This is a genomic window from Pseudomonas sp. C9D1, from assembly GCF_056491235.1.
The window spans coordinates 2,476,807-2,592,149 of sequence record NZ_JBSZIE010000002.1 but is presented as its reverse complement, the minus strand read 5'-3'; the positions used below and the strand labels follow the sequence as shown (position 1 = coordinate 2,592,149).

The 115,343-nt window shown below is 65.6% G+C and carries 89 protein-coding genes and 2 tRNA genes (1 of these 91 running past the window's edge); 54 read left to right on the top strand and 37 right to left on the bottom strand.

What is annotated here, in order from left to right:
• Positions 1-61: 61 nt before the first annotated feature.
• The 5 genes from ACXI0U_RS20170 to ACXI0U_RS20150 all read right to left on the bottom strand — a co-directional run bounded on the left by ACXI0U_RS20170 (position 62) and on the right by ACXI0U_RS20150 (position 22,102).
• Positions 62-1,732 (bottom strand): ShlB/FhaC/HecB family hemolysin secretion/activation protein, encoded by a 1,671-nt coding sequence (locus ACXI0U_RS20170; protein ID WP_431482748.1) that lies wholly within the window; start codon positions 1,730-1,732, stop codon positions 62-64.
• Complete coding sequence (locus ACXI0U_RS20165; protein ID WP_479550747.1) at positions 1,719-15,803, bottom strand: leukotoxin LktA family filamentous adhesin; 14,085 nt, start codon at positions 15,801-15,803, stop codon at positions 1,719-1,721. The genes ACXI0U_RS20170 and ACXI0U_RS20165 overlap by 14 nt, the downstream gene beginning before the upstream one ends.
• Positions 15,804-16,222: 419 nt before the next feature.
• Complete coding sequence (locus tag ACXI0U_RS20160; protein WP_479550746.1) at positions 16,223-19,033, bottom strand: FAD-binding and (Fe-S)-binding domain-containing protein; 2,811 nt, start codon at positions 19,031-19,033, stop codon at positions 16,223-16,225.
• A gap of 74 nt (positions 19,034-19,107) precedes the next feature.
• Complete coding sequence (gene lldD / locus ACXI0U_RS20155; protein ID WP_479550745.1) at positions 19,108-20,253, bottom strand: FMN-dependent L-lactate dehydrogenase LldD; 1,146 nt, start codon at positions 20,251-20,253, stop codon at positions 19,108-19,110.
• Between the two features lie 163 nt (positions 20,254-20,416).
• A complete protein-coding gene (locus tag ACXI0U_RS20150; protein ID WP_479550744.1) occupies positions 20,417-22,102 on the bottom strand; it encodes a lactate permease LctP family transporter in 1,686 nt (561 codons plus the stop codon).
• A gap of 316 nt (positions 22,103-22,418) precedes the next feature.
• Between ACXI0U_RS20150 and ACXI0U_RS20145 the strand changes: the two genes are divergently transcribed.
• On the top strand, positions 22,419-23,186 hold the full coding sequence (locus ACXI0U_RS20145; protein WP_263401494.1) for an FCD domain-containing protein: 768 nt from the start codon (positions 22,419-22,421) through the stop codon (positions 23,184-23,186).
• A gap of 45 nt (positions 23,187-23,231) precedes the next feature.
• Here the strand turns inward: ACXI0U_RS20145 and smpB are convergent, their stop codons facing one another.
• Positions 23,232-23,714 (bottom strand): SsrA-binding protein SmpB, encoded by a 483-nt coding sequence (smpB, locus tag ACXI0U_RS20140; protein WP_316924533.1) that lies wholly within the window; start codon positions 23,712-23,714, stop codon positions 23,232-23,234.
• Between the two features lie 151 nt (positions 23,715-23,865).
• Here smpB and ACXI0U_RS20135 point away from each other — a divergent pair, with 151 nt between their 5' ends.
• Together ACXI0U_RS20135 and ACXI0U_RS20130 are read left to right on the top strand one after the other, a co-directional pair.
• Positions 23,866-24,300 carry a type II toxin-antitoxin system RatA family toxin gene (locus tag ACXI0U_RS20135; protein WP_263401493.1) on the top strand — a complete coding sequence of 145 codons (435 nt, stop codon included), beginning with the start codon at positions 23,866-23,868 and terminating at the stop codon, positions 24,298-24,300.
• A complete protein-coding gene (locus ACXI0U_RS20130; RefSeq protein ID WP_479550743.1) occupies positions 24,293-24,604 on the top strand; it encodes an RnfH family protein in 312 nt (103 codons plus the stop codon). The genes ACXI0U_RS20135 and ACXI0U_RS20130 overlap by 8 nt, the downstream gene beginning before the upstream one ends.
• A 70-nt stretch (positions 24,605-24,674) precedes the next feature.
• On the opposite strand, the gene ACXI0U_RS20125 is transcribed toward ACXI0U_RS20130, so the two are convergent.
• Positions 24,675-25,196 carry an outer membrane protein assembly factor BamE gene (locus ACXI0U_RS20125; RefSeq protein ID WP_043245389.1) on the bottom strand — a complete coding sequence of 174 codons (522 nt, stop codon included), beginning with the start codon at positions 25,194-25,196 and terminating at the stop codon, positions 24,675-24,677.
• Positions 25,197-25,292: 96 nt separating this feature from the next.
• Here ACXI0U_RS20125 and fur point away from each other — a divergent pair, with 96 nt between their 5' ends.
• Positions 25,293-25,697: a ferric iron uptake transcriptional regulator gene (gene fur / locus ACXI0U_RS20120; RefSeq protein WP_021222333.1), complete on the top strand. Its 405-nt coding sequence runs from the start codon at positions 25,293-25,295 to the stop codon at positions 25,695-25,697.
• Positions 25,698-25,767: 70 nt separating this feature from the next.
• Here fur and recN read toward each other — a convergent pair whose 3' ends face one another.
• Positions 25,768-27,441 (bottom strand): DNA repair protein RecN, encoded by a 1,674-nt coding sequence (gene recN / locus ACXI0U_RS20115; RefSeq protein WP_479550742.1) that lies wholly within the window; start codon positions 27,439-27,441, stop codon positions 25,768-25,770.
• A gap of 152 nt (positions 27,442-27,593) precedes the next feature.
• Between recN and grpE the strand changes: the two genes are divergently transcribed.
• From grpE to ACXI0U_RS20075, 8 genes are all read left to right on the top strand, one after another.
• Complete coding sequence (gene grpE, locus ACXI0U_RS20110; protein WP_021222331.1) at positions 27,594-28,163, top strand: nucleotide exchange factor GrpE; 570 nt, start codon at positions 27,594-27,596, stop codon at positions 28,161-28,163.
• Between the two features lie 100 nt (positions 28,164-28,263).
• On the top strand, positions 28,264-30,174 hold the full coding sequence (dnaK, locus tag ACXI0U_RS20105) for a molecular chaperone DnaK (RefSeq protein ID WP_021222330.1): 1,911 nt from the start codon (positions 28,264-28,266) through the stop codon (positions 30,172-30,174).
• Between the two features lie 122 nt (positions 30,175-30,296).
• Positions 30,297-31,424, top strand: a complete 1,128-nt coding sequence (gene dnaJ, locus ACXI0U_RS20100) for a molecular chaperone DnaJ (RefSeq protein ID WP_021222329.1) — start codon at positions 30,297-30,299, stop codon at positions 31,422-31,424.
• Positions 31,425-31,501: 77 nt separating this feature from the next.
• Positions 31,502-32,308, top strand: coding sequence for a 4-hydroxy-tetrahydrodipicolinate reductase (dapB, locus tag ACXI0U_RS20095; protein ID WP_271659083.1), 807 nt, complete (start codon positions 31,502-31,504; stop codon positions 32,306-32,308).
• Positions 32,309-32,492: 184 nt separating this feature from the next.
• Complete coding sequence (gene carA, locus ACXI0U_RS20090; protein ID WP_021222327.1) at positions 32,493-33,629, top strand: glutamine-hydrolyzing carbamoyl-phosphate synthase small subunit; 1,137 nt, start codon at positions 32,493-32,495, stop codon at positions 33,627-33,629.
• A gap of 36 nt (positions 33,630-33,665) precedes the next feature.
• Positions 33,666-36,887, top strand: a complete 3,222-nt coding sequence (carB, locus tag ACXI0U_RS20085; protein ID WP_184491066.1) for a carbamoyl-phosphate synthase large subunit — start codon at positions 33,666-33,668, stop codon at positions 36,885-36,887.
• Positions 36,884-37,360, top strand: a complete 477-nt coding sequence (greA, locus tag ACXI0U_RS20080) for a transcription elongation factor GreA (RefSeq protein ID WP_031288836.1) — start codon at positions 36,884-36,886, stop codon at positions 37,358-37,360. Before carB ends, greA begins: the two co-directional genes overlap by 4 nt.
• Positions 37,353-37,778, top strand: a complete 426-nt coding sequence (locus ACXI0U_RS20075; protein WP_043245232.1) for a hypothetical protein — start codon at positions 37,353-37,355, stop codon at positions 37,776-37,778. Before greA ends, ACXI0U_RS20075 begins: the two co-directional genes overlap by 8 nt.
• A 27-nt stretch (positions 37,779-37,805) precedes the next feature.
• On the opposite strand, the gene ACXI0U_RS20070 is transcribed toward ACXI0U_RS20075, so the two are convergent.
• Complete coding sequence (locus ACXI0U_RS20070) at positions 37,806-38,120, bottom strand: YhbY family RNA-binding protein (RefSeq protein WP_021222233.1); 315 nt, start codon at positions 38,118-38,120, stop codon at positions 37,806-37,808.
• Positions 38,121-38,700: 580 nt separating this feature from the next.
• Between ACXI0U_RS20070 and ftsH the strand changes: the two genes are divergently transcribed.
• The 17 genes from ftsH to ACXI0U_RS19985 all read left to right on the top strand — a co-directional run bounded on the left by ftsH (position 38,701) and on the right by ACXI0U_RS19985 (position 55,366).
• Entirely contained in the window at positions 38,701-40,617 is a 1,917-nt protein-coding gene (gene ftsH / locus ACXI0U_RS20065) for an ATP-dependent zinc metalloprotease FtsH (protein WP_021222234.1), read from the top strand.
• Positions 40,618-40,626: 9 nt separating this feature from the next.
• Complete coding sequence (gene folP / locus ACXI0U_RS20060; protein WP_479550741.1) at positions 40,627-41,478, top strand: dihydropteroate synthase; 852 nt, start codon at positions 40,627-40,629, stop codon at positions 41,476-41,478.
• Positions 41,479-41,494: 16 nt separating this feature from the next.
• A complete protein-coding gene (gene glmM, locus ACXI0U_RS20055; protein WP_265169782.1) occupies positions 41,495-42,838 on the top strand; it encodes a phosphoglucosamine mutase in 1,344 nt (447 codons plus the stop codon).
• A 65-nt stretch (positions 42,839-42,903) separates the two neighbouring features.
• Positions 42,904-43,659, top strand: coding sequence for a triose-phosphate isomerase (gene tpiA, locus ACXI0U_RS20050; protein WP_479550740.1), 756 nt, complete (start codon positions 42,904-42,906; stop codon positions 43,657-43,659).
• A 4-nt stretch (positions 43,660-43,663) separates the two neighbouring features.
• Entirely contained in the window at positions 43,664-44,047 is a 384-nt protein-coding gene (secG, locus tag ACXI0U_RS20045) for a preprotein translocase subunit SecG (protein ID WP_021222238.1), read from the top strand.
• Between the two features lie 13 nt (positions 44,048-44,060).
• Positions 44,061-44,146: transfer RNA gene (locus tag ACXI0U_RS20040), tRNA-Leu, on the top strand.
• A gap of 100 nt (positions 44,147-44,246) precedes the next feature.
• Positions 44,247-44,323 (top strand) — tRNA-Met (locus ACXI0U_RS20035).
• A gap of 129 nt (positions 44,324-44,452) precedes the next feature.
• Positions 44,453-44,911 (top strand): ribosome maturation factor RimP, encoded by a 459-nt coding sequence (gene rimP, locus ACXI0U_RS20030; protein WP_021217901.1) that lies wholly within the window; start codon positions 44,453-44,455, stop codon positions 44,909-44,911.
• Between the two features lie 47 nt (positions 44,912-44,958).
• On the top strand, positions 44,959-46,440 hold the full coding sequence (gene nusA / locus ACXI0U_RS20025; RefSeq protein ID WP_021217900.1) for a transcription termination factor NusA: 1,482 nt from the start codon (positions 44,959-44,961) through the stop codon (positions 46,438-46,440).
• A gap of 27 nt (positions 46,441-46,467) precedes the next feature.
• Positions 46,468-48,993: a translation initiation factor IF-2 gene (gene infB, locus ACXI0U_RS20020; protein ID WP_479550739.1), complete on the top strand. Its 2,526-nt coding sequence runs from the start codon at positions 46,468-46,470 to the stop codon at positions 48,991-48,993.
• Between the two features lie 108 nt (positions 48,994-49,101).
• The gene (gene rbfA / locus ACXI0U_RS20015; RefSeq protein ID WP_031287192.1) at positions 49,102-49,491 is read left to right on the top strand and encodes a 30S ribosome-binding factor RbfA; all 390 of its coding nucleotides are present in this window, start codon (positions 49,102-49,104) and stop codon (positions 49,489-49,491) included.
• Positions 49,492-49,493: 2 nt separating this feature from the next.
• Entirely contained in the window at positions 49,494-50,411 is a 918-nt protein-coding gene (truB, locus tag ACXI0U_RS20010) for a tRNA pseudouridine(55) synthase TruB (protein ID WP_021217897.1), read from the top strand.
• A gap of 92 nt (positions 50,412-50,503) precedes the next feature.
• Positions 50,504-50,773 (top strand): 30S ribosomal protein S15, encoded by a 270-nt coding sequence (gene rpsO / locus ACXI0U_RS20005; RefSeq protein ID WP_021217896.1) that lies wholly within the window; start codon positions 50,504-50,506, stop codon positions 50,771-50,773.
• A 163-nt stretch (positions 50,774-50,936) separates the two neighbouring features.
• On the top strand, positions 50,937-53,045 hold the full coding sequence (gene pnp / locus ACXI0U_RS20000; RefSeq protein ID WP_021217895.1) for a polyribonucleotide nucleotidyltransferase: 2,109 nt from the start codon (positions 50,937-50,939) through the stop codon (positions 53,043-53,045).
• A gap of 97 nt (positions 53,046-53,142) precedes the next feature.
• Entirely contained in the window at positions 53,143-54,555 is a 1,413-nt protein-coding gene (locus ACXI0U_RS19995) for a hypothetical protein (RefSeq protein WP_374978979.1), read from the top strand.
• Between the two features lie 201 nt (positions 54,556-54,756).
• Positions 54,757-55,110, top strand: coding sequence for a BON domain-containing protein (locus tag ACXI0U_RS19990; protein WP_021217893.1), 354 nt, complete (start codon positions 54,757-54,759; stop codon positions 55,108-55,110).
• A gap of 58 nt (positions 55,111-55,168) precedes the next feature.
• Positions 55,169-55,366 carry a CsbD family protein gene (locus tag ACXI0U_RS19985; RefSeq protein WP_021217892.1) on the top strand — a complete coding sequence of 66 codons (198 nt, stop codon included), beginning with the start codon at positions 55,169-55,171 and terminating at the stop codon, positions 55,364-55,366.
• 105 nt (positions 55,367-55,471) lie between these two features.
• On the opposite strand, the gene ACXI0U_RS19980 is transcribed toward ACXI0U_RS19985, so the two are convergent.
• The 9 genes from ACXI0U_RS19980 to ACXI0U_RS19940 form a co-directional block, all read right to left on the bottom strand.
• Positions 55,472-56,926, bottom strand: a complete 1,455-nt coding sequence (locus ACXI0U_RS19980) for a rhomboid family intramembrane serine protease (protein WP_479550738.1) — start codon at positions 56,924-56,926, stop codon at positions 55,472-55,474.
• Between the two features lie 37 nt (positions 56,927-56,963).
• A complete protein-coding gene (locus ACXI0U_RS19975) occupies positions 56,964-57,260 on the bottom strand; it encodes a DUF2845 domain-containing protein (RefSeq protein ID WP_043245243.1) in 297 nt (98 codons plus the stop codon).
• Between the two features lie 61 nt (positions 57,261-57,321).
• The gene (locus tag ACXI0U_RS19970) at positions 57,322-57,645 is read right to left on the bottom strand and encodes a DUF2845 domain-containing protein (protein ID WP_031287191.1); all 324 of its coding nucleotides are present in this window, start codon (positions 57,643-57,645) and stop codon (positions 57,322-57,324) included.
• A 127-nt stretch (positions 57,646-57,772) separates the two neighbouring features.
• Positions 57,773-60,724 (bottom strand): DUF748 domain-containing protein, encoded by a 2,952-nt coding sequence (locus tag ACXI0U_RS19965; protein WP_479550737.1) that lies wholly within the window; start codon positions 60,722-60,724, stop codon positions 57,773-57,775.
• A 100-nt stretch (positions 60,725-60,824) separates the two neighbouring features.
• The gene (locus ACXI0U_RS19960) at positions 60,825-61,844 is read right to left on the bottom strand and encodes a class I SAM-dependent rRNA methyltransferase (protein ID WP_479550736.1); all 1,020 of its coding nucleotides are present in this window, start codon (positions 61,842-61,844) and stop codon (positions 60,825-60,827) included.
• A gap of 115 nt (positions 61,845-61,959) precedes the next feature.
• A complete protein-coding gene (locus ACXI0U_RS19955) occupies positions 61,960-63,138 on the bottom strand; it encodes an acetyl-CoA C-acetyltransferase (RefSeq protein ID WP_479550735.1) in 1,179 nt (392 codons plus the stop codon).
• Positions 63,139-63,226: 88 nt separating this feature from the next.
• The gene (locus ACXI0U_RS19950) at positions 63,227-64,102 is read right to left on the bottom strand and encodes an oxygenase MpaB family protein (RefSeq protein WP_479550734.1); all 876 of its coding nucleotides are present in this window, start codon (positions 64,100-64,102) and stop codon (positions 63,227-63,229) included.
• 77 nt (positions 64,103-64,179) lie between these two features.
• Complete coding sequence (acs, locus tag ACXI0U_RS19945) at positions 64,180-66,117, bottom strand: acetate--CoA ligase (protein ID WP_271659071.1); 1,938 nt, start codon at positions 66,115-66,117, stop codon at positions 64,180-64,182.
• A gap of 111 nt (positions 66,118-66,228) precedes the next feature.
• Entirely contained in the window at positions 66,229-67,314 is a 1,086-nt protein-coding gene (locus ACXI0U_RS19940; RefSeq protein WP_479550733.1) for a DJ-1/PfpI family protein, read from the bottom strand.
• 112 nt (positions 67,315-67,426) lie between these two features.
• On the opposite strand from ACXI0U_RS19940, the gene ACXI0U_RS19935 reads away from it, so the two are divergent.
• Positions 67,427-68,416 carry a GlxA family transcriptional regulator gene (locus ACXI0U_RS19935; RefSeq protein ID WP_479550732.1) on the top strand — a complete coding sequence of 330 codons (990 nt, stop codon included), beginning with the start codon at positions 67,427-67,429 and terminating at the stop codon, positions 68,414-68,416.
• 56 nt (positions 68,417-68,472) lie between these two features.
• On the opposite strand, the gene pgi is transcribed toward ACXI0U_RS19935, so the two are convergent.
• The 11 genes from pgi to dksA form a co-directional block, all read right to left on the bottom strand.
• Positions 68,473-70,137: a glucose-6-phosphate isomerase gene (pgi, locus tag ACXI0U_RS19930; protein ID WP_184491017.1), complete on the bottom strand. Its 1,665-nt coding sequence runs from the start codon at positions 70,135-70,137 to the stop codon at positions 68,473-68,475.
• An 82-nt stretch (positions 70,138-70,219) separates the two neighbouring features.
• Positions 70,220-70,600 (bottom strand): aspartate 1-decarboxylase, encoded by a 381-nt coding sequence (panD, locus tag ACXI0U_RS19925; protein ID WP_021219325.1) that lies wholly within the window; start codon positions 70,598-70,600, stop codon positions 70,220-70,222.
• A gap of 82 nt (positions 70,601-70,682) precedes the next feature.
• On the bottom strand, positions 70,683-71,543 hold the full coding sequence (panC, locus tag ACXI0U_RS19920; RefSeq protein ID WP_184491014.1) for a pantoate--beta-alanine ligase: 861 nt from the start codon (positions 71,541-71,543) through the stop codon (positions 70,683-70,685).
• On the bottom strand, positions 71,540-72,340 hold the full coding sequence (gene panB / locus ACXI0U_RS19915) for a 3-methyl-2-oxobutanoate hydroxymethyltransferase (RefSeq protein ID WP_263404323.1): 801 nt from the start codon (positions 72,338-72,340) through the stop codon (positions 71,540-71,542). The genes panC and panB overlap by 4 nt, the downstream gene beginning before the upstream one ends.
• 103 nt (positions 72,341-72,443) lie before the next feature.
• The gene (gene folK, locus ACXI0U_RS19910) at positions 72,444-72,956 is read right to left on the bottom strand and encodes a 2-amino-4-hydroxy-6-hydroxymethyldihydropteridine diphosphokinase (protein ID WP_479550731.1); all 513 of its coding nucleotides are present in this window, start codon (positions 72,954-72,956) and stop codon (positions 72,444-72,446) included.
• Between the two features lie 2 nt (positions 72,957-72,958).
• Positions 72,959-74,359 carry a polynucleotide adenylyltransferase PcnB gene (locus tag ACXI0U_RS19905; protein ID WP_479550730.1) on the bottom strand — a complete coding sequence of 467 codons (1,401 nt, stop codon included), beginning with the start codon at positions 74,357-74,359 and terminating at the stop codon, positions 72,959-72,961.
• 684 nt (positions 74,360-75,043) lie between these two features.
• Entirely contained in the window at positions 75,044-76,468 is a 1,425-nt protein-coding gene (locus ACXI0U_RS19900) for a sigma-54-dependent transcriptional regulator (protein ID WP_021219320.1), read from the bottom strand.
• Between the two features lie 23 nt (positions 76,469-76,491).
• The gene (locus ACXI0U_RS19895) at positions 76,492-79,446 is read right to left on the bottom strand and encodes a sensor histidine kinase (RefSeq protein ID WP_031287630.1); all 2,955 of its coding nucleotides are present in this window, start codon (positions 79,444-79,446) and stop codon (positions 76,492-76,494) included.
• Positions 79,430-79,606, bottom strand: coding sequence for a hypothetical protein (locus ACXI0U_RS19890; RefSeq protein ID WP_003095129.1), 177 nt, complete (start codon positions 79,604-79,606; stop codon positions 79,430-79,432). Before ACXI0U_RS19890 ends, ACXI0U_RS19895 begins: the two co-directional genes overlap by 17 nt.
• 69 nt (positions 79,607-79,675) lie before the next feature.
• Positions 79,676-80,563, bottom strand: coding sequence for a tRNA glutamyl-Q(34) synthetase GluQRS (gluQRS, locus tag ACXI0U_RS19885; RefSeq protein ID WP_374978969.1), 888 nt, complete (start codon positions 80,561-80,563; stop codon positions 79,676-79,678).
• Positions 80,564-80,617: 54 nt separating this feature from the next.
• Entirely contained in the window at positions 80,618-81,061 is a 444-nt protein-coding gene (gene dksA, locus ACXI0U_RS19880; protein ID WP_015478905.1) for an RNA polymerase-binding protein DksA, read from the bottom strand.
• A gap of 192 nt (positions 81,062-81,253) precedes the next feature.
• Here dksA and ACXI0U_RS19875 point away from each other — a divergent pair, with 192 nt between their 5' ends.
• Positions 81,254-82,435: a pyridoxal phosphate-dependent aminotransferase gene (locus ACXI0U_RS19875; RefSeq protein WP_043244465.1), complete on the top strand. Its 1,182-nt coding sequence runs from the start codon at positions 81,254-81,256 to the stop codon at positions 82,433-82,435.
• Positions 82,432-83,139 carry a DNA/RNA nuclease SfsA gene (gene sfsA, locus ACXI0U_RS19870; protein WP_316924511.1) on the top strand — a complete coding sequence of 236 codons (708 nt, stop codon included), beginning with the start codon at positions 82,432-82,434 and terminating at the stop codon, positions 83,137-83,139. Before ACXI0U_RS19875 ends, sfsA begins: the two co-directional genes overlap by 4 nt.
• Before the next feature lie 136 nt (positions 83,140-83,275).
• Here the strand turns inward: sfsA and ACXI0U_RS19865 are convergent, their stop codons facing one another.
• A complete protein-coding gene (locus ACXI0U_RS19865; RefSeq protein ID WP_265169762.1) occupies positions 83,276-83,593 on the bottom strand; it encodes a Rieske (2Fe-2S) protein in 318 nt (105 codons plus the stop codon).
• A gap of 80 nt (positions 83,594-83,673) precedes the next feature.
• Positions 83,674-85,866, bottom strand: coding sequence for a TonB-dependent hemoglobin/transferrin/lactoferrin family receptor (locus ACXI0U_RS19860; protein ID WP_479550729.1), 2,193 nt, complete (start codon positions 85,864-85,866; stop codon positions 83,674-83,676).
• A 351-nt stretch (positions 85,867-86,217) separates the two neighbouring features.
• Here ACXI0U_RS19860 and ACXI0U_RS19855 point away from each other — a divergent pair, with 351 nt between their 5' ends.
• From ACXI0U_RS19855 to ACXI0U_RS19830, 6 genes are all read left to right on the top strand, one after another.
• Entirely contained in the window at positions 86,218-86,826 is a 609-nt protein-coding gene (locus tag ACXI0U_RS19855; protein WP_479550728.1) for an energy transducer TonB, read from the top strand.
• Between the two features lie 18 nt (positions 86,827-86,844).
• Positions 86,845-87,909, top strand: coding sequence for a hemin-degrading factor (locus tag ACXI0U_RS19850; RefSeq protein WP_374978965.1), 1,065 nt, complete (start codon positions 86,845-86,847; stop codon positions 87,907-87,909).
• 85 nt (positions 87,910-87,994) lie between these two features.
• Positions 87,995-88,894 carry a heme/hemin ABC transporter substrate-binding protein gene (locus ACXI0U_RS19845; protein ID WP_479550727.1) on the top strand — a complete coding sequence of 300 codons (900 nt, stop codon included), beginning with the start codon at positions 87,995-87,997 and terminating at the stop codon, positions 88,892-88,894.
• Positions 88,891-89,928, top strand: coding sequence for a FecCD family ABC transporter permease (locus tag ACXI0U_RS19840; RefSeq protein WP_479550726.1), 1,038 nt, complete (start codon positions 88,891-88,893; stop codon positions 89,926-89,928). Before ACXI0U_RS19845 ends, ACXI0U_RS19840 begins: the two co-directional genes overlap by 4 nt.
• Positions 89,928-90,695 (top strand): heme ABC transporter ATP-binding protein, encoded by a 768-nt coding sequence (locus tag ACXI0U_RS19835; protein WP_479550725.1) that lies wholly within the window; start codon positions 89,928-89,930, stop codon positions 90,693-90,695. The genes ACXI0U_RS19840 and ACXI0U_RS19835 overlap by 1 nt, the downstream gene beginning before the upstream one ends.
• Positions 90,696-90,716: 21 nt before the next feature.
• Complete coding sequence (locus ACXI0U_RS19830; protein WP_479550724.1) at positions 90,717-91,613, top strand: ChaN family lipoprotein; 897 nt, start codon at positions 90,717-90,719, stop codon at positions 91,611-91,613.
• Here the strand turns inward: ACXI0U_RS19830 and aphA are convergent.
• The gene (gene aphA, locus ACXI0U_RS19825; RefSeq protein WP_479550723.1) at positions 91,607-92,254 is read right to left on the bottom strand and encodes an acid phosphatase AphA; all 648 of its coding nucleotides are present in this window, start codon (positions 92,252-92,254) and stop codon (positions 91,607-91,609) included. The two genes, ACXI0U_RS19830 and aphA, sit on opposite strands and share 7 nt — an antisense overlap.
• A 444-nt stretch (positions 92,255-92,698) precedes the next feature.
• On the opposite strand from aphA, the gene ACXI0U_RS19820 reads away from it, so the two are divergent.
• The 12 genes from ACXI0U_RS19820 to ACXI0U_RS19765 all read left to right on the top strand — a co-directional run bounded on the left by ACXI0U_RS19820 (position 92,699) and on the right by ACXI0U_RS19765 (position 105,639).
• Positions 92,699-93,106, top strand: a complete 408-nt coding sequence (locus ACXI0U_RS19820) for an ExbD/TolR family protein (RefSeq protein ID WP_021219306.1) — start codon at positions 92,699-92,701, stop codon at positions 93,104-93,106.
• A gap of 4 nt (positions 93,107-93,110) precedes the next feature.
• Positions 93,111-93,875: an energy transducer TonB family protein gene (locus tag ACXI0U_RS19815; RefSeq protein ID WP_043244448.1), complete on the top strand. Its 765-nt coding sequence runs from the start codon at positions 93,111-93,113 to the stop codon at positions 93,873-93,875.
• A gap of 61 nt (positions 93,876-93,936) precedes the next feature.
• Entirely contained in the window at positions 93,937-96,285 is a 2,349-nt protein-coding gene (locus tag ACXI0U_RS19810; RefSeq protein WP_374978959.1) for a TonB-dependent receptor family protein, read from the top strand.
• 65 nt (positions 96,286-96,350) lie between these two features.
• A complete protein-coding gene (locus ACXI0U_RS19805; protein WP_431482731.1) occupies positions 96,351-96,989 on the top strand; it encodes a MotA/TolQ/ExbB proton channel family protein in 639 nt (212 codons plus the stop codon).
• A 20-nt stretch (positions 96,990-97,009) separates the two neighbouring features.
• Positions 97,010-98,722, top strand: coding sequence for a bifunctional metallophosphatase/5'-nucleotidase (locus ACXI0U_RS19800; RefSeq protein WP_431482730.1), 1,713 nt, complete (start codon positions 97,010-97,012; stop codon positions 98,720-98,722).
• Between the two features lie 80 nt (positions 98,723-98,802).
• Entirely contained in the window at positions 98,803-99,216 is a 414-nt protein-coding gene (gene cdd, locus ACXI0U_RS19795) for a cytidine deaminase (protein ID WP_031287624.1), read from the top strand.
• Positions 99,217-99,264: 48 nt separating this feature from the next.
• The gene (locus tag ACXI0U_RS19790) at positions 99,265-100,527 is read left to right on the top strand and encodes a NupC/NupG family nucleoside CNT transporter (protein ID WP_021219300.1); all 1,263 of its coding nucleotides are present in this window, start codon (positions 99,265-99,267) and stop codon (positions 100,525-100,527) included.
• Positions 100,528-100,578: 51 nt separating this feature from the next.
• Entirely contained in the window at positions 100,579-101,355 is a 777-nt protein-coding gene (deoC, locus tag ACXI0U_RS19785; protein WP_374978956.1) for a deoxyribose-phosphate aldolase, read from the top strand.
• A 1-nt stretch (position 101,356) separates the two neighbouring features.
• Positions 101,357-102,664, top strand: a complete 1,308-nt coding sequence (gene deoA, locus ACXI0U_RS19780; protein WP_184490953.1) for a thymidine phosphorylase — start codon at positions 101,357-101,359, stop codon at positions 102,662-102,664.
• Positions 102,665-102,673: 9 nt separating this feature from the next.
• Complete coding sequence (locus tag ACXI0U_RS19775) at positions 102,674-103,912, top strand: phosphopentomutase (RefSeq protein WP_374978955.1); 1,239 nt, start codon at positions 102,674-102,676, stop codon at positions 103,910-103,912.
• Positions 103,913-104,626: a purine-nucleoside phosphorylase gene (gene deoD, locus ACXI0U_RS19770; protein WP_374978954.1), complete on the top strand. Its 714-nt coding sequence runs from the start codon at positions 103,913-103,915 to the stop codon at positions 104,624-104,626.
• Between the two features lie 80 nt (positions 104,627-104,706).
• The gene (locus tag ACXI0U_RS19765) at positions 104,707-105,639 is read left to right on the top strand and encodes a S1/P1 nuclease (RefSeq protein WP_374978953.1); all 933 of its coding nucleotides are present in this window, start codon (positions 104,707-104,709) and stop codon (positions 105,637-105,639) included.
• 289 nt (positions 105,640-105,928) lie between these two features.
• Here ACXI0U_RS19765 and ACXI0U_RS19760 read toward each other — a convergent pair whose 3' ends face one another.
• From ACXI0U_RS19760 to ACXI0U_RS19745, 4 genes are all read right to left on the bottom strand, one after another.
• A complete protein-coding gene (locus tag ACXI0U_RS19760; RefSeq protein WP_043244433.1) occupies positions 105,929-106,729 on the bottom strand; it encodes a cyclic nucleotide-binding domain-containing protein in 801 nt (266 codons plus the stop codon).
• A gap of 105 nt (positions 106,730-106,834) precedes the next feature.
• Positions 106,835-107,107 carry a TfoX/Sxy family protein gene (locus tag ACXI0U_RS19755; RefSeq protein WP_021219293.1) on the bottom strand — a complete coding sequence of 91 codons (273 nt, stop codon included), beginning with the start codon at positions 107,105-107,107 and terminating at the stop codon, positions 106,835-106,837.
• Positions 107,108-107,331: 224 nt separating this feature from the next.
• The gene (locus tag ACXI0U_RS19750) at positions 107,332-107,679 is read right to left on the bottom strand and encodes a pentapeptide repeat-containing protein (RefSeq protein WP_021219292.1); all 348 of its coding nucleotides are present in this window, start codon (positions 107,677-107,679) and stop codon (positions 107,332-107,334) included.
• A gap of 83 nt (positions 107,680-107,762) precedes the next feature.
• Positions 107,763-109,322 (bottom strand): bifunctional aminoglycoside phosphotransferase/ATP-binding protein, encoded by a 1,560-nt coding sequence (locus tag ACXI0U_RS19745; RefSeq protein WP_374978952.1) that lies wholly within the window; start codon positions 109,320-109,322, stop codon positions 107,763-107,765.
• 116 nt (positions 109,323-109,438) lie between these two features.
• On the opposite strand from ACXI0U_RS19745, the gene mrcB reads away from it, so the two are divergent.
• Genes mrcB through ACXI0U_RS19730 form a run of 3 tightly spaced genes read left to right on the top strand, consistent with a single transcriptional unit; the run spans position 109,439 to position 112,820 of the window.
• The gene (gene mrcB / locus ACXI0U_RS19740) at positions 109,439-111,757 is read left to right on the top strand and encodes a penicillin-binding protein 1B (protein WP_043244430.1); all 2,319 of its coding nucleotides are present in this window, start codon (positions 109,439-109,441) and stop codon (positions 111,755-111,757) included.
• A gap of 17 nt (positions 111,758-111,774) precedes the next feature.
• On the top strand, positions 111,775-112,500 hold the full coding sequence (locus ACXI0U_RS19735) for a tetratricopeptide repeat protein (protein WP_265169746.1): 726 nt from the start codon (positions 111,775-111,777) through the stop codon (positions 112,498-112,500).
• On the top strand, positions 112,500-112,820 hold the full coding sequence (locus ACXI0U_RS19730; RefSeq protein WP_021219288.1) for a YqcC family protein: 321 nt from the start codon (positions 112,500-112,502) through the stop codon (positions 112,818-112,820). Before ACXI0U_RS19735 ends, ACXI0U_RS19730 begins: the two co-directional genes overlap by 1 nt.
• A 40-nt stretch (positions 112,821-112,860) precedes the next feature.
• Here the strand turns inward: ACXI0U_RS19730 and ACXI0U_RS19725 are convergent, their stop codons facing one another.
• Entirely contained in the window at positions 112,861-113,352 is a 492-nt protein-coding gene (locus tag ACXI0U_RS19725) for a DUF4124 domain-containing protein (RefSeq protein ID WP_184490939.1), read from the bottom strand.
• Between the two features lie 410 nt (positions 113,353-113,762).
• On the opposite strand from ACXI0U_RS19725, the gene ACXI0U_RS19720 reads away from it, so the two are divergent.
• A protein-coding gene (locus tag ACXI0U_RS19720; protein WP_043244472.1) for an acetolactate synthase 3 large subunit crosses the window boundary here: on the top strand, positions 113,763-115,343 show its 5' portion. 144 nt of this gene lie beyond the right edge of the window; only the first 1,581 of its 1,725 coding nucleotides appear in the window; it begins with the start codon at positions 113,763-113,765; its stop codon lies off the right edge, out of view.

Here is a 115,343-nt window from a genome sequence, read left to right as displayed (position 1 = left end):
CCCACGAGATGGGGTCACATGGGCCGGGCTTCAGCACGGGAGCGGATTCGGGGCGTGGCGCTTAGAGGACCTTGAACACCACTTGCAGGTTGACGTAGGCGTTGTCCTGGTCGGAGCGCACCTTGGTCAGGGGCACGCCAAGGGTCACTTCGCCGCTGAGGCGCGAGGTGGCCTGCCAGTTGAAGCCGCCGCCCACGCTGTCGAGTTTCTCCGGCTGGCGGAACGAGGAGTCGATGCGCCCGTAGTCGTAGAAGCCGAAGCCGGTGAGGGCCTGGGTGACTCGGTAGTTGGCCTGCAGGTTGGAGTACATGCCGCCGTCGCCGGCCAGCTCGCCCTGGCGGTAGCCACGCACGGTGGAGGCGCCGCCGATCTGGAACAGTTGGCTGGAGGGCACGCCCTCGCGGTTGGCGTACTGCCAGGCCCCGCTGGCGTTCAGGTACCAGTCCGCGCTGAGGGCCTGGTAGAACTGCCAGTAGCCGACCCAGAGGCCGTAGTTCTCGCGGATGGCGGTGCCTTCCAGCTCGCTGCGGGCATCCTGGTAACCCAGGCCCACGCGCAGGGAGCGGCCCGGCGCCAGGTACAGCGCGGTGAGGTCGGCCTGGGTGGTGCGCACGCGGTTCTCGTTGAGGAAGACGTCGGCGATGTAGTTCTTGGTGCGCTGCTCGCCGTAGGTCAGCTGGCCGGTGAGCAGCCAGTCCTGGTTGCTCCACAGCGGGTGGCTGATGAACAGCGAGCCGTTCTTCGAGTCGCTCTCCGAATCCAGGCTGCGGAAGGGCCCGTAGATGACCTTCGCCTTGCTCTTGCCGAGACGCCCGCCGATGCGCCCGCCCAGGGTGTTGAAGGGCGCGTCGTAGGACAGCATGCCCACGCCCGAACCCCGAGAGCCGGAGAGGAAGGCGGAGAACACGTCGTCACGGCCGAGGGCGCCGTAGTGGCGGTACATCAAGCCGCCGGTTTCTTCACCGGTGGATTCGTAGCCGTGGTTGTTGGCGAACAGGTCGAGGCTGTTCTGCGGCGGCTCGTTGACGTTCACGTAGACGTCGGTGAGGCCGTAGCCCTTGCCCGGTTGCAGCGAGGCGGAGAGGGTGCCGTTGCTCACGCGGTTGAAGCGCGACAGCTCGGCCTCCAGGCGCTTGGGGTCCACCAGCTCGCCGTTGCCGATGTCCAGGCGCTCGCGGATGAAGTCCTCGTTCATGTAGCTGTTGCCTTCCAGCACCAGCTCGCCGACGCGGCCTTCCACCAGCTGGATGCGCACGCGGCCCTGCTCGATGCGCTGGGGCGGCAGGATGGCGCGGGCGGTGACGTAGCCCTTCTCGTCATACAGGCGGTTCACCGCCGAGATCAGTTGCTGCAGGTCGGCGAAGCCCACCTTGCGGCCGAGGTAGGGCTTGGCCATCGCCTCCAGCTGCTGGGCGTCGAGGATGGCGGTTTCGCTGAACACCACGGCGTCCAGCTGGAAGGCGACGTTGGGGTTGTCGGGCAGCTTCTGGTCGCCCACCACCGGCACGTCGAGCGCCGGGGTGTCGTCCTGCGGGCGGGCTTCCGGGCGCTCCTGGGCGCGCTGGGGCTGGCGCAGCAGCTCCGAGCTGATGGCGCCGGGCAGCGCGCCGGAGGGCAGGGCCTCGGCGCTGGCGACGGCGGCGAACAGCAGCCCGGCCGCACCGAGCAGGAAGGGCGCGCGGCTGGCGACGGCCCGCAGGCCGCCGTTGGTGAGGGTCTTAGATGGAGTCATCGTCACTGCTCTGGGTACCGAGGTTGACCGCCAGCGGGGCGGCGGAGATTGCATTGGCACGTTGCAGCGCCGGGCGCACGGGGTAGGCCGCGGAGTAGGCGGGCATCGCCTCCCCGCCGGTCTGGCGCAGGTCGGTGCTGAAGTGCGGGCGGGCCAGGTCGAAGGTGGCGTGGCCGCTGGTGACCATGTTGCGGGTGAATACGCCACGGGCCGAGTTGAACCACATGGGCGCGCGGGAGCCGGTGGCGCCGCGGGTCTCCAGGTCCAGCGAGAAGCCCTTCCAGGGGATGTAGTACTGGAAGTCGCTGGCGTAGCGCAGCGCCGGGGTGGTGTTGTCCATCAGCGCGCTGACGTAGCCGGTGGTGAGCTTCATCTCTTCGCCGATGTGGCCGTTGACGATGTTGAAGCGCACGGCGTTGGAGCGGATGTCGGCGACACGGGCGGCCAGCTGCTCGTTGAGCACGTAGGGCGCGCCGGTGATGCCCAGGTCGATGCGGTCGGCCACGCCGCCCTGCAGGTGGGTGGCCCACAGGCGCAGCGGGGTGGCCTGCACGGTCTGGGTGACCTGGCCGCGGATGCTTTCGGCGCGCAGTTCCAGGTCACGGGCGACGCGCACGTCGGCCAGATCCAGGTCGGTGGTGCCGAGCACGCCGTCGCCATCGCCCACCAGGTGGGCGGAGCCGGTGAGGGCGTGCACGCGCTCGGCACGGGCCTCGCGTTGCAGGTGCAGGTTGACGTCGCCCACCGGGGTCTCGGCGTTGAAGTGGCCGGTGTGCAGGCGGATGGCAGCGCCGTTCTCGCCAATGCCGGTGGCGGCCACCAGGTCGACCTGGCCGGTGCCTTCGTCGGTGGTGCGGATCACCGAATCCTCGTCGTCCATGAGGATCGAGCCGAGGCTGGAGGTGAGGGACACCAGGCCGTCCAGCACGCTGTTGGACATCACCAGGTCGTTCTGCGTGGCGACCACATTGGCACCGAGGCCGAACAGGCCCAGGGCGCCCTGCTTCTGCACGACGTTGAACGGGTTCAGCGCGGTGCCGATGTAGCCGGAGGTCAGGCCGTTGCCGTCCACGGCACGCAGGTTGACCAGGCCGCCGTCGAAGGTGGCGTGGTCGCCCAGGGAGTAGAAGTTGCCGTTGTTGGCCACCAGGTTGGTTTCGCCCTTCACGTCGATCTTGCCGACCACCACGTTGCCGTTGAGCACCACCACGTTGGCGGTGCCCGGCGCCACCAGGCGGTACACGGTGACCGGGTCGTTGCCGTTGTTGGTGACCTGGATGGGGTTGTCCGGCGAGCCGATGTTGCGCCCGGCGTCGATGTACAGGCCGCCGGTGACGGCGCCGGCGACGCCGGTGGCGGTCTGGTTGATCACGTCACGGCCGGCGTAGACGTAGAGGGTGCCGCCCACGGTGATGTCCTTGAGGATCACGTCCTGGGAGGTGCCCACGTGGTAGTCGCCCTTGGCGTCGATCACCACCGGGTCCTTGGCTTCGACCGCCAGGTCGTAGCGCGGGCGCAGGGTGATGCGCACGGTGTCGCCGTCCACCTGCTCGGACTGCAGCGTGCCCGGCTTGGCCTCGGCGAGGAAGGCCATCAGCTGGCTGGAGCTGTAGCTGTTGCCTTCCGAGGAGGAGAGCTGGGTGACGATGGGCAGGTAGCCGTCGGTGCGCTTGAGGGTGAAGACCAGGGTCTCCGACTCGGGCAGGGCCTGGGTCGGGTCGTTGTTCAGGCGGATCGAGCCCTGGGTGGCGGAGACGTTTGGCAGCGCGCCGGTGGAGGGGCGATCGCCCGCCACCGCGCCGGCGTTGATCACCGTGCCCAGCATGCTCTTGTCCCAGACCGCGCCGTGGGTCATCTGCGCGTACAGCTCGGAGCCGGTGTCCAGGCTGTACTGGAAGTTGGCCGAACGGGTCTGCAGCAGGCCCTGGTCGACGCCCGGCGCGCTGGCCAGGAAGCTCTTCGCCTCCAGGTAGCGGGCCTTCATGGCGCTATTGATCTCGGCGTCGCTGGCGCTGTGGCCGAGGTTGGCGCTGACCTGTTCGCGGTAGAGGTTCAGGCCCGCGCTGGTCAGGCTGAAGCTGCCGTCCGGGTTGCTGGCGCGCTCGCGGATGGTCCAGTAGTCGCTGTAGTAGCGCTCCACCAGGTTCTCGTAGCCGTTGATGGTGCTCTGGGCGTGGTTGGCGTCGGTGAGGCCCATGGCCTCCCACTCGGCGATCTTCTCCTGCAGCTTGGCGTCCTGGTCCTCGCCCTTGGGTGCGGCACCGAGGATCTGGCCGCTCGGGGTGTTGAGCTCGACGTTGCCGAACAGCGACTCGATGTAGCCGACGTTCATGTTGCCGCTGCCCTGGGTGAGGGTGACGCTGCCCGGGGCGGAGGCGTTGATCTCGTTGCTCTGGGTAACCAGCGGGCTGTTGACCCCGCCGATGGAGCTGCCCGAGCCCGAGTGCAGGTTGAGCACGTCGCCACCGATGGACACGCCCACGGCGTCGGCGTGCTGGTAGATGCCGCCGACGGCGTTGACGGTGACGTCGCCCGTGGTCTGGATCGATTTGGCGTAGAAGTCACCGCTGCTGGCCAGGAAGATGTCGCCCTGGCTGCTGGCGCTGACCGAGGCGCCGGCGACGCGGGAGTCGATCAGCTTCAGCGCGTCGCTGGCGCTGCCGATGCCGGCGCTGGCGTTGAGTACCAGGTCCTTGCCCTGCAGCGAACCGCCGGCCTGCAGCAGCGAGCCGGTGACGTCGAAGGTGCTGGTGCCGACGTCGTTGCGGATGGTGCCGCCGATCAGCACGTTGGAGCCGGAATCCACCTGCAGGCGCGACTCGCTGTTGCCGACGAAGCGGATCGGGATGGCGTGGTCGGCCTTCACGCTGTTGGTGACGGTCATCTGGATGTCGGTGGCCAGGTCGAAGGTGGCACCGGCGTGGTAGCCGCCCCATTCGTCGCCGCCGGAGGTGGTGCGCACGGTGGTGTAGCCGATGTTGGCGTCGGCCCACTGCATGAAGGCCTTGTCGTCACCGGTGACGGCACGGACCACCACGTCGCCGGCGCTGGTCAGGTAGGCCTTGCCGTCGGCGGTGGCGATCTCGCTCACCCAGCGGCCCAGGTTGCCGGGGATCTCGTCGCTCTTGCCCGAGATGCCGGTGGGGCCGGTGTAGGTGCGGGTGATGTGGTAGTCCTGGGTCCACTCGTAGCGGGCGCCGGCCTGCGGGTTGTAGGTGAAGTCGCGGCCGATCACGCTCGCCAGGCTGGCGCCGGTGAGGGCGGTGGCGCCGTTGGCGTTGTTGTAGACCGAGACGCTGTCCTGGCCGGCCTGGTTGACGTACCACCAGGTCTGCGCGCGGCCGTCGCCCCAGTGCTTGAGGGTGTCGGTGATGCGCACCACGCTCTGGCCACCGTTGCCCAGGTCGATGTCGGTGAGCATCAGGTCGCGGCCGGTGGTGTTGTTGATCTCGACATCGCCATAGCCGGAGTTGACGACGATGTTGCCCACCGTGTTGGTGTTGATGATGTTGCCGGTCAGCGACACCGAGCCGCCGCCGGCGGCATTGATGCGCTGCACCTGGATACGCTGCTTGTCCGAATCCCAGTACACCACCGGCACCTCGTCGGCACCGTTGCCGTCGGCGATGCCGCTGACGTTGTTCAGGCGCACCAGGCCGTTGCCGTTGGCGATGCTGGCGATCTCGGCGGCCGCGGCGGCGCCCAGGTTCAGCGACCAGTCGGTGCGCGCGCCCACTTCGATGCCGGCGTTGATGTTGATGTTCTTGGCGTTGATCGCCAGGGCGCCGCCCACGCGCAGGGCGCTGGCGGTGGAGCCGCTGGTGTCGGACTGGCCCAGGGCCGCACTGTTCTGCGTCTTGTAGGCCTTGATCATGGTGTAGCGCCAATCCCACACACCGGTGTTGCCGGTCCAGAAGTCGTGATCGCTGGCGGACATGTTGCCGCTGTATTCGTAGGTGGTGTCCTTGAACCAGACGCGGTTGGCGGTGTTGTCGTCGTCAGTTTCCCAGTAACCGCGGACCATGCCGTCGAGGATGATCTGCTGGTCGGTGCCGTTGCCGCTGCCGTAGTTGCGGATCAGGTAGTCGGTGAAGGCTTCCTTGCTGGTGAAGGCGTAGGAGCCGTTGTAGACCACGTTGGCGGCGAACTCGGCGATGGAGTCGGGCACGTTGCGGCCGCTGAGGCTGCTCGGGTTCAGGCCGTTGATGACGTTGGCCCACTCCGACTGCACCGAAGCCAGGTTCCAGCTGCGGCCCGGCAGGCTGACGAACAGGTCGCCGTTGGGCACGTTCATGCTCAGCTGGTAGCTCTCGATGGTGGCGAACTGCGAGACGTTGCCCGAGGTGTTGCTCAGCGAGGTGTTGCCCTTGAGGTTCTCGATGTCGCCGAGCACCAGGATGCCCGGGGCCGGGCTGGTGTTGCCCGCCAGGTTGGTGTCGTAGGTGTTCTCGATGACGATCGAGGGCACGCTCGGGCGCTGGGTGGCGTCGTAGTAGTCGGACTGCGAGCGCTTCACCTCGGTCAGGGTGGCGCCGCTGTTGGCCAGCTTGGCCGCGCCGGTGGAGGTGATGCTGCCGGTGCCCGCGGCGGAAACCAGGATGCCGTTGGTCACCAGGTAGTCGTCGGAGCTGTTGTGGATGATCACCGTCGGCGCGCCGTAGGCGGTCAGGTTGGCACCGGACTGCTGGATGCGGTCGGCACCGACGCGGATGTCACCGGCGCCGGCGATGATGTCGCCGATCACCAGGGTGTCTACGGTGGTGTTGCCGTTGGCGCCGGCGCCCAGGGACTGCGCGGTGCTGGCGCGCATCTGGGTGTAGAGGGCGATCTGGTCGCTCAGGCTGGTGTACGCGGCCGAGCCCGGGGTGAGGCCGGCGAGCTGCTGGTTGAGGCTGGCCAGGGTGGCGTCGATCTCGGCCAGCGGGCGGAACGCGTTGGCGCTGCCGGCGGCCTTGTATTGCACGGTCAGGTCGTTCAGCGAGGACACGGTGCGCAGCTGGTTGCCGTCCCAGTAGACCTCCTGGCGGTTGCCCGCGCCCGCCACCACACGGCTGTTGGCGAGGTTCAGGCTGGCCAGTTGGTTGACCCGGTCGGAGCGGGTGGTCTGCTCGCTGGAGAACAGTGCCAGGTAGGGGTTCTTGCCCACGCCGCCGCCGCTGGCGCTGACCGCGCCGTTGGTGGCGATCAGGTCGACGTTGCGCACCGAGCGCAGCAGGGCGCCGGTGCCGAACACCAGGTCGTTGGTGGTGGTCGCAGTGGCATCGGCATCGAGAACTGCAGTCACCGGGATCAGGGTGTTGTTGACCACCACCGTGCTGGCGCTGGCGCGGATGTCGTTGGCCAGGTTGCCATCGGCGCTCTGGCCGGCACGCAGGCCGAGGTTGCCGTAGCCGAGCAGGTCGGCGTTGGCGCCGAAGCGGATCAGCTGGGCAGCGGTCAGGTCGATCTTGGTATCGCCGCCGCCGGCGCCCACCAGGCCGTAGACGTCCACGCGGGCATTGGTGCTGGCGCGGGTGTCGCTGTACGCGCCGACCTGCAACAGGCCGCTGCTCTTCATGCTCAGGTTGTCGCCGAAGGTCACCTGGTTGGCGACGTCCACGTCCATCTCGGTGCCGGCGTAGGGCGCGGCGATGGCGCCACCGGCGGAGAGCTTGCCGGTGTCGGCGGCGCGCATGGTGTTGTGGGCGCTCAGGCGCAGGTGGCCCTTGTCGATGTCCAGCGGGCTGCCCACGGTGGCCAGGCCGACGTTGTTGCCGACCTGGATGCGGGTGGTGTCGCGGATGCTGTTGTCGATCAGCACGGCGCTGCCGCTGATCACGCCGCCCGAGCCGGAGAAGGCCTCGGCGCCACCTTGGGTGATGGTGTGGGCTTCGATGTCGAGGCCGTCGAGCGCGGCCACGCGGGCGCCGTCGCGCACCAGCACCTGGGTGGTGGCACCCAGGTCGAGGTCGATGAAGGTGCCCGAGGCACCGACCATGGCGGCCTGGATCGAGTCGCTGTCGGCGGCGTAGTCGAGGCGGTGCTCGGCCAGTACGTCGGTGCGGCCGGTGAGGATGTTGGTGCTGCCCAGCACGTCCACGGTGGTGGCGCTGGTGGCGTCGAGGTTGAGGGTGGAGGCGCTGCCGGCGACCACGCCGCCGCTGCCGGCCACCGCATCACCGCTGATGCCGTTGCTGCCGGTGGCGGAGAGGGCCAGGGTGCCGCCCACCAGGCCGGTGGCGCCGAAGCGCACGCGCTGGGTGGCGTCGATGTCGGCCAGGCCGACGTTGGCGCCCACGGCCAGCAGGCCGCCGACGGCGATGCCGGTGGCGTCGGTCTTGACCCGGGTGGCGTCGCTGGCCTTCACCGCGGCGTTGCCGGTGATGGCGAGCTGGGTGCCCTGGCCGATATCGGCGAGCACATTGGTGTCCAGGTTGGCGCTGGCGACGGTGGCGTTGAGGCCCATCAGGGCACCCCCGCTGGCGCCTACGGCCTGGGCTTCGGCGCTCTGGCTGCGGGTGCGCTGGGCGGCGGCGTCCACGTCCAGCGAGCCGCCGGTGAGGTTCACCGCGCCGGTGCCGGCCTGCACGCTGTTGTCCACCGAGGCGGTGGCGACGCTGGCACCGATGGCGCCGGCGCCCACGGAGGCGCCGATGGCGAAGGCGCGGGTCATCGGGTCGGTGCTGGCGCGGATGCCGATGGCGCCCTGGGTGGTGACGCGGCTGCCCTCGTCGACCCAGGCGCGGGCGCTGGTGTGGTCGCTGGCGGTGGCGACCACCGCGTTACCGGCGACGATGCCGCCGCTGACGCCGACGGCGTCGACGTTGTTGCTGGAGCGCGCGCTGGCATCGACGGCGAGGCTGCCGGCGCTGACCTGCACGTTCTTGCCCACCAGTGCCTGGGCCTGGCCGGTGCTGCTGGAGGTGGCGATGCTGGCGCCCACGGCCACGCCGCCGGCACTGATGCCGACGGTCTGCGCCTTGAGCGCGTGGTCGAGGTCGGCGTCGACGCTGAGGGCGCCGCCAGCGGTGATGTTGGCGCCGTCGAGGATGCGCGCAGTGGTCTGGCTGGATTTCTCGCTCACCGCCACGGCGGCGCCGAGGCCCACCAGACCGCCACCGCCCGCCTGGGCGAGGGCCTGGGTGGTGCCGTCCTGGCCGTCTTCGGCGCTGATGCGCACGTTGCCGCCGGCACGCAGGGTGCCGCCCAGTTCGGCGAGGCTGCGGTCACCGACGTTGATCACCGAGACGCCGGCACCGGCGCCCACCAGGCCGCCAGCCACACCGGCTGCCTCGCTGAGGGCATCGGTGCTGTTGTGGGCGCTGACGGTGACGTTGCGGCCGGCGTCCAGGGTGGCGTTGCCCACCCGTGCAGCGGCGGAGTAGGCGGTGCCGTCCGGGGTGCTGAGGAAGGTGTCGTTGGGGCTGATGGATTGCTGGTTGGCGTTGATGTCGGCCTGCAGCTGGCTGGAGCCGGCGAAGCCATTGCCCATCTGGCCGTTGAGGCCGGAGTTGCGAGCGACGCCCTGGGCGTTGCGGATGCTGTTGTCGAGGCTGCCGGTGGCCTGGGAGGAGGCGCCGGACGCGACGCTGACCACCGAGACGCCGGCGCCCGCGCCGACGTAGCCACCGCCGGCGGCGGCGATGGAGACGGAGTCGATGTCGCGGCTGTTCTCGGCTTCTACGGTGATGTCGCGGCCGGCCTTGACCGTGGCGCCGTCGCCGACGCTGGCGATGGCGCCGCTGCGCACCACCTGCACGTCGGCACCGGCACCGACGCCGGCCACGCCGCCGACACCGGCAGTGCCGAGCACGTCGGTGGTTTCGAGGCTGTCCTGGGCGTGCACGCGCACGTCCTGCTGGACGCCGTCCAACTGGGTGTTGATCTGGCTGCCCGCGCCGACACCGGCTAGGGTCTGACCCTTGGCGACCAGCACGTTGACGGTGCCGGCCACGCCGGCGGTACCGCCACCGGCGCCGGTGAAGCCGACGATGGTCACGTCCTGGGCGGCGCTGGCGTCGATGGCGGTGAGGCCGCTGGCGTCCAGGCGGGTGGCGCCGGAGGTGGAGGCTTCGGTGCGCTGGTTGAGGTCGGTGACGATGATGGTGGCACCGACGCCGGCCACACCGCCGCCCGCTACGCCACCGGCGACGATGTCGAGGTCGTTGTCGGCGTCGGCGGCGATCTCGATGCCCCCGGCGTCGCTGCGCAGGTTGGAGCCCTGCACGTTGCTGCGCACGGTGCCGGCCAGGGTGGTGACGGCCACCGAGCCGTTGACCCCGGCGGTGCCGCCGATGGCGGCGCCGACGACCACGGCGTTGAGGTCGTGGGTGGCGCGGGCGTTGACGCCGATGCCGGCGTCGCTGCCGAGGGTGGCGTTGGCGACCAGGGCCTGGGTGTCGTGGTCGAGGATGTTGGTGGTGGTGGATACGCCGACCCCGGCGGTGCCACCGCCCGCGCCGGCACCGTTGCCGGTGGTGACGCGGGTGTGGTGGTAGGCGCCGACCTGGGTGGCGGCGTTGCTGTCGAGGGTGGCGCCGCTGACCTGGGCCAGGGTGGAGCCGCCGACCCTATTGACGGTGACCGCGCCGGCCACGCCGACGCTGGAACCGCCGCCGACGCTGACGGAAACGGTGTCGATCTCGTCGGTGCTGCTGGCGACGACGCCGATGCCCTTGATGCTGTCCTGCAGGGTGCGATCGCGCAGGTCGCTGCCCATGTTGCCGTTGAGCTGGCCGTTGTCGATGGCGCGGGCGGCACCCTGGCCGTCGGCGCTCAGGTGGGTGGACGCACCGGTGACCCGGGCGGTGGTGGTGCCTTCGAGCTGGTTGACCGCCACCGCGCCGGACAGGCCGACGCCGGACAGGCCCACGCCCAGGGCGCCGGCCACGGTTTCGATGTCGCTGTCGGAGCGTGCGGTCAGCAGCAGGCTGCCGTCGCTGTGGGCCTGGGCGCCGTCACCGATCTCGGCGAGGGTGGAGCCGCCGACCATGTTGACGGCCACCGAGCCGGCGACGCCGACGTTGTTGCCCACTGCGGCGCCTGCGGCCAGGGATTGCAGCTGCTGGTTGCGCAGGGCACTGACGCGCAGCAGGTCGCCGGCCTGGAGGTTGCCGCCGTTGATGCCGGCATAGACCGCGCCGGAGATCTGGTTGTAGGAACCGGCGATGCCGATGCCCGCACCCTGGCCACCGTAGGCCAGGGCACCGGTGAGGCTGCGGATGCGCGAGGCGTCCTGGGCGTTCACCAGCAGCGAGCCGTGGCTGGTCAGGCTGGAGTCATCGGTACGGGCGCTGGTGCGGTTGTCGATGGTGTTGATGGCGATGGAGCCGGCCACGGCGGAGGAGCGTGCGGCCACGGCGCCACCGGCGACCAGGGCGTTGATGTCGCTCTGCTGGTTCGCCTGCACGGCGATGCTGGCGGCTTCGGCGTCGCTGTCGAGGATCTCGGCGCTGACGCGGTCGCTGATGGTGTTGTAGCCGAAGCTGGCACCCACGGCGCCGTCGTTGCCGATGGCGGCCGAACCGGAGGCGGTCCAGATGCTGCTGGTGTTGCCGGCGTTCACCGCCAGGGCGCCACCGAGGTTGAGGTCGTGGCTGCCGCGCAGGGCGGCGAGGGTGTCGTGGTCCAGCTGGTTGATGGCCACGGCGCCGTCGAAGGCGTACTGGTTGGAGTAGCCCATGGCGGCGGCCACCGAGACCAGGTCGGCGTCGCTGCTGGCATCGAGGCTGAGGCCGGCGGCGCTGTCGAGGCGGCGCAGGCCGTCGGCCACGGCTTCGGTGGCGCCGTCGATGCTGTTGATCGACAGGCCCGCACCGACGCCGGCCTTGCCACCGAAGCTGGCGGCACCGGCCACGGCGTGGATGCTGGAGTCGTCGCGGGCGCTGACGGTGATGCCGTCGATGGCATCGATGGCGCCGTCGGCGAGGCGCGCGCGGGTGGTGCTGTCGATCGAGTTGACGCTCACCGAGCCGGCCACCTGGTAGCTGCTGGCCGAGGCGCTGGCAGAGACGCCGGCGGAGATCGACAGGGCGCTGGCTTCGTTGTCGGCGGCGATGTCGAGGCGGCGCGCGGTGACGTCGCCGGTGGCGGCCAGCTCGGCCTCCACCAGGGAGTCCACGGTGTTCTGGGTGTAGGCACCGGCCAGGCCGACGCCGTTGCCGGTGTTGCTGGAGACGGCGGCGCCGCCAGCGATGGCGTGCAGCGCGGTGTCGTCGCTGGCCTGCACGTTGACCGCGCCGGCGTTGATGTCGAGGTTGTCGGTGATGCGCGCGCGGACCAGGTTGTCCAGGGTGTTCACCGCCGCCGAACCGGAGACGTTGATGCCGAAGGAACCGGTGCCCTCGCGGGACTGCGCGGCGGGCTGGGTGCTGGGTGCCGGCGGTGCGGTCAGGGCTACGGACAGGGCGTAGTTGCCGATGCGGCCATCGGCGCTGGCACCGACCTTGAGGCCACCGGACGCGGCCACGGAGCCGGCGGCGAGCTGGGTGTCGCGGCTGCCCAGCCAGGCTTCGGTGGTGCGGTCGAAGTCGTGCACGCCGACGGCGACGCCGGCGGCCTTGCTGGTGGATTTCACCACGCCGCCGGTGATGGTCAGGCTGTCGGTCTCATCGCTGGCGCCGATGTTGATGTCGCCGCTGCCGCCGTTCTCGTCGCTCACCACCAGGTGGGCGCCGTCGTCGATGCCGGCGCGGGTGAGGTTGTCCAGCACGGAGACGGAGATCGAGCCGCTGAGGGCGTTGGTGCCGCCCTTGGAGCCGGCCACCGCGTAGTTGAGGATGTCGACGTCGGTGACGGCGTTGACGTTGAGCTCGCTGGCGTAGAGGTTCACCGCGCCGACGGTGGCCTGGGCGCTGTTGCTGTAGATGCCGGCGATGAGGCCGGCACCGAAGCCGTTCTTGCCGCCTTCGTTGTTGAACAGGCCCGGGTCGGCCGCGACGTTGACCATCTGCGATTCGGTGCGCGCTTCGATGTCGACGGTCTGTTCCTGGCCGCGGTAGGCCAGGTCCTGGTTGATGTTGACGCCATCGGCGACATCCACCTTGGCGTTGAGGCCGACGTGGTTGATGTCGACCATGCCGCTGAGGGTGGTGCCGCTGTCCTGGGCGCCTTCGCCGGAGACGGCGGTGGCGGCGTTGACCCAGGTGCTGAACATCTGGCCTTCGTTGATGGTCTGCAGGAAGTCGCTGAGGTTGTCGGCGCTGAAGGCCTTGATCAGGTTCGACAGGCGGCTCTGGTCCAGCCACGGCAGGCTGGTCTTGGCGTTGAGGCTGAGGGCCTGCATGGCGTCCAGCTCGGCACCCGGGCGCACGGTCAGCACCGCGTCGTTGTCCTGGTTGCTGATGAGGATGGCGACGCCCACGCCGTTCTTCTTGCCGGTGCTTTCGGTGCTGAAGTCGAACGGCTTGTCGGCGTTCTTCTTCTCGGAGATCACCGAGGACACGGTGGAATCCAGCAGGTCGGTGACCTCGGCGTTGAGGCTGGCATCCTGGCCGGCCTTGACCTTGGCCTGGCCGCCCAGGTTCAGCAGCGCCTGGTTGTCGTGGTTGATGTAGGCCAGGGCACCGGCGGCGCCCAGTTCATCGAGGAAGCCCTTGCTCTGCTCGCTGCCGCCTTTCTCGCCTTCTTCTTCCTCACCCTTCTCGACGAGCTTCTTCAGCAGCTCCTTGATGCCGTCCTTGGTCTTGGCCTGGAGCAGCTCGGTGGGGTCTTCGCCGGCTTCGCCGATCTTCTCTTCCAGGGTGGCGACGATCTTGTTCTCGTCGCCGAGCATCACCGAGGCTTCGTGGCTGTTGGACTGGGTGTCCACCTTGGCTTCCAGGGTGGCGTTGCCGCCGGCCTCCAGGGTGCCGTTGAAATCGTTGCGGGCTTGCAGGTCGGAGAGGGCGACCAGCACCGAGACGCCGATGGCGCCCTCGGCGTCGCCGGCCTGGGCGCTGACGTCGAACACCTTGACCTGCTCGGCGCTGACGCTGGCGTCGAAGGCGGCCTTGATCAGGCTGCCGCTGCCGACGGTGGTAGTGGCGCGGCCCTTGGCCGAGGTGACGTTGGCAGTGAGGGTGATCGGCAGGCCTTCGAGGGCGCCGGCTTCCACCGCGGTTTCCACGGTGGTGTCGGACTGGCTCTTGAGGTTGACGTTGCCGCCCAGGGATTCGATGCGGACGTTCTGGCCGACGTTGAGCTGGGCGTCGGTGTTGGTCACCGAGACCACGGCGCCCACCGGCAGGTCGGCGACCTCGGCCTGGGCGTTGGTGCTGGCGTGGGACGAGATGTTCACGTCGTTGCTGCCGATGATGCTCACGCCGTTGCCGATGTTGACCTTGGACTGGGCGTCGAGCACCTGCACCGAAGCCAGCAGGCCGCTGCTGGCGAGGGTGTCGAGCAGGCCGCCGAAGAAGTCGCTGCCGCCGTCGTCATCGGTCTGCACGCCGGCGTCGGCCAGGGCCTGGCGCTGTTCTTCCAGCTCGTCGTCGTCGAGGACCTGGGCGATGGGGTGGCCGTTGGCGTCGACACCGTTGTACAGGCCGTCGCTGGACAGGCTGTCGGTCAGCGCGGTGGAGGATTCGGCGCTGATGGTGACCTGGCCGCCACGGATCTCGGTGCCGGCGCCCAGGGTGATTTCGGTCTTGTTGCTGCCCACGCCGACGAGGATGCCGGGGGTGAGCAGGGCGCCCTCGGCGGCGATGGCCTTGAGGGTGACGTCGCCGGCCTCGAAGGCAGCGTTGTTGGTGTGGGCGTAGAGCTTGGCGTTCTGGCCGAGGACGATGGTCGGCGCTTCCAGGGTGATGTCGCCGGAGTTGCCGACGGAGACCGCGTCGCGGTGCTCCTGCTGGCTGGCGGTCTGGTAGTTGGCGATGTTGCGGGTGGAGATCATCACGCCGTCGGCGACGTTGATCTTCTCCGAGGCCTGCAGGCTGTAGTTGGTGCCGCCCAGGCGCTGGTCCTGGGTGAGATTGATTTCGCGCGGGTCGATCAGCACGTGGCCGACGGCGCCGCCCTGGCCGGCCTTGGCCTCCAGGGTGCCGGCCCAGGTCACGCTTTCGTCGGCGGAGAGCTCGACCTGGCCGCCGTTGCCGCTGGTGCCGGCGTTGGCCGCCACGGTGCCGCCCTTGGCCAGGGTGCTCTGCTGCTTGGCCTTGATCACGACCTTGCCGCCGTCGGAGTGGGCGCCCTGGCCCGAGGCGGAGACCTTGCCGCCGTCGGCGATGGTGATGTCGTGGCCGGCGCGGATCTCGATCTCGCCGGCAGACTTGCCGGCGACACCGTCGGTGTTCACCTGGCCGGCGATCAGCACGTCGTTCTCGGCGATGATGCGGATCTCGCCGTTGACCTCGGTGATGGCGGCGGCGCTGTCGAGGCCGTCGATGTTCACCAGTTGCTCGATGCGCGGCATGGCCTGCTGGCCGGCGGTGACGCGACCGCTGGCGCCGATGCCGACGTCGCGGGCGCTGAGGGTGACGGCGCCCTTGGCGTTGACCTGGCCACGGATGGACACCAGGCCGGATTCGGAAAGGGGCAGGTTGCCGGACTTCAGCTGGGCCACGGCGAGGTCGTCGATCTTGCCGTCGGCGCCGATCAGGCGCTCAAGGGAGGCGCTGTCGGGGGTGGTGACGGTGAGGGAGCCGACGTTGATCACGCCGGACTCGCCCACGACCATGCCGTGGGGGTTGGCGAAATAGATGTCGCCGCCGATCTGGCCGTTCTTGTAGCCGTTGAGGATGCCGTTGATCTCGCTGCGCTGGTCGCGAACGATGTTGATCAGGGCGTTGGCCGAATCCGGTACATAGAGGTTGGCGGTTTCGCCGCTGCCCACGTTGAACTGCGAGAAGGAGTTGAAGCCGTTGCCGTTGCGGATGGTCTCGGTGCGAATGTCGGTGACCGCGCCGTTCTGCACCACGCTGGTGGCCGTGCGCCCGTCCGTGACGATGCCCTGGGCATAGAGGCCGGGGCTCAGCAGGGCACCGATGGCCAGCAGGCCGGCGCCGCTGGCGGCCTTGCTCGATTTGGTCTTGCCCTGCCGCTTGGTGTTCTCCCCAACGACTTGCCAGACACCTTTGGCGTGGTTCCAGATGGTGCGATAGACGTGGTTCATGGCGCGATCCTTGATGAGGGCCACCAGGGCCTGCCCCGTGGTCGTCGGGCAGTGCCTGCGTAGTGCGGGCCAGGGAAAGGGTTTGGGCGCGAGTATATGAGCGGGTCCCTGGGCCGAAACTGAGCAATGCTGACAATTGGCCATCATTTTTCGAAGTCATGATGGCCAGGCTGGAGGCGCCGTGCTAGATGGGCTGCGCGGTGTTTTCAGGGGTTTTCGCGTGCCGGGTTTCGCGGGCTTCAGGGCTGACATTTCGTCGGGAAGGGGAGGCGGGATGAAACCCATTGCGGATTGCGCCCGGGGTGCCGTTTCGCTTGCCGTTGCGCTTGGCCGGGAGTCGGGTAGAGGCGTTTTTGCCGGGCAAAAAAAGCCCCGCACTGGGCGGGGCGCAATCCGTGCGATGCACGGCAGCTTGAGGTTCAGATGGCCCGTGGGCGGGTGACGCGGTCCACCAGGTAGACCAGGCCGTGGTAGTCGATGCCGCCGTGCTGGGTGAGGCCGATTTCGCAGGTGCGGCTGGTGGAGATGCCTTCTTCGCAGATCTGCACGGCGTCCTTCAGGCTGCGCAGGGCGTGGCCGTTGAGTTCCGGGGTGGTGAAGCCCTTGTCGCCGGCGAAGCCGCAACAGTGGATGCCTTCGGGCACCACCACTTCGCGGGTGCAGCGACGCACCAGGTCGATCAGGCCCTGGGCTTCGCCCAGGTGCTGGGTGCTGCAGGTGACGTGCACGGCGATGGGCTTGTCCTGGGGGGTGAACTCCAGGCGGTCGAGCAGGTGGGTGCGGATGAAGCGCACCGGGTCGAACAGGTCCAGGCGCGAATCGAGGCCGTCCTGCACCAGGCGCAGGGTGCAGGGGCTGGTGTCGCAGTAGATGGGGTCGAGGCCGCCGCGACTGGCTTCCAGCAGGGCGTCGATCATCTCGCGGCGTTTGCTTTCGGCCTGCTCGGCGTAGCCCTTGGAGGCGAAGGGCTGGCCGCAGCAGAGGCTTTCCAGCTGGCTGGGGAAGACCACCTGGTAGCCGGCCTTTTCCAGCAGCATGCGGGTCTTGTCCACCAGCGGCACCTGTTCGCCATCGCTGGCGGCGGGGCCCATGGCGCGGGATACGCAGGCGGCCAGGTAGACCACGCGGGGGCGGGCGTCGTTGGCCGGCGGGGTGAACTGGATGGGCTTGGCGGCCTGGGGCAGGGCGGGCGTCCATTGCGGCAGGCGCCCGGCAGAGAGGCGGCGCAGGGTGCCGGAGGTTTTTTCCAGCAGCGGCGCGCCGAGCAGGCGGCGGGCGCCGTCGGCTAGGCGCAGGGTGAGGCGTGCGCCCTTGAGTGCGGTGGCGAAGTGGCCGGCGAGCCAGTCGGCACTGCCGGCGTGGTGGGCCGCGTTGCCACGCAGCTTGCGCACCAAGTCGCCGGTGTTGATGCCGACGGGGCAGCGCTGGGCGCAGAGGCCGGTGGCGGCGCAGGTGTCGACGCCCTGGTAGGCAAAGGCCTCTTCCAGCTCGCGGGTGTCGATGCCGGCGCGCTTGCGTGCCTGGATGTCGCGCCAGATGACGATGCGCTGGCGCGGGCTGAGGGTCAGGCCCTTGGAGGGGCAGACCGGTTCGCAGAAGCCGCATTCGATGCACTTGTCGACGATCTCGTCGGCGGCGGGCAGCGGCTTGAGGTTCTTCAGGTGCAGTTCGCGGTCCTCGCTGAGCACCACGTCGGGGTTGAGGATGCCGCGCGGGTCGAGCAGGCGCTTGAGCTGCCACATCAGCTGGTAGGCGTCGTGGCCCCATTCCAGTTCGACGAAGGGCGCCATGTTGCGGCCGGTGCCGTGCTCGGCCTTGAGCGCGCCACCGAATTCCACCGCCACCAGTTGGGCGACGTCCTGCATGAAGGCGTCGTAGCGGGCGACCTGTTCGGGGCTGTCGAAGCCCTGGGTGAAGACGAAGTGCAGGTTTCCTTCCAGGGCGTGGCCGAAGAGGATCGCCTCGTCGTAGCGGTGCTTGTCGAACAGCTCGATCAGGCGGTTGACCCCGGCGGCCAGCTGTTCGACGGGGAAGGTGACGTCTTCGATGATCACCGTGGTGCCGGTCTGGCGCACGGCGCCGACGGCGGGGAAGGTGTCCTTGCGGATCTTCCACAGCTGGTTGTAGACGACCGGGTCTTCGCTGAAGTCGACCTTCTGCTCCACCGGGAAGTCGGCGATGGAGGTGGTGATCCGGGCGAGCTGTTCGTGCAGCAGGCTGGCGCTGGCGGCGCGGGATTCGATGAGCAGGGCGCAGGCGCTGGCGGAGAGGCCCTTGACCCAGGTGGGCATGCCGGGCTTCTCCTGCACCGAGCGCAGGCTGCGGCGGTCGAGCAGTTCGACGGCAGAGACCGGTTGCTGCTTGAGCACGGGCACGGCGCGGCAGCAGGTTTCCACGTCGGGGAAGACGATGAGCGCGGAGGCCTTGTGCGGGTGCTCGGGCACGGTGTCGTAGGTCACCGCGCTGATGAAGCCGAGGGTGCCTTCGGAGCCCACCAGCAGGTGGGTGAGGATGTCCAGCGGCTGGTCGTAGTCCACCAGGGCGTTGAGGGACAGGCCGGTGGTGTTCTTGAGGCGGTACTTGTGGCGGATCTTCGCGGCCAGTTCGGTGTTGGCGCGGGTCTGCCGGCCCAGTTCGCCGAGCTGTTCCAGCAACTCGCCGTGGGTGGCATGGAAGGCGGCGACGCTGACCGGGTCCTCGCTGTCGAGCAGGGTGCCGTCGGCCAGCACCAGGCGCAGGCCGGCGAGGGTGTGGTAGCTGTTCTGCGCGGTGCCGCAGCACATGCCGCTGGCGTTGTTGGCGACGATGCCGCCGATCTTGCAGGCGTTGATGGAGGCCGGGTCGGGGCCGATCTTGCGGCCGTAGGGGGCGAGCCAGGCGTTGGCCTGGGCGCCGATGACACCGGGCTGCAGGCGGATCTGCGCGCCGCCCTGGCGGATGTCGCGGCCGTTCCAGTTGTCACCGAGGACGATGAGCACCGAGTCGCTGATGGCCTGGCCGGAGAGGCTGGTGCCGGCGGCGCGGAAGGTGACGGGGACCTGGTCGGCGTAGGCGGCCTTGAGCAGGGTGATGACTTCGGCCTCGCTCTCGACCCGCACGATCAGCTTGGGGATCAGCCGGTAGAAGCTGGCGTCGGTGCCGAAGGCCAGGGTGGAGAGCGGGTCGTCGAAGCGCCGCTCGCGGGGGATCAGGCGCTCGGCGGTCTGGAGGAAGGCGGCGGGCAGGCTCATCGGTCGGGTCCTGTCATCAACGGTTGGCGCGGGCCGCCCGGGCGGCCTCGTCGGTTCGTTATGGGTGGGGCGGATCAGCGGCCGAGTTCGCGTACCAGCGAGTCGGCGCTGATTTCGCTGATGCTCTTGGCGCCGGTGAGCACCATGGCCACGCGCATTTCCTTGTCGATCAATTCCAGCAGATTGCTCACACCCGCGCCGCCGGCCGCAGCCAGGGCGTAGACGAAGGCACGGCCGAGCATCACGGTGTCGGCGCCGAGGGCGAGCATGCGCACCACGTCGAGGCCGGTGCGGATGCCGGAGTCGGCGAGGATCTTCAGCTCGCCCTTCACCGCGTCGGCGATGGCCGGCAGGGCGCGGGCGCTGGAGAGTACGCCGTCGAGCTGGCGGCCGCCGTGGTTGGAAACGACTATGCCGTCGGCGCCGAAGGTGACCGCGTCACGGGCGTCCTCGGGGTCGAGAATGCCCTTGATGACCATGGGGCCGTCCCAGAATTCGCGGATCCACTCCAGGTCTTTCCAGGAGATCGACGGGTCGAAGTTGGCGCCGAGCCAGCCGATGTAGTCGGCCAGGCCCGTGGGGTTGCCCCGGTAGGTGGAGATGTTGCCGAGGTCATGGGGCTTGCCCAGCAGGCCGACGTCCCAGGCCCAGGCTGGGTGGGTCATGGCTTGCAGCACGCGGCGCATGGCGGCGTTGGGGCCGCTCATGCCGGAGTGGGCGTCGCGGTAGCGGGCGCCGGGCACGGGCATGTCGACGGTGAACACCAGGGTGGTGACGCCGGCGGCCTTGGCGCGCTCCAGGGCGTTCCTCATGAAGCCGCGGTCCTTCAGCACGTAGAGCTGGAACCACATGGGGCGCTGGATGGCCGGGGCCACTTCCTCGATGGGGCACACCGAGACGGTGGAGAGGGTGAAGGGGATGCCCTTGTCCGCTGCCGCCTTGGCCGCCTGCACTTCGCCGCGACGGGCGTACATGCCGGTGAGGCCCACCGGGGCCAGGGCCACCGGCATGGTGAGGGTCTCGCCGAACAGCTGGGTCTCGAGGCTCAGCTCGGACATGTTCTTCAGCACGCGCTGGCGCAGGGCGATGCCGGAGAGGTCCTCGACGTTGCGCCGCATCGTGTATTCGGCGTAGGCGCCGCCATCGATGTAGTGGAACAGGAAGGGCGGCAGCTTGCGCTGGGCGGCGGCGCGGTAGTCGGTGGAGGCGGAGATGATCATGGGGTCCCTACCGTTGAATGAAAGAAGCGTGGCACGTTGCGAGGGTCGAGCGAGCTAGAGCGAGACAAGGCGGAAATGGCCGAGGGAGCGGAGCCTACGACTGTAGGTGAGCATCTCCGAGGCCATTTCCAACGCCGTATCGCCGACGCGCAGCCGATCCGGCTTAGTGGACCAGCATGCCGGTGAAGACATAGGCCTGGGCCAGGGTGATCAGGCCGACGAAGGCGGCGAAGATCAGGCTGTGCTTCAGGGTGAAGCGGAACAGGTCCGATTCCTTGCCGACCATCCCGGTGGCGGCGCAGGCCACGGCGATGGACTGCGGCGAGATCATCTTGCCGGTCACGCCGCCGCTGGTGTTGGCGGCCACCAGCAGGGTGTCGTTGACGCCGATCTGGTGCGCAGTGGTGGATTGCAGGGAGCTGAACAGGGCGTTGGACGAGGTGTCCGAGCCGGTCAGGAAGACCCCCAGCCAGCCAAGGAAGGGCGAGAAGAACGGGAAGGCCGCACCGGTGCCGGCGAGGACCAGCGCCAGGGTGGTGGACATGCCCGAGTAGTTGGTGACGAAGGCGAAGGCCAGCACCATGCCGATGGAGAGGATCGGCCACTTCAGCTCGACCAGGGTTTCGCCAAAAGTGGTCAGACCATTTTTAACATTGACCTTGAGTACCAGCATCGACAGCAGCGCGGAGAAGAAGATCGCGGTGCCGGTGGCGGAGATCGGGTCCAGCTTGAACACCGCCGGCATGGCCGTGGTGGCGGCGACGATGGGCGCGCCCTTGAGGACCAGCTGGTCCAGGTGCGGGATGGCGAACATGAAGACGAACTGCTCCATGGCGCCGCCCGGGGCGAACATCGCCTTGAAGGGCTTGAGGGTCCAGATGGTCACCAGCACGGTGAGGATCAGGAAGGGCGACCAGGCCTTGAGGATCTCGCCGAAGCTGTAGGGCGAAGGCTCGGTGCTGCGCGGGCCGCCGAAGCCGCCGAGAACCGCTGCGCCGCCGGATACGCCGGCCACTTCGGTGTTCCGCGCGCTGGCGGGCTGCCAGACCTTGAGGAACAGGGTCAGGGATACCAGGCTGACCAGGGCGGAGGTGATGTCCGGCAGTTCCGGGCCGATGAAGTTGGAAGTGAAGTACTGGGTGATGGCAAAGCTGCCGCCGGCCACCAGGGCGGCGGGCCAGGTTTCCTTCACGCCGCGCCAGCCGTCCATCATCGCCACCAGCCAGAAGGGCACGAGGATCGACAGGAAGGGCAGTTGGCGGCCGGTCATGGCGCCGATCTTGAACGCGTCGATGCCGGTGACCTGGCCCGCGACGATGATCGGGATGCCCAGAGCGCCGAAGGCCACCGGTGCGGTGTTGGCGATCAGGCACAGGCCGGCGGCGTAGAGCGGGTTGAAGCCCAGGCCCACCAGCAGCGCGGCGGTGATGGCCACGGGGGCGCCGAAGCCGGCCGCACCTTCGAGGAAGGCGCCGAAGGAGAAGCCGATCAGCAGCACCTGCAGGCGTTGGTCACCGGTGATCGACAGCACCGAGCTGCGGATCACTTCGAACTGGCCGCTCTTGACCGTGAGTTTGTAGAGGAACACCGCCGCGACGATGATCCAGGCGATCGGCCAGAGGCCGTAGGCGAAACCGTAGCCGGCCGCGGCGAAGGCCATGTCGGCGGGCATGTTGAAGGCGAAGATGGCAACGGCGATCGCCAGGGCAAGGGTGATGGTGCCGGCGATATGGCCCTTGAGGCGGAATACTGCGAGGGCGAGGAAGAAGAACACGATCGGGATCACGGCGACGGCAGCGGACAGGCCGAGGCTGCCGAGAGGGGTGTAGATCTGTTGCCATGCTTGCATGGTGGTTGGCTCCGTAATTGTTTTTGGAGTGCCTGTGGGCCGTCCGGGTGGGCGCGATGCTTTTGGCGTCGCAGCAGGCATTGGCCGGATCTGGCGTACTTCGTCGAAATTGGTAATACCAATTTACAAAATCGACGGCTCAGGGTAAAAGTCTTACCGTGCGCATGTCAATTTCCTGTCCTACAACTTTGGTCGAGAGGGCGGCGGTCGAGCTTTTCTTGTGCGCCGAGCGGGGGCTGGTTAGGCTGCCGCCGGATATGCGCGGGCTACCGCGCCAGACTGCCCGGATGGGCTGTGGAAAAGAGGCGGGAGGGGTATGGGATTTGGTCAGGTGCGTCAGCGCCGTCTGTCGGATGACATCGTCAGTCACCTGGAGTCGATGATCCTCGAAGGCACCCTGAAGGCCGGTGAGCGGCTGCCGGCGGAACGCCTGCTGGCGGAGCAGTTCGGGGTGTCCCGGCCGTCGCTGCGCGAGGCGATCCAGAAGCTGGTGGCCAAGGGGTTGCTGATCAGCCGCCAGGGCGGGGGCAACTATGTGTCCGCCGAGCTGGGCTCCACCTTCAGCGACCCGTTGCTGTCGCTGCTGGAAGGCAACCCGGATGCCCAGCGCGACCTGCTGGAGTTCCGCCACACGCTGGAGGGTTCATGCGCCTTCTATGCGGCGCAGCGCGCGACCTCGGTCGATCACGAGCGCCTGCGCGAGGCTTTCGAGGCGCTGCAGGCCTGCTACATGCCCGGCAGCAAGGCGACCCGGGAAGAAGAGGGCGCCGCCGATGCGCGCTTCCACCTGGCGATCGCCGAGGCCAGCCACAACGCCGTGCTGCTGCACACCATCCGCGGCTTGTTCGAACTGCTCAAGCACAACGTGGTCACCAATATTGGAGGCATGTACCTGCAGCGCGGCGAGACCCGCGACATGCTGATGAGGCAGCACCGGGCCTTGTTTGAGGCGATCGTCGAGCGACGTGCCGAGGAGGCGCGGGAAATCTCGCACCAGCACATCGATTACGTGCAGGAGGTCTTGGCGGAAGGGCAGCTGGAAGCGCTACGGATGGAACGCGCGCAACGCAGGCAGGGAATCTGAAGCATCAGCCTTGCGGCTGGAGCAGCGACCGGCGTGGGTCGGCGCTCAGTCTTCCTTGCCTTTGGTGCGCATGACGCGTGCGATCTCGCGATCGGAGTCGCGTTCCTTCTCGGTGGCGCGCTTGTCGAATTCCTTCTTGCCCTTGACCAGCGCGATCTCGCACTTGACCAGGTGGGCCTTCCAGTAGAGCGACAGTGCCACGCAGGCATAACCCTTCTGCTGGACCGCACCGATCAGCTTGCCCAGCTCACGCTTGTGCAGCAGCAGCTTGCGGGTGCGGACCGGGTCGGCGATCACGTGGGTGCTGGCGGTTTTCAGGGGCGTGAAGTGGCTGCCGAGCAACCAGGCTTCGCCGTCCTTGAGCAACACGTAGCTGTCCACCAGTTGGGCTTTGCCGGCGCGCAGACTCTTGACCTCCCAGCCTGCGAGCGCCATGCCGGCCTCGAAGCGCTGTTCGACGAAGTAGTCATGCAGAGCCTTCTTGTTCTGCGCGATGGTGCCTTGGGGATGTTTCTTTTGCTTAGCCATAGGCGCGGCATTATAGGGAGTCCCAGGCGAGGCCGCTACGGCGGCGTAGGCTTGAGCGCGAGGGGTGAATCCCTGACAATGCGCGCTCTTTTTTTGACCAGCCGTGTTGCTCGCTCCGGCGCAGCCGACTGACCGACGTTCAGAGGCCCAGATGACCACCCATATCCAGCGCTCCGCTCTGCTGCCGTACCCTGCGCAGGCGCTCTACGATCTGGTCAACGACGTGGCGAGATACCCCGAGTTCCTGCCCTGGTGCTCCTCCAGCGAAGTGCTGGAAGCGAGCGAAACCGAGATGGTGGCCAGCCTCGGCGTGGCCAAGGGCGGGCTCAGTCAGCGCTTCGTCACCCGCAACCGGCTGGTGCCGGGACAGGTGATCGAAATGAACCTGGAAGAAGGCCCATTCAGCGAGCTGCATGGCGTGTGGAACTTCAAGGCGTTGGGCGAGAAGGCCTGCAAGATCAGCCTGGATCTGTCGTTCGATTACGCGGGGCCCATCGTCAAGGCGACCCTCGGGCCGCTGTTCAATCAGGCCGCGAATACCCTGGTCGATGCTTTCTGTCAGCGGGCCAAGCAGCTTCATGGCTGAGTCGATCGGTATCGAAGTCGTCTGCGCGCTGGCCGATCGTCAGCGCTTGCTGAGCCTGGATGTGGCCGTGGGCGCTACGGCGCGTGCGGCAGTGATGGCGTCAGGGCTGGCGGCGGAGTTTCCCGAGCTGGATCTGGCCATCTGCCCGCTGGGCATCTTTGGCAAGGCGTTGGCCAATCCCGAGGCGCGGGTGCTGGAGGAGGGGGATCGCATCGAGATCTACCGCCCGCTGCTCGCCGACCCGAAGGAAGTGCGCAAGCTTCGCGCGGCCCGTGCCGCCCAGGCGCGGTCGGTAGAGGAATAACGCGGCGGGTTGCATAACAGGCGCCCATGAAAAAGCCCGGAACCAGTCCGGGCTTTTTTCTGCGCAGTGATTACTGCGGCGAGGTTTCCAGCGGCTCGGGCGTGGGCACCGGTACGGTTTCCACCTGGTCCACTTCCTTCTGGATCTGCTCGAGCAGCGAGCCGGGCTTCGGCTTCTCTTCCTGCTGTTGCTGGGCAGGCTTCTCGCTCTTCACTTCGGTGCTGCCGTCGCTGCCGAGAATGGCTTCGTCGCGGCTCACGCCAGGCATGAAGTCACCGGCCAGGCCAACCAGTTGGTCGCTGCCGTCGAACACCAGGCTGACGCGCTCCTGCTGGCGCTCACCGCCGCCGGGCTGGATGCTGTAGAGGTAATCCCAACGGTTGGCGTGGAAGGTGTCGGTGATCAGCGGGTTGCCCATGATAAACCTCACTTGTCGCCGGGTCATTCCGGGCTTCAACTGGTCTATCATGTCCTGCGTCACGACATTGCCCTGCTGGATGTCGATTTTGTAAACCCCGGGGAATGAACAGCCGGCGAGTGCGACCAGACCTGCGAAGGTGAGGCTGGTCAGCAAGAGCTTGGTGTTTTGCATCGGTGGGTGACTTCCACTATCTTGGCTGGGCAACGAAAATCCGATCATACCCGCATTAAGGGAAGCTGCGAAGCAGCGTCCACGAGAAAGCTGACCATGGTTGAAAATAACGAACTTCGCAAAGCCGGCCTCAAGGTGACCCTGCCTCGAGTCAAGATCCTGCAGATGCTTGACTCCACCGAGCAGCGCCACATGAGTGCCGAAGATGTCTACAAGGCACTGATGGAGGCGGGTGAGGACGTGGGGTTGGCGACTGTCTACCGCGTGCTGACCCAATTCGAGGCTGCCGGTCTCGTGGTGCGCCACAACTTCGATGGCGGCCACGCCGTCTTCGAACTGGCCGACGGCGGCCACCACGACCATATGGTCTGTGTCGATAGCGGTGAGGTGATCGAGTTCTTCGATACCGAGATCGAGAAACGCCAGAAAGAGATCGTCAAGGAGCATGGCTTCGAGCTGGTCGATCACAATCTGGTGCTGTACGTGCGCAAGAAGAAGTAAGCGCACTGCCAGTTGGTAAAAGAAGAAGGCGACCCTCGGGTCGCCTTCTCCGTTTTCGCGCATTGGGAAGTCAGCCCTGGGCGCTGGTGACCATTTTCCTGGCGTGGGCGATGGATTCGTCGGTGAGGTCGAGTCCGCCAAGCATGCGCGCGATCTCCTCGATACGCGCGGCTTCGGTGAGGTTGGAGACGGCGGTGCGGGTTTCCTTGCTGCCGCGCAGCTTGTGCACGAACAGGTGGTTGTGACCCTGTGCTGCTACCTGCGGCAAGTGGGTGACGGTGAGCACCTGGCCGCGCTCGCCGAGGCGGCGCAGCAGTTGCCCGACCACTTCGGCGGTGGGACCGCCGATGCCCACGTCCACTTCGTCGAAGACCAGGGTCGGTACCCGTGAGGTCTGGGCGGTGATCACCTGGATGGCCAGGCTGATGCGTGAGAGTTCGCCACCCGAGGCGACCTTCGCCAGTGCCTTGAGGGGTTGGCCGGGGTTGGCGCTGACCAGGAACTCGACCTGCTCCATGCCGTTAGCCTGCGGATCCTGTGCCTGCAGCGGGTGCAGTTCGATGGTGAAGCGCCCGCCGGGCATGCCCAGGCGTTGCATCTCGACTTCCACCGCCTTGGCCAGCTTGCCGGCGGATTTGCCGCGCAGCTTGCTCAGCTCCGCCGCCTTGGTCTGGTAGTGGCGGGTGTAGGACTCGAGCTCCTCGGTCAGGCGCTCGACGGCTTCGTCATCGGCATTCAGCGCCTCGATCTCTTCCAGCAGGGATTGCTGCAGGTTGGCCAGTTCGCCCGGGTGTACGCGGTGCTTGCGCGCCAGCGTATAGATGGTGTCCAGGCGCTCTTCCAGCTGCTGCTGGCGCTGTGGGTCGGCGTCGAAGTGGTCGATGAAGCGGTTGATCTCGCCAACCGCTTCCTCCACCTGGATCTGGGCGCTGGCCAGCAGGTTGACCGCTTCGGCGATGGCGCCCTGCTGGGTGTTGAAGGCGGTGAGGCGGTTGAGGCTGGAGGTGAGCGCGCTGAGTACGTTTCCCGCATCGCTTTCGCTGCACATGTCCAGCACCTGGCGGCAGCCGGCGAGCAGGCTCTCGGCGTTGGAGAGGTTCTTGTGCTCCTGCTCCAGCTGGTCGAGTTCGGATTCGCCGAGGGCGAGGTTTTCCAGTTCCTCCAGCTGGTAGCTGAGCAACTGGTGGCGGGCGCGCTGTTCTTCGCCGCTGCGCGACAGACGCTCCAGCTCCTGGCGGGTCTGTTTCCAGCGCTGCGCGGCGAGCTGGACCTGGCGGGCCAGCTCGCTGGCACTGGCGAACTCGTCGAGCAGACGGCGGTGGGTGTCGAGCTTGAGCAGCGACTGGTGCTCGTGCTGGCTGTGGATGTCGATCAGCAGCTCGCCCAGGGTCTTGAGGTCGCCCTGGGGGCAGGGGGTGCCATTTATATAGGCGCGCGAACGGCCTTCGGCGGTGATGACCCGGCGCAGGATGCAGGGGCCGTCGTTGTCCAGGTCGCGCTCGGCGAGCCAGGTGCGGGCCTCGGGGATGTCGTGGAGGTCGAAGCTGGCGAGGATGTCGGCCTTGTCCGCGCCGGGGCGCACCACGCCGCTGTCGGCGCGGTCGCCCAGGGTCAGGCCGAGTGCGTCGAGCATGATCGACTTGCCTGCACCGGTCTCGCCGGTGATCACCGACATGCCGCCGGCGAGTTCGAGATCGAGGTGTTCGACGATGGCGTAGTTGTGAACGGAAAGGTGGACCAGCATGGCGGCACTCCCAGGGCGATGGCTGGGTATTTATACAGTGTTTGTTTTCCGCCTGACAATCACCCCTCCCCCTTGAACCGACAAATTGCGACCCCATATAGGCGGACAGATCGCCGGGTTATGCCCCGGCCCGTTTTTGAAAGGAGGAACGCATGGCTGACGAACAGACCCTGGATAATCAGAACCCTGAAGCGAACGCTGCTGCCGAAGGCGCCGCTGGCGACGATCTGGCGGTTCGTGTGCAGACGCTGGAAGAGCAACTGGCTGCCGCCCAGGATCAGTCCCTGCGCGTTGCCGCCGAATTGCAGAACATCCGCCGCCGTGCCGAGCAGGATGTGGAAAAGGCGCACAAGTTCGCGCTGGAAAAATTCGCCAATGACCTGCTGCCGGTGGTGGACAGCCTCGAGCGTGGTCTGGAGCTGACCGCGGCCGATGACGAGTCGATCAAGCCGGTGCGTGAGGGCATGGAACTGACGCTCAAGCTGTTCCACGACACCCTCAAGCGCTACCAGCTGGAAGCGGTCGACCCGCACGGTGCGCCGTTCAACCCGGAGCACCACCAGGCCATGGCAATGCAGGAAAGCACCCACGTGGAGCCCGGTAGCGTGCTGAAGGTGTTCCAGAAGGGCTACCTGCTGAACGGTCGCCTGCTGCGCCCCGCCATGGTGGTGGTCAGCAAGGCTCCGAGTGAAGCGCCGCCGTCCATCGACGAGCAGGCTTGAAATCCGGCCTCCGGCCCCCATTTGTTAGTTCAAGCGTTTTTATGCTGCCGCGGCCAGTGAAACGGGGTCTCGGCAAATCCAAAGTTTCGGGAGAGAGAATATGGGCAAAATCATCGGTATCGACCTGGGGACCACCAACTCCTGCGTGGCTATCCTGGAGAACGGTAACGTCAAGGTGATCGAGAACGCCGAAGGCACTCGTACCACTCCGTCGATCATCGCTTACACCAACGATGGCGAGATCCTTGTCGGCCAGTCCGCCAAGCGCCAGGCGGTAACCAACCCGCACAACACCCTGTACGCCGTGAAGCGCCTGATCGGTCGTCGCTTCGAAGAAGACGTCGTGCAGAAAGACATCAAGATGGTTCCCTACAAGATCGCCAAGGCCGACAACGGTGACGCCTGGGTCGAAGTGAAGGGCCAGAAGATGGCGCCGCCGCAAATTTCCGCGGAAGTGCTGAAGAAGATGAAGAAGACCGCCGAAGACTACCTCGGCGAGACCGTGACCGAAGCGGTGATCACCGTTCCGGCCTACTTCAACGACAGCCAGCGCCAGGCTACCAAGGACGCCGGTCGTATCGCCGGTCTGGACGTCAAACGCATCATCAACGAACCGACTGCGGCTGCGCTGGCCTATGGCATGGACAAGGCCAAGGGCGACCACACCGTGATCGTCTATGACCTGGGCGGCGGTACCTTCGACGTGTCGGTGATCGAGATCGCCGAAGTCGACGGCGAGCACCAGTTCGAGGTTCTGGCCACCAACGGCGACACCTTCCTGGGTGGTGAGGACTTCGACATCCGCCTGATCGACTACCTCGTCGACGAGTTCAAGAAAGAGTCCGGTATGGACCTGAAGGGCGATCCCCTGGCCATGCAGCGCCTGAAAGAGGCTGCCGAGAAGGCCAAGATCGAGCTGTCCTCCAGCCAGCAGACCGACGTCAACCTGCCGTACATCACTGCAGACCAGACCGGTCCGAAGCACCTGAACGTGAAAATTTCCCGCGCCAAGCTGGAAGCCCTGGTCGAAGACCTGGTCGCTCGTACCATCGAGCCGTGCCGTATCGCGCTGAAGGATGCTGGCCTGGATGTGGGTGATATCCACGAAGTGATCCTGGTCGGCGGCCAGACCCGCATGCCGCTGGTGCAGAAGCAGGTTGCCGACTTCTTCGGCAAGGAAGCACGCAAGGACGTCAACCCGGACGAAGCCGTGGCCATCGGTGCCGCCATCCAGGGCGCCGTACTGTCCGGTGACGTGAAGGACGTGCTGCTGCTCGACGTTTCCCCGCTGACCCTGGGTATCGAAACCCTGGGTGGCGTGATGACCGCGCTGATCGAGAAGAACACCACCATCCCGACCAAGAAGTCGCAGGTGTTCTCGACCGCCGACGACAACCAGTCCGCCGTGACCATTCACGTGCTGCAGGGCGAGCGCAAGCAGGCCGCGCAGAACAAGTCCCTGGGCAAGTTCGACCTGGCCGAGATTCCGCCGGCTCCCCGTGGTGTGCCGCAGGTCGAGGTGACCTTCGACATCGACGCCAACGGCATCCTGCACGTGTCCGCCAAGGACAAGGCCACCGGCAAGCAGCAGTCCATCGTGATCAAGGCCAACTCCGGCCTGTCCGAGGACGAAATCCAGCAGATGGTGCGTGACGCCGAGGCCAATGCCGAGGAGGATCGCAAGTTCGAGGAGCTGGCCGCCGCCCGTAACCAGGGTGATGCGTTGGTCCATGCGACCCGCAAGATGGTCACCGAGGCTGGCGACAAGGCCACTGCCGACGAGAAGGCTGCCATCGAGAAGGCGCTGGGTGAGCTGGAAGTTGCCGTCAAGGGCGACGACAAGGCCGAGATCGAAGCCAAGATGAATGCCCTGTCCCAGGCTTCCACTCCGCTGGCGCAGAAGATGTACGCCGAACAGCCCCAGGCTGGCGAAGGTGCTCCGGCCGGCGACGACAAGGCATCCGACGATGCCGTCGACGCCGAGTTCGAAGAGGTCAAGGACAACAAGTAAGCATCAGGCTTGCTTGCTCTCCTGCCTGCGGGGCCTGACCCCGCAGGTTGATGCGCCGCGCGGGAGCTTGCTCCCGCGTCGGCGTGTCTGGAGGGCGCAAAATTTGAAGAGTGTGAGAACCAATGGCTAAACGTGACTTTTACGAAATCCTCGGTGTCGAGCGGGGCGCCAGCGAGGCTGAGCTGAAGAAGGCTTATCGTCGTCTGGCCATGAAATACCACCCGGACCGCAATCCGGACGACAAGGCGGCTGAAGAGAAATTCAAGGAGGCCAACGAGGCCTACGAAGTGCTCTCCGACGCCAGCAAGCGTGCCGCGTACGACCAGTACGGCCACGCCGGCGTCGATCCGCAGATGGGGGCAGGTGGTGGCGCAGGCTTCGGCGGCGCCAGCTTCTCCGACATCTTTGGCGATGTGTTCAGCGACTTCTTCGGCGGCCAGCGCGGTGGTCAGCGTGGCGGTGCCCAGCGTGGCAGCGACTTGCGCTACACCCTGGAGCTGGACCTGGAAGAAGCGGTTCGCGGTACCACCGTCACCATTCGCGTGCCGACCCTGGTCAATTGCAAGACCTGTGAAGGGTCCGGCGCCAAGAAGGGCACCAGCCCGGTGACCTGCACCACCTGTGGCGGCATCGGCCAGGTGCGGATGCAGCAGGGCTTCTTCTCGGTGCAGCAGACCTGCCCGCGTTGCCATGGCACCGGCAAGATGATTTCCGACCCCTGTGGCAGCTGCCACGGCCAGGGGCGTGTGGAAGAGCACAAGACCCTGTCGGTGAAAGTGCCGGCTGGTGTCGATACTGGCGATCGCATCCGTCTTTCGGGCGAAGGCGAAGCGGGCGCAATGGGCGGCCCGGCTGGTGATCTCTATGTCGTGGTCAATGTGCGCGAGCACCCGATCTTCCAGCGCGACGGCAAGCACCTCTATTGCGAAGTGCCGATCAGCTTCGCCGACGCCGCCCTGGGGGGTGAGCTGGAAGTGCCGACCCTCGACGGTCGTGTGAAGCTGAAGATCCCCGAGGCGACCCAGACCGGTAAGCTGTTCCGCCTGCGCGGTAAGGGCGTGGCCCCGGTGCGCGGTGGTGGTGCGGGCGACCTGATGTGCCGCGTGGTGGTCGAAACGCCGGTGAACCTCGATAAGCGCCAGCGCGAGCTCCTCGAAGAGTTCCGCAAGAGCCTGCAGAACGACGGCTCCCACTCGCCCAAGGCCAGTAGCTGGTTCGAAGGCATGAAGCGCTTCTTCGGCGATCTTTGATACCCCGGCCCCAACTGCAGGCGCAGGCTCCAGGAGCAGCGCCTGCGGCTCGGGGCTTGCAGCTTGGAGCTTTGGTTATGCGACGTATTGCAGTGATGGGCGCCGCCGGGCGCATGGGCAAGATCCTGATCGAGGCGGTGCAGCAGACCGGCGGTAGCGCTGGCCTGACCGCGGCGATCGATCGCCCGGACAGCACCCTGGTGGGCGCCGATGCCGGCGAGCTGGCCGGCCTGGGCCGTATCGGTGTGCCGCTGTCGGGCGACCTGGCCAAGGTGATCGACGAGTTCGACGTGCTGATCGACTTCACCCACCCGACCGTGACCCTGAAGAACCTGGAAGTCTGCCGCAAGGCGGGCAAGGCCATGGTCATCGGCACCACCGGTTTCAGTGCTCAGGAAAAGGAGCTGCTGAGTGTCGCGGCGAAGGAGATCCCCATCGTCTTCGCCGCCAACTACAGCGTGGGCGTGAACCTCTGTCTGAAGCTGCTCGATACGGCTGCCCGGGTTCTGGGTGACGATATGGATATCGAGATCATCGAAGCCCACCACCGCCACAAGGTGGATGCGCCGTCCGGCACCGCGCTGCGCATGGGTGAGGTCGTCGCCAGTGCATTGGGGCGTGATCTGGAAAAAGTGGCCGTTTACGGTCGCGAAGGCCAGACCGGTGCCCGCCCGCGCGAAACCATCGGTTTCGCCACCGTGCGCGCCGGCGATGTGGTCGGTGATCACACCGTGCTGTTCGCCGCCGATGGCGAGCGCGTGGAGATCACCCACAAGGCCTCGAGCCGCATGACCTTCGCCCGTGGCGCGGTTCGTGCGGCCGCTTGGCTGGAAGGGCGGGAAGCGGGCCTCTACGATATGCAGGATGTGCTCGGCCTGCGCTGAGACTGCCGAAAGGTCCTACTCCACGGTGGACCGTAAAAGGCCTTTCCTGTAAGCTGCAGCTTTAGTGTGTCCACTAAAAGTTACGCAGAATGGCTCAGATAAAAAAGCGGGGTGACGGTTCAAAACGTCATCCCGCTTTTTTACAACCTGCGTTTGCTTCAGCCTTGATCTACGGGAGGTCTTCTTGACTAAGCCAGCCATACTCGCGCTTGCCGACGGCAGCATTTTCCTCGGTGAATCCATCGGGGCCGACGGCCAGACCATCGGAGAGGTGGTGTTCAACACCGCCATGACCGGCTACCAGGAAATCCTCACCGATCCTTCCTATGCCCAGCAAATCGTTACCCTGACCTATCCCCATATCGGCAACACCGGCACCACGCCGGAAGATGCCGAGTCCGATCGCGTCTGGGCTGCCGGCCTGATCATCCGTGATCTGCCGCTGCTGGCCAGCAACTGGCGTAACAAGCAATCGCTGCCCGACTATCTGGAAGCCAATGGCACCGTCGCCATCGCCGGTATCGATACCCGCCGCCTGACCCGCATCCTGCGCGAGAAAGGTTCGCAGAACGGCTGCATCCTCACCGGTGAAGGCGCCACTGCGGAGAAGGCGCTGGAGCTTGCGCGCAGCTTCCCTGGCCTGAAGGGCATGGACCTGGCCAAGGTGGTCAGCTGCACCGAACGCTATGAGTGGCGCTCCGGCATCTGGGACCTGAAAACCGACAGCCACCCGGAAATCCCCGCCAGCGAACTGCCCTACCACGTGGTGGCGTTCGACTACGGCGTGAAGCTGAACATCCTGCGCATGCTGGTCGACCGTGGCTGCCGCCTGACCGTGGTCCCCGCGCAGACCCCGGCCAGCGAAGTGCTGGCACTGAATCCCGATGGCGTGTTCCTGTCCAACGGCCCTGGTGACCCCGAGCCCTGCGACTACGCCATTGCGGCGATCAAGGAAATCCTCGAGACCGAGATTCCGGTCTTCGGCATCTGCCTCGGCCACCAGTTGCTGGCCCTGGCGTCCGGCGCCAAGACCCTGAAGATGGGCCACGGCCACCATGGTGCCAACCACCCCGTCCAGGACCTGGACAGTGGCGTGGTCATGATCACCAGCCAGAACCACGGTTTCGCCGTGGACGAGACCAGCCTGCCGGCCAATGTCCGCCCCATCCACAAGTCGCTGTTCGACGGCACCCTGCAGGGCATCGAGCGTACCGACAAGGAAGCCTTCAGCTTCCAGGGACATCCGGAGGCGAGCCCCGGCCCCCACGATGTGGCCCCGCTGTTCGACCGCTTCATCGAAGCCATGGCCAAGCGCCGCTAAGCCTGCCGACTGACCCAAGGATTCGAGTGAGTAAAAATGCCTAAACGTACAGATATCAAAAGCATCCTGATCCTCGGCGCCGGCCCGATCGTCATCGGCCAGGCCTGCGAGTTCGACTACTCCGGCGCTCAGGCCTGCAAGGCCCTGAAGGAAGAGGGTTACCGCGTCATCCTGGTGAACTCCAACCCGGCCACCATCATGACCGACCCGGCCATGGCCGACGCCACCTACATCGAGCCGATCAAGTGGGCCACCGTGGCCAAGATCATCGAGAAGGAGCGCCCCGACGCACTGCTGCCGACCATGGGCGGCCAGACCGCGCTGAACTGCGCGCTGGACCTGGAAAAGCACGGCGTGCTGGAGAAGTTCGGCGTCGAGATGATCGGTGCCAACGCCGACACCATCGACAAGGCCGAAGACCGCTCGCGCTTCGACAAGGCGATGAAGGACATCGGCCTGGCCTGTCCGGTTTCCGGCATTGCCCACAACATGGAAGAAGCCTACGGCGTGCTGGAGAAGGTGGGCTTCCCCTGCATCATCCGTCCGTCCTTCACCATGGGCGGCACCGGCGGCGGCATCGCCTACAACCGTGAAGAATTCGAGGAAATCTGCGCCCGCGGCCTGGATCTGTCGCCGACCAGCGAATTGCTGATCGACGAATCGCTGATCGGCTGGAAGGAGTACGAGATGGAGGTGGTCCGCGACAAGAAGGACAACTGCATCATCGTTTGCTCCATCGAGAACTTCGACCCGATGGGCGTGCACACCGGTGACTCCATCACCGTGGCCCCGGCCCAGACCCTGACCGACAAGGAATACCAGATCCTGCGCAACGCCTCCCTGGCCGTACTGCGCGAGATCGGCGTCGAGACCGGCGGTTCCAACGTCCAGTTCGGCATCTGCCCGAACACCGGCCGCATGGTCGTGATCGAGATGAACCCGCGCGTATCGCGTTCGTCGGCACTGGCCTCCAAGGCCACCGGCTTCCCGATCGCCAAGATCGCCGCCAAGCTGGCCGTCGGCTACACCCTGGACGAACTGTCCAACGACATCACCGGCGGCCGTACCCCGGCGTCCTTCGAGCCGGCCATCGACTACGTGGTCACCAAGGTGCCGCGCTTCGCCTTCGAGAAATTCCCCAAGGCCGACGCCCGCCTGACCACCCAGATGAAGTCCGTCGGTGAAGTCATGGCCATCGGCCGTACCTTCCAGGAGTCCATGCAGAAAGCCCTGCGCGGCCTGGAAGTCGGCGTTGCCGGTTTCGATCCGAAGCTGGACCTGAACGACCCGGAAGCCGAAAGCACCCTGCGTCGCGAACTGACCGTGCCCAGCGCTGACCGTATCTGGTACGTGGCCGACGCCTTCCGCGCTGGCAAGACCATCGCCGAAGTGTTCGAGCTGACCCGTATCGACGAGTGGTTCCTGGTGCAGATCGAGGACCTGATCAAGGATGAGGCGACTGTACAGACCCTCGGCCTGTCCGCCATCGACCGCGACCTGATGTTCAAGCTCAAGCGCAAGGGCTTCTCCGATGCGCGCCTGGCCAAGCTGCTCGGTGTTTCCGAGAAGAGCCTGCGTGCCCATCGCCACAAGCTCAAGGTGCTGCCGGTGTACAAGCGCGTGGACACCTGCGCCGCCGAGTTCGCCACCGATACCGCCTACATGTACTCGACCTACGAGGAAGAGTGCGAAGCCAACCCGTCGAGCCGCGAGAAGATCATGATCCTCGGCGGTGGCCCCAACCGTATCGGCCAGGGCATCGAGTTCGACTACTGCTGCGTACACGCGGCACTGGCCATGCGTGAAGACGGTTACGAGACCATCATGGTCAACTGCAACCCGGAAACCGTCTCCACCGACTACGACACCTCCGACCGCCTGTACTTCGAGCCGGTCACCTTGGAAGACGTGCTGGAAATCGTCCGTGTCGAGCAGCCGAAGGGCGTGATCGTCCAGTACGGCGGCCAGACTCCGCTGAAGATCTGCCGCGCCCTGGAAGAGGCCGGCGTGCCGATCATCGGTACCAGCCCCGAGGCCATCGACCGTGCCGAGGACCGCGAGCGCTTCCAGCAGATGGTTCAGCGTCTCGGTCTGCGCCAGCCGGCCAACGCCACTGCCCGCAGCGAAGACGAGGCCCTGGCTCTGTCGAAGAACATCGGTTATCCGATGGTGGTGCGCCCGTCCTACGTACTGGGCGGCCGGGCGATGGAAATCGTCTACCAGGAAGAAGAGCTCAAGCGCTACATGCGTGAAGCGGTGAAGGTCTCCAACGACAGCCCGGTGCTGCTGGATCGCTTCCTCAACTGCGCCATCGAAGTGGACGTGGATGCGGTGAGCGACGGCGAGAGCGTCGTGATCGGCGCGATCATGCAGCACATCGAACAGGCTGGCGTGCACTCCGGTGACTCCGCCTGCTCGCTGCCGCCGTACTCGCTGCCCAAGCACATCCAGGACGAGATCCGTGACCAGGTCAAGAAAATGGCCTTGGAGCTCGGTGTCGTCGGCCTGATGAACGTGCAGATGGCCGTGCAGGGCGAAGACATCTTCGTGATCGAAGTGAACCCGCGTGCTTCCCGTACCGTGCCGTTCGTCTCCAAGTGCGTGGGCGAGTCCCTGGCCAAGGTGGCGGCACGCGTCATGGCGGGCAAGAGCCTGGCCGAGGCCGGCTACCAAGAAGAAATCATTCCGCCGTTCTTCAGCGTCAAGGAAGCAGTCTTCCCGTTCGCCAAGTTCCCGGGCGTCGACCCGATCCTCGGCCCGGAAATGAAGTCCACCGGTGAAGTGATGGGCGTAGGCGACAGCTTCGGCGAAGCCTTCGCCAAGGCGCAGCTGGGTGCCAGCGAGATTCTGCCGAACTCCGGTTGCGCGTTCATCAGCGTCCGCGAAGACGACAAGCCGGAAGCCGTTCAGGTGGCACGTGACCTGGTCGCGCTGGGCTTCGAAGTGGTCGCTACCGCCGGTACCGCCAAGGTGATCGAGGCTGCCGGCCTGCCGGTGCGCCGCGTCAACAAGGTGACCGAGGGTCGTCCCCATGTCGTTGACATGATCAAGAACGATGAGGTTACCCTGATCATCAACACCACCGAGGGGCGCCAGTCGATTGCTGACTCCTACTCGATTCGTCGTAACGCCCTGCAGCACAAGATCTACTGCACCACCACCATCGCGGCGGGGCAGGCGGTCTGTGAAGCGCTCAAGTTCGGTCCCGAGAAGACCGTTCGCCGGCTGCAGGATCTGCATGCAGGGATCAAGGCATGAATAAGTACCCCATGACTGTCCAGGGCGCTCGCGCCCTGGAAGAGGAACTGGCGCATCTGACCAAGGTCATGCGCCCGCAACTGAGCCAGGCCATCGGTGAGGCGCGCGAGCTGGGCGACCTCAAGGAGAACGCCGAGTACCACGCCGCGCGCGAGCAGCAAGGCATGGTCGAGGCGCGTATCCGTGACATCGAGGGGCGCCTGCAGAACTCGGTGATCATCGACGTCACCACCATCGCCCACACCGGCAAGGTGATCTTCGGCACCACGGTGGATATCGCCAACGTGGAAACCGACGAGACCGTGACCTACCAGATCGTTGGTGAAGATGAGGCCGACATCAAGCAAGGCAAGCTGTCGGTGGGCTCGCCCATCGCCCGTGCGCTGGTAGGTAAGGAAGAGGGCGACATCGTCGTGGTGAAAACCCCGAGCGGCCTGATCGAGTACGAGATCGTCGAGGTCCGTCATATCTGATCGTCGGCGGTTTCGCGCGGCTTCAGCCAGTTGGCAGCTGGCCCAGACGTTCTGGGTCGGTGGCCTCTGGCTTTTGCACTTCGTCGTGATACCCACCCTGGAGCGCGTTGGTCTTGCGCCACTGCTGGTGGAGGAGGTCTCGCGCAGCCTCACGCCATTGCTGGTGGCCTTCACCGCTTTCTGCGTGCTGGTTCAGGGTGTGGTTCTGGTCCAGATCGAAGGTGTGCGCAGTCTGCAGCGTGACTCCCGTGGGCAGCTGCTGATAGCCGTTCTGGCGATGTCGGTGGTGTTCATGCTGGTGAACCAAGTGCAGCCCGGCGCCATGCGCTGGTTGGCGTTCAACTACCTGGTGCTGGCATTTTGCGGCGCCTTGCTGGTCATCCAGCCGGTGCCGGGTGATAAAGCTCGGGCGCGCTGAGCGCGCCACGGGCGTCGGCCTGGGCTATCAGAGCCCGCTGTAGCGGCTGATATTGGAGAGGTTGCGGTTCGGCTTGGGGTTGCGGCGATAGACCAGCGCCATCTTGCCGATGATCTGGACCAGTTCGCATTTCCCAGTGCTGCAGAGTTCTTCGATCAGCGCGCGGCGATCGTCACGCTCGGTGATGCGGAACTGCACCTTGATCAGCTCGTGATCGTTGAGTGCGCGATCCAGCTCGGCGAGCACGCCTTCGGTCAAACCATTTTCAGCCACGATCAATACCGGTTTCAGGTGGTGGCCGATAGATTTGTATTGCTTCTTGTGCTCCTGAGAGAGCGCCATAATCAGACCCCTGCGAAAAAAGGCTGCCAGTTTACCCGAGTGACTTCGGGGCGCACAGCCGAATGCAAGTCTCCTGTGGCCCGCTCCAAGACTAGTCAGCGTTGGCTGAAAGAGTATGTTGCTGGTTTGGGGCATTTCCACTGAAGGTGTGGCTTTCCCGGAAGCCCCGGGTTGGTGGGAAAGTCTCCGGCGGGCCTTGTGATTTTCGTTATGGCCCCAATATCGGGTGCAGGGTCGTGGCGCTGCGCTTGAGGTGCATCTGTCTCGACGTCTGCCTATGGGGGTTGAGGTGTTTGGCAGTGAGTGGTCGCGTTGGCAGCTTTTGCCGCGCCGGTGCCCCAGTGAGCAATAGGTGCTCGCGCGCGGCTTTTGCGGGGAATAGACTGCAACGGTCGGCCTGTTTTTCGGTCTTAATGCACGGGCTCGGGTGTGTGACGAGCGCCATGGCTTCATAAAGGGTTACAGACGGCGCCTGCCAGGGGTGGGGGTTGTATAGTAAGTTAGGCCGGTTGATAACCAGCCGTCATGCGGGGCGCGTCCCAGGACGGGATCTGCTCCAGAGGGTAGCTAATTGAACGATATGGCAAAGAATCTCATCCTGTGGCTGATCATCGCCGCCGTGCTGGTCACGGTGATGAACAACTTCTCCAGCCCGAGCGAACCGCAGACGCTGAACTATTCCGACTTCATCGGTCAGGTGAAGGAAGGCAAGGTCGAGCGTGTCACGGTCGACGGCTTCGTCATTACCGGTAAGCGGAATGACGGCGACTCCTTCAAGACCATTCGTCCGGCTATCCAGGATGGCGGGCTGATCGGTGACTTGATCGACAACAACGTGATCATCGAAGGCAAGCAGCCCGAGCAGCAGAGCATCTGGACCCAGTTGCTCGTTGCCAGCTTCCCGATCCTGGTGATCATTGCGGTATTCATGTTCTTCATGCGGCAGATGCAGGGCGGCTCAGGCGGCCGCGGCGGCCCCATGAGCTTCGGCAAGAGCAAGGCGCGCCTGCTCTCGGAAGACCAGGTGAAAACCACCCTGGCCGACGTCGCAGGCTGCGACGAAGCCAAGGAAGAAGTGGGCGAGCTGGTCGAGTTCCTGCGTGACCCGGGCAAGTTCCAGCGCCTGGGTGGCCGTATCCCCCGCGGCGTGCTGATGGTCGGCCCGCCCGGTACCGGTAAGACCCTGCTGGCCAAGGCCATTGCGGGTGAAGCCAAGGTGCCGTTCTTCACCATCTCCGGTTCCGACTTCGTCGAGATGTTCGTCGGCGTGGGTGCATCCCGTGTCCGCGACATGTTCGATCAGGCCAAGAAGCATGCTCCCTGCATCATCTTCATCGACGAGATCGACGCAGTCGGTCGTCATCGTGGTGCTGGCCTGGGTGGCGGTCATGACGAACGCGAGCAGACCCTCAACCAGTTGCTGGTAGAGATGGACGGCTTTGAGATGAACGACGGCATCATCGTGATCGCCGCGACCAACCGCCCGGACGTACTGGACCCGGCGCTGCTGCGCCCGGGCCGTTTCGACCGTCAGGTGGTGGTCGGCTTGCCGGACATCCGTGGCCGCGAGCAGATTCTCAAAGTGCACATGCGCAAGGTGCCGATGGGCGATGACGTCGACGCTGGTGTAATCGCTCGTGGTACTCCCGGTTTCTCCGGCGCTGACCTGGCCAACCTGGTCAACGAGGCCTCGCTTTTCGCTGCGCGCGTCAACAAGCGCATCGTTGAGATGAAGGAATTCGAGCTGGCCAAGGACAAGATCATGATGGGCGCCGAGCGCAAATCCATGGTCATGTCCGAGAAAGAGAAACTCAACACTGCTTACCACGAGGCTGGCCATGCCATCGTCGGGCGTGTGGTTCCCGAGCATGACCCGGTTTACAAGGTTTCCATCATCCCGCGCGGTCGTGCCCTGGGTGTGACCATGTTCCTCCCGGAGGAGGATCGCTACAGCCTCTCCAAGCGTGCGCTGATCAGCCAGGTCTGCTCGCTGTTCGGTGGTCGTATCGCCGAGGAGATGACTCTGGGCTTCGATGGTGTGACCACTGGGGCCTCCAACGACATCATGCGCGCCACCCAGATCGCCAAGAACATGGTGACCAAGTGGGGCCTGTCCGAGAAACTCGGCCCGCTGATGTATGCGGAAGAAGAGGGTGAAGTCTTCCTCGGCCGTAGCGCGGGTGGCCAGCACTCCAGTGTGTCGGCGCAGACCGCGCAACTGATCGACCAGGAAGTGCGCAGCATCATCGACCACTGCTACGCCACGGCGAAGCAGATTCTCGTGGAGAACCGCGACAAGCTGGACATGATGGCCGAGGCGTTGATGAAGTTCGAAACCATCGATGCCGAGCAGATCGACGACATCATGGCAGGTCGTCCTGCTCGCGAGCCCAAGGATTGGGAGGGTGGCCCGGGTGCCTCCTCCGGCAAGCCTGCTCCCCGTGAGGAAGCGCCGCGTCCGGAGAACCCGATCGGCGGCCCTGCTGGCGAACACTAAGGTTCCTAGATGAGCTCCACGCAGTACCTGACCCGGTTGCCTTGCGGCAACCGGGTTCTTGATTTGAGCCGCCCGCACGTGATGGGCATTCTCAATGTCACCCCTGATTCCTTCTCCGACGGCGGGCGCTTCAGCCAGCGCGATGCGGCGCTGCGCCACGCTGCCGAGATGGTGGCGGCCGGTGCTACGCTCATCGATGTGGGTGGCGAGTCGACTCGGCCGGGCGCGCGGGCGGTATCACCGTCCGAGGAGCTGGAGCGTGTCGCCCCCGTGGTGGAGGCGATATCCCGCGAGTTGGATGTGGTGGTTTCCCTGGATACCTCCACGCCGGCAGTCATGCGCGAGGGCGCGCGGCTTGGCGCTGGCCTGATCAATGATGTGCGTTCGCTGCAGCGTGACGGAGCGCTGGATGCGGCGGCCGATACCGGCCTGCCGGTCTGCCTCATGCACATGTTGGGCGAGCCGGGCACCATGCAGCAGAACCCTCAGTATCGTGACGTGACCGGCGAGGTTGGTGAGTTCCTTGCTGCGCGCATGGCGGCCTGTGCGGCGGTGGGCATCCCTGCTGAGCGCATCGTGCTGGACCCGGGTTTCGGCTTCGCCAAAACCTTTGAACACAACCTGAGCCTGTTCAAACACCTCGAAGAGTTGCTGGGGCTTGGGCGCCCCCTGCTCGTCGGCGTTTCGCGCAAGAGCATGGTTGGGCAGGCGCTGGGTCGAGATGTCGACCAGCGGCTTTACGGCAGTCTGGCCCTGGCCGCCCTGGCGGTGGCCAGGGGTGCATGCATCCTGCGGGTGCATGATGTGGCCGAGACTGTCGATGTCGTACGTATGATCGCCGCGGTAAATTCGGCGGAATAAGAAACACGGAGCATTCATGAGCAGAAAGTATTTCGGCACCGATGGTATTCGTGGCCACGTTGGTCAGTTCCCCATCACCCCTGATTTCATGCTCAAGCTTGGCTGGGCGGCGGGCATGGCGTTCCGCAAGCAAGGTAAGTGCCGCATCCTGGTGGGCAAGGACACCCGTATTTCCGGGTACATGTTCGAATCGGCCCTGGAGGCCGGTCTTTCCGCTGCCGGTGCGGACGTCATGCTGCTGGGGCCGATGCCGACTCCGGCTATCGCCTACCTGACCCGTACCTTCCTGGCCGAGGCGGGGATCGTTATCAGCGCCTCGCACAACCCGCATAACGACAACGGCATCAAGTTCTTCTCCGGGCAGGGTGTGAAGCTCTCTGACGAAGTTGAGCTGATGATCGAAGAGCTGCTTGACCAGCCCATGGTGGTGGTCGAGTCGGCCAATCTCGGCAAGGTTTCGCGTATCAACGATGCTGCCGGCCGCTACATCGAGTTCTGCAAGAGTACGGTGCCCATGAGCACCGACCTGGCCGGCCTCAAGATCGTTGTGGACTGCGCGCATGGCGCTACCTACAAGGTTGCTCCCAGCGTCTTCCGCGAGCTCGGCGGCAACGTCTCGGTACTGGCTGCCCAGCCGAACGGTCTGAATATCAACGATAAATGTGGCTCGACGCACATGGAGTCGCTGCAGGCCGAAGTGGTGGCCCAGCATGCCGATATCGGCATTGCCTTCGATGGCGACGGCGACCGCGTGTTGATGGTCGACCATACCGGTGCCGTTGTGGATGGCGACGAACTGTTGTTCATCATCGCTCGTGACCTGCATGAGCGAGGCAAGCTCCAGGGTGGCGGTGTGGTTGGAACCCTGATGAGCAACCTCGGGCTCGAGCTGGCCCTGGGTGAGCTGGGTGTGCCCTTCACGCGGGCCAAGGTCGGCGATCGCTATGTCATCGCGGACATGCAGGAGCGCGGCTGGAGTCTGGGCGGCGAGAATTCGGGGCATATCCTCTGCAGTCATTTCACCACGACAGGGGACGCCCTGATTGCCGCGCTTCAGGTGCTGCTGGCGCTTCAGCGTCGTGGTCAGTCGCTGGCGGAGGCTCGTCAGGGGATGCGCAAATGCCCGCAGGTGCTGCTGAACGTGCGCTTCGCTGGTGGTGATATCGATCCGGTCGAGCACCCGGCGGTGAAAGATGCCTGCGCTCGTGTCACCGAGAAGATGGCGGGGCGTGGGCGTGTGCTGCTGCGCAAGTCCGGTACCGAGCCGCTGGTCCGCGTGATGGTCGAGGGTGATGATGAAAACCAGGTCCGTGGCTACGCGGAAGAGCTGGTTAAAGTCGTAACCGAGGTATGTGCTTGATTTCTCTTGCTACTTCAAAAAACCTTGGGTAACATCTGCGCCCACTTTGATCGACGAGGTAAAGCATGCGTCGCCCCCTGGTAGCTGGTAACTGGAAAATGCACGGTACCCGCGCCAGCGTCGCAGAGCTGATCAAAGGGCTTCGTCAGTTGGCATTGAATGCTGGCGTCGAAGTCGCGGTATTCCCGCCCTGTCTGTACATCAATCAGGTGATGCAAGGCCTGGATGGCAAGTCGATTGCCGTCGGTGCGCAGAACTGTGCAGTCGAACCCGTTCAGGGTGCGCTCACGGGTGAGGTTGCTGCGAGTCAGCTGGCTGATGCCGGTTGCACCCTGGTTCTCGTTGGTCATTCCGAGCGCCGCCTTATTCTTGGTGAGTGTGACGAAGTGGTTAGTCGCAAGTTCGCTGCGGCTCAGTCTTGCGGTCTTGTTCCGGTGCTCTGCGTCGGTGAGACCCAGGAGCAGCGTGAAGCGGGCAAGACTCTTGAGGTTGTCGGGCGTCAGCTCGGTAGCGTGATCGAAGAGCTCGGCGTGGGAGCATTCGCGAAAGCGGTGATCGCATACGAGCCGGTCTGGGCTATCGGTACAGGGCTCACGGCAACTCCGCAGCAAGCGCAAGAAGTGCATGCTGCAATACGGGCGCAACTGGCGGCGGAAAATGCCGAGGTGGCGCGCGGTGTAAGGATTCTTTATGGCGGCAGCGTCAAGGCCGCCAGTGCGGCCGAGTTGTTCGGCATGCCGGATATCGACGGGGGGCTTGTTGGTGGCGCCTCCCTGAATGCGGATGAGTTCGGTGCGATCTGTCGCGCCGCAGGAAGCTGACGAGATGCTGGAAACTGTCGTTATCGTGGTTCACCTGCTCGGCGCCCTTGGTGTCGTTGCTCTGGTGCTGCTGCAGCAAGGTAAGGGTGCGGATGCTGGCGCCTCGTTCGGTGCTGGGGCTTCGGGTACCGTTTTCGGTAGTCAAGGTTCTGCTACCTTTCTGAGTCGAGTTACTGGTATACTCGCCGCGGTTTTTTTCATAACCAGCCTGGGCTTAGCGTTCTTCGCTAAAGAAAAGGCTGAAGCTCTGAGTCACGTAGGTCTGCCGGATCCGGCCGTTCTCGAGGTTCAGCAGCAAAAGCCGGCAGCTGACGATGTGCCGGTGCTCGAAGAGCAAAAGCCTGCTGAAAGCGCAGGTGATGTACCTCAGGCTCCAGAGCAGAAGTAAAAAGGCAAGTTTTGCCGAGGTGGTGGAATTGGTAGACACGCTACCTTGAGGTGGTAGTGGCCATAGGCTGTAGGGGTTCGAGTCCCCTCCTCGGTACCATACAATGCAAGAAAGCCCGCTGCATGCGGGCTTTTTTGCTGGCGGAGTGTTCGGTTGACCGTTAAGGCGCGTAGGCCGTATACTTCCGCCCCAGCTTTGACGCGGGGTGGAGCAGCTTGGTAGCTCGTCGGGCTCATAACCCGAAGGTCGTTGGTTCAAATCCAACCCCCGCAACCAGTAGTAGCGGAGCCCCTTTTTAGGGGCTTTTTGCTAGCTGGACAGTTAACCAACGGCTTTTGGCCGACTGGTTCGAATGGATGGGCGTTTCGCCCATTTTTTATTTGCACAGCATGCGAGGGCAATCAGGTGTCGAGCAAGCTAGAACAGTTGCAGGCCTTGCTGGCCCCGGTAGTCGAGGCCCTTGGCTATCAATGCTGGGGTGTCGAGTTCCTGTCCCAAGGGCGGCATTCGCTGCTGCGGGTATACATCGATCATGAGAACGGCATCCAGGTCGACGACTGCGAGAAAGTCAGTCGTCAGGTCAGTGGTGTTCTCGACGTGGAAGATCCCATCGCCAGTGAGTACACCCTCGAGGTGTCTTCGCCCGGCATGGATCGACCGCTGTTCACTCTTGAGCAGTTCGCGGCGCACGCTGGCGAATTGGTGAAGATCAAGTTGCGCTCTCCCTACGATGGGCGACGCAATTTCCAGGGGCTCCTCCGCGGGGTGGAGGAACAGGATGTGGTGGTTCTTGTTGAGGATCACGAGTACCTGCTGCCGATCGATCTGATCGACAAGGCCAACATCATTCCCCGTTTTGACTGAGACGCGGATCCCGCGGATCCAATGGATTGCGAAAGGCGAGGCGTACGATGAGCAAAGAAGTACTGCTGGTTGTTGAGTCGGTATCCAACGAAAAAGGCGTACCGGCTGGCGTGATCTTCGAAGCACTGGAGCTGGCACTGGCCACTGCTACCAAGAAACGCTTCGAAGAAGAAGTCGAGCTGCGTGTGGAGATCAATCGCCACACCGGTAGCTATGACACCTACCGTCGCTGGGCGGTCGTCGAAGAAGACGATCAGGTAAACCCAGCGGCCGAACTGACCGTTGAAGAAGCCCAGGAAAAACAACCGGGTGCCAAGGTCGGTGATTTCGTCGAAGAAAAGATCGAATCCATCGAGTTCGGCCGTATCGCTGCACAGACCGCCAAGCAGGTGATCGTGCAGAAGGTTCGCGAAGCCGAGCGTGCCCAAGTGGTCGAAGCCTATCGCGAGAAGCTGGGCGACATCATTTCCGGCACCGTGAAGAAGGTCACCCGCGACAACGTGATCGTCGACCTGGGTAACAACGCCGAGGCGTTGCTGGCCCGTGAAGACATCATCTCCCGTGAGACCTTCCGCGTAGGCGCTCGTGTTCGCGCGCTGCTGAAAGAGATCCGCACCGAGAACCGTGGCCCTCAGCTGATCCTGTCGCGCACTGCGCCGCAGATGCTGATCGAGCTGTTCCGCATCGAAGTGCCGGAAATCGCCGAAGAGCTGATCGAAGTGATGGCCGCCTCCCGTGACCCAGGTTCCCGCGCCAAGATCGCCGTTCGCTCCAAGGACAAACGTATCGACCCGCAAGGCGCCTGCATCGGCATGCGCGGTTCGCGCGTCCAGGCCGTCTCCGGCGAGCTGGGTGGCGAGCGTGTCGACATCGTCCTGTGGGATGACAACCCCGCTCAGTTCGTAATCAACGCCATGGCTCCGGCCGAAGTGGCCGCGATCATCGTCGACGAAGATGCCCATGCCATGGACATCGCCGTAGGCGAAGACAACCTTGCCCAGGCCATCGGCCGTGGCGGTCAGAACGTGCGCCTGGCGAGCCAGCTGACCGGCTGGACCCTGAACGTGATGACCGAGGCCGACATCCAGGCCAAGCAGCAGGCTGAGACCGGCGACATCATGCAGGCCTTCGTCGACGAGCTGGAAGTCGATGAAGAGCTGGCCCAGGTACTGGTCGAGGAAGGCTTCACCAGCCTCGAAGAGATCGCCTACGTACCGATGGAAGAGATGCTGAGCATCGACGGCTTCGACGAAGACATCGTCAACGAGCTGCGTGCCCGCGCCAAGGATCGCCTGTTGACCAAGGCTATCGCCACTGAAGAAAAACTGGCTGACGCTCAGCCGGCGGACGACCTGCTTGCTCTCGAAGGCATGGACAAAGAGCTGGCTGTTGAGCTGGCAGTACGTGGCGTAGTCAACCGCGAAGACCTGGCCGAGCAGTCTATCGACGACCTGCTCGACATCGACGGCATGGACGAAGAGCGTGCCGGCAAGCTGATCATGGCCGCCCGAGCCCATTGGTTCGAGTAAGCAGTCGCGGCCTGAGGAGAGAAGTGCATGACGCAAGTCACGGTGAAAGAACTGGCCCAAGTGGTCGACACACCGGTGGAACGCCTGCTGTTGCAGATGCGTGAGGCAGGGTTGCCGCACACCAGCGCCGAACAAGTTGTGACTGACAATGAGAAACAAGCGCTGCTGGCGCATCTCAAGGGCAGTCACGGCGAGCGGCTGGAAGAGCCCCGCAAGATCACCTTGCAGCGCAAGACCACCACTACGCTGAGAGTTGCCGGTAGCAAGACCATCAGTGTTGAAGTACGTAAGAAGAAGACTTACGTGAAGCGCAGCCCCGACGAGATCGAGGCCGAGAAGAAGCGCGAGCTCGAAGAGCAGCGCGCTGCCGAAGAAGCTGCACGCCTGAAGACCGAGGAAGAGGCCAAGCGCCGCTCCGAGGAAGAGGCCCGTCGCCAAGCCGACGCCCGTGCTCTCGAAGCCGCTCGCGGTGGTGAAACCGGTGCGCCTGTTGCCGCTGCTGTCGGCGAAGCTGCCGCACCGGCTGCCGCTGCGAACGCCGCCGCCGCTCCTGCTGGCGCCGACGATCGCAAGAAGGAAGAGCCGCGTCGCCCTGAAAAGGCCCGCGACGAAGACGAGCGCCGCGATCGCAAGCACACGCAGCACCGTCCTTCGGTCAAAGAGAAGGAAAAGGTTCCCGCCCCGCGCGTGGCACCTCGCAGCACCGACGAGGAAAGCGATGGCTACCGTCGTGGTGGTCGTGGCAAATCCAAGCTCAAGAAGCGCAACCAGCACGGGTTCCAGAGCCCGACAGGACCGATTGTGCGTGATGTGAATATCGGCGAGACCATCACCGTGGCCGAACTGGCTGCTCAGATGGCCGTCAAGGGCGCAGAGATCGTCAAGTTCATGTTCAAGATGGGCACCCCGGTGACCATCAACCAGGTACTGGACCAGGAAACTGGCCAGCTGATCGCGGAAGAGTTCGGCCACAAGGTCAAGCTCGTCAGCGAGAACGCGCTGGAAGAACAACTGGCCGAATCCCTGAAGTTCGAAGGTGAAGCCATTCACCGCGCGCCGGTCGTGACCGTCATGGGCCACGTCGACCACGGTAAAACCTCGCTGCTCGACTACATCCGTCGTGCCAAGGTGGCTGCTGGCGAAGCCGGCGGCATCACCCAGCACATCGGCGCCTACCACGTCGAAACCGACCGCGGCATGGTCACCTTCCTCGACACCCCCGGCCACGCTGCGTTCACCGCAATGCGTGCCCGTGGTGCCAAGGCGACCGACATCGTCATCCTCGTGGTGGCAGCGGACGACGGCGTGATGCCGCAGACCGAAGAAGCCGTACAGCACGCGAAAGCGGCTGGCGTGCCAATCGTGGTCGCGGTGAACAAGATCGACAAGCCCGAAGCTGACCTCGACCGCATCAAGAACGACCTCGCCGGTCGCGACGTGATCCCGGAAGAGTGGGGCGGCGACACCCAGTTCGTACCCGTCTCGGCGAAAGTCGGTACCGGTGTCGACGAACTGCTGGAAGCCGTACTGCTGCAGGCTGAAGTCCTGGAACTCAAAGCCACTCCGTCGGCCCCTGGCCGTGGTGTCGTGGTCGAGTCCCGCCTGGACAAGGGCCGTGGCCCGGTGGCTACCGTTCTGGTTCAGGACGGTACCCTGCGCCAGGGCGACATGGTTCTCTGCGGCGTCAACTTCGGTCGCGTCCGTGCCATGCTCGACGAGAACGGCAAGCCCATCAAGGAAGCCGGCCCCTCGATCCCGGTCGAGATCCTCGGCCTGGACGGCACCCCGGATGCGGGTGACGAGCTGACCGTGATCGGCGACGAGAAGAAGGCCCGTGAAGTGGCCCTGTTCCGTCAAGGCAAGTTCCGCGAGGTCAAGCTGGCCCGCGCGCATGCCGGCAAGCTGGAAAACATCTTCGAGAACATGGGCCAGGACGAGAAGAAGACGCTCAACATCGTCCTCAAGTCCGACGTTCGTGGTTCGCTGGAGGCCCTGCAGGGCGCGCTGGCGGATCTTGGCAACGACGAAGTCCAGGTGCGTGTGGTCGGTGGCGGCGTCGGTGGTATCACCGAGAGCGACGCCAACCTGGCGCTGGCCTCCAACGCCGTACTGTTCGGCTTCAACGTGCGTGCCGATGCGGGCGCCCGGAAGATCGTCGAGCAGGAAGGTCTGGACCTGCGCTACTACAACATCATCTACGACATCATCGAAGACGTTAAGAAAGCACTGTCCGGCATGCTCGGCAGCGACGTCCGGGAGAACATCCTGGGTATCGCCGAAGTGCGCGACGTGTTCCGCTCGCCGAAGTTCGGCGCGGTCGCAGGCTGCATGGTTACCGAGGGCATGGTCCACCGTAACCGTCCGATCCGCGTACTGCGTGACGACGTGGTGATCTTCGAAGGCGAACTGGAATCCCTGCGCCGCTTCAAGGACGACGTGTCCGAGGTGCGTGCCGGCATGGAGTGCGGTATCGGCGTGAAGAGCTACAACGACGTCAAGGTCGGCGACAAGATCGAAGTGTTCGAGAAGGTCCAAGTGGCTCGCAGCCTCTAAGCGCGAGCTGCAATACGCAACGCCCGGTCCAGCTTCCGCTCGGCCGGGCGTTTGCCGCTTTTGAACCCTGTGGTTTCTGGCCCCGGGGGAGAGTGCAGGTAGCAGGAAATGGCAAAAGAATACAGCCGTACCCAACGTATCGGGGATCAGATGCAGCGTGAGCTGGCCTCGCTGATCCAACGTGAAATCAAAGACCCGCGTCTTGGCCTGGTCACCATCACCGGCTGCGACGTGGCCCGTGACCTGTCCCACGCCAAGGTGTTCATCACCGTGATGGGTCAGGACGACAACCCCGAAGTCATCAAGCAGAACACCGCCATCCTCAACGATGCCGCCGGGTTCCTGCGCATGCAGCTGGGCCGCGCGATGAAGCTGCGCACCGTGCCGCAGTTGCACTTCAACTACGACGCCAGCATCCGTCGTGGTGTCGAGCTGTCGGCGCTGATCGAGCGCGCCGTGGCCGAGGATCGCAAGCACCAGGACGACGGCGAGGAATAACCGTGGCCCAGGTGAAACGCATCCGCCGCAACGTCAGCGGCATTCTGATCCTCGACAAGCCTCGCGGCATGAGCTCCAACCAGGCCCTGCAGAAGGTGCGCTGGTTGCTCAACGCCGAGAAGGCCGGCCACACCGGCAGCCTCGATCCCCTGGCCACCGGCGTGCTGCCGCTGTGCTTCGGCGAGGCGACCAAGTTCTCCCAGTACCTGCTGGATGCCGACAAGGGCTATGAGACCCTGGCGCAGCTGGGCGTCACCACCACCACGGGCGATGCGGAGGGCGAGATTCTCGAGCGCCGTGAAGTGACCGTCGGTCGTGCCGATATCGAAGCGCGTCTCGACGACTTCCGTGGCGAAATCAAGCAGATACCGCCCATGTACTCGGCCCTGAAGAAAGACGGGCAGCCGCTGTACAAGCTGGCGCGTGCGGGCGAGGTAGTGGAGCGCGAAGCGCGTTCTGTTACTATTGCGCGCCTGGAATTGCTGGCCTTCGAGTCCGCCCAGGCGAGGCTCGCCGTGGCCTGCAGCAAAGGCACCTACATTCGCACGCTGGTCGAAGACCTCGGGCAGGTGCTGGGTTGCGGGGCTCACGTGGCGGAACTGCGCCGCACTCAGGCAGGCCCCTTCGTCCTGGCCCAGGCGATCACCCTGGAAGCGCTGGAAAAGGCCCATGCCGAAGGTGGCAACGAGGCGCTGGACCAGTTTCTGTTGCCGGAAGACAGCGGCCTGGAACATTGGCCCCTGATCCAGTTGAGCGAACACAGTGCCTACTACTGGTTGCATGGCCAACCGGTAAGGGCTCCCGAAGCGCCGAAGTTCGGCATGCTGCGGGTGCAGGATCACAACGGTCGCTTCATCGGTATCGGTGAAGTGAGCGATGACGGGCGCGTAGCGCCGCGTCGACTGATTCGGTCGGAATGACCGATTCGAGGGTGGCTGTTAATAGGCACGGTCACTCCTCCTTTTAAAACACGGGACAGGTTCCCGGCCTATTACCTCAGAGGAAGCCCATCATGGCACTGAGCGTTACTGAGAAAGCCCAGATCGTTAACGAGTACAAGCAAGCTGAAGGCGACACCGGTTCTCCGGAAGTGCAAGTTGCACTGCTGACCGCCAACATCAACAAGCTGCAGGATCACTTCAAGGCCAACGGCAAAGACCACCACTCCCGTCGTGGTCTGATCCGCATGGTCAACCAGCGCCGCAAGCTGCTGGACTACCTGAAGGGTAAGGACACCACTCGTTACAGCACCCTGATCGGTCGTCTGGGTCTGCGTCGCTAAGACGCACTCAAGCTGGAAGCTGGAAGTCGGGGGTTGGCAGCAAGGCATCGTTCTTGCTCCAGCCTCGGGCTTCCAGCTTCAGGCTTTTTGAGGAAGACGACGGGCCGATTCCCGTGCCTTCCGCAGATTTCCCCCAAAGGCAACTACAGAAGGTAAAGACACCGTGAACCCGGTAATCAAGAAATTCCAGTTCGGTCAGTCGACCGTAACCCTCGAGACTGGCCGTATCGCCCGTCAAGCTTCCGGTGCCGTTCTGGTCACCATGGACCAAGACGTCACCGTACTGGTGACCGTGGTCGGCGCCAAGCAAGCCGACCCGGGCAAGGGCTTCTTCCCGCTGTCCGTCCACTACCAGGAAAAAACCTACGCAGCCGGCCGCATCCCCGGTGGTTTCTTCAAGCGTGAAGGCCGTCCTTCCGAGAAAGAGACCCTGACCTCGCGCCTGATCGACCGTCCGATCCGCCCGCTGTTCCCGGAAGGTTTCCTCAACGAAGTGCAGGTCATCTGCACCGTGGTCTCCACCAACAAGAAGACCGATCCGGACGTCGCCGCGATGATCGGTACTTCCGCTGCCCTGGCCATCTCCGGCATTCCCTTCGCCGGCCCGATCGGTGCCGCTCGCGTGGCCTACCACGAGAGCACCGGCTACCTGCTGAACCCGAACTACGAGCAGCTCAAGGCTTCCAGCCTGGACATGGTCGTTGCCGGTACCCAGGACGCCGTGCTGATGGTTGAGTCCGAAGCCCAGGAACTGACCGAAGACCAGATGCTCGGTGGCGTGCTGTTCGCCCACCAGGAATTCCAGGCCGTGATCAACGCCGTCAAGGAATTCGCTGCCGAAGCCGGCAAGCCGACCTGGAACTGGACCGCTCCGGTCGAGAACACCGCTCTGCTCGGCGCGATCAAGGCCGAGTTCGGCGAGGCCATCTCCCAGGCCTACACCATCACCATCAAGCAAGACCGCTACAACCGCCTCGGCGAGCTGCGTGACCAGGTCGTCGCCCGCTTCGCTGGCGAAGAAGCCGGTCAATTCCCGGCCGGTGAAGTCAAGGACGCCTTCGGCCTCCTGGAATACCGCACCGTGCGCGAGAACATCGTCAACGGCAAACCGCGTATCGACGGCCGCGACACCCGCACCGTACGTCCGCTGAAGATCGAAGTCGGCGTGCTCGACAAGACCCACGGTTCCGCCCTGTTCACCCGTGGCGAAACCCAGGCTCTGGTCGTTGCCACCCTCGGTACCGCCCGTGATGCCCAGCTGCTGGACACCCTGGAAGGCGAGCGCAAAGACGGCTTCATGCTGCACTACAACTTCCCGCCCTTCTCGGTGGGCGAGTGCGGCCGTATGGGCAGCGCCGGCCGTCGCGAGATCGGTCACGGTCGCCTGGCCCGTCGTGGCGTTTCCGCCATGCTGCCGAAGAGCGATGAGTTCCCCTACACCATCCGTGTAGTCTCGGAAATCACCGAGTCCAACGGCTCCAGCTCCATGGCTTCCGTCTGCGGCGCCTCCCTGGCCCTGATGGACGCTGGCGTGCCGATGAAGGCACCGGTCGCTGGTATCGCCATGGGCCTGGTCAAGGAAGGTGACAAGTTCGCCGTTCTGACCGACATCCTCGGTGACGAAGACCACCTGGGCGACATGGACTTCAAGGTAGCCGGTACCGCCAAAGGCGTAACCGCGCTGCAGATGGACATCAAGATCAACGGCATCACCGAAGAGATCATGGAGATCGCCCTGGAGCAGGCACTTGAAGCACGCCTGAACATCCTCGGTCAGATGAACCAGATCATCGGTCAGTCCCGTACCGAGCTGTCGGCCAACGCTCCGACCATGATCGCGATGAAGATCGACACCGACAAGATCCGTGACGTCATCGGCAAGGGCGGCGCCACCATCCGCTCCATCTGCGAAGAGACCAAGGCTTCCATCGACATCGAAGACGATGGCAGCGTGAAGATCTTCGGCGAAACCAAGGAAGCTGCCGAGGCTGCGCGTCAGCGCGTACTGGGTATCACCGCGGAAGCCGAAATCGGCAAGGTCTACGTTGGCAAGGTCGAGCGCATCGTCGACTTCGGCGCCTTCGTCAACATCCTCCCGGGCAAAGACGGCCTGGTGCACATCTCGCAGATCAGCGACAAGCGCATCGACAAGGTCACCGACGTCCTGCAGGAAGGCCAGGAAGTGAAGGTACTGGTGCTGGACGTGGACAACCGCGGCCGCATCAAGCTGTCCATGAAAGACGTGGACGCAGCTGAGGCTTCGGGCGTTTGATCCCCGGCTAAGGCAAATGAGAGAGGGCCCCTTGCGGGCCCTCTTTTTTTTCCCGGAAAATGGCGCGCCGCCAGAATCAGCCCAAGGAAACCGGGTCATGGACAAGACCTACTGCAAGTACCACCAGAGCCAACCCGCCACCTGGCATTGCCCGCCTTGCGAGCGCCATTTCGGCGACTGCTGCATTCCGCTCAACGCCGACGAGCCCAACGAGTCGCCCACCTGCCCGTTGTGCCGGGCGCCGCTGCACTTTCTCGGCGCGGCCAATACGGCGCAGCCCTTCTGGGAGCGCATCCCCCAGTTCTTCCTCTTTGGCCTGCAGACCGGCCCCCTGGCCTTCGCCGGGCTCTTGGCCCTGGCCAGCCTGTTCATGCCGCGTTCGCTGATCCTCTGGATCGTCCTGTTCAGCGTCGCCACCAAGTACTTCCACAGCGTCATCGAGGCGGCCAGCGAAGGCGGGCGCGAGGCTCCCGGCCTGGCCACGGCCTTCGTTGGCGAGGGCTTCTCGCTGTTCATCAAGCAACTGGTGGTGTTCCTCGTCGCCTTCGGCGTGCTCTGGCTCGTCGCCGACTTCCAAAGCGAGGCACTGTTCTGGGCGGTGAACATCGGCCTGATGCTGCTGATGCCGGCGAGCATCATCCGCCTGGCCCTGAACAAGGAGCTGGGGGCGGCGCTGAGCCCCGAGCAACTGGGGGAGGTGATCAAGGCCATGGGCTGGCGCTACCTCATCCTCTGCATCTTCCTTTTCGCCCTCTGGCAGTCGCCGGACTACGTCACCTACCTGCTCTCCCACGGCCTGCCGCGCGTGGTGCTGCTGCCCATCGCCGCCTTCCTGTTCGGTTATTTCGGCGTGGTGATGTGCGCCATGATGGGCTACGCCGTCTTCCAGTATCAGGGTGCCCTGGGCTTCGCCATCGCCGAGGAGGGCGCCCAGGAAGGCCTTCCCGCTGCCGAGTGGCGCCGTCGTCGTGCCCTGGCCGAGGCCGAGGTGCGTATCAAGGAAGGCCAGAGCGGCACGGCCCTGGAAACCCTGACCCAGGCCCTGCAGCGCGACCCTGATGACCTCAAGCTCAATGAGCGTTTCCACCAGTTGCTGTTCGGCCTCAATGAGCGCTCGCGCTGCCTGCGCCATCTCGAACACTACCTGCCCCTGGCCGCGCGCCTGAATGCGCCGCTGGGGGCCACGGCGCTGCTCAACGCCCGGCAGTTGCAGGCGGACTACCTGCCGAGCGATGCCCAGGTCTGCGAACGCATCGCGGCCGCGCTGATCGACCGGCACAAGGTGCGCGAGGGCCTCAGCCTGCTACGCAACCTGCACCAGCGCTTCCCCGACTATCCCTTCATCCCGCGCGCCTACCTGCTGGCCGCGCGCGGCTTCGCCGAGGGCCTGGGGCAGGTCGAGCCTGCGCGCAAGTTGCTGGGCTATATCCGCGCGCGCTACCCGGCTTCCCCCCTGCTCGAGGATGTGAGGGCTTTGGAAGCGACCCTCGAACGGCTGGCGACGCCCTGACGGCCTCAATCGTGCAAAGTGCACGTGCCGCTTGGCTGGAAATTGCAATCTGCAAGCAGGCAAGCGGTACGATTTAATTGTAAGTAACTGATTTTATTGAGTTTAATTTTCCTTCAAAGCTTGGCACAGGCCTTGCGATATCTACAGTGACTGCAGATAGGACAACGCTGCAGATTATCTAAGAGCACAGGAGAACAACTCATGAAACAGTCTTTCAACAAGTGGACCCTTGCCGCTGTAGCTGCCACCGCCCTGAGCCTGCCCCTGGCCGGCACCGCCTTCGCGGCGCAACCGACCATGCTGGCTGCCAGCGAAACCGTGAACAAGGCTGAAGAGGCCGTTTCCGATACCTGGATCACCAGCAAAGTGAAATCCAGCTTCCTGGCCGACAAGAATCTCAGCGCCCTGGACATCAAGGTCGAAACCAACAAGGGCGTCGTCTCGCTCTCCGGTGTCGTCGCCAGTGATGCCGAGCGTGACCTGGCAGTGACCACCGCCAAATCCATCAAGGGTGTTACCGCGGTATCGGCCGACGGCCTGAAATCCGCCGAGTAACCCTCGCAGCCGGCCGCCCGTACCCGGGCGGCCCGGCGTACCACCTAAGGAGAACGCCATGAATTCCGACATCATCAAAGGCAAATGGAAACAGCTCAGCGGCCGACTCAAGGAGCGCTGGGGCAATCTGACCGACGACGATATCGACGTGGCCGAGGGTCACAGCGAATACCTGGTCGGCAAGTTGCAGGAGCGCTATGGCTGGACCAAGGAAAAGGCCCAGGACGAGCTGCGCGATTTCAGCAGCAAGCTCTGATCCACAGGATTCACGAAAAACCCCGGGCCGCCACCCGGGGTTTTTCGTTGTGGGTGTTCTGCAGGGGCGCTGCCGTACAGGTTCACCGGCAGAAACCCGGGCGGATCAGCGCGCCAGGTGCTGCTGGTACAGCCCCAACTGGTGGGTTTGCTCGGCGTCGGGAAACGCCTTGCGCAGGTAGGCGCCCAGTTCGGCGACACCGCGCAGGTCCTGACGTTGGCCCAGTTGCTTGGCGAGCATCAGGGTGAGGCCGGGCAACTGAGCCGGCGGCGTGGCCGCACGGCCGAGCACGCGCCATGGTGCCAGAGCCCTCGGGCCTTCGCCGATCTTCAGCAGGCCCTGCAGCAGGTGCAGTTGGATGGCCGGGTGCTGCAGGAGGCGGTACTGGGCATCGCCGGCGTCATCGGCCAGGCGGCACAGCAGGGTGCGGGCGAGCTTTGGGTCGGGCAGGGCGAAAAGCTGCTTGAGCACCGCGCTCATCAGCGGCGCGTCGTTGCGGGTCCTGGCAACCGGGTACAGGCGTTCGAGCAGTTCCAGCCGCCCCGGGTAGCGGGTGAGCAGGTCCTGCCCACGGGCAGGGACCTGGTCCAGGGCGAAGCGGCCGATGAGCTGGTCCAGTGCTGCCAGTTCGCGCTTGAAGGGCGCGTCCGGGTCTTCCTTGGCCAGGTATTGCTCATCCACCTTCAACCCGCCCAGACGACGAGGCAGCCAGGTGCCGATGAAGCCGAAGCCCAGGCCGCCGAGGTGCGCGTAGTAGTTGACGTGGTCATTGGCCAGAAACAGGCCGTAGAGCTCCTTGCCCATCCAGATCGGCAGGATCCACAGCGCCGGCGCCTTGAAGTAGCCGATCAGCGGGCCGAGCCAGTAGAAGAAGTTGATCCGCCGCAGCCCGTAGACGCCGATGTACATGCCCATCAGGCCCGCCACTGCGCCCGATGCGCCGATGCCGGGTACCCAGCCCGGGTCCAGCGCCCACCAGAGCAGGTGGGAGGCCAGGCCGCTGGCGATGTACAGCGCCAGGTAGGCGCCGCGCCCGAGCGCGCGCTCCAGGGCGAAGCCGCAGATGAACAGGAAGATCATGTTGCCTAGCAGGTGATCGAAGCTGCCGTGGAGGAACATCGCCCCGAACAGGCCTTCGACGGTAAAGCGCTTGGGCACGAAGCCGAAGCGGTAGCTGCTGATCTGGTCGCGGGCCGCCTCGGCCGGGGCGCGCGCCTTTTGCCAATCGGGGTCGGCCTGATAGGCAGGGGAGCGGTGCAGCTGGTCTTCGAATTCGAGGTCACGCAGCACGTAGCCAGCCAGGTCCTGGCGGCGCGCGGCGTCGATGCCGCGGCGCTCGTCGGCGTCCAGTTCGTGGCGCTGGGCCAGGCTGTCGATGAACAGCGCCCGCTCACGATTGAGCAGGCCGCCATCGAGGTAGAGATGCACGGCGGCGTCCGTGCGCGCTTCGTCACCGCCCTGGTAGGCGAGGTAGATCAGCGTGTTGAGGATCACCAGCAACAGGGTGACGACGGGCGGACGTTTCCAGTCCAGCGGGTGTTCGGCGGGGAGGATGATCAAGCGGGACGTCCTTGTCGCGGATCGGATTCAGGGTGGGTCAGTTGCGTTTGCTTTCAACCGACGTCAGGCGGCCACCGGTGAAGTCCAAGTAGTAGTACATGCCGTTGACCGGCCCGTAGACCCATTCCTCCACCTGCATCTCCTGGCGGCCACTGCGGGTTTCGGAGTAGCCGATTAGGTTGCGGCTGACCGGGTCGCCGCATTTGCGCTGCACTTCGACGGCGCGGTCGCCCTCGCTGACCAGCGCACTGCCGCAGCGGAAGGTGGCAGCGGAGGCTTCATGGGCCAGCAGCAGGGCCGGCAGCGCGAGCAGGGAAAGCAGCAGTCTTTTCATGGGTGGGCGTCCTGTCCGGGAAAAATGGGTGGCAGAGCCTAGCACTGCCGATTAATGGCTGTCAGTCGCCACGCTTGCTCTCGATCTTGATCAGCTTGTTCCCTTCGAAGCGCAGGTACTGGTACATGCCGTTGCGCGGCCCGTAGACCCACTCTTCCACCAGCACTTCGCTGGTGTTGCCGTAGCGATCGACCTTCTCGCGGTAGCCCAGGCTGGCACGGCTGGCGGGCTCACCGCACTTGCGCTGTACCTGTGAGGTGCTGTCGTCCTGGCTGATCAGGCCACCGCCTTCGCAGCGCAGCGTGGAGGAGGCCTGGGCAGATGCGGCGGCCAGGAACAGGGGCAGGGCGAGCAGGGGGAGGATCTTCACGAATGCTTCCGTCATTCAGTTTGGGATTTCAGCCTACGCCGCTGAGGCGCGGCTGTCAGCAGGGCCGGGTGCCGCACGAAAACTCGTGCAACACAGCCGTTTGGACAGGTGGAAAGAGGGGGAATTCCAGGGGACTGGGCAGCTATTCGCTGCCCAGTTGCAGGGGCGTGTCGACCTTGCCGTCCGCGTCCGCTTCGCCAAGGCTGACATCGAGCATGTAGACGCGCTCGTCCTGCAGGCCGCCGCGGTCCACCAGGTAATCCTTGATGTTGGCGGCGCGCGCCTGGGCCAGCTGGCGCAACAGCAGCTCGCTCTGCGCCCAGGAGCCGATCACCGCGTCGCGCATCTTCGCCGTGCGTTCCTCGTCGCTGAGGTCCTTCCATTCGGCAGGCGGCTGCTGCTTGAGGCGGGTGCGGTAGATGCCTTCGAGCATCGGCGGCTTCTCGTCGTCCGGCACTTCTAGTTGGGCCGGCTCGGCGGGGACCTTGTCGCCGCGGCGCTGGGCGATCTTGTAGTAGGTGCTCTGGTACTCGCGCTCCAGGCGCTGGGCAGCCAGCAGCGGGCCGTCGCTGGACTTGGCGCTCATGCCTTCCACTTCCAGGCGCAGTGTCGGGCGCTCCTTGAGCGCGGCCGAGAGAGTATCCAAGGCGCGTTGCGCATCGGCGGACAGCTCGCTGCTGCCGGCGGCGAAGGGCACGTTGCTGAGGTCCTGGTCGCCACCGCCGGACACCAGCCCGGCGACGAACTTGAAGGGCGCCTGGGCCGCACGCAGCACCAGGTTGCGCAGGGTCTGCCAGACGATGGGGGCGACACTGAACTGCGGGTCCTTGAGGTTGCCGGCCACCGGCAGCTCGATGTCGATCTTGCCTTCGGTGTCCTTGAGCAGTGCGACCGCCAGCTTGATGGGCAGGTCCACTGCATCGGGGCTCTCGACCTGCTCGCCCAGTTGCAGCTGCTCCAGCACCAGGCGGTTCTGAGCCTTCAACTGGCCCTTCTCGATCTGGTAGTGAAGGTCGAGGTTGAGGCGACCCTTGCGGATGCGGTAACCGGCGAACTTGCCGGAGTAGGGCGTGAGGGTGGTCAGCTCGACGCGCTTGAAGCTGGTGGCGATGTCCAGGGACTCCAGCGGGTCGAAGGGGGTCAGGCTGCCCTTGATGGTGACCGGTGCGTAGCGGTCGACCTTGCCGTTGATATTGACCGTGGCCGGTGTGCGGGTGCGCGTGTCGAGGGTGCCGATCTCGCCATTGAGCTGCTGGATGGCGGTGGCGAAGTTGGGGGTGAGGCTGAAGTCGGCGAAGTTGGCCGAGCCGTTGCTGATGCTTACCGCGCCGACATGGATGTCCAGCGGCTTGCCGGCGGGCTCGGGCTTGGCGTTCGGATCGACGGGCTGCTTGATCACCAGGTCGCTGGCGTTGGTGGTCAGGTCTTCGTTGATGATGAAGCGCGCATAGGGCTGGGTGATGCCGACCTTGTCGATGGACAGGCTATCGCCGTGGCGGTAGGCCAGGCCTTCCACCAGCAACTGCTGCCATTTGACGAAGTCGCGCTCCTTGAGCGTATCCAGGGTGTGCAACTGGTTGACCAGGGCACTGCCGGTGATGGTCAGGGCCAGCGGTTCGGTGCCGGTGAGGGTGACGTCGAGGTTGCTGTCGAGCATGCCGCTGCGCAGCTCCAGGCGCACGAAGGGCTCCATGTAGGCCTGGGCCACGCGCAGGTCGATGTCGCGGGTTTCCACCTGCAGCTTGGCGGTGGTCGGCTTCAGCTGCACCTGGCCTTCGGCCTTGAGCTTGCCCTGCTTGCCGAGACCGGTGTCGACGGCGAGCTGGAAGGGCGATTCGCCGAGGCTGTCGAAGTCCTTGAGGTCGAGGTTGAGCGGGCCGACGTCGATCTGCGCGGGGCTCTTCGGCACGCGATCGGCCAGGTGCACCTTGTAGCCGCGCAGCTGGGTATCGCGCAGCAGCACCTGCCAGGGTTTGCCGGGTTCGTCCTGCTTCGCCTTGGCGTCTGCCTGTTGGACCGCCGAGGCCTGTTCGGGAGCTTTCGCTTCTTGCTTCGCCGGCTCGGCCTTGGCGTCCTTGGCCGGGGCCTTGGCTTCGCTGGCGAACAGCTTCTGCCAGTCCAGCTGGCCATCGGCTTCGCGGGCTGCCCAGGTTTCCAGGTTCTGGCTGCGGATCTTGCCGACCACCACCTGCTGCTTGGCCAGGTCCAGCGAGCTTTCGCTGACCTCCAGGTTCTCCAGGTTGACCAGCGGGCGCCCGTCCGGGGCCTTGATGGCGAAGGGCGCTACCTTGATCGAGGTCTGTTCCAGTTTCAGTTCGGTGCCTTTGGCCAGGCTCAGGTGGTACTGGGTGGCGAGGCTGATGGTGCCTTTCTCCAATACCAGGGGCACGGCGTCACGCACATAGGGCCAGAAGGCCTTCATGTTGCCTTCGGTGACCTTGAGCTCGCCCTTGGAGACGAAGGGCACCAGGCTCAGGCTGCCCTGCCAGTCGATGCGGCCGCCGTGGGGGCCGGTGGCGACCAGCACCATGTCGGTGTTGTCGTCGCGGATGGTGCTGAGGTTCTTCAGTTCGAGGTTCAACGAGTCGTAGACGAACTCGATGGCATCGCTCGGACGCAGGTCCTGGAAGTGCAGGCCGCCTTCCACCAGGCGGACGCTATCGATGCGCACGGGGAAGGGATCGCCGGCCGGTTCTTCGGCCTTGGGTTCGCTGGGCGGCAGCTGGAACAGCTGGGCCAGGTTGAGCGTGCCGTCCTTGGCGAACAGCACCTCGGTGGTGGACTTCTCCAGCTCCACCTCGGCCAGGTGCAGGGCGCCGGTCCACAGGCTGTCCAGCTGCAGGTTGGCGTGCAGGCGCTGGAAGCCGATCTGTTCCTTGTCCGCCTCGCCGATGTGCAGGCCCCAGAGGGTCAGTTCGAGACTGAAGGGGTTGAGCTGGATGCGCTCGAGCCGGGCGGGAACCTTCGCATACTGGGCCAGTTGCTGGTTGACCACGCGCAGGGCGACCCCGGGGATGATCAGGAAGCCGAGCAGGCTGTACAGAGCGATGACGATCAGCAAGGCGCTGACGGCGCGTTTCAATCCTTTGTGCATGGTGAGGCGTCGACTATCCCGGCGGAGGTGGCTTGGAGTATGGCACGGCCACAAGGTTCCGACAGACGGTTGCTGATGGTTTCGTAGGGCGGTTCTCGCTTCAGAAATGCAGCGCCAGGGTCTTCAGCGGCGGGCGCCCGTCGAGGGAGGGGAAGTCGCTTGCCGGCAGCAGCTGCTCCCATTCCCGCACCGGACGGCCGAGCTTGCTGGCGCAGCGCAGCACCTGTTCGCGCCAGTCCTCGATAGCCACCTTCGCCAGGTTGTTGCAGCAGATCAGCGTGCCGTTCTCGGCGGTGGCCTGGATCGCCGGCTTGAGCAGGCTCTGGTAGTCACGCAGCAGGTCGACGGTGCCGAAGGCGCTCTTGGCCCAGGCGGGCGGGTCGAGGAATACCAGGTCGAACGGGCGCTGTTCCAGGCGTGGGTAGCTGGGCAGTTTCTGCCCGTGGCGCCGGGCGATGGTCTGGCCGGCCAACTGGCGGATGGCTGGGAAATAGTCCGACTGCACGAAGCGCATGGGCGCAAGCCCGGGGTTGAGCACGGCGTTTTCGCGGCCGACGGCCAGGTTGCCCTCGGCGAAATCCAGGTTCCACACCTCGCTGGCTCCTCCCGCTGCGGCAGCCAGGCCGACGCCACAGGTGTAGGCGAAGAGGTTGAGTACCGACTTGCCGGCAGCGTGGCGCTTGACCCAGCCGCGGGCGTTGCGCAGGTCGAGGAACAGCAGCGGGTCCTGGCCGGGATGACGGCCGCGTACCCGGTAGTTCAGGCCCCATTCCTGGCCGACGAGGTCGACCAGTGCGTCTGGCTCGGCCTGGTACACAGGGTCGCTGCGATCGATGCGCGAATTGCCCTGGGAGCGGTCGTTGTAGACCAGCAGCAGTGGCTCGCCGAGGCGTTCCTGCACCTGGGCGGTGGCCTGCAGCAGCTCGTCGCGCTGCAGCGTCTGGTGGAAGCTCTGCACCAGCAGTTGCGGGCCGTAGCGGTCGATGGTCAGGCCGGAGGCGCCTTCCTGGCTGCCATGGAACAGGCGGTAGCAGTCGGTGCCTTGCGCATGCAGGTCGGCGAGCAGGGGCTGGCGGGCGTCGAGTGCGGCGCGCAGCGCCTGGGGGAGATCGGAAGGCATGCGCGGCGTCTCGGAGGAAAGGGCGCGCAGTTTAACAAAGCGGGAACGGCTTGGCGCCGAGTGCGGCGAGGCCGGTGTGGGCCTCGCGCAGGGGCTCGATGGCGTCGCGGGCAGCTTAACGCTCGATGGCCAGGGCCACGCCCTGCCCGCCGCCGATGCACAGGGCCGCCAGGCCCTTCTTCGCATCGCGCTTGATCATTTCGTGCAGCAGGGTCACCAGTACGCGGCAACCGGAGGCACCGATGGGGTGGCCGATGGCGATGGCACCGCCGTTGACGTTGACCTTCTCGGCGTCCCAACCCAGCTCCTTGCCCACCGACAGGGCCTGGGCGGCGAAGGCTTCGTTGGCTTCGATCAGGTCCAGTTCGCCGAGGTTCCAGCCGGCCTTCTCCAGGCAGCGCTTGGTGGCGGAAACCGGGCCGATGCCCATGATCGCCGGGTCGACGCCGGCATTGGCGTAGGCGGCGATGCGCGCCAGCACCGGCAGGCCCAGGGCTTTTGCCTTCTCGGCGCTCATCAGCAGCACGGCGGCGGCGCCGTCGTTGAGGCTGGAGGCGTTGCCGGCGGTGACGCTGCCGTCCTTCTTGAAGGCTGGTTTGAGCTTGGCCAGGGATTCGGCGGTGGTGCCGGCGCGGGGCTGCTCGTCGGTGGCAAAGGCGATGGGGTCGCCCTTCTTCTGCGGAATCAGGATCGGGGTGATCTCATCCACGAAGCGGCCGGCTTCGATGGCGGCGGAAGCCTTCTGCTGGGAAGCGGCGGCGAAGGCGTCCTGGGCTTCACGGCTGATGCCGTACTTCTCCACCAGGTTCTCGGCGGTGATGCCCATGTGGTAGTCCTTGAAGGCGTCCCACAGGCCATCCTGGATCATGGTGTCGATGAGCTTGGCGTGGCCCATGCGCAGGCCGGTGCGGGCGCCGGGCATGACGTAGGGGGCGAGGCTCATGTTTTCCTGGCCGCCGGCGATGATCACCTCGGCGTCGCCGCAGCGGATGGCCTGGGCGGCCAGGTGCAGGGCCTTGAGGCCGGAGCCGCAGACCTTGTTCAGGGTCATGGCCGGCACGGCGTTGGGCAGGCCGGCGAGGATGGCGGCCTGGCGCGCAGGGTTCTGGCCGGAGCCGGCGGTGAGCACCTGGCCGAGGATGACTTCATCCACCTGGGCGCCATCGAGGCCGGTCTGGGCCAGCAGCTGGCGGATCACCGCAGCGCCCAGCTCGGGGGCGGGGATGTGGGCCAGCGAGCCCTGGAAGCTGCCGACGGCGGTGCGGGTAGCGGCGACTATGACGACGTCTTGCATGGTTTCTGTCCTCGAAGCGGGTAATCGGTTCAGGCTGTGACCGGAAAGTGGCCGATGGTCGCACAGGCCCGTGTGACCGGCCAGCCACTCAGCGGGTGGGCAGGCCCATGCGCCGGCGGGCGCGGACGGAGGCGCCGTTGCGCAGGGCCCAGCGCAGCATCGGTGCGGTGCGCTGCACGCCGGCGCGGATCAACGGGCGCTGCCAGTCAGGCAGGCGCAGGCCGAGCATGGCCAGGGCCCAGGTGGGCAGCAACTCGATGCCGGCCTGCATCATCAGGTTGCCGAAGGGCTTCGCCAGGGCGCTGGGCGCGGGGGCATCGCGCAGCAGGCGCACCACTTCGAGGGTGCGCTCGTCGCACAGCATCTGCGGGCGCATCGCTTCCAGATAGTCGGCGACGGCCCGGCGCGATTTGGGCACGTTGCGGGCGCCAAGGCGTTCGGCCACCAGGGCGATTTCCGCGTAGTAGCGGTCCTGGTCGGTGCCGGGCATCTGCGGGTCGAGGTGGCGCAGGTAGGCGCCGAGGAAGCTGCTGACCTCGGCGACATGCACCCAGGTGAGCAGGTCCGGGTCACTGGCCGCATAGGGGCGCCCATCCGGCGCGTTGCCGACCACTTGCAGGTGAATGGTGCGTACCTTGTCGATCAGCCATTCCGCGTCGTGGCGGTTGCCATAGGTGGTGCCGGAAATGAACAGGCTGGTGCGGCGCAGGCGGCCGAGCATGTCCTGGCGGAAATTGGAGTGGTCCCACACGCCAGCGAGGGCGAGGGGGTGCAGCATCTGCAACAGCAGGGCGCTGATGCCGCCGATCATCATCGAGGTGAAGTCGCCGTGGACCTTCCAGGGCATGGAGTCCGGGCCGAACAGCCCAGGGTCGCCCTTGGGGCTGTCCAGGTCGATCTGCCCGAGGGAGACTCCGGTGAGGCTGAGGATCTGGCTTTCGATGCGGTTGCGGATAAGGTTCATCGTCAGGCGTTCGAGGCAGGCCGGGAGCTGGCGCCCGGTGATTCTTCCGGCTTCCAGCTCCCAGCTTCAAGCTTTATCTACTGGTTCAAGCGCTTGTCGATAAGGCTCTCGACCACCGAGGGGTCGGCCAGGGTGGAGGTGTCGCCCAGGCTGTCCAGCTCGTTGCAGGCGATCTTGCGCAGGATGCGCCGCATGATCTTGCCTGAGCGGGTCTTCGGCAGGCCGGGTGCCCACTGCATCAGCTCGGGCTTGGCGAAGCTGCCGATTTCCTTGCCGACCAGGGCCAGCAGTTCCTTCTTCAGCTCGTCGCTGGGTTCCACGCCCTTCATGGTGGTGACGAAGGCATAGATGCCCTGGCCCTTTACATCGTGGGGGTAGCCGACCACCGCAGCCTCGGCCACGTCGTCGTGCAGCACCAGGGCGCTTTCCACCTCGGCGGTGCCGATACGGTGCCCGGAGACGTTGATCACGTCGTCCACGCGGCCGGTGATCCAGTAGTAGCCGTCCTCGTCGCGGCGCGCGCCGTCGCCGGTGAAGTAGTAGCCGGGGTACGCGGAGAAGTAGGTCTCGATCATCCGCTTGTGGTCGCCGTAGACGCTGCGGATCTGGCTCGGCCAGCTCGATTTGATGGCGAGCACGCCGGAGCCGGCGCCTTCGATCTCCTTGCCCTGTTCGTCCAGCAGCACCGGTTGCACGCCGAAGAAGGGGCGGGTGGCCGAGCCGGGCTTCAGCGCCGTGGCGCCGGGCAGCGGGGTGATGAGGATGCTGCCGGTCTCGGTCTGCCACCAGGTGTCGACGATGGGGCAGCGCTTTTCGCCGACGACGTTGAAGTACCACTCCCAGGCTTCCGGGTTGATCGGCTCGCCGACGCTGCCGAGCAGGCGCAGGCTGGCGCGCGAGGTGCTGTGCACGGCGGCTTCGCCTTCACGCATCAGCGCGCGCAGGGCGGTGGGCGCGGTGTAGAAGATGTTGACCTGGTGCTTGTCGATCACCTGCCAGAAACGCGAGGCATCGGGGTAGCTCGGCACACCCTCGAACATCAGGGTGGTGGCGGCGTTGGCCAGCGGGCCGTAGACGATGTAGCTGTGGCCGGTGACCCAGCCCACATCGGCGGTGCACCAGTAGATATCGCCCTCGTGGTAGTCGAAGACGTACTTGTGGGTCATCGCCGCGCCCAGCAGGTAGCCGCCGGTGGTGTGCAGCACGCCCTTGGGTTTGCCGGTGGAGCCGGAGGTGTAGAGGATGAACAGCGGGTCCTCGGCGTCCATCCACTCCGGTACGCATTCCTCCGAGGCGCCGCGCAGGGCCTCGTGGTACCAGATGTCACGGCCTTCGACCCAGGCGACTTCGCCCTGGGTGCGCTCGACCACGACGACGGTGGAGACATCGGGGCAATCCTTCAGCGCCTTGTCGACGTTCTGCTTGAGGGGCACGTACTTGCCGCCGCGCACGCCTTCGTCGGCGGTGATCACGGCGCGGCAGTCGGCGTCGAGGATGCGGTCACGCAGGGCGTCGGGGGAGAAGCCGCCAAATACCACCGAGTGCACGGCACCGATGCGCGAACAGGCGAGCATGGCGTAGGCCGCCTCGGGGATCATCGGCATGTAGATGCACACCCGGTCGCCCTTCTTTACGCCGCGATCCTTGAGCACGTTGGCCAGACGGCAGACGTGCTGGTGCAGCTTGCGGTAGGTGATCTGCGCGGATTCGGCCGGGTTGTCGCCTTCCCAGATGATGGCGACCTGCTCGGCGCGCTTTTCCAGGTGACGGTCGATGCAGTTGTAGCTGACGTTGAGCTTGCCGCCCTTGAACCATTCGGCCTGGCCCTGGCGCAGGTCGCTGCTGTGCAGCCGGTCCCAGGGCTGGAACCAGTCGAGGAAGGTGGTGGCCTGCTCGCTCCAGAACTCTTCGGGGTTATCCACCGACTGCTGGTACAGGCGCAGGTAGGCATCGTTATCCAGGAAGGCGCGCTTGCGCACGTCCTCGGGCACGGCGTGAAGGCTGATTTCGTACATGAGGCGGGTCCTTGTTTTTGTGTTGCCGCAATGCCGGCTAGGGTGCACCCAAGCAGTTGCTCGGTTCAAGTGCCCGCCGGCTTCGCACAGGCGTTTGAGCCCGCCCCAAGGTTATTCGTTCAGCGCAGGGGCGTACTCGAGCTGGGCTGCTACCAGTGCGGCGGTGGCTTGGTCGTAACGCTCGGCGATGGCGCCCAGGGTCTGGTCGAAGAGGCGGGCCAGCGGTGCGTCGGTGGGCTGCAGGTGCGTGATACCCGGGTGCGCGGCCATGGGCTCCGGCAGCAGGACCAGGCCGCTGGCCGTACGGATGGGCGATGCATCCGCCGCCAGTGCCAGGACCTCGGAGCGGAAGGTGCGCGACCAGGCGTCTGCACGCAGGGCCAGGGCCAGTTCGTCTTCGCCTTGTCGCACCTCCAGCCCCAGCGCCTCGTGACGCCAGAACGACAGCAGATTGCCGGCGGCGGCCAGGTAGCCGCCGGCGCCGAGGGCGAAGGCATCGCCGTCGTGGCGGGGCGACCAGTCCGCCAGGCCGATGCCCGTGGCCAGCGCCTGTGCTCGGTCGGTGCCGGCGATGGCTTCCACCAGGGCAATGGAGACGGGCATCGCGGCGCTGACGCCGGCCGTGGTGATCACCTTGCCGTCGGCCAGGTAGCGGCGATCGCTCACCCAGCGGGTGCCGGGAAAGTCGTCCTCCCGCTGGCCCCGGGAGTACCAGTGGCCGGTGGCGCGACGCCCCTCCAGAAGGCCGGCTTCGCCGAGCACCAGGGCGCCGTCGCAGATACCGACGACGGTCGCGCCCTTGGCGGCCTGCTGGCGGACCCAGCGCAGCAGCTGCGGGTCGTCGCTGTGGTGGACGGCAGGCACGACGATGTAATCGGCGCCTTCGGGGTGACGGTGGTCGAAGCCGTCGATATCGGCCTCGGCCAGCAGGCGCAGCGCCGGCATCATCTGCATCGGCCCTGGCCGGGTGGAAAGCGCGACGACCTCGGCGACGCCCGAGCGCTTCAACAGCCCATAGGGGAGAACGTAATCGACCAGTTCCGTCATGCGGTTTTCTCCGATCACCGCCACCAGCGGCCGTTCGCGCTCGAAGCGCTTTTGGTAGGTGGGCAGGCGCTCGGGCGCTTCGTCGGCCCTCAGGGGCAGGGGATGGCAGAAAAACAGGCAGGCGAGCAGCAGGGTGGCTAGGCGGGACATGGAGCACTCCTTGGCGGGCGGGTTTCTTGGAGTGTTAATCGGGCCAGCCTGGCGCGAATGACAGTGATGGATGAAACTCCGCCAATCCTCGTCAGTGCCTGCCAGGTGGCCCATGTCCGTAGCCCCCGAATCGCCGCCCCATCTCGTCGTCTTGCTGGTCTTCACCGATTTCCAGCTGCTCGACGCCAGTGGCCCGGCGGATGTGTTCGCTGCCGTCGGCGAGCACCTGCCGGGTGGCCGTGCGGCGCCTTATCGCTTGCGCACGGTGGCGCCTGAGGCGGGGCTGGTGGCGTCGTCCACCGGGTTGCAGTTGCAGGCCGAGGCGCTGCCGCCACCCTCCGAGCTCGTGGGCTGCACCTTGCTGGTGGCCGGCGGCCATGGCGTGCAGCGGGCCATGGGGGCGGAGGGGCTGGTGCGCTGGCTGGCCGAGGTGGCGCAGGTTGCGCGGCGTTGCTGTTCGGTCTGCACCGGCGCCTTTCTGCTGGCGCGCGCGGGGCTGCTGGATGGGCGCCAGGTGGTGACCCACTGGCGCTACGCGGCGCTTTTGCAACGGCTGTTTCCGACGGTGCGGGTGCTGGAGGACGCGCTCTTCGTGCGTGACGGGGCCTTCTACAGCTCCGCGGGTGTTACCGCGGGCATCGACCTGTGCCTGAGCTTGGTGGAGGAGGACCTGGGGCGTGGTGTTTCGCTGCAGGTGGCCAAGGGGCTGGTGATGTACCTGCGGCGCCCTGGCGGGCAGCGCCAGTTCAGCGCCGAGCTGCTGGCCCAGCAGGCGCCGGTGGGCGGGCTGGTGGAGCAACCATCGGCCTGGCTGCGGGAGCACCTGCAGGAGGACCTGGACATCGAGGCGATGGCGGCGGCGCTGGCAGTGTCGCCCCGCACCCTGCATCGACGCTGCAAGGAGGAGCTGGACATGGGGCCTGCGCGGCTGCTGTTCCAGATGCGCCTGGAAGCGGCCTGTCGGTTGCTGGAGGCGGGGGCGGCCTCGCTCAAGCGCACGGCACAACGCACCGGCTTTATCAGCGAGTACAACCTGAGAAGGGCGTTCGTGCTGGAGTTGGGGGTGACGCCGAGCGAGTACCGCCAGCGTTTCTGCCGCTAGCAGCGGCGGGTACCTGGCGGGGGAGTGCCGCACCCGGGGCGGGTGCGGCAGCTGCATCAGCCGCGATGACGGCCGCGGAAGAAGTCGATCAGGCCCTGGGTGGAGCCGTCCTCGGCGGGGGTTTCCTCGCTGCCGACGATGCGCGAGTAGACGCCCTTGCCCAGCTCCTTGCCCAGTTCGACGCCCCACTGATCGAAGGCGTTGATGCCCCAGAGCACGCTCTGCACATAGACCTTGTGCTCGTACATGGCGATCAGCGCGCCCAGGCGGCGAGGGCTGATGCGCTCCATCACCAAGGTGTTGCTGGGGCGGTTGCCGGGGATCGCCTTGTGCGGTGCCAGGCGCTGCACCTCGGCCTCGGGCAGGCCCTTGGCGCGCAGCTCGCTCTCGGCTTCCTCGCGGGATTTACCGAGCATCATCGCCTGGCTCTGGGACAGGCAGTTGGCGAACAGCCACTGGTGGTGGTCGGCCACCGGGTTGTAGCTGGACACCGGGACGATGAAGTCGGCCGGAATCAGGTGGGTGCCCTGGTGCAGCAACTGGTGGTAGGCGTGCTGGCCGTTGCAGCCGACGCCGCCCCAGATCACCGGGCCGGTGCCGGCGGTGACCGGGCTGCCGTCCTGGCGCACGCTCTTGCCGTTGGATTCCATGTCCAGCTGCTGCAGGTGGTCGGTGAAGTTACGCAGGTAGTAGTCGTAGGGCAGGATCGCGTGGCTGCGGGCGCCCCAGAAGTCGCTGTACCAGACGCCCAGCAGGCCGAGGATCACAGGGATGTTGCGCTCGAAGGGGGCGGTCTGGAAGTGCTGGTCCATGCTGTAGGCGCCGGACAGCAGCTCCTTGAAGTTGGAGATGCCGATGGACATGGCGATGGGCAGGCCGATAGCCGACCACAGCGAGTAGCGGCCGCCCACCCAGTCCCACATGGGGAAGATGTTCTCTTCACGGATGCCGAAGGCCATGGCCGCTTCCTTGTTGCTGGAAACGGCGATGAAGTGGCGGTAGAGCTCTTCCTCGCTGCCGCCCTGGGCCAGGTACCAGGCGCGGGCGGCCTGGGCGTTCTTCAGGGTTTCCAGGGTGCCGAAGGACTTGCTGGAGACGATGAACAGGGTGGTTTCGGCGTTGAGCTTGCAGGCCAGCTCGCGGAACTCGCTGCCGTCGATGTTGGCCAGGTAGTGGCAGCGCACGCCTTTCTGGGCGAAGGGCAGCAGGGCTTCGGAAACCAGTTGCGGGCCGAGGAAGGAGCCGCCGATGCCGATGTTCACCACGTCGGTGATGGGCTTCTCGGTGTAACCGCGCCACAGGCCGTTGTGCACGTAGCCCACCAGCTCGGTCATCTGGTGCAGCACACGGTGCACCTCGGGCATCACGTCGGTGCCGTCCACCCGCACCTTGTCACCGATGGGGCGGCGCAGTGCGGTGTGCAGCACCGGGCGCTGTTCGGAGGCATTGATCACCTCGCCCCGGAACATCGCCTTGATCGCTTCGCTGAGCTGCGCCTCTTCCGCCAGCTTCACCAGCAGGGCCAGGGTGTCGTCGCGGATCAGGTTCTTGGAGAAGTCCAGCAGCAGCCCGCAAGCGCTGAGGGTGAAGCGCTTGAAGCGCTCGGCGTCATCCTGGAAGGCCTGGCGCATCTTGAAACCGGCCAGCTCCTCACGGTGCGCGGAGAGCGCGCCCCAGCTGGGCAGTTGGGTTACGTCGAGCGGAGTCAGGTGGTGGTTCATGGCGTGCCTTCAAGCAATCAACTTGGTTATGAACATGAAAAAGCCCGGAGTGTTCCGGGCTTCCAGTCTAGCGGGTCAGGGCTTAGGCGACCTGTACCGGAATGGCGTTACTGGTGTGGCTCAGCTCGTTGCCCGGCGCCATGTAAAGCATGCGCGGCTTGAAGCTGGCCAGTTCGGCTTCGCTGTAGTGGGCGTAGGCGCAGATGATGACCCGGTCGCCTACTTTGGCCTTGTGCGCGGCAGCGCCGTTGACCGAGATCATGCGCGAGCCGTTTTCACCGCGGATGGCGTAGGTGGTGAAGCGCTCGCCGTTGTCGACGTTGTAGATCTGGATCTGCTCGTATTCGTGGATGCCGGCGAGGTCCAGCCACTCACCATCGATGGCGCAGGAGCCTTCGTAGTCGAGTACGGCGTGGGTGACTTCGGCGCGGTGCAGCTTGGCCTTGAGCATGATGGCGTGCATGGCGTTTTCCTTGTCTGGACGCTGGCGGCGGCAGAGTTTGCCCGAACCACGAGGGGCGGGCAAGCCGTGCCGGGCGCGGGTTTCAGGCCTGCTTTTCGAGGCTGAAGGCGAGGTTGTCGATCAGGCGTGTGGTGCCCATGTAGGCGGCGGCCAGTATCACCAGGTCGCGCTCGCCGGGCTGCGCCGGACGCAGGCTGGAGGCCTCGCGGACTTCCAGGTAATCGGGGCGGAAACCGGCCTCGCTCAGCGCGTCGCGGCCCTGGGCTTCCAGTGCGGCGAAGTCGCTGTTGCCACTGGCTACGGAGGCTGCCAGCTGCTTGAGGATGCGGTACAGGGCCGGTGCGGCGGCACGCTGCTGCTCGTCCAGGTAGCCGTTGCGCGAAGACAGTGCCAGGCCGTCTTCGGCGCGCACCGTGGCCTCGCCCATGACCTGGATCGGCATGTTGAGGTCGCGGACCAGCTTGCGGATCACCGCGAGCTGCTGGAAATCCTTCTCGCCGAACAGGGCGAGGTCCGGCTGGACCATGTTGAACAGCTTGCTGACCACGGTGGCGACACCTTCGAAGTGGCCGGGACGGCTGGCGCCGCAGAGCCCTTCGGAGACCAGGGGCACGCTGACGCGGGTCTGGTCGCTCATGCCGTCGGGGTACATCTCCTCGACGTCCGGGTGGAACAGCAGGTGGCAGCCGGCGGCGACCAGTTTTTCCTGGTCGGCCTGCAGGGTGCGGGGGTACTTGGCCAGGTCTTCGCTGGGGCCGAACTGCAGCGGGTTGACGAAGATGCTGGCGACGACGAAATCGGCGCGCTGGGCGGCTTTCTCCACCAGCGCGGCGTGGCCGGCGTGGAGGTTGCCCATGGTCGGCACCAGGCCGATGCGCTTGCCTTCGCCACGAGCACGGGCCACGGCGGCCCGCAGCTCGCGGACGGTCTTGACGGTGATCATGCGGAGAATCCGTGTTCGGCGGCCGGGAAGGTGACGTCCTTGACGGCCTTCACGTAGGCGGCCATGGCGGCCTGGATGCTGGGCTGGCCTTCCATGAAGTTCTTCACGAACTTGGGCGCGCGGCCGGTGAGGGAGAGGCCGAGCATGTCGTGCATCACCAGGACCTGGCCATCGGTGGCGCTACCGGCACCGATGCCGATGACCGGGATCTTCACCGACTGAGTGATTTCGGCGGCCAGCTCGCTGGGCACGCATTCCAGCAGCAGCATGGCGGCGCCGGCCTGTTCCAGGGCCATGGCGTCGGCGCGCAGCTGGCGGGCCTGGGCTTCCTGGCGGCCTTGCACCTTGTAGCCACCGAGGATGTTCACCGCTTGCGGGGTGAGGCCAAGATGGGCGCAGACGGGAATGCCGCGCTCGGCCAGCAGGCGGATGGGCTCGGCCAGCCAGGCGGCGCCTTCCAGCTTGACCATGTGGGCGCCGGCCTGCATCAGGGCGGCGCTGTTGGCGAAGGTCTGTTCCAGGGTGGCATAGGCCATGAAGGGCAGGTCGGCGATGATCAGCGCGCCCTGGTTGCCGCGCTTCACGGCGGCGGTGTGGTACGCCATGTCGGCGACGCTCACCGGCAGGGTGCTGTCATGGCCTTGCAGGACCATGCCAAGGGAATCGCCCACCAGCAGCACATCGGCACCGGCCTGGCTCGCGGCCTGGGCGAAGGTGGCGTCATAGGCCGTTAGCATGGCGATCTTCTCGCCTTTCTGCTTCAGCTCTTGAAGGGTGGTCAGGGTCACATCAGGCATGAAAACGTCCTCATCGGTACCGATTCTGCACCGGCACGGGGCAACGGGACGCTTATAGTCCCGATGGTGGGGCATGGTGTCAATTGCAGGTGTTACCGATCTGTTACGGCGTTACCGCCATGCCCGGAAGGCGCCCCACGACCTCGAGCCCTTCGAAGGGACAGGCGTCCAGAAGTGCTTGCAGGGGCTGGCCGCTGGGGAGCTTCAGGCCACCGCCGGCTATCTCCGCGAGGGGATAGAGAACGAAGGCGCGAGCGTGCATGTGGTAGTGCGGAACCTGCAGGCGTGGCTCGTCGAGCGTGCGCTCGCCGAACAGCAGGACGTCCAGATCGAGGGTGCGCGGGCCCCAGCGCTCGTCCTTGCGCACGCGGCCCTGGGCGAGTTCGATCGCCTGCAGGGCGTCGAGCAATTCCAGGGGGGCGAGTTCGGAGTCGAGGGCGGCCACGGCATTGGCGTAGCGGGGTTGGTCGGGCGGGCCGAGCGGGTCGCTGCTGTAGAGCGAGGAGACGGCCGCCAGGCGGGTGCGTGGCAAGGCGGCCATGGCCTGCAGGGCGCTGGCCAGTTGTGCCGCGGGCTCGGCGAGATTGCTGCCGAGCCCTATATAGATGCGTTCCATCATCACTCGCTGGCGGGAGCCGAGCCTTCACGCGGGCCGCGTTTGCGACGGCTGCCGCCACGGCGCCGCTTGCGCGGTGCGCCGCTGCCGTCGTCCTTGCTGCTGAGGTCGCGGATCATGGCGCGACGCTCGCTGTCGCTGGCTTCCTGGTAGTCGGTCCACCAGTCGCCCAGGCCGTCGGTTTGCTCGCCTGCACTTTCACGCAGCAGGAGGAAGTCGTAGCCGGCGCGGAAGCGCGGGTTCTCCAGCAGCAGGTCGGCACGTTTGCCACTGCGGCGCGGCAGGCGCTCCTGCATGTCCCAGATCTCGCGGATCGGGATGGTGAAGCGCTTGGGAATGGCGGTGCGCTGGCACTGTTCGAGGATCAGGCCGTGGGCCGCTTCCTGGATGGCCGGGATCGGCGGCATGCCACGTTCCTGCAGCAGCGCTGCACGGGCAGGCAGGGCCGGCCAGAGCATGGCGGCGAAGAGGAAGGCGGGGGTTACCGGCTTGCCTTGGCGGATGCGTTCGTCGGTATTCGCCAGTGCCTGGCAGATCAGCGCGCCAGCGTATTCCGGGTCGCGCTCCAGGGACGCTGCAGCGGCCGGGAACAGCGGGGCGAAGAGGTCGTATTCCAGCAGCAGTTCGAAGGTGCGCTCGGCCTTGCCGCCTAGGAACAGCTTGAGGATCTCGTCGAACAGGCGGGCGGAGGGAATATCCCGCAGCATCGGCGCCAGGCGGCGGATGGGCGCGGCGCTGTGCTTCTCGATCTCGAAGCCGAGCTTGGCGGCGAAGCGCACGGCGCGAAGCATGCGCACCGGGTCTTCGAGGTAGCGCTGCTCGGGATCGCCGATCAGGCGGATCAGGCGGTTGCGGATGTCATGTACGCCGTGGGCGTAGTCGAGGATGCGCTCGGTGACCGGATCGTAGTAGAGGGCGTTCATGGTGAAGTCGCGGCGTTGCGCGTCTTCTTCCTGGTTGCCGTAGACGTTGTCCCGCAGGATGCGGCCGCTCTCGTTGCGCGAGGACTGGTTGCTGTCTTCCTCGTCGGCACCCTGGGGGTGGTTGGCGCGGAAGGTCGCGGTCTCGATGATCTCGCGGCCGAAGTGCACGTGGACCAGCTTGAAGCGGCGGCCAATGACGCGGGCGTTGCGGAACTCCGCGCGGACCTGCTCGGGCGTAGCGCTGGTGGCCACGTCGAAGTCCTTGGGCTCCAGGTTCAGCAGCAGGTCGCGTACACAACCACCGACCAGGTACGCCTGGTACCCGGCCTTTTGCAGGCGCTCGACCACGTTCACCGCGTTGCGGCTGATATCCGCACGCTCAAGCGAGTGTTGGCGATTGCTCAATACTTCGGGTGTGCTGCGGGGATGCTGCGCGCGGCGCAGGGGAGAGCGAAAAGACTGGATCAGCTTCTTCAGCATGGGATGCACTGTTTTGCGGAATGGACGGCCAGAATTGAACAAGACCGCACGATGGACGCGGATTCTAGCACTGGGTCGGGAGATGGTGAAGGAAGCGGCGGGGGTGTGTCAAAGCTACTGGGGGAGCCGAAGCTCCCCCCCAAATTGGTGCGTGCTTTGTTTTTATTGTTGTGTCGGGCTTGGTGTTTTTGTTGTTTGACCCGTTCCAGCAGGCTCTTGGCCTCTGAAAATGCCCTCGAATCGAGGGTCAATAGCAAACGGATTGCTTTGGACGCTGACGGTGCCATGATCATTCCGTGATCCAACCAGTTCCGGCGCTGCCTTAGGGCAGTTTTGTTGTTCTCAGCCTGGCTGTGGGGCGAGCCCCAAAGGCAACTCCTCTCCAAAAGAATCAGTTAGCTGCGCCTCCGCGGTTTTGTTTTTGTTGTGCTGGAGTCGATACGTCTTGTTTTTATTGTGGGGTTACACGTTTGTTATTGTTGTTGTACTGGAGATAAAGCAGTTGCCGTGCCAACTTTTGTGATTCCTTGTAAATCAAGGGCTTGCGGGGATTCGGGGTGGAGCGGCAGGTACAAAAAAGCCGGGCTTTCGTTACCTTAAGACCCGGCTTTTGTTACGAGAGATTAACGCGGTAACAAAGTGATGCAATCCGCCCGCACCGCTCTACTCCTGAGGTTCGCCGCCTCAGGAGGTGGCTGCACCCGATTTGCGGCGGGGGATACCGAGGCGCTGGCGACGTTCCCATAGGCATTTGCGGCTGATGCCCAGTTTTCGGGCAAGCTCGGTCTCGGTCATATGATCCTGGTGCTCGAGGACGAAGTGCTGGAAGTAGTCTTCCAGGGACAGGTCTTCGGTCGGCTCGTGGCTGCTGCTGGCGCTTTGCATGGGCGAATCGAGGAAGACGTCGTCATCCAGGTCGTCCAGCTCGATGTCGATGCCCAGCAGCTCGGCGGAGATGTCCGGGCTCTCGCACAGGATCACCGCGCGCTCGATGGCGTTCTCCAGTTCGCGAACGTTGCCCGGCCAGGGGTAGTGACGGATGGCCTGCTCCGCATCGTGGGCGAAGCGCAGGTCTTCGCGCCCCATACGTGTGCATTGGCGGGCGAGGAAGGCGCGGGCGATCTCGATCACGTCGTTACCGCGCTCGCGCAGGGCGGGCAGCTTCAGCGAGATCACATGGAGGCGGTAATAAAGGTCTTCGCGGAACTGGCCGGTCTTGGCCAGCGTCTTCAGGTCGCGGTGGGTCGCGGCGATCAGGCGCACATCGACCTTCTGCGATTGCACCGAGCCGACCCGGCGGATCTCGCCTTCCTGCAGCACGCGCAACAGGCGCGCCTGGGCTTCCAGCGGCAGCTCGCCGATTTCATCGAGGAACAGGGTGCCGCCATCGGCCGCCTCGACCAGGCCGGCACGCCCGGCGCTGGCGCCGGTGAACGCGCCCTTTTCATGGCCGAAGAGTTCGGACTCGATCAGGGTCTCCGGGATCGCGGCGCAGTTCACCGAGATCAGCGGCGCCTTGGCGCGGCGGGAGAGGTTGTGCAGGGCGCGGGCCACCAGTTCCTTGCCGGTACCGGATTCGCCCTGGATCAGGACGGTGGAGTCGGTGGGCGAGACCTTGCGGATCTTGCTGTACAGCTCCTGCATCGCGCCGCAGGAACCGATGATGCCAATTTCGCCGTCTGCGGCGCTGCTGCTCGCTGCGGCTTTTTCCGTGCCGCGCGCGTTACCGCTGCGTTCGGCCGGGGCGCCTTTGCCTTCCTGGCGCTCCTTGAGGATGCGCGCGACGGCTTGCAGCATTTCGTCGTGGTCGAAGGGCTTGGCGATGTAGTCGACCGCGCCCATCTTCATCGAGTCCACGGCCGAGCGCAGGCTGGCGTAGCTGGTCATGATCAGCACCGGGGTGCCCTGGGCGAGCTTGATCAGCTCGGTGCCCGGTGCGCCAGGCAGGCGCAGGTCGCTGACGATCAGGTCGAAGCCGGGGATGCTGTAACGCTCCTGGGCTTCCTGGACGGAACCTGCTTCGCTGACTTGGTATTGGTTGCGTTCAAGCAGGCGGCGCAAGGCAGAACGGATAATGGTTTCGTCTTCGACGATGAGAATATGTGGCATTAAATTCAGCTCTCTCGACGGTCTCAGATCACAGCGGACGTCGCTTCGACAAATCGTGGCAACGTCACCCTGATTCGGGTGCCGCGCTGTTGTTCGGGGTCGGCCGGGCTTTCGATGGTGATGTGGCCATAATGCTCTTCCACGATCGAATAGACCAGCGCGAGGCCCAGGCCGGTCCCCTTGCCCGGGTCCTTGGTGGTGAAGAACGGCTCGAACAGGCGGTCCATGATCGCCTTGGGAATCCCGCTCCCTTCGTCCTCCACTATAAGGTCGACCGCGTGGTCGGATATCTCGCTGCGCACGCGTATCGCGCTACCGGGCGGGGAGGCGTCGCGGGCGTTGGAGAGCAGATTGATCAGCACCTGGGCGAGGCGCTGCGGGTCGCCCTCGGCGACGTGTTCCGGATCGCACAGGTTGAAGAACTCCACATCGACGCTGCGCTTGTTCAGCGACAGCAGGCCGATGGCGTCCTGGGTCACGTCGGCCAGGCACACCGGCTCGGTGGCCTGCTGGCGGCCGCCGGCATGGGCGAAGCTCATCAGCGACTGAACGATGCGTGACACGCGCTTGGTCTGTTCCAGTATCTGGCTGCTGATCTCGGTGAGCTCGCCATCACCTTCACGCTCCTCGCGTAGGTTCTGCGCCAGGCAAGCAATGCCGGTGATGGGGTTGCCGATCTCGTGGGCGACGCCGGCGGCGAGGCGACCGATGGACGCCAGGCGCTCGGAGTGCACCAGTTTGTCTTCCAGCAACTGGGTATCGGTAACGTCTTCCACCAGCAGTACCAGGCCACTGTTACCGGGGGCAAGGGGCTCGTCGATGGCCGCCTTGTGCAGGTTCAGCGAGCGGGTCTGGCCCTCCAGCTGCAGGCGCTGCTTATGCAGGTGCTCGTCGGGCAGGTTGATGAAGCTTTCCAGCAGCCCCTTCCAGGGTTCGGCGATGGCCGAGAGGCGCGAGCCGACCACGCGCTGGGCGGGAATCTCGGTGAGTTCCTCCATGGCGCGGTTCCACATGAGGATTTCCTGGTCCTTGGCCAGCGAGCACACGCCCATCGGCAGTTCCTGCAGGGTCTGGCGATGGTAGCGGCGCAGGGCGTCCAGCTCGGCGGCCAGGCCGGTGAGGCGCGAGTGGTAGTCCTCCAGGCGGCTCTCGATGAAGTGGATGTCCTCGGTGACGTAGCTTTCGCTGCCGGACTTGTACGGCAGGAAGGTCTCGACCATGTCCTGGGCCACGCTGGGCCCCATCAGCCCGGAAAGGTTGGCCTCGATGCGGTCGCGCAGGCGACGCAGCGCATAGGGGCGGCGCTCGTCGAAGGGCAGGTGCAGGTCGCGCAGGGCTTGCTCCACCTCCTTCTGCGCGGTCTTGGCACCCAGCGGCTTGGCCAGTTGCGCGGAGAACTCCTGGGGCGAGCCGGCCACCAGTTCGCGGCGTTGCGGGCGGCGCACGTTGTCCACGGCGCAGGCCTCGGCGGCACCACGCTCTTCGGCGCTGGCATCGGTGAACAGCGAGACCAGGGTGAAGACCAGCACGTTGGCGGCCAGCGAGGCGATGGCCGCGATGTGCCAGCTGGTGTCGTCGAGCACATAGATGGCGTTGAACAGCGGCAGGTAGATGCCCTGCAGGTTGCCCACCAGAGGCAGCAGCATGCTGAACAGCCAGACGCCGATACCGGCCAGCAAGCCGGCGATGAAGCCGCGGCTGTTGGCGGTGGGCCAGTAAAGCACCGACAGGGCGCCGGGAAGGAACTGCAGGGTGGCGACGAAGGCGACTATGCCCAGGTTGGAAAGGTCCTGCTCGGCACCCAGCAATAGATAGAAGCCGTAGCCGGCCATGATGATGGCGACGATCAGCGCCCGGCGTGTCCATTTCAGCCAGCGGTAGATGTTGCCTTCCGACGGCGGCTGGTAGAGCGGCAGCACCAGGTGGTTCAGCGCCATCCCCGACAGCGCCAGGGTCAGCACGATGATCAGGCCGCTGGCCGCCGATAGCCCGCCGACATAGGCGAGCAGTGCCAGGGCGTCGCTGTTCACGGCGATGCCCAGGCCCAGGGTGAAGTATTCCGGGTTGGTGGTGGCACCGAGCTTGAGGCCGGCCCAGAGGATCAGCGGCACCGCCAGGCTCATCAGCAGCAGGAACAGCGGCAGGCCCCAGCTGGCGCTGACCATGGCGCGGGGGTTGAGGTTCTCGGTGAAGGTCATGTGATACATGTGCGGCATCACGATGGCCGAGGCGAAGAACACCAGCAGCAGCGTGCGCCAGGGGCCTTCCTGCAGTGGCGTGTGCAGGGTGGAAAGCGCCGCCTGGTTCTGCAGCAGCCACAGCTCCAGTTCATGGGGGCCACCGAACACGCCGTACAGCGCGTAGAGGCCGATGCCGCCCAGGGCAGTGAGCTTGACCAGGGATTCGAAGGCGATGGCGAACACCAGGCCCTCGTGTTTCTCCCGGGTGGCGATGTGGCGAGCACCGAAGAGGATGGTGAACAGCGTGATCAGGGCGCAGAAGCTCAGGGCCACGCGGTCGTGCACCGGCTCGCGGGTGAGGATGCCGATGGAATCCGCCACCGCCTGGATCTGCAGTGCCAGCAGCGGCAGCACACCCACCAGCATGAACAGCGTGGTCAGCGCCCCGGCCCAGGTGCTGCGGAAGCGGAAGGCGAACAGGTCCGCCAGCGAAGACAGCTGGTAGGTGCGGGTGATGCGCAGGATCGGGTAGAGCAGCACGGGCGCGAGGAGGAAGGCGCCGGAGATGCCCAGGTAGCTGGCGAGGAAGCCGTAGCCGTACTGGTAGGCCAGGCCGACCGTGCCATAGAAGGCCCAGGCGCTGGCGTAGACGCCCAGCGACAGGGTGTAGGTCAACGGATGGCGGACGATGCGCCGCGGTACGAAACCACGGTCGCTGAGCCAGGCGACGCCGAACAGGGTGAACAGGTAAGCCGCGCTGATCAGGATCAGCTGGCTCAGGCTAAAGCTCGTCAGCATCGCGTTGGCTCTGGAGGATGAAGGTCACCACGATCAGGATCAGCCAGAGCAGGTAGGGGCGGTACCAGGCCCCATTGGGGTCGATCCACCAATCCATGATGGCGGGGGAGAACAGGTAGATCCCCACCACCAGGAGCAGGACCAGTCGGTAGATATACATGCCGCATCTCACGTCGGGAGTGCGGCGATGGTAGCGAATGCCCGATGCCGGTGCGAGGGGGGATGGCGCCTAGCGCAATTGCGCTTCGGCCAGGGTGCGGCTGCCGGGGATGCGCGTGGCGTCCCAGTTGGCGATGCCCCAGTCCAGCACCTCGCGGGCGCTGGCGTCGGCGAGCTCTTGCGGGGGGCGCTGGCCCAGTGCGCGGAGTGCGCGGTTGAGCAGCGGGGCGGCCTGGTCGGTCGGCAGCGGTGGGGAGCGGTAAGACTTGCCCAGCTTGTGGCCGTCCGGCTGGATGATCAGCGGCACGTGCAGGTAGCGCGGCTGCGGCAGGCCCAGCAGCTCCTGCAGGTACAGCTGGCGCGGCGTGGAGTCGAGCAGGTCGGCACCGCGCACCACATCGGTCATGCCCTGCCAGGCGTCGTCGAGCACGACTGCCAGTTGGTAGGCGTAGAGGCCATCGCGACGGCGGATGACGAAATCGCCGACTTCACGCCCCAGGTGCTGACGGAACTCGCCCTGCACGCGGTCGGTGAAGCCATAGATGAGTTCCGGCACGCGCAGGCGGATCGCGGCGTCGTGCTGGGGGTGCAGTGCATTGCGGCAGAAACCGGGGTAGATGCCCTGGTGGCCTTCGAGCTGCTTGCGCGAGCAGGTGCAGGCATAGGCCAGGCCCTGGTCGAACAGGCGATCGATCACCTGGGCATAGACGTCGTGGCGATCGCTCTGGCGCACCCGTTCACCGTCCCACTCGAAGCCGTAGCTTTCCAGGGTGCGCAGTATCGCGTCCTGGGCGCCGGCCACTTCACGGGGTGGGTCGAGGTCCTCCATGCGCAGCAGCCAGCGGCCACCCACGGCGCGGGCGTCGAGGTAGGAGGCGAGGGCGGCGACAAGGGAGCCGAAGTGCAGATAACCGCTGGGCGTGGGAGCGAAGCGGCCGATGTAGGCGGAGGAGCTCATTGGGATGCGGGCCTGCTGAAACGAAACGGGGCGCCGAAGCGCCCCGTTCTGGGATCAGGAACCGAGTTGCTTTTCCTTGATCTCCGCCAGCGTCTTGCAATCGATGCAGAGCGTAGCGGTGGGGCGTGCCTCGAGGCGGCGGATGCCGATCTCGACGCCGCAGGAGTCGCACCAGCCGTAATCGTTGTCTTCGATCAGCTGCAGGGTCTCGTCGATCTTCTTGATCAGCTTGCGCTCGCGGTCACGGGCACGCAGTTCCAGGCTGAATTCTTCTTCCTGGCTGGCGCGGTCGGCCGGATCGGGGAAGTTAGCGGCTTCGTCCTGCATGTGGTGCACGGTACGATCCACTTCCTCCATCAGCTCAACCTTCCACTTGTTGAGGATGCTGGTGAAGTGAGCGCGCATGCGATCACTCATGTATTCCTCACCCTTGGTTTCCTGGTAGGGCTCGAAACCACGGATCAGTTGGCTGCTCTGTTGCTTTGCTTTGGTGGGCATGAATGGCCGCCTCTCACTTTCTCTAATCCATTGCGCAGGTTCTGGTCCATCGCCGGTAACCCGGCCCTGCGACTGCAAGCGGGCGAACTTACCAGATCGACTCCGGGCACGCTACTCCCAGTTATCTTGGTTGCTGCAGCCTTCCCGGACCATTCGGTAGAATCCGCTCTTTGCGTTAATAAAGGAAGGCCGATGGCCCAGTCATACAGTGCACGCAGCCGTGCCATAGAACCCTTCCACGTGATGGCCCTGCTGGCTCGCGCCAACGAATTGCAGGCCCAGGGGCATGACGTCATCCACCTGGAGATCGGCGAGCCGGACTTCACCACCGCCGCGCCCATCGTCCAGGCGGGGCAGGCTGCCCTGGCCGCCGGCCACACGCGCTACACCGCCGCACGGGGCCTGCCGCAACTGCGCAGCGCCATCGCCGGGTTCTATGGCGATCGCTACGACCTGGATATCGACCCCGAACGCATCCTGATTACTCCCGGCGGTTCGGGGGCTTTGTTGCTGGCCGCGAGCCTGCTGGTCGACCCAGGCCGCCACTGGCTGCTCGCCGACCCGGGCTACCCCTGCAACCGTCACTTCCTGCGCCTGGTGGAAGGCGCGGCGCAACTGGTGCCGGTCGGCCCCGAAAGCCGCTACCAGCTCACCCCGAACCTGGTGGAGCGCTACTGGGATGGCGACAGCGTCGGCGCCCTGGTCGCCTCGCCCGCCAACCCCACCGGCACGCTGCTCACCCGCGACGAGCTGGGCGGCCTTTCCGCCGCGCTGAAGGCCAAGGGCGGGCACCTGGTGGTCGACGAGATCTACCACGGCCTCACCTACGGCGTGGATGCCGCCAGCGTGCTGGAAGTGGATGACGACGCCTTCGTGCTCAACAGCTTCTCCAAGTACTTCGGCATGACCGGCTGGCGGCTCGGCTGGCTGGTGGCGCCGACGGACGCGGTGCCTGAGCTGGAGAAGCTGGCGCAGAACCTCTACATCAGCGCCCCCTCCATGGCCCAGCACGCTGCCCTCGCCTGCTTCGAGCCGGATACCCTGGCGATACTCGAAGAGCGGCGCATCGAGTTCGCCCGCCGTCGCGACTACCTGCTGCCCGCCCTGCGCGAGCTGGGCTTCCGCATTGCCGTCGAGCCGGAAGGCGCTTTCTATCTATATGCAGATGTTTCCGCCTTCACCCAGGACGCCTACGCGTTCTGCCGGCACTTCATCGAAACCGAGCACGTGGCCTTCACCCCGGGCCTGGATTTCGGTCGCCACCTGGCCAACCAGCATGTGCGTTTCGCCTACACCCAGAGCCTGTCGCGCCTGGAAGAAGCGGTGCAGCGCATCGCCCGTGGCCTGAAGACCTGGGCGGCGCTGACGGCATGAAGTTCGAGCCGCCCCTGGAGCAGGGCCGCCTGCTGCGCCGCTACAAGCGCTTCCTCGCCGATATCGAGACCCTCGACGGCGAGCTGCTGACCATCCACTGCCCGAACACCGGCTCGATGCTCAACTGCATGAGCGAAGGCTGCCGGGTCTGGTTCAGCCGCTCCAACGACCCCAAGCGCAAGCTCCCCGGCACCTGGGAAATCACCGAAACGCCCCAGGGGCGCCTGGCCTGTGTGAACACCGCACGGGCCAACGCCCTGGTCGAGGAAGCCCTGCGCGCCGACCTGATTCCCGAACTGGCCGGCTTCACCGCGCTCAAGCGCGAGGTCGCCTACGGCGTAGAAAACAGTCGCGCCGACTTCCGCCTGGACTACCCGACGGGCGAGGTGTTCGTGGAAGTGAAAAGCGTGACCCTGGGCTTCGACGGCACCGCTGTGGCGGCCTTCCCCGATGCGGTCACCCTGCGGGGCAGCAAGCACCTGCGCGAGCTGGCGGCGCTGGCGCGCCAGGGCATGCGCGCGGTGCAGTTCTACTGCGTCAACCTCTCCGGCATCGAGGCCGTGCGCGCAGCCGAGGAGATCGACCCGGCCTACGCCGCAGCACTGGCCGACGCCAAGGCTGCCGGGGTGGAGGTGCTGGCCTATGGCACCGAGGTCAGCCCTGAAGGGCTGGTGCTGCAGCGCAGGCTGCAGGTGCTCGGCTAGCAGGCCTTTGAAAAACGTATACGAGGCAGCCGACGCAAGGCGAAAACGGCCGAAAAAGCGCAGTTTACGTAGGGTAAATGAGCATTTGAGGGCGTTTTCAACGCCGCAGCGGCAACGCAGTTAGTTTTTCAGCAGCCTAACGCGCCAGCCAGATGCCGTGCTCGTCCTCGCTGCAGTCGAGGGCGCGCAGTGACTCGCCGGCGCAAGGCCCGGCCACGCATTCACCGGATTCGATAAGGAACAGTGCGCCGTGGGTGGCGCACTGGATCAGGCTGCCGCTGTCGTCGAGAAAGCGGTCCGGTTGCCATTCCAGGGGAATGCCCCGGTGCGGGCAGCGGTTTTCGTAGGCATGGACCCGGCCCTCCCGGCGAACCAGCAGCAGCTTCAGGTCATCGATCAGAAAGCCCCGGCTCTGGCCTTCGGCCAGTTCGTCGGGGCGGCATAGCAGGATCATCGGCGTCTCCACGGCAGGCGGGCATTATCCCGCGCTGCCGTGGATTGCCAAGAGGGTGCGCGTCCTTGCGCTGAAAGGGGTCAGATCTCCCAGACCAGGTTGACCGCGGCGTGGCGGCCGGGCTGGGTGTAGCGCTGCAGGCTGGGGCTGTTCTCGGTCAGCCCGCGTACATCGCCCCACTGCCAGTAGTCCTTGTCGGTGATGTTGAACAGGCCGGCGTTGACCGAGAACTCCTCGGTGACCTGCCACCAGCCGTTCAGGTCCAGCAGGCCGTAGCCCGAGGGCTGGTACTGGCCGGCAGTCTGGGTGCGGTCGATACGTTCCTTGGCCGCCACCAGGGTCCAGCTCAGGTCACCGCCGAACTTGCCGCTGGGCTGTGCATAACCCAGGCCGAAGACCCCCTTGAGCGGGTCGACGCTGTTGATCGGCTGGCCAGTGCCTTCGTCCTTGCCGCGTGCGTAGGCGACTGAGCTCATGGCGCGCCAGCCGGCCGGCATGCCGAGCTTGTCGAGGAAGAGCTCGCCCTTGGCTTCGAAGCCACGGATGGTCACCCGGTCGCGGTTGACGTACTGGAACTCGCCGAAGGGGAAGCCCGGCACGCTGGAGGGGCGGGACACCTGCTCGATGAAGTCGTCGTAGCGGTTGTAGAACAGCGCGGCGCCGAAGCTGCCGATCTCGTACTTGCCGCGCAGGCCCAGCTCGAAGCTGTCGCTGGTCTCGGCCTTGAGGTTGGTGTTGGCCAGGGTGCGGTACATGCCCGGGTTGACGAACTCACCGAAGATCTCGATCGCCTGCGGGGCGCGGAAGCTGGCGGCGTACTGGCCGTAGACGCTGTGCTGGTCGTCGACCTGGTAGGTCACGCCGAACTTGGGCGATACGGCCGAGTCGGTGAAATTGCTCGGGTTGGCGTCGGTCGCCTGGCTGTTGAGGTAGCGCGCGGTGGCGTGCGGCTTCATCTCGTAATAGTCGTAGCGCAGGCCCGGCAGCAGGGTCCAGCGGCCGATCTCGATGCTGTCCTGGACGAAAGCCGCGTACTCGTTGGTGGTCGGGTCCGGGAAGTCGCTGGTCGGCAGGACCGGCGTGTTGACCCCGGTGGCGATGACGGTTTCGCCGCCTTCGCGCAGGTCGGTGTTCTTCAGGCGCTTGAGGTCGGTGCCATAGACCAGGGTGTGCTGGCTGCCGGCGATGCTGAAGGATTTGTCCAGCTTGCTGTTGAGCACCCAGAGCTTCTCCTCGTAGTGGGAATCGCGGGTACGGAAGCGCGCCGAACCCGTGACGACGCGGTTCTCGTAGGTACGCTGGCGGGTCTGGCTGTCCTGGTAGCTGAGCTGGTTCTGCACGTTGTCCGCTATGGGGCTGTCCAGCTGCAGGGTGTGCAGCAGGGAATAGCGCTCGCGGTCGACGCTGTCGCGCGCATCCTGGGTACGGATGGTGGCGGTGTTGCTGTAGTTGCTCAGGACCTTGGTGTCGGTGTCGTCCTGGTAGCGCTCGTAGGTCAGCTGCAGGCGCTGGCCTTCGGCGTAGTTCCAGCCGAGCTTGGTGAGCAGGTTGTCGGTGGTGTAGTCGACCGGGTTGGCTTCCTCGCGGGTCGCGCCTATGCCACTGATGTCGCCCTGGGTGTCCAGTGCCTGGCCGGTGCGGCGGCCGATGTGCACCAGGCCATCGACGTTGCCTTGGCGGGCGGCGAGGGTGGTGCTGCGCAGCCAGCTGTCGTCGGAGCCGTCGTAGCCGGTCTTCAGGCGGGCGTAGGCGTCATCACCTTCGTCCAGGTAGTCGGCCGCATCCTTGGTGAGGAAGCTCACCGCGCCGCCGATGGCGTCGCTGCCGTACAGCGAGCTGGCCGGGCCGCGGATGATCTCCACCTGCTTGAGGGTGTCCGGGTCCACGTAATCGCGCTGAGCGCTCAGGAAGCCGCCGAAGGAAAAGGCGTCCGGCATGCTCACGCCGTCCACCTGGGTCAGTACGCGGTTGCCACCGATGCCGCGGATGGTGAAACCGGACAGGCCGAAGCGGCTGCCCGTTCCTCCTACTGATACCCCCGGCTCGTAACGCACCAGATCCTGAATATTTTTTACGTTCTTCTGGTCGATCTCTCGTTCAGTCATTACCGACACTGTGTTTGGCACCTGGTCGAGCGTCTGCTCGCTGCGGGTGGCGGTAACGGTGACGGTGTCGAACTGGGTCGCGGTTTTTTCCGCGGCCAGGGCGAGGGAAGGGGAAAGAAGAAGCAAGGCCAGCCAGGGGCGGCGGGCGAAGGGGGGGCGAAGCGACATGGATGGACTCCCGGGTTCAAGGCGCAACCAGGGACCGGCCGGGCACTTCTGGTGTGGCTCGGGGCCACGGGCGTCATGCCGCGGGTGCCTTTCCCGATGGCCGTCCTGACCATCGCTTTCGCCGGCCTCTCTGGTGATCGCAGATTGGCATCGGTGGCGAACATAATGAGGTTGACAGTCAAATGCAAACAATTATCAAATTGATTCGTATTTATGTGTTCGGGCTTGAACATGCCGCGTATCCCACTCTGTCTCGCGCTTTCGCTTGTCGCGCACGCGGGGCTTGCATGGCTCCTGCACGACCTGCGGGCGGAGCCGGCTATCGCCCGGGGAGAGGCCCGGGAGGAAGTGGTGCACCTGGTCAGCCTGGCCGAACCGGCGCCTGCCGTGGCTGAGCCCGTGGCAAGTCCGGCACCGGCTCCCCGTAAGGTGGAGCCGCAGAGCCGCCCAGTCGCGGAGGCCAAGCCCATTGCCGTCAAGCCGCGCCTGGTCAGCCCCGAAGCCCCCGCGCTCCAGGTTGCCCGCGCCGAGCCCAAGCCGCAGCCGCGTCCGCAATCCCGCCCCAGCAGCGAGCCGAGCGTGGCGCAAGCCGCAGCGTCGGCGCCCAGCGCGGCCCCGCAGCCGGCACCTGCCCAGCAGGTCGCCATCGCCGCCAAGTTGCCGAAGGCCGAGGTGGTCATCGACCAGCCTTCCTTCCTTACACCGCCCAAGCCCCCGATCTACCCGGCCCAGGCGCGCCGACGCAACCAGCAGGGCGTGGTCCTGGTCGAGGTGCGCCTGGACGAGCGCGGCGGGCTGCGGGAGATGAAATTGCTGCGCTCGTCAGGCATCGAAAGCCTCGACGAAGCGGCCATGAACGCGGTCGCCAGCTGGCGCTTCCGTCCCGAGGTCCAGGACGGCGAGCCGGTACCGAGCCGCGTGAGAATACCCATTGAATTCGCCCTTACGGCGAGCCGTTGATCCTGAAGGAGTGACACCATGACTGCCCTCACCCAAACCGCCACGGCGGGCCCCGCCCTGTACCAGGCCTGGCAGACGCTGCGTGGCGAAGAGCCGCGCCTGCGTGCCCGTGATGCCGCCGAGCGACTCTCGGTCAGCGAGGGCGAGCTCACCGCCAGCCGCCTGGGCGTGGATGCCGTGCGCCTGCGCCCCGAGTGGACGAGCCTGCTGCCCGCGCTGGGCGAGCTGGGCCACATCATGGCGCTGACCCGCAACGAGCATTGCGTGCACGAGCGCAAGGGTGTCTACCGCGACGTGTCGGTGATGGCCAACGGGCAGATGGGCCTGGTGGTGTCCGCCGACATCGACCTTCGCCTGTTCCTCGGCGGCTGGTCCAGCGTGTTCGCCGTCGCCGAAGAGACCCCGCGCGGCACCCAGTGCAGCATCCAGATCTTCGACAAGCAGGGCGTGGCCGTGCACAAGGTGTTCCTCACCGAGCGCAGCGAAGTCGCTGCCTGGGCGCCGCTGGTCGAGCGCTTCCAGGCCGAGGAGCAGAGCACCGAGCTGGACCTGCAGCCGCTGCCCGCCGCCGAGCCGGTCAAGCCCGATACCGAGATCGACGTCGCCAGCCTGCGTGAAGGCTGGTCCACCCTGAAGGACACCCACCACTTCTTCGCCCTGCTGAAGAAGCACGGCGCGGCACGCACCCAGGCCCTGCGCCTGGCCGGCAGCGAATGGGCCGAGAAGCTGGACACCGCCGAACTGCCGCGCCTGCTGGAAGCGGCCGGCGAGAAGGAAATCCCCATCATGGTGTTCGTCGGCAACCGCCACTGCATCCAGATCCACAGCGGCCCGGTGCAGAACCTGAAGTGGATGGACACCTGGTTCAACGTGCTCGACCCCGAGTTCAACCTGCACCTGAAGACCCCGGGCGTGACCGAGCTGTGGCGCGTGCGCAAGCCCAGCAGCGACGGCGTGATCACCAGCTGGGAAGCCTTCGATGCCGAGGGCGAACTGGTGGTACAACTGTTCGGCGCGCGCAAACCGGGCATCCCGGAGCGTGAAGACTGGCGTGCCCTGGCCGAGACCGCCCCGGCGCTCTGACGCCTGGCCGAGCCCCGGCCCGATCCACCCCGACGCCCCGCCCATGCCGGGGCGTCGTTCCGCCTGAATCTGAAGGAGTCATAGGATGCGTGTTGCTGTTTCCCTTGCCGGCCTGTGCGCTGGCCTGTTCCTGAGCCAAGCGGCGCTGGCCGCCGATCCGCTGCCGCAACGCTGGGTCAGTGCCGGTGGCTCCCTCAGTGAGTGGGTGGTGGCGCTGGGTGGCGAAAGCAAGCTGGTGGGCGTCGACACCACCAGCCTCAACCCCGCCTCGCTGAAGTCGCTGCCGAGCATCGGCTACCAGCGCCAGCTGGCCGCCGAGGGCATTCTCTCGCTGCGCCCGGACATGCTGCTGGGCACCGAGGAAATGGGCCCGCCGCCGGTGATCGAGCAGGTCAAGGCCGCGGGGGTGCGCATCGAGCTGCTGCCGTCCAAGGCCGAGCTGCCGGTGCTGGAGAAGAACCTCAAGCTGATCGGCGGGCTGCTGGGTGACGAGGCCCGCGCACAGAAGGTCTTCGCCGACTACAGCCAGCGCTTCGAGCAACAGGCCAAGTGGGTCGCCGAGACCCAGCGCACGCAGAAGGCGCCGCGCGTCCTGCTGCTGCTCGGCCATGCCGGCAGCAACCCCATGGCCGCCGGCAAGGACACCGCCGCCGCCTGGATCATCGAACGGGCCGGTGGCCAGAACATCACCGATCACCTCGGCTACAAGGCCATCTCCAACGAGGCGCTGGCGGCACTGGACCCGGACGTGGTGGTGTTCGCCGATCGCCGTCTCGAAGGTGAGGAGGCCAAGGCCGCGCTGCTCAAGCAGAACCCCGCCCTGGCCATGACCCGCGCCGGCAAGCAGGGCCGCCTGCTGCCGCTGGACCCGACCCTGCTGGTGGGCGGCCTCGGCCCGCGCCTGCCGGATGGAGTGGCTGCGCTGTCCGCAGGCTTTTATCCTCAGGCTCCAGCCCTGACCGCTAACAGCCAGAACCAGCCATGACCTCAGCTGTACATTCGCGCCCACTGTTCATCGCACTGGGCGCCTTGCTCGCGCTCGCCCTCTGGCTGTCCCTGGCCCTCGGCCCGGTGAGCCTGCCGTTGGGCGACACCCTGCGCGCTGCCCTGCGCCTGGCCGGGATGCCCCTGGCGCCCGAAGGCCTGGAGCAGGCCGAACTGATCCTCGGGCAGATCCGCCTGCCGCGTACCTTGCTGGGCCTTGCCGTTGGCGCGGTGCTGGCGCTGTCCGGCGTGGCCATGCAGGGCCTGTTCCGCAACCCGCTGGCGGACCCCGGCCTGGTCGGCGTTTCCAGCGGTGCGGCCCTCGGCGCGGCAGTGGCCATCGTCGGCGGTGCGGCCCTCGGCGGGCTGTCCGAGAACATCGCGCCCTACCTGCTGTCCGCCTGCGCCTTCGCCGGTGGCCTGGGGGTTACCGCTTTGGTCTACCGCCTCGGCCGTCGCGACGGGCAGACCAGCGTGGTGACCATGCTCCTCGCCGGCATCGCCCTCAACGCCCTGGCCTTCGCCTGCATCGGGCTGTTCACCTACCTGGCGGACGACGCCACCCTGCGCACCCTGACCTTCTGGAACCTGGGCAGCCTCAACGGTGCCAGCTATGCACGGCTGTGGCCGCTGCTGCTGATTACCGGCGCGGTGGCGCTGTGGCTGCCGCGCCGGGCCAAGGCGCTGAACGCCTTGCTGCTGGGCGAGTCCGAGGCGCGTCACCTGGGCTTCGAAGTGGAGAAGCTCAAGCGCGAACTGGTGCTGTGCACGGCGCTGGGCGTCGGTGCTGCGGTGGCCGCTGCGGGGCTGATCGGCTTCATCGGCCTGGTGGTGCCGCACCTGGTGCGCCTGGTCGCCGGGCCGGATCACCGCATCCTGCTGCCGGCCTCGGCGCTGGCCGGTGCCAGCCTGCTGCTGTTCGCCGACCTGGCCGCGCGCCTGGTGCTGGCGCCGGCGGAGATGCCCATCGGCATCGTCACCGCGCTGATCGGCGCGCCCTTCTTCCTCTATCTGCTGCTGCGGGGGCGTCACTGATGCTGCGTGTCGAACAGCTTGAAGTGCACCGTGGCAGCACCGTGGTGCTGGCGGGCGTGGACCTGGAGCTGCGCCCCGGCGAAGTGCTGGGCGTGCTCGGCCCCAACGGCGCGGGCAAGAGCACCCTGCTCGGTGCGCTGAGCGGCGAGCTGGGCCTGGCCGCTGGCCAGGTCAGCCTGGAGCAGTGCCCGCTTGCCGAATGGGCAGGCCCGCAACGTGCCCAGCGCCTGGCGGTGTTGCCGCAGAGCTCCACCCTCAACTTCGGCTTCCGCGTCGAGGAAGTGGTCGGCATGGGCCGCCTGCCCCACGCGACGGGCCGCGTGCGCGATGCGGAAATCATCGGCGAAGCCCTGGAGGCGGCCGATGCAGCGCACCTGGCCGGGCGCAGCTACCTGGCGCTCTCCGGCGGCGAGCGCCAGCGCGTACACCTGGCGCGGGTGCTGGCGCAGCTGTGGCCGGGCGCGGAAGGGCAGCACCTGCTGCTGGACGAGCCCACCTCCATGCTCGACCCCCTGCACCAGCACACCACCCTGCAAGCGGTGCGCGATTTCGCCAAGCGTGGCGCCGCGGTGCTGGTGATCCTTCATGACCTGAACCTGGCGGCGCGTTACTGCGACCGCCTGCTGCTGCTCTGCGACGGGCGCCCCCATGTACTGGGCACGCCGGACGAGGTGCTGCAACCCGAGCCGCTGAAGGCCGTGTTCGGCCTCGACGTGCTGGTGCAGCGCCATCCGGAACGCGGCCATCCCCTGATCGTCGCGCGCTGAACGAACCCGAGGAATCCATCCATGCGTCTGCTTCTCCTGCTCGTCATCGCGTCCCTGGCGGCGTGCCAGGCCACCCCGCCCTTGCCGCAGTGGCAGAGCCCGGAGGCCCGCCAGCATGCCGATCTCGGTGTGATCCGCGACCTGCGCAGTGGCGAAATCCTGAGCCCGCAGCAATTGCTCGACCGCCTCGCCGAGGCGCCGCGCGTGCTGGTGGGCGAGCAGCACGACAACCCTGACCACCACGCTCTGCAGCTGTGGCTGCTGCAGGCGCTGGAAGGCCGCCGCAGCCAGGGCAGCCTGCTGCTGGAAATGCTCAACCCCGACCAGCAGGCCAAGGTGGATGCCGTGCACGCACGCATCCGTTCCGGCGCCGGCGAAGGTGAGCTGGAAAGCGCGCTGGCTTGGCAGAAGAACTGGGACTGGGCGCTGTACGGCCCGATCGTGCGCCATGCGCTGGCCCAGCCTTACCCGCTGCTGGCGGCGAACCTGGATCGCAGCGAGATCATGCGCATCTATGGTGAGCAGCCAGCGCTCAGCGGCACCGCCTCGACCACGGCCAGGGTGCAGGGCGCCGTGCGCGAGCAGATCCGCGAATCCCATTGCGGGCTGCTGCCGGAGAGCCAGTTCCCGGCCATGCTCGCCGTGCAGCAGCAGCGTGACCGACGCATGGCCGAGCGCCTGCTGGCGGCCCCGCAACCGGCGCTGCTGTTCGCCGGTGCCTTCCATGTGCGCCGCGACCTTGGCGTGCCGCTGCACCTGGCCGATCTCGGTGCGGGTGAGGGCAGTGCGGTGCTGATCCTCGCCGAGGCCGGCAAGACCGTGGAGCCCGGCAGCGCCGACTACGTCTGGTACACCGCCGCGCTGCCGGCCAAGGATCACTGCGCCGAGCTGCGCGAGCGGATGAAGCCGGCTCAGTGATCCGAATCGATGATCACCTCCTCGCCCAGCGCGCCGTTCTCCGGTAGCGGCTGGTTGGTCGAGGAGGCGGCACGCATCACCCGCACGCCGCGGATGCCGGCGTCCCGCGCCGAGCGGATGTCGCTGTCCGAATCGCCGTAGTAGAGCGCGATGCCCTGCTGGCGGATGAACGCAGCCTTCTCCGGGCCGGACGAAAAGATCACCGGGTTCATCGCCTTGATGGCGAAGGTCTGCTGGAGGATCTCGCTGAGCTTCTCCCCGGGCGTGCTCGGCCGGCCGGTGATGAAGAAGATGCGGTCGCCCCGGGCTTGGTGCAGGTCGATCAGCCTGCGCCCTACCTCCTTGGGCAGCGAGTAGCGGTCGCAACCGCCATTGGTTTCCTGCCAGAAGCGCATGTCGTGCAGGTAGGCGTCACTGCCTGGCGAGTACTTCTGCTTGCCGTGATAGAAGCAGGGGCTGGAAAACAGCAGCGTGTCGTCGATATCGAAACCGACGCTGATGGGCGCCTGCCCCGACAGGCTACCGCCGATCTCATCGACCGAAACCCAGTGCACCTCCGAAGGCAGAACCTCCTCCGCAAGCAGGGCGGTAGGGAAAGCTGTCGCGACAGCGAGGGCCAGGGCGTGGATCGTCTTGCGCATTGCGTACTCCATCGATGGGTTTGCTCGTCGGTTGGCTAGCAACCGGCATGCCGCCACGGGCCCGGCAGGGCGTCCGGCACGGGCGGCGGCTGCCCCCATGAAACCTGACGCAGATGACAAGTTGATAAATTGTCGGACGATCAGCTCTTGATCCTGTCTGTTGAGACAACTTGGTGCGGCCTTCTCGATGAAGTCGCCAGATTGGGGCATTGGCCGATGTGAGTGTGTTCGCCGCTCAGAGGCCTGCGGCTCTGCTGCGGGGCCCGCCAATCAAACGCTTATTTCAATTCTGATTGTGAAGTCAGTTCCTGGCACGCTCCGTGCTGTCATCAAAGCGTTACATGAACTCGCCATCATTCGCGCCAATCCTGCGTTGATGGTCAGGATCAAATGAGGGCAGGTTGCGGCCGCCCATCGCTGATGACTGTGGGAGGTTGTGTCCTCATGCGTAGCTGGGACGTTGCGAAGAAGAAGAAGGCCCACATCGAGATCATCCCGATGATCGATGTGATGATGTTCCTGCTGGTGTTTTTCGTGCTGGTGAGTCTCAACGTGATTCCCGCCGTAGGCATCAAGACGCAGTTGCCCACGGCCGCCCATGCCCAGCAGTTGAAGCCGCAGAACAAGGCGGTGATCACCCTGGGCCTCGACGAGAAGTTGCAGCTCGATGGCCAGGATGTCAGCGAGAGCCTGCTGGTCGAACAGTTGAAAGTGCTGGAAGGCACGGCCGAGAAGTTGGTCATCATCATCAATAGCGACCAGGGCGTGGAAGTTAAGCGCCTGGTGGCGGTGATGGACTTGCTCAAAGGCAATGGCTTCTCTTCCGTTTCCATCGCCACGCGTAAATCCTGACGCCATGTTTCCTATCTATCGAACTCGCAAGTTCATTGCGTGTGTGCCGGCGGCTTGCCTGCTTCTCGTATTCGTTTATTCCGCCAGTTCGCAGAGCTTGCAGATGAAACCCAAGTACGACGACAGCGCCGTGGAAATCGCGTTGGTGGATCCGGCCGATTTCATGCCGCCACCGCCCGAGCCGGAACCCGTGGTCGAAGCGCCGCAGCCGGAACCCGAGCCGCTGCCCGAGCCCGAAGTCGAGGAGCCGGTGGTGATCGAGCCGCCGAAGCCCAAGCCCGTCCCCAAACCGGTGCCCAAGCCTGTGGTGAAGCAGGTGGAGAAGCCCAAGCCGCAGGTGGTCAAGCAGGCGCCCAAGCCCGCGCCGCCCGTGGTGGCCAAGGCAGCGCCAGCCCCGGCTCCGACGCCCGCACCGGCCCCGGTGAGCGTGCCGGTGGCGCCGCCCGCGCCCCGCGACAACAGCGCGGCGATGGAGGGCGTCTACACCGCCGCCCTGCGCAAGGAGCTGGAGAAATACAAGCAATACCCGCGTGGTCGCGAGGCTTCGTTGCAGCGCCCCGAAGGCAACGTGGTGGTCTGGCTGTTGGTGGACCGAGTGGGGAATGTCCTGGATGCAGGCATTGAAAGCAAGGCAACGAACATGTTGCTGAACAAGGCTGCACAAACAAGTTTGCGTCGATTGGAAAAAGTTTCGCCGTTCCCGAGCGAAGCCTTCCAGGGAAAAGACAAACAACGATTTACGGCGACCTTTAGTTACAACGTCGAGTGATCAAGTACCCATAACTAATCAAATAAACGAAGGCGTTCCTTTTTATCGAGGAGTTTGGTCCGTGAAGTTTAATAAGTTATTTGCAATGTTCCTGGCCGCTGGCCTGGGGGGATGGACGATGGCGGCGCTGGCCGCTGAAGAGTCCGCAGATTCCGTTGATGTGGGCAAGGTGAAGGTCACCGGGCAGAACCTGGGCAATGGCCAGATGGTGGTTGAGTCCGCGCCCAAGTCACGCTCGACCGTGACCAAGGAGGCGCTGGACAAGATGAGCGCCACCGGCAACGCCATCGACAAGCTGAAGTACACGCCGGGGGTCAACGTCTCCAGTGACGACTCCAGCGGCCTCAGCGGCTTCAACTTCACCATGCGCGGGATGAACTCCGACCAGGTCGGCGTATCCCTCGATGGCATCCCGGTGAACGACTCGGGTAACTACAACCTCTACCCGAACCTGCTGGGCGACCCGGAGAACCTCGGCGAAGTGTTCGCCACCCAGGGCTCTTCCGAGATCGACGCACCGCATATCGGCTCCTCCGGCGGCAACGTCGGCCTGGTGACCCTGCGCCCCGAGAAGGACTTCGGCGTCTTCGGCAAGCAGACCATCGGCAGCAACAACCTGCGCAAGACCTTCGTGCGGCTGAATACCGGCAAGTACAACGGCTTCAGCAACTACATCTCGGCGTCCCACACCGAGGGTGACAAGTGGCGCGGCGAAGGCGTGCTGCGTGCCGACAAGGTCACCCTCAACAGCCTGTTCGAAGATGGCGAAGGCAACTCCCTGAATGCGGTGATCAACTACCACAAGCAGGAAAACTACAACTACTCGAACCCCAGCAAGGCCCAGTTCAAGACCTACGGTCGCGACTTCGACTACCTGGACGACCCGCGCTACAACAGCAACGGCAAGATCATGACCGGCAGCGGCAGCTCGCTGAACGGCGTGACCCGTGGCACCGGCTACTCGGTGCTGATGCGCAACCCCTTCGAGAACGTCACCGCCTCGCTGACCGGCCGCTTCCAGCTGCGCGACGACGTGCTGCTCACCGTGGCGCCCTACTACTACTGGGCCAACGGCGGCAGCTTCGGCAGCTTCACCGGCCCCTACTCGCTGAACCGTGGCACCAGCAACACCGGTGGCAACTACGACCTGGGCAACCTGCCGACCTCCGGCCAGCTCAACGCCGATGGCACGCCCAACAGCGGCCTCTACTACCGTCCCTCGATCACCGAGACCTGGCGCCCCGGCATCAACACCAGCATCAAGTGGGACATCAACGACGAGCACAGCTTCAGCACCGGCTACTGGTACGAGCGCGCCCGTCAGCGCCAGACCCAGCCCTTCGTGCCGCTCACCCCCGATGGCAAGCCTGTGGATATCTGGGCCGGCTACCACGACTCCGAGCAGGCACGGGACGCCAACGGCAACGTGATCCAGGGCCGCAACTACTTCACCGTGACCCCGGCGCACAAGCTGTTCGCCCAGGACGTCTGGTCGGTGACCCCGGACCTGACCCTGACCGCCGGCATCGCCTACGACTACTCCGAGCGCAAGGGCGACAACCGCGGCAGCCTCACCGAGAAGAAAGAGAAGCGCAACAAGACCTACCACGAGCTGCTGCCGAGCTTCAGCGCCCAGTACCTGCTGGATGACGAGAACCAGGTCTTCTACAACCTCACCCGCAACATGCGCACGCCGCCGAACTACGTGCTCTACAACAAGGGCGACTCCATCAGCCTCGAGCCCGAGCTGAGCTGGAACCATGAATTCGGCTGGCGCTATGCCGTCGAGGACATGGCCCTCAGCGCCACCCTGTTCTACCTGACCTTCGAGAACCGCCAGGTTTCCAGCCGCGACGAGGCCGGCGACTACGTGATGCTCAACGTCGGCGACGTGGTCAACCAGGGCCTTGAGCTGGAGTGGAGCGGCCTGCTGCCGCACAACTTCAACTACTACGCCTCCTACACCTATACCGAGGCCGAGCAGAAGGACAGCGTGCGCTACCGCGGCGTGGACCTGCCCACCGAGGGCAAGACCGTGGCCGGTGTGCCGAAGAACATGCTCAACCTGAGCCTGGGCTACGACGACGGCCTGTACTACGGGAATATCGTCGGCAAGTACGTCAGCCGCCAGTACGGCGACCTGACCAACGACGAGAGCATTCCGGACTACGCCATCGCCGACCTCAACCTGGGCGTGCACCTGCCGGTGCAGGGCACGGCGCTGAAGAGCGCGGCGGTACGCCTGTCGGTGAACAACCTGTTCGACAAGGAATACCTGTCGGGCGTGCGCACCACCCAGTTCAACGCCGTGACCTACTCCCAGGGCAGCGCCTCGGCGTTCGGCAGCTCGCCGTACTACACCATCGGCGAGGAACGCACCGTTTCGGTCAGCTTCGAAGGCTCCTTCTAATCCACCCCGAAGTCCGCAGGGCCTTCGGGCCCTCCGGCACACCCTGAGTTCGCTGGAGGTACCACATGAATATGGATCTGCTGCACGACATCACCTTCTACGTGATGTACGGCGCCGCCGCGCTGGCGGCCTTCATCGCCGTGGAGCGCGGCATCTTCTTCGCCTACAGCCTGCGCCAGGCGGTGAAGCTGGAAGCGGCGCTGGTGCCGAGCATGCACGGCATCGACGAGCTGCCGGCCGCGCTGAACAGCCGCAAGAGCCTGCCGCTGGAGATGATCGACCAGCTGTTCGAGCAGAAGGGCGCGGTCAGCTCCCACAAGGACCTGGAAGACCTCAGCGAATCCATCTACATCGCCACCCGCGGCAAGCTGATGCTCGGCCTGTGGATCCTCGAGACCGTGGTCACCGCAGCGCCGCTGCTGGGCCTGCTGGGCACCATCCTCGGCATCATCGACACCTTCCGCGCCCTGGCCGAGGCGGGCGTTTCCGACCCGGGCGAAGTGTCCAAGGGCATCGGCACCGCGCTGTTCGCCACCGCGCTGGGTATCGCCATCGCCCTGGTCGCGATGATCTTCCACAACCACTTCCAGGACCGTGTCGAGCGCATCACCGACCACCTGAAGATTCTTCTGCTGCGCGCCGGCATGGGCACCGTGGTCCGCACGGCGGCGCCGGTCGTCAACGGCCAGTTGCAGCCGGCCTGATGCGCGCAGGGGAGTCACGCATGTTCCGTTCCCTTGCCCGCAGCCGCTTGCTGGGCGCACTCCTGCTCGCCGGCCTGGCCGGTTGCGGGCAGGAAGCCGCGCAGCCGGTGGCGGTGAACCTGGTGGCGATCAACGATTTCCACGGTTACATCCAGGGCAGCAGTTTCCGCTACCCGGACCCGGCCAACCCCGGCAAGACGCTGTCGGTGAACGCCGGCGGCATCGCCACCCTTGGTGGCATGCTGGCGGAGCTGCGCAAGCAGGACCCGCAGCTGCTGTTCATCGGCGCCGGCGACCTGGTGGGCGGCAGCCCGCCGATCTCCGCCATGTGGGCCGACGAGCCTAGCCTGGAGGCGCTCAAGGCCATGGGCCTGCGCTTCACCGCCGTGGGCAACCACGAGCTGGACCTGGGCAAGGCCGAGCTGCTGCGGCAGATCCACGGCGGTTGTGAATCACCACGCCCGGAGAAGGCCTGCAGCTTCCGCGGTGACTACAAGGGCGCCGGTTTCGACTACCTGGCCGCCAACCTGGTGGACAGCGCCACCGGCAAGCCGTTGCTGCCGGCCTACCGCATCGAGGAGGTGAAGGGGGTCAAGGTGGCCTTCGTCGCCGCCATCCTGCGTGACGTCGCCAGCGTGGTCCGCCCCAGCGGCCTGGCCGGGCTGGAGGTGCGCGACGAGGCTGATTCGATCAACGCGCTGATCCCCGAGATCAAGGCCGCCGGTGCCAACGCCATCGTCGCCGTGGTGCACCAGGGTGGCAGCACGCCTGAGCCCTTCGACAAGCCCGCCTGCCAGCAACTGGGCGGCGAGATCGTCGATGTGGCCAAGCGCCTGGACCCGGCAGTGGACCTGCTGCTCAGTGCCCACAGCCACCAGGGCTATCTGTGCCAGGTGGGTAAGCTGCCGGTGACCCAGGGCTCCTCCTACGGCCACCTGCTCACCCAGCTCACGCTGGAGGTGACACCAGGGACCCACAAGGTGACCCGCATCGAGGCCCGCAACCTGCTGGCCGACCCGGCGCGTTATGCCGCGGACGAGAAGCTTGCGGCGCTGCAAAGCGAGATCGAAGCGCGCAGCAATGCGGTGCTGGCGCGGCCCATCGCCCGGCTGGCGGCTGCTGAGGTGCGTCGCGAGGTGAACGAGGCGGGCGAATCGGCCATGGGTGATCTGATCGCTGATGCACAGCTGGCCGCGACCCGCTCGCAGGGTGCGCAGCTGGCATTGATGAACCCGGGCGGCATTCGTGGCGACCTGGCACTGGAACAGGGGCTGGAGACGGTCAGCTATTCCCAGGTGGCCGGCTCGCAACCTTTCAACAACACCCTGCACCTGCTGACCCTCAGTGGCGCGCAACTGGTGGCGCTGCTGGAGCAGCAGTGGAACGCCGAGGGTGCTTTCAAGCCGCTGCAAGTGTCTTCGTCCTTCAGTTACCAGTGGGATGCGGGGCGCCCGGTGGGGCAACGCGTGCTGGTCGACAGCCTGCGTGTCGATGGCCAGCCGGTGCTGGCGGATGGACGCTACCGGGTGGTCTCCAATGCCTTCCTCGCAGAGGGGGGCGATGGCTTCAGCCTGTTCCGCGAAGGGGCGGAGCATCGCGACAGTGGTATCTCCGACCTGGACGCGCTGATCGACTACCTGGTGGCCCAGGACCAGGCCGGCAAGCCGGCGGGTGCGGCCGAAGGCGCGGGGCGCATCCGCCGTGTGGATATGGCGGTCAGCCAACGGGAATAGCGGCTTGCAACAAGGAGGCGCCTGCATGACGGGCGCCCGATAACCATAAAGAAGGCGACCCAGAGTCCCGGACGGTACCCATGAACGATGTTGCTCGATCCGCTCTGTGCGAGCGGTTGTTGCCCCAGGCCATCGAGGCTGCGGCACGCACCTACAGTCCCTATTCCCGATTCCCCGTCGGGGCGGCGCTGCTCACCCATGACGGCCAGGTGATCCTCGGCTGCAACGTGGAAAACGGCTCCTACGGCCTGACCAACTGCGCCGAGCGCAGCGCGCTGTTCGCCGCCATCAGCCAGGGCCATGCGCCGCGCAGCTTCAAGGCGTTGCTGGTGTTCGCCCCGGAGGTTCCGGTGATCAGCCCCTGCGGCGCCTGCCGTCAGGTGATCAGCGAGCTGATGGCGGCCGACTGCCCGGTGATCTGCTGCGGCAGCGACCCGGAATCGACCCGCCTGTGGCGCGTCGACGAGCTGCTGCCCGGCGCCTTCGCCCTCTAGAACAACGACAAGAACAACGACGCACCTTTCTTCTGGGGAATCCATTTCATGATCGGCATGCTCGGCATCCTGATGTTGCTGGTAATCGCGTACCTGTTGTCGTCCAAGCGCAGCGCCATCAACCTGCGCACGGTCGGCACCGCCTTCGTGCTGCAGGCGGGGTTCGCCGCCTTCGTGCTCTACGTGCCCTGGGGGCAGAACTCCCTGGCGGCCATGTCCAACGTCGTCAGCAGCCTGGAAGACAGCGCCACCAAGGGCATCGACTTTCTCTTCGGCGGCCTCAACAGCGCCAAGATGTTCGACCTGTTCGGTGGCGGCGGCTTCGTCTTCGCCATCAAGGTGCTGCCGGTGATCGTGTTCTTCAGCGCCTTCATTGCGGTGCTCTACTACCTGCGCGTCATGGACGTGATCATCTCGGTGATCGGTGGCGCCCTGCAGCGCGCCATGGGCACCAGCCGCACCGAATCCCTGTCGGCCACCGCCAACATCTTCCTCGGCCAGACCGAGGCGCCGCTGGTGGTGCGCCCCTACATCCCGCACATGACCCGCTCCGAGCTGTTCTCGGTGATGGTCTGTGGCCTGGCCTCCACCGCCGGCTCGGTGATGATCGGCTACGCCAGCCTCGGTGTTGACCTCAAGTACCTGATTGCCGCGAGCCTGATGTCGGCGCCCGGCGGCATGCTCATGGCCAAGCTGATGGAGCCTGAAAGCGAGACGCCACAGGACCGTCCGGACCTGATCGAGGGCTACGCCGACGACCGTCCGGCCAACGTGCTCGACGCGGCCGCCGCCGGTGCGTCCAGCGGCCTGCAACTGGCGCTGAACGTAGGTGCCATGCTGCTGGTGTTCATCGCTCTGGTGGCGGTGCTCAACAGCCTGATGGGCTGGCTCGGCGGCTTCGTCGGCTACCCCGGCGTGACCCTGCAATTGCTGCTGGGCTACGCCTTCGCTCCGGTGGCCTGGCTGCTTGGCGTGCCCTGGGCAGAAGCCATCCAGGCCGGCGGCTTCATCGGGCAGAAGATCGTGCTCAACGAGTTCGTCGCCTATGTCGACTTCGCCCGCTACATCAATCCGATCCAGGCGTCGGCCGCCGGTGTCGAGGTGCTCAGCGCCCACACCCAGGTGATCGTCACCTTCGCCCTGTGCGGCTTCGCCAACCTGTCCTCCATCGGCATCCTGCTGGGCGGCATGGGGGTGATGGCGCCCAACCGCCGCAAGGACCTCGCCCGGCTCGGGGTGCGCGCGATGATCGCCGGCACCCTGGCTAACCTGATGAGTGCGGCTTTGGCCGGACTGTTCGTTTCGCTCTGAATCACTGCAACGGGATGCCGGCTCATGGCGCATCCCTGGGGAATGTTCTGAATGACTCTATTGACGGATACCGAACTGGCCCGGTTGGCCATCGGCCTGCTGGACCTGACTTCGCTCAACGACGATGACGACGAGACCGCCATCGCCGCCCTCTGCCAGCGTGCACTGACCGCCGAGGGGCGGGTGGCGGCGCTGTGCATCTATCCGCGCTTCATCGGCTTCGCCCGACGGACCCTGGAGGAACTGGGTGCCGGCGACCTGCGCATCGCCACCGTGACCAACTTCCCCCAGGGCGCCGACGACATCGCCGCCGCGGTGCGCGAGACCGCTGCGGCGGTGGTCGATGGCGTGGATGAAGTGGACCTGGTCTACCCCTATCGCGCGTTGCTGGCTGGCGGTGCCGAGTGTGGCCGCGAGATGGTCGCTGCCTGCAAGGCCGCGTGCGGGGAGCGGGTGTTGCTCAAGGTGATACTCGAAACCGGCGAACTGGCCGACCCGGAGCTGATCCGCCAGGCCAGCCGCGATGCCATCGCTGCCGGTGCCGACTTCATCAAGACCAGCACCGGCAAGGTGGCGGTCAATGCCACGCCCGAGGCCGCGGCGCTGATGCTTGGGGTGATCCGCGAGATGGGCGGCCGGGTGGGCTTCAAGCCGGCAGGGGGGATTCGTACCCTGGCCGATGCGCGCCGCTATATCGAACTGGCGGCCGCTGAGCTGGGCCTGGACTGGATCGATGCCCGTCATTTGCGTCTGGGTGCCTCCAGCCTGCTCGGCGACCTGCTGCGGGTGCTCGGCCAGGCCGATGCCGTTGTGTCGGAGGGCTACTGATATGTGGCTGGCGCAGGAAGTGATCCGTCGCAAGCGCGATGGCCAGGAGCTGGCGGGGGATGACATCCGCCGCTTCGTCGAGGGCATCAGCGATTCCAGCCTTAGTGAAGGCCAGGTGGCGGCGTTCGCCATGGCGGTGCTGCTCAAGGGCATGAGCCTGGACGAGCGCATCGCCCTCACCACCGCCATGCGCGACTCCGGCCAGGTGCTGGCGTGGGACCTGCCCGGCCCGGTGGTGGACAAGCACTCCACCGGCGGCGTCGGCGACCTGGTGAGCCTGGTGCTGGCGCCGTTGCTGGCGGCCTGTGGCTGCTACGTGCCGATGATCTCCGGGCGTGGCCTGGGGCACACCGGCGGCACCCTGGACAAGCTGGAAAGCATCCCCGGCTACTGCACCCGCCCCGACCCCGAGCGCCTGCGCACGGTGGTAGCGGAGGTGGGCTGCGCCATCATCGGCCAGACCGCCGACCTGGCGCCGGCGGACAAGCGCCTGTACGGCATCCGCGATGTCACCGGCACGGTGGAGTCGGTGGACCTGATCACTGCGTCCATCCTGGCGAAGAAGCTCGCCGCCGGGCTCGATGTGCTGATCATGGACGTGAAGAGCGGCAATGGCGCCTTCATGAGCGACCCGCAACAGGCCGACCTGCTGGCACGCAGCCTGGTGGCAGTGGCCAATGGCGCTGGCGTGCGCACCCGCGCGGTGATCTCAGACATGAACCAGCCGCTGGCCCGTAGCGCCGGCAACGCGTTGGAAGTGGAAGAGGCGCTGGCCCTGCTCAAGGGCGAGGTGCGCAGCCCGCGCCTGTGGGAAGTGACCCTGGTGCTGGCCGAGGAAACCCTGGTGGCCGCCGGGTTGGCGGAGGACTGCGCCCAGGCCCGCGAGCGCCTGCTGCAGGCCTGGCGCGACGGCGCGGCACTGCAACGCTTCAACCTGATGGTCGATGCCCTGGGCGGCCCCCGGGGCCTGCATCGCGAGCCCTGGCGCCACCTGCCCTGGGCGCCGGTGGTGCACCCGGTGCATGCCGAGCGCGGCGGTATCGTCCAGGCGGTGGATACCCGCGCCATCGGCCTCGCGGTGGTCGCCCTGGGCGGCGGTCGCAAGCGCCCGGAAGACGAGGTCGACCCGGCGGTGGGCTTCAGCGCGCTGGCGCTGCCCGGGGAAAGGGTCGGAGACGAGCAGCCGCTGGGGCTGGTGCATGCTCGGGATGCCGCCAGCGCCGAGCGTGCAGCAGCGGCCTTGCGCGCGGCCTACCAACTGGGCGATGGCGAGGCGCAGGTCGCCGAGCTGATCGGCCAGCGTTACTAGGAGCGGACCATGGGCAGAGCCTTGTTGCTGGTCCTCGACTCCTTCGGCATCGGTGCCACGGCGGATGCCACGCGCTTCGGCGACCAGGGCGCCAACACGCTGCTGCACATCGCCGAAGCCTGTGCCCGTGGCGAAGCGGATGGCCCTCTGCGCAAGGGGCCGCTGCATCTGCCGAACCTGGAGCGCCTGGGGCTGGGCCACGCGGCGGCAGCCAGTGCTGGCATCTATGCGCCGGGCTTCGATCCCGAAGCACCTGTCATCGGTGCCCACGGCCATGCCCGCGAGCTGTCCAGCGGCAAGGACACGCCGTCCGGCCACTGGGAGATGGCCGGGGTGCCGGTGCTGTTCGACTGGGGCTACTTCGCCGAGAAACAGCAGAGCTTTCCGCCCGAGCTGCTGGATGCGCTGATCGAACGCGCCGGCTTGCCGGGCATCCTCGGCAACTGCCACGCCTCGGGCACCACCATCCTCGAAGAACTGGGCGAGGCGCACCTGCGCAGCGGCAAACCCATTTGCTACACCTCGGCGGACAGCGTGTTCCAGATCGCCGCCCACGAGGAGGCATTCGGCCTGGAGCGGCTCTATCAGCTGTGCGAGATCGCCCGCGAGCTGTGCGATGACTGGAACATCGGCCGGGTGATCGCACGGCCTTTCGTTGGCACTTCCGCCGCCGATTTCCGCCGCACCGGCAACCGCCGCGACTACGCCGTGCCGCCTCCCGCACCGACCCTGCTGGACCGGCTGGTGTTCGCCGGCGGCCAGGTGTTCGCGGTGGGCAAGATCGGCGATATCTTCGCCCACCGGGGCATCAGCCGGCTGTACAAGGGCGACGGCAACGAGGCGCTGTTCGAGGCGACCTTGCAGGCCGTGGCGGAAGCGCCGGAACGCACCCTGGTGTTCGCCAACTTCGTCGACTTCGACATGCTCTTCGGCCACCGCCGCGATATCGCCGGCTATGCGCTGGCGCTGGAAACCTTCGACCGTCGCCTGCCGGAGCTGCTGGCGGTGATGGGGGAGGGCGATGTGCTGATGCTGGCCGCCGACCACGGTTGCGACCCGAGCTGGCCAGGCAGCGACCACACCCGCGAGCACATCCCGGTGCTGGCCTTCGGTGCCGGCATCACGCCCGGCAGCCTGGGCGAGCGCGGCAGCTTCGCCGATATCGGCCAGAGCCTGGCCACCTTCTTCGAATTGCCGGCCTGCGAGCACGGCGAATCCTTCATTCATCCTGCATCCGGAAACCTGTAGATGGCCACTCCCCATATCACCGCCCTTGCGGGTGACTTCGCCGAAACCGTACTGATGCCGGGCGACCCGCTGCGGGCGAAGATGATCGCCGACACCTACCTGACGGACGTCCGCCAGGTGAATGCGGTGCGCAACATGCTGGCCTTCACCGGCTTCTACCAGGGCCAGCGCATCTCCGTGATGGGCTCGGGGATGGGCATCCCCTCGTTGTCGATCTACGCCCACGAGCTGTTCAGCCAGTACGGCGTGCAGCGCATCGTCCGCGTCGGCAGCTGCGGCTCGCTGCAGGACGGCGTGAAGGTGGGCGACTTGGTGATCGCCCAGGGCGCGTCCACTGATTCGGTGGTCAACCGCAAGCGTTTCGGCGGCTTCGACTTTGCCGCCCTGGCCGACTACCGGCTGCTGGAACGCACCGTGCGCCGTGCTGACGAAAGCGGGCAGGCGGTGCACGTGGGCAATGTGTTCTCCGCCGACCTGTTCTACGAGCCGGACCCGGCCTGGGCTGCACGCATGACGGGCATGGGCGTACTGGCGGTGGAAATGGAGGCTGCCGGGCTCTATGGCGTGGCGGCGGAGCTGGGGCGCCAGGCCCTGGCGGTGCTGACGGTGAGCGACCACCTGATCAGCGGCGAGAAGCTGACCGCCGAGCAGCGCCAGGAGGATTTCCACGACATGGTGCGGTTGACGCTGGACGCCATGACCTTCGATCACTGAGTCATTTCCTTGCGCGTGGGTGCGACGTCCAGGCGCGCCCGGGGGCGCTTCATGCCTGGGCACAGCCATTAGGGGGAAACATGCAGCACAACGGATTTCGTCGGGCGCTGGGCGCCGGCCTCTTCATCGGCAGCCTGCTCTGGGGTGCCCAGGCCGGTGCCTGGGGCCAATTGGGCCATGCGGTGGTGGCGGATATCGCCGAGGCGCAATTGACGCCAGCGGCCAAGGCCGAGGCCGATCGCCTGCTGGCGCTGGTGCGGCAGCAGCACCTTTCCGCTGTCGCCAGCTGGGCGGACAACCTGCGCAACATGCCGGACTTCCAGGCGCTCTGGGAACAGACCCGCGCGCAGCACTACATCAATTACAAGACCGACGACTGCACCTACCAGGCCCCGCGCGATTGCCCGGACGGCCAGTGCGTGGTGGCGGCCATCGAGCGCAACGCGGCGCTGCTGGCCGACCCCAAGGCGAACGACAACCAGAAGGTCATGGCGCTGATGTTCGTGGTGCATTTCGTGGGGGACATCCACCAGCCGCTGCATAACAGCTATCGCCTGGACAAGGGCGGCAACGACTTCCCGGTGGTGGTCGGTGGGCGTGACTACAACCTGCACAGCGTCTGGGACAGCTACCTGCTGGCGAGCCGCCGCCTGGATCAGGCGGCCTACACGGCGAAGCTGTCCGAGGACCTGCCGAAACCGGACGTCGGCACCCCCGCAAGCTGGTCAGGGGAGTCCTGCGCCATCGTCCGTGACGACGACCTGTACCCGAAGACCGGCGGCAAGAAGGCCTTCAAGCCTGATGCATTCAAGCAGTCGAAAAGCGAGGAGTGGGCCCGTCGTGGCACCCAGGGCGGTGACGAGGATGGCGGGGCAGGGGGCAACCAGGACAGCCTGGATCGCCGTTACCTGAAGAAATTCCTGCCCCTGGCGGAGCGCCGCGTGCAGGAAGCGGGCATCCGCCTGGCGCTGCTGCTCAACGCCAACCTGCCGGAGGGCGCGCCGAAGAAGTAAGGGGCGGTGCCGCGGGAACGAAGCGGCGGCACTTTCTCACAGGCAAAAAAAGACCCGGCAAAAGTGCCGGGTCAATAACCGTGATTAGCCTGATGAGGAGATAATCTGAAGAGTCCGACTGCTTGGTCTCCCAGCTTACCGGCTGATCTCGCGACCAGTTGTGGTAATAATAACAATTCTCATTCCACTGTCAACGCTTTCTGCGAATTATTTTCATCTCGCTCGTCGAGGTGGGCTGTAAAGCACAAACCCCGGCACGTGGCCGGGGTTTTTGTGGGGGCGCCGAAGGTCACTCCGCCGGTTTGGCCAGGCGCTGCTGAGTGACTTCCTTGTTCAGCAGGTCGATGCGTCGAGCCATGCTCTCGATCAGGCTGTGAGCGATGCGCGGGTTGCTTTGCATCAGGCTGAGGAACTGGTCCTTGGGGATCACCATCACCGTGCAGGGCTCGCTGGCAACCACCGTGGCGCTGCGTTTCTCGCGGGTGAACACGGCCATGGCGCCGAAGATTTCGTCCTTCTGCACGTCACCGACCTTCTGCCCGTCGACGAAGGCTTCGGCGTGCCCTTCGATGATGATGAACACATGATCGGCCTCGTCGCCCTGGTGGATCAGCTCCTCGCCGGCGGCGAAGTGCTGGAAGCCGGTGGCGGGGCGGATTTCGGGCTGCTTGAGGCGGGCGAGGGCGTCGGACAGCAGCGCGGTGTGGCCGATCAGGTACTGGATGAACAGCTCCTGGCCTTTCTCGCTGCCATAGATGTGCTTGAACACGTCGCCGCGCGCATAGGGGATCAGGCTCAGCGGCTCGTCGCTGCGGTAGCGGCAGCTGGGCAGTTCGATGCCTTGGCGCAGGCCTACGAGGTCACCTTCCTGGAGGTAGAACAACGGGCGTTCGTCGACCAGGGCGTGGAGCAGGCCGTTCTCGATGAGGAACAGCTGATTGCCGGGCAGCACCTTGGCCAGGTCCTCCACTGCATCGAGGCGCAGGGGCGGGCCCGAGGGTTCTAGCCCATCGAGCAGCTGGCCGGGAATACTTTGCAGTCGGTTGATCAGCTGGTCGGCGTAAGCAGGTTGCTCCCCGAGTAGGTACATGACAGTAATTCCTTGAACTGGCTGGGCGGCTTGGACGCACGAACGTCCCTGAAACAATAGGGCGCATTGCTATCGCAGTAAATCCTCCAACGCCCAGGTTGTGAGCTAGCTCTTGTTGTGGGGCTGCAGTGCATCCAGTTGGCCGTTGAGTTCAGCCTTGTGGCTGGGCGGCAGGTCGTTCCAGTGCACATCCAGCAGCGCACCTTCGATCGCGTAGAGCAGGACCTTGGATGCGCGAAAGCCCCGTGCCCGCACTGCACGATAGGCCCCGACCGCACCCAGGCGGCGCAGGTCCGAGGCGCTGTGGATGCCCACCGCATGCAGCCACTGCGCCGAGGTCTTGCCAAGATTCTTCAGGTGTTGCAGTTCGTCGTTCATCCAGCCTCCTTGCGTTGGTGGGGCGCGAAGGACTCATTACCCGGTTCATCCGGGAAGTGTAGCGGCCATCTGCTATTGCGTGGCCCGGTGGCATCATCCCTGTCCCGCGCCCGGCGGGCGTTGGCCCCTCCAATCCGCTTCTGCGGAGTTCGCGCCCGGATATCAGCGTAGACGGCATCCGCGTGGGCGCTAACCGAGCGGGGCCGATCACAGGTTGGGCGTGGCTACTTGTGGGTGTTGTAGCGCAGGCGGGTGCCGAAATTGACCGACATGAGGATCTCGTCGGCCGCCAGTTCGGTGGGGAAGTAGGCGCCGGATATCTGCGCGTGGGCGATGCTGGCGCCTTCCAGGCTGGCTTCGCGCAGGTCTACGCCGCGCAGGTCGGCGCCGCGGAAATAGGCGTCGGTGAAGTCGATGCGCGCGGCATCGAGGGTGCGCAGGTCGAGCCCGCGGAAATCGCCGGAGGCCAGGTTGATCGAGCCTTCCTTGGGCTTCTGGTCATTGAAGCCGACGACATCGTCGTTGTGCAGCAGGCGGTAGAGGGGGCTATCGAGTTGGTGTGGTGTGGTCATGGGTACTCATCCGGTGAGAGTTCACCGGGAGTATAGAACCCATGGCGAGCAGTGCCCGCCATAGGCCTTAGGGCATCGTCCGATCAGAGGCCGGGCAGGTGCTGACGGATGCGCTCGACCAGGCTGTCGAGGCTGCTGGCGTCGTGGGTGTCGATGCGCTTGCTGTGGGTCTGTTCTTCCGCCGTCAGGGCTTCGCGGCTCGCCTGCTGGGCATGCACCACTTCTAGCGTGGCGTCGGAGGGGTCGCCGCCTTGCTGCTTGCGCTGTTCCAGCCAGCCGGCGATGACGGCTTCCGGGGCGTGGCAGTCGAGGATGACGACGGGTGTGCCCACTTGCTCGGCGACATCCTGGGCGGCCTGGCGCTGGGCCTGCTTGAGGTAGGCCGCGTCGATCACCACCGGGAAACCGGCGTGCAGCACGGTTTCCGCCAACTCATGCAGGTGCTGGTAGGTGCGGGCGGTGGCCTCGGCGCTGTAGATGCCACTGTAGAGGTCGTTCTGCTCGCCCTGCTGCTGGCCGAACAGGCGCTTGCGCTCGACGTCGGAGCGCAGGCGGATGGCGCCGAGGGCTTCCACCAGGCGCAGCGCCACATGGCTCTTGCCGACGGCCGATACGCCGTGGGTGATGGCCATGAAGCGCGAGGGAATGGCGCTGTAGCTTTCCGCCAGGTTGGCGTAGTTGCGGTACTGGCGCAGAGTGGCGGCCTGCTGCACGGCGTCGCTCTGGTGGGCGAGGCTGAACAGGGCGATCTTGGCGCGGACCAGGGCGCGGTAGGCCTTGTAGAAGTTCAGCACCTCCAGGCCCTTGTAGTCGCCGGTCTCTTCCAGGTAGCGGCTGACCAGGCGGCGGGACAGCGACTTGAGGCCGCGGTCCTCCAGGTCCATGGCCAGGAAGCCGATGTCGGCATAGACGTCGGTGAAGCGGAAGGGTTCGTTGAATTCGATGCAGTCGAACAGCACCACCTCGCCTTGGATGAGGGTGGCGTTACCCAGGTGGATGTCGCCATGGCATTCGCGGATCGAACCATTTTTCTTGCGTTCGGCCAGTAGTGGCAGCAGGCGCTCGTAGCTGCTTTGGGCCCAGGCTTCGAGGGCGTCGAGTTGCTGCAGGTCAGCCTTGTTGCTCAGCATCGGGCGGATCTGGTCGAAGTTCTGCTGCACCGGGGCCATGACCATTTCCGGGGTGCCCAGCGGGTGCTCGATGGCGACCTGGGGCGACTCCATGTGGAACTGGGCGATCTGTACGGCCAGGGCGTCGATGTGGGCGGGCGTGAGTTCGCCACGCGACTGCACTTCGCTCAGCAGGTTGGCCTGGGGGAACTGCGCCATGCGGATGGCGAATTCGATGGGCGGGCCTTCGCCGCCCAGCTTCGGGGCGGCTTCGCTGCCGGTGATCGGCAGCACGTCGAGATACAGGTCGTGGGTGAGGCGTTGGTTGAGACGCACCTCTTCACCGCAGAAGCGCTCGCGGGCGGCCAGGTCGGTGAAGTCGAGGAAGCCGAAGTTGACGGGCTTCTTGATCTTATAGGCGTAGGGACCGGTGAGGAGCACCCAGGAGATGTGCGTCTCAATGACCTTGAAGCCTTCCACGGGATGCGGATAGAGGGCGGGGTCTTGCAGGGCGGTAATCAGTGCTTGGCTCACGGTCTTTCCTTGCTGGAGGTGCTGGCAGAGCGGGGGATTATGGCCGCTGTGCACCACTCTGCAAACCGTCAGGAGGCGCCTTCTGGCTGTGGATAAAGTGCGTATAATGCGCCGCCATGACTCGTCCCCGATCCCCCCGCTCCCGTAAAAAGCCCCGCTCCAGCGGCCTCCGTACCCTATTTGGCTGGGGCTTGAAGCTCGGCCTGGTGGGCTTGGTGGTGCTGGCGGGATTCGCCATCTACCTCGACGCTATCGTCCAGGAAAAATTCTCCGGCAAGCGCTGGACGGTTCCGGCCAAGGTCTATGCGCGACCGCTGGAATTGTTCGTTGGCCTGAAGCTGGCCAAGGATGATTTCCTCAAGGAACTCGATGCGTTGGGTTACCGCCGCGAAAGCGCGTCCAACGGCCCGGGCTCCGCGTCTGTGGCCGGTGCGGCGGTGGAGCTCAATACCCGCGGCTTCCAGTTCTATGAAGGCCCCGAGCCTGCGCAGCGGATCAAGGTGCGTTTCTCCGGCGATTACGTGGCGGGCCTGACCCAGGCCAACGGCAGCAACCTTGCGGTCGCGCGCCTCGAGCCGCTGCTGATCGGTGGCCTCTATCCCGCCCATCATGAGGACCGGGTGCTAATCAAGCTGGACCAGGTTCCGGCCTATCTGGTGGAGACGCTGGTGGCGGTGGAGGACCGTGAGTTCTTCAACCATTGGGGTGTTTCGCTCAAGTCCATCGCGCGTGCGATCTGGGTCAACGCCACCGCCGGCCAGTTGCGCCAGGGCGGCAGTACCCTGACCCAGCAGTTGGTGAAGAACTTCTACCTGACCAACGAGCGCAGCATCAGCCGCAAGGCCACCGAGGCCATGATGGCGGTGTTGCTCGAGGTGCATTACGACAAGCGCGAGATCCTCGAGGCCTACCTCAACGAGGTGTTCCTCGGCCAGGACGGCCAGCGCGCCGTGCACGGCTTCGGTCTTGCCAGCCAGTACTTCTTCAGCCAGCCGCTTTCCGAGCTGAAGCTGCATCAGGTCGCGCTGCTGGTGGGCATGGTCAAGGGCCCGTCGCAGTACAACCCGCGACGCAACCCGGAGCGTGCGCTGGAGCGCCGCAACCTGGTGCTGGACCTGCTCGCCGAGCAGGGCATCGTCACGCCGGAAGAGGCCGCCGAGGCCAAGGCCAAGCCGCTGGGCGTGACCCAGCGCGGCAGCCTGGCGGACAGTTCGTTCCCGGCCTTCCTCGACCTGGTCAAGCGCCAGCTGCGCCAGGACTACCGTGACGAAGACCTTACCGAGGAAGGGCTGCGCATCTTCACCAGCTTCGACCCGATCCTGCAGCTCAAGGCCGAGTCCGCCCTCGATGAAACCCTCAAGCGCCTGTCCGGCCGCAAGGGTGTCGACGAGGTCGAGTCCGCCATGGTCGTCAGCAACCCCGAGACGGGTGAAGTGCAGGCGCTGGTCGGTAGCCGCCAGCCGCGCTTCGCCGGTTTCAACCGCGCCATCGATGCCGTGCGCCCGATCGGCTCGCTGATCAAGCCCGCCGTCTACCTCACCGCCCTGGAGCGCCCCAGCCAGTACACGCTGACCAGTTGGGTGCAGGATGAGCCCTTCTCGGTGAAGGGCCAGGACGGCCAGGTGTGGACGCCACAGAACTATGACCGCCAGGCCCACGGCAGCATCTACCTGTACCAGGGGCTGGCGAACTCGTACAACCTGTCGACCGCCAAGCTGGGTCTGGAACTGGGCGTGCCGAACGTGCTCAAAACCCTCGAACGACTCGGCGTCTCCCGCGAGTGGCCGGCCTTCCCGTCGATGCTGCTGGGTGCAGGTGCACTGAGCCCGATGGAGGTGGCGACCATGTACCAGACCCTGGCCAATGGCGGCTTCAATACGCCCTTGCGGGGTATCCGCAGCGTGCTGACCGCCGAAGGCGAGCCGCTCAAGCGCTACCCGTTCCAGATCCAGCAGCGCTTCGATCCGGGTGCCATCTACCTGGTGCAGAACGCCATGCAACGGGTGATGCGTGAGGGCACCGGGCGCTCGGTCTATACCCAGCTGCCCAGCTCGCTGACCCTGGCCGGCAAGACCGGTACCACCAACGACTCCCGTGACAGCTGGTTCGCCGGCTTCAGCCAGGATTTGTTGGCAGTGGTGTGGCTGGGCCGCGACGATAACGGCAAGACGCCACTCACCGGCGCGACGGGTGCGCTGCAGGTCTGGACAGGCTTCATGCGCAAGGCTGATCCGCTGCCGCTGGACATGCCGATGCCGGATAACGTGGTGCAGGCGTGGATCGACCCACACAGCGGCCAGGGCTCTGACTCCAGCTGCCCGGGCGCGGTACAGATGCCGTATATTCGCGGCAGCGAGCCGGCGCCGGGCCAGTCCTGTGGCATGGGTGCGCCAGTGGACTCGGTGATGGACTGGGTCCGTGGCTGGATGCAATGAACCGAAGAGGATCTGATGTGAATAAAGGGTGGATTCCAGCCTTGACCGTTGCGGTCATGCTGACCGGTTGTGCGACTCCTCAGCGAAATGCCATCCCGGTGGTCGACTCCGGTGGCCCGATGTCCGAACAGGAAGAAGGCTCCGGCGGCTACCGCGCCCCGGTCGCGGCCCAGCAGCCTCAATACGATTCCCAGGATTCCGGTGTGGTGGTGATGGTGCCGGGTGGCAGTGGCAGTTCTGCCCAGGCGATGCCGGCGCCGAGCGCGCCCATCAGTGGCTCGATCAGTTCCGGCCCCATCACGCCCGGCCCGATCACCCCGGGTCCTTCGAGCTCCGCACCGATCTCCACCGGCAGCTACAGCATGCCTTCTGCACCGAGTGGCATTCCCAGCGGCGGCAGCCTCGCCGCTGACGAACAGCTGGATGGCCCCGTGCTGGCGCTGCTGACCACCGCCCAGCAGCAACAGGGCGGTGGCGACCTCAATGGTGCGTCCTCCAGTCTGGAGCGTGCCCAGCGCATCGCCCCGCGCGAACCGCAGGTGCTTTATCGCCTCGCTGAAGTGCGCCTGGCCCAGGGCGATGCCGCCCAGGCCGAGCAGCTTGCTCGTCGTGGCCTGAGCCTTTCCAATGGCCGCCCGGCGTTGCAGGCGAGTTTGTGGGAGTTGGTCGCCAAATCCCGCGAGCGCCAGGGCGACCCGTCCGGTGCCGCCCAGGCCCGTCAGCGCGCCAAGGTCAGCTCCTGATGGATCCGCGCCTCTCCGAGGTGGCTGAGCAGTTGCTGCTGATCGAGCGCGAACTGCGCGTGCTCGGTTGGTGGGCGGACGCCGCGCCCAGCGCAGAAGCGCTTTCCAGCCCGGAGCCGTTTTGCGTCGACACGCTGGCGTTCGAAGAGTGGTTGCAGTGGATCTTCCTGCCGAAGATGAAAATCATCTTGGAATCCGGGGCCGATCTGCCCCAGGCGTCGGGGATTCGCCCGATGGCCGAGATGGCCTTCCGTGAGCGTCCGGTGGAGGTGCGAGCCTTGCTGGAGTCGCTCGGGGAGTTCGATCGGTTGATCGGTTGAGACATGAGTGCGGCGCCGAGAGGCGCCGCAGTTCCATGGATCAGTTGCAGTTCTCGTCTATCGACTTCTTGGTTTCTGCCATCTTGGCCTGGCGTTCTTCTTCGCCCAGGAAACGCAGCTGACCGTTCTCTTCCACGCGCACGCGCGGGTTGTTCTGCAGCTGCGCGAGGTTGGTGCGCATGGTGTCGCAGTACTTCTTGCGCTCGGCTTCCTGCTTGGCGACGTCGCTTTTCACCTTCTCGTCCAGCGCCTTCTGCTGCTCATCGCTGCTGGCCTTACCGGGTTTGGCGGGCGCTGGCGTAGCGGCCTTTTCCTCGGCCTTGGGCTGGACGGGGTAGGGGTTCTCGAACGTGGGTTTGACTTCCTTGGGCTGCGCGGCGCCGGTGCTGACCGACGTGGCATCCTGCCCCTGGGGCGGCTGCGCGCCGAAGTGGGTTACACCTTGCGCGTCCACCCATTTGTAGACCTGGCTGGCCATGACAGAACCGCTCAGGGCGAGCAGCAGGCTGCCTGTGAGAATGATGCGCCGCATGTTGTTTCCTTGTGATCGACTCGAGACCTGGCAATTACTATAACCAAAACCCGCCTATCGTCATGCTGCTATGTGTCACAGGCTTGTGATGCAAGAAACACTGATGGATTACTTGACTTGTCGCACGCTTATCCGAAGAATCCGTGGTTCGCTGTTTCAGTGGGCCGGCCGCAAGTCGGTAGCTGCCGCAGTCGATGAGGTGCATACCCGCGCCGACCTGTTACACCCGCAACGCGTTACCTCGCGCTGGGTGGGAAAGTCCCGCAACAACTCTCAGGGGCCGACCCGATGCTTGCTCAGTCAGTAGCTGATGGAGTTCGACTACCCGTCGTGCACGTCACTGCTTGCAAGCAAACCTATTTCAGGCCGTCCGGTGCGGGCGGTTTACTGGCGTTTTAGAGGTGAACAACGTGGAGCTTTTATCTGGCGCTGAAATGGTCGTCCGCTCGTTGCGTGACGAAGGCGTTAAGTACATCTACGGGTACCCGGGTGGTGCCCTCCTGCATATCTACGATGCCCTGTTCAAGGAAAGTGACGTCACCCATATCCTGGTGCGCCATGAGCAGGCTGCTACCCATATGGCCGACGGCTATGCCCGCGCTACCGGCAAGCCCGGCGTGGTGCTGGTGACGTCCGGCCCCGGTGCGACGAACGCCATCACCGGCATCGCCACCGCCTATATGGACTCCATCCCGATGGTCGTGCTGTCCGGTCAGGTGCCGAGCGGCATGGTAGGCACCGATGCCTTCCAGGAAACCGACATGGTCGGTATCTCCCGTCCGATCGTGAAGCACAGCTTCATCATCAAGCATCCTTCGGAAATCCCCGAAGTGATCAAGAAGGCCTTCTATCTCGCCCAGTCCGGCCGTCCTGGCCCGGTCGTGGTCGATATTCCGAAGGACATGGGCGATCCGACCCAGAAGTTCGAATACAGCTACCCGAAGAAGGTCAAGCTACGCTCGTACAGCCCTGCCGTTCGTGGCCATTCCGGCCAGATCCGCAAGGCGGCCGAGATGCTGCTGGCTGCCAAACGTCCGATCCTGTACGCCGGTGGCGGCGTGATCATGGGCGGCGCTTCCGAGCCTCTGACCGAACTGGCGAAGATGCTCAACCTGCCGGTGACCAACACCCTGATGGGCCTCGGCGCCTACCCGGGCATGGATCGCCAGTTCGTTGGCATGCTCGGCATGCACGGCAGCTACACCGCCAACCTGGCGATGCACCACGCTGACGTGATCCTGGCTGTCGGCGCGCGTTTCGATGACCGTGTGATCAACGGCGCGAGCAAGTTCTGCCCGAACGCCAAGATCATCCACATCGACATCGACCCGGCTTCGATCTCCAAGACCATCAAGGCCGATATCCCGATCGTGGGGCCGGTGGACAGCGTCCTCACCGAGATGGTCGCCATCCTCAAGGAAATCGGCGAGACCCCGAACAAGGAGACCGTCGCCAGCTGGTGGAAGCAGATCGAAGAGTGGCGCGGTGACCGCGGCCTGTTCCCCTATGAAATGGGCGACGGCAGCATCATCAAGCCGCAGACCGTCATCGAGACCCTGTGCGATGTCACCAAGGGTGATGCCTATGTGGCGTCCGATGTGGGGCAGCACCAGATGTTCGCGGCGCAGTACTACCGCTTCAACAAGCCCAATCGCTGGATCAACTCCGGTGGCCTCGGCACCATGGGCTTCGGCTTCCCGGCGGCGATGGGCGTGAAGCTCAACTTCCCGGATGCCGATGTGGCGTGCGTGACCGGTGAAGGCAGCATCCAGATGAACATCCAGGAACTGTCCACCTGCCTGCAGTACGACCTGCCGGTGAAGATCATTAACCTCAACAACGGTGCCTTGGGCATGGTCCGCCAGTGGCAGGACATGCAGTACAACAGCCGTTACTCGCACTCCTACATGGAGTCGCTGCCGGACTTCGTCAAGCTGGTTGAAGCCTATGGCCACGTTGGCATGCGCATCACCGACCTGAAGGATCTGAAG

Excerpts from the sequence above, each read along its gene's own strand:
- ACXI0U_RS20170 (WP_431482748.1), bottom strand. The coding sequence starts at position 1,732 with ATGACTCCATCTAAGACCCTCACCAACGGCGGCCTGCGGGCCGTCGCC.
- ACXI0U_RS20165 (WP_479550747.1), bottom strand. The coding sequence starts at position 15,803 with ATGAACCACGTCTATCGCACCATCTGGAACCACGCCAAAGGTGTCTGG.
- ACXI0U_RS20160 (WP_479550746.1), bottom strand. The coding sequence starts at position 19,033 with ATGAGCCTGCCCGCCGCCTTCCTCCAGACCGCCGAGCGCCTGATCCCC.
- lldD (WP_479550745.1), bottom strand. The coding sequence starts at position 20,253 with ATGATCATCTCCGCCTCCACCGACTACCGCGCCGCCGCCCAGCGCAAG.
- ACXI0U_RS20150 (WP_479550744.1), bottom strand. The coding sequence starts at position 22,102 with ATGCAAGCATGGCAACAGATCTACACCCCTCTCGGCAGCCTCGGCCTG.
- ACXI0U_RS20145 (WP_263401494.1), top strand. The coding sequence starts at position 22,419 with ATGGGATTTGGTCAGGTGCGTCAGCGCCGTCTGTCGGATGACATCGTC.
- smpB (WP_316924533.1), bottom strand. The coding sequence starts at position 23,714 with ATGGCTAAGCAAAAGAAACATCCCCAAGGCACCATCGCGCAGAACAAG.
- ACXI0U_RS20135 (WP_263401493.1), top strand. The coding sequence starts at position 23,866 with ATGACCACCCATATCCAGCGCTCCGCTCTGCTGCCGTACCCTGCGCAG.
- ACXI0U_RS20130 (WP_479550743.1), top strand. The coding sequence starts at position 24,293 with ATGGCTGAGTCGATCGGTATCGAAGTCGTCTGCGCGCTGGCCGATCGT.
- ACXI0U_RS20125 (WP_043245389.1), bottom strand. The coding sequence starts at position 25,196 with ATGCAAAACACCAAGCTCTTGCTGACCAGCCTCACCTTCGCAGGTCTG.
- fur (WP_021222333.1), top strand. The coding sequence starts at position 25,293 with ATGGTTGAAAATAACGAACTTCGCAAAGCCGGCCTCAAGGTGACCCTG.
- recN (WP_479550742.1), bottom strand. The coding sequence starts at position 27,441 with ATGCTGGTCCACCTTTCCGTTCACAACTACGCCATCGTCGAACACCTC.
- grpE (WP_021222331.1), top strand. The coding sequence starts at position 27,594 with ATGGCTGACGAACAGACCCTGGATAATCAGAACCCTGAAGCGAACGCT.
- dnaK (WP_021222330.1), top strand. The coding sequence starts at position 28,264 with ATGGGCAAAATCATCGGTATCGACCTGGGGACCACCAACTCCTGCGTG.
- dnaJ (WP_021222329.1), top strand. The coding sequence starts at position 30,297 with ATGGCTAAACGTGACTTTTACGAAATCCTCGGTGTCGAGCGGGGCGCC.
- dapB (WP_271659083.1), top strand. The coding sequence starts at position 31,502 with ATGCGACGTATTGCAGTGATGGGCGCCGCCGGGCGCATGGGCAAGATC.
- carB (WP_184491066.1), top strand. The coding sequence starts at position 33,666 with ATGCCTAAACGTACAGATATCAAAAGCATCCTGATCCTCGGCGCCGGC.
- greA (WP_031288836.1), top strand. The coding sequence starts at position 36,884 with ATGAATAAGTACCCCATGACTGTCCAGGGCGCTCGCGCCCTGGAAGAG.
- ACXI0U_RS20070 (WP_021222233.1), bottom strand. The coding sequence starts at position 38,120 with ATGGCGCTCTCTCAGGAGCACAAGAAGCAATACAAATCTATCGGCCAC.
- ftsH (WP_021222234.1), top strand. The coding sequence starts at position 38,701 with ATGGCAAAGAATCTCATCCTGTGGCTGATCATCGCCGCCGTGCTGGTC.
- folP (WP_479550741.1), top strand. The coding sequence starts at position 40,627 with ATGAGCTCCACGCAGTACCTGACCCGGTTGCCTTGCGGCAACCGGGTT.
- glmM (WP_265169782.1), top strand. The coding sequence starts at position 41,495 with ATGAGCAGAAAGTATTTCGGCACCGATGGTATTCGTGGCCACGTTGGT.
- tpiA (WP_479550740.1), top strand. The coding sequence starts at position 42,904 with ATGCGTCGCCCCCTGGTAGCTGGTAACTGGAAAATGCACGGTACCCGC.
- secG (WP_021222238.1), top strand. The coding sequence starts at position 43,664 with ATGCTGGAAACTGTCGTTATCGTGGTTCACCTGCTCGGCGCCCTTGGT.
- nusA (WP_021217900.1), top strand. The coding sequence starts at position 44,959 with ATGAGCAAAGAAGTACTGCTGGTTGTTGAGTCGGTATCCAACGAAAAA.
- infB (WP_479550739.1), top strand. The coding sequence starts at position 46,468 with ATGACGCAAGTCACGGTGAAAGAACTGGCCCAAGTGGTCGACACACCG.
- rbfA (WP_031287192.1), top strand. The coding sequence starts at position 49,102 with ATGGCAAAAGAATACAGCCGTACCCAACGTATCGGGGATCAGATGCAG.
- rpsO (WP_021217896.1), top strand. The coding sequence starts at position 50,504 with ATGGCACTGAGCGTTACTGAGAAAGCCCAGATCGTTAACGAGTACAAG.
- ACXI0U_RS19995 (WP_374978979.1), top strand. The coding sequence starts at position 53,143 with ATGGACAAGACCTACTGCAAGTACCACCAGAGCCAACCCGCCACCTGG.
- ACXI0U_RS19990 (WP_021217893.1), top strand. The coding sequence starts at position 54,757 with ATGAAACAGTCTTTCAACAAGTGGACCCTTGCCGCTGTAGCTGCCACC.
- ACXI0U_RS19985 (WP_021217892.1), top strand. The coding sequence starts at position 55,169 with ATGAATTCCGACATCATCAAAGGCAAATGGAAACAGCTCAGCGGCCGA.
- ACXI0U_RS19975 (WP_043245243.1), bottom strand. The coding sequence starts at position 57,260 with ATGAAAAGACTGCTGCTTTCCCTGCTCGCGCTGCCGGCCCTGCTGCTG.
- ACXI0U_RS19970 (WP_031287191.1), bottom strand. The coding sequence starts at position 57,645 with ATGACGGAAGCATTCGTGAAGATCCTCCCCCTGCTCGCCCTGCCCCTG.
- ACXI0U_RS19965 (WP_479550737.1), bottom strand. The coding sequence starts at position 60,724 with ATGCACAAAGGATTGAAACGCGCCGTCAGCGCCTTGCTGATCGTCATC.
- ACXI0U_RS19960 (WP_479550736.1), bottom strand. The coding sequence starts at position 61,844 with ATGCCTTCCGATCTCCCCCAGGCGCTGCGCGCCGCACTCGACGCCCGC.
- ACXI0U_RS19955 (WP_479550735.1), bottom strand. The coding sequence starts at position 63,138 with ATGCAAGACGTCGTCATAGTCGCCGCTACCCGCACCGCCGTCGGCAGC.
- ACXI0U_RS19950 (WP_479550734.1), bottom strand. The coding sequence starts at position 64,102 with ATGAACCTTATCCGCAACCGCATCGAAAGCCAGATCCTCAGCCTCACC.
- acs (WP_271659071.1), bottom strand. The coding sequence starts at position 66,117 with ATGTACGAAATCAGCCTTCACGCCGTGCCCGAGGACGTGCGCAAGCGC.
- ACXI0U_RS19940 (WP_479550733.1), bottom strand. The coding sequence starts at position 67,314 with ATGTCCCGCCTAGCCACCCTGCTGCTCGCCTGCCTGTTTTTCTGCCAT.
- ACXI0U_RS19935 (WP_479550732.1), top strand. The coding sequence starts at position 67,427 with ATGTCCGTAGCCCCCGAATCGCCGCCCCATCTCGTCGTCTTGCTGGTC.
- pgi (WP_184491017.1), bottom strand. The coding sequence starts at position 70,137 with ATGAACCACCACCTGACTCCGCTCGACGTAACCCAACTGCCCAGCTGG.
- panD (WP_021219325.1), bottom strand. The coding sequence starts at position 70,600 with ATGCACGCCATCATGCTCAAGGCCAAGCTGCACCGCGCCGAAGTCACC.
- panC (WP_184491014.1), bottom strand. The coding sequence starts at position 71,543 with ATGATCACCGTCAAGACCGTCCGCGAGCTGCGGGCCGCCGTGGCCCGT.
- panB (WP_263404323.1), bottom strand. The coding sequence starts at position 72,340 with ATGCCTGATGTGACCCTGACCACCCTTCAAGAGCTGAAGCAGAAAGGC.
- folK (WP_479550731.1), bottom strand. The coding sequence starts at position 72,956 with ATGGAACGCATCTATATAGGGCTCGGCAGCAATCTCGCCGAGCCCGCG.
- ACXI0U_RS19905 (WP_479550730.1), bottom strand. The coding sequence starts at position 74,359 with ATGCTGAAGAAGCTGATCCAGTCTTTTCGCTCTCCCCTGCGCCGCGCG.
- ACXI0U_RS19900 (WP_021219320.1), bottom strand. The coding sequence starts at position 76,468 with ATGCCACATATTCTCATCGTCGAAGACGAAACCATTATCCGTTCTGCC.
- ACXI0U_RS19895 (WP_031287630.1), bottom strand. The coding sequence starts at position 79,446 with ATGCTGACGAGCTTTAGCCTGAGCCAGCTGATCCTGATCAGCGCGGCT.
- ACXI0U_RS19890 (WP_003095129.1), bottom strand. The coding sequence starts at position 79,606 with ATGTATATCTACCGACTGGTCCTGCTCCTGGTGGTGGGGATCTACCTG.
- gluQRS (WP_374978969.1), bottom strand. The coding sequence starts at position 80,563 with ATGAGCTCCTCCGCCTACATCGGCCGCTTCGCTCCCACGCCCAGCGGT.
- dksA (WP_015478905.1), bottom strand. The coding sequence starts at position 81,061 with ATGCCCACCAAAGCAAAGCAACAGAGCAGCCAACTGATCCGTGGTTTC.
- ACXI0U_RS19875 (WP_043244465.1), top strand. The coding sequence starts at position 81,254 with ATGGCCCAGTCATACAGTGCACGCAGCCGTGCCATAGAACCCTTCCAC.
- sfsA (WP_316924511.1), top strand. The coding sequence starts at position 82,432 with ATGAAGTTCGAGCCGCCCCTGGAGCAGGGCCGCCTGCTGCGCCGCTAC.
- ACXI0U_RS19865 (WP_265169762.1), bottom strand. The coding sequence starts at position 83,593 with ATGATCCTGCTATGCCGCCCCGACGAACTGGCCGAAGGCCAGAGCCGG.
- ACXI0U_RS19860 (WP_479550729.1), bottom strand. The coding sequence starts at position 85,866 with ATGTCGCTTCGCCCCCCCTTCGCCCGCCGCCCCTGGCTGGCCTTGCTT.
- ACXI0U_RS19850 (WP_374978965.1), top strand. The coding sequence starts at position 86,845 with ATGACTGCCCTCACCCAAACCGCCACGGCGGGCCCCGCCCTGTACCAG.
- ACXI0U_RS19845 (WP_479550727.1), top strand. The coding sequence starts at position 87,995 with ATGCGTGTTGCTGTTTCCCTTGCCGGCCTGTGCGCTGGCCTGTTCCTG.
- ACXI0U_RS19840 (WP_479550726.1), top strand. The coding sequence starts at position 88,891 with ATGACCTCAGCTGTACATTCGCGCCCACTGTTCATCGCACTGGGCGCC.
- ACXI0U_RS19835 (WP_479550725.1), top strand. The coding sequence starts at position 89,928 with ATGCTGCGTGTCGAACAGCTTGAAGTGCACCGTGGCAGCACCGTGGTG.
- ACXI0U_RS19830 (WP_479550724.1), top strand. The coding sequence starts at position 90,717 with ATGCGTCTGCTTCTCCTGCTCGTCATCGCGTCCCTGGCGGCGTGCCAG.
- aphA (WP_479550723.1), bottom strand. The coding sequence starts at position 92,254 with ATGCGCAAGACGATCCACGCCCTGGCCCTCGCTGTCGCGACAGCTTTC.
- ACXI0U_RS19820 (WP_021219306.1), top strand. The coding sequence starts at position 92,699 with ATGCGTAGCTGGGACGTTGCGAAGAAGAAGAAGGCCCACATCGAGATC.
- ACXI0U_RS19815 (WP_043244448.1), top strand. The coding sequence starts at position 93,111 with ATGTTTCCTATCTATCGAACTCGCAAGTTCATTGCGTGTGTGCCGGCG.
- ACXI0U_RS19805 (WP_431482731.1), top strand. The coding sequence starts at position 96,351 with ATGAATATGGATCTGCTGCACGACATCACCTTCTACGTGATGTACGGC.
- ACXI0U_RS19800 (WP_431482730.1), top strand. The coding sequence starts at position 97,010 with ATGTTCCGTTCCCTTGCCCGCAGCCGCTTGCTGGGCGCACTCCTGCTC.
- cdd (WP_031287624.1), top strand. The coding sequence starts at position 98,803 with ATGAACGATGTTGCTCGATCCGCTCTGTGCGAGCGGTTGTTGCCCCAG.
- ACXI0U_RS19790 (WP_021219300.1), top strand. The coding sequence starts at position 99,265 with ATGATCGGCATGCTCGGCATCCTGATGTTGCTGGTAATCGCGTACCTG.
- deoC (WP_374978956.1), top strand. The coding sequence starts at position 100,579 with ATGACTCTATTGACGGATACCGAACTGGCCCGGTTGGCCATCGGCCTG.
- deoA (WP_184490953.1), top strand. The coding sequence starts at position 101,357 with ATGTGGCTGGCGCAGGAAGTGATCCGTCGCAAGCGCGATGGCCAGGAG.
- ACXI0U_RS19775 (WP_374978955.1), top strand. The coding sequence starts at position 102,674 with ATGGGCAGAGCCTTGTTGCTGGTCCTCGACTCCTTCGGCATCGGTGCC.
- deoD (WP_374978954.1), top strand. The coding sequence starts at position 103,913 with ATGGCCACTCCCCATATCACCGCCCTTGCGGGTGACTTCGCCGAAACC.
- ACXI0U_RS19765 (WP_374978953.1), top strand. The coding sequence starts at position 104,707 with ATGCAGCACAACGGATTTCGTCGGGCGCTGGGCGCCGGCCTCTTCATC.
- ACXI0U_RS19760 (WP_043244433.1), bottom strand. The coding sequence starts at position 106,729 with ATGTACCTACTCGGGGAGCAACCTGCTTACGCCGACCAGCTGATCAAC.
- ACXI0U_RS19755 (WP_021219293.1), bottom strand. The coding sequence starts at position 107,107 with ATGAACGACGAACTGCAACACCTGAAGAATCTTGGCAAGACCTCGGCG.
- ACXI0U_RS19750 (WP_021219292.1), bottom strand. The coding sequence starts at position 107,679 with ATGACCACACCACACCAACTCGATAGCCCCCTCTACCGCCTGCTGCAC.
- mrcB (WP_043244430.1), top strand. The coding sequence starts at position 109,439 with ATGACTCGTCCCCGATCCCCCCGCTCCCGTAAAAAGCCCCGCTCCAGC.
- ACXI0U_RS19730 (WP_021219288.1), top strand. The coding sequence starts at position 112,500 with ATGGATCCGCGCCTCTCCGAGGTGGCTGAGCAGTTGCTGCTGATCGAG.
- ACXI0U_RS19725 (WP_184490939.1), bottom strand. The coding sequence starts at position 113,352 with ATGCGGCGCATCATTCTCACAGGCAGCCTGCTGCTCGCCCTGAGCGGT.